The 115,343-nt window shown below is 45.9% G+C and carries 78 protein-coding genes (1 of these 78 running past the window's edge); 69 read left to right on the top strand and 9 right to left on the bottom strand.

Annotated elements, in window-relative coordinates; all coding sequences use genetic code 11:
- The 46 genes from ACFSR5_RS19880 to ACFSR5_RS19655 form a co-directional block, all read left to right on the top strand.
- Positions 1-1,179 carry the 3' portion of a RagB/SusD family nutrient uptake outer membrane protein gene (locus tag ACFSR5_RS19880; RefSeq protein WP_380906280.1) on the top strand. It extends 855 nt beyond the left edge of the window, so 1,179 of the gene's 2,034 nt are visible here — the last part of the coding sequence; its start codon lies beyond the left edge, outside the window; the stop codon is at positions 1,177-1,179.
- Positions 1,180-1,535: 356 nt separating this feature from the next.
- Positions 1,536-3,173 carry a polysaccharide lyase gene (locus tag ACFSR5_RS19875; RefSeq protein WP_380906279.1) on the top strand — a complete coding sequence of 546 codons (1,638 nt, stop codon included), beginning with the start codon at positions 1,536-1,538 and terminating at the stop codon, positions 3,171-3,173.
- Between the two features lie 14 nt (positions 3,174-3,187).
- Entirely contained in the window at positions 3,188-4,801 is a 1,614-nt protein-coding gene (locus ACFSR5_RS19870; RefSeq protein ID WP_380906278.1) for a polysaccharide lyase, read from the top strand.
- Positions 4,802-5,383: 582 nt separating this feature from the next.
- On the top strand, positions 5,384-8,788 hold the full coding sequence (locus tag ACFSR5_RS19865; protein WP_380906276.1) for a SusC/RagA family TonB-linked outer membrane protein: 3,405 nt from the start codon (positions 5,384-5,386) through the stop codon (positions 8,786-8,788).
- A gap of 32 nt (positions 8,789-8,820) precedes the next feature.
- Complete coding sequence (locus ACFSR5_RS19860; RefSeq protein ID WP_380906274.1) at positions 8,821-10,785, top strand: RagB/SusD family nutrient uptake outer membrane protein; 1,965 nt, start codon at positions 8,821-8,823, stop codon at positions 10,783-10,785.
- Positions 10,786-11,123: 338 nt separating this feature from the next.
- The gene (locus ACFSR5_RS19855; protein WP_380906272.1) at positions 11,124-14,258 is read left to right on the top strand and encodes a DUF6298 domain-containing protein; all 3,135 of its coding nucleotides are present in this window, start codon (positions 11,124-11,126) and stop codon (positions 14,256-14,258) included.
- A gap of 3 nt (positions 14,259-14,261) precedes the next feature.
- Complete coding sequence (locus ACFSR5_RS19850; RefSeq protein WP_380906271.1) at positions 14,262-15,662, top strand: glycoside hydrolase family 140 protein; 1,401 nt, start codon at positions 14,262-14,264, stop codon at positions 15,660-15,662.
- A gap of 53 nt (positions 15,663-15,715) precedes the next feature.
- Positions 15,716-16,633 carry a glycoside hydrolase family 43 protein gene (locus ACFSR5_RS19845; RefSeq protein WP_380906270.1) on the top strand — a complete coding sequence of 306 codons (918 nt, stop codon included), beginning with the start codon at positions 15,716-15,718 and terminating at the stop codon, positions 16,631-16,633.
- 61 nt (positions 16,634-16,694) lie between these two features.
- Positions 16,695-18,518, top strand: a complete 1,824-nt coding sequence (locus ACFSR5_RS19840; protein ID WP_380906269.1) for a six-hairpin glycosidase — start codon at positions 16,695-16,697, stop codon at positions 18,516-18,518.
- A complete protein-coding gene (locus ACFSR5_RS19835) occupies positions 18,519-19,949 on the top strand; it encodes a sialate O-acetylesterase (protein WP_380906268.1) in 1,431 nt (476 codons plus the stop codon).
- 13 nt (positions 19,950-19,962) lie between these two features.
- On the top strand, positions 19,963-22,740 hold the full coding sequence (locus ACFSR5_RS19830) for a glycoside hydrolase family 2 protein (protein WP_380906267.1): 2,778 nt from the start codon (positions 19,963-19,965) through the stop codon (positions 22,738-22,740).
- 9 nt (positions 22,741-22,749) lie between these two features.
- Positions 22,750-25,488, top strand: coding sequence for an alpha-L-rhamnosidase (locus ACFSR5_RS19825; RefSeq protein ID WP_380906265.1), 2,739 nt, complete (start codon positions 22,750-22,752; stop codon positions 25,486-25,488).
- 13 nt (positions 25,489-25,501) lie between these two features.
- Positions 25,502-26,647, top strand: a complete 1,146-nt coding sequence (locus ACFSR5_RS19820; protein ID WP_380906264.1) for a sialidase family protein — start codon at positions 25,502-25,504, stop codon at positions 26,645-26,647.
- 19 nt (positions 26,648-26,666) lie between these two features.
- Positions 26,667-27,818 (top strand): iron-containing alcohol dehydrogenase, encoded by a 1,152-nt coding sequence (locus ACFSR5_RS19815; protein ID WP_380906263.1) that lies wholly within the window; start codon positions 26,667-26,669, stop codon positions 27,816-27,818.
- Between the two features lies 1 nt (position 27,819).
- The gene (locus ACFSR5_RS19810) at positions 27,820-28,755 is read left to right on the top strand and encodes a dihydrodipicolinate synthase family protein (protein WP_380906261.1); all 936 of its coding nucleotides are present in this window, start codon (positions 27,820-27,822) and stop codon (positions 28,753-28,755) included.
- On the top strand, positions 28,748-29,773 hold the full coding sequence (pdxA, locus tag ACFSR5_RS19805) for a 4-hydroxythreonine-4-phosphate dehydrogenase PdxA (protein WP_380906260.1): 1,026 nt from the start codon (positions 28,748-28,750) through the stop codon (positions 29,771-29,773). The genes ACFSR5_RS19810 and pdxA overlap by 8 nt, the downstream gene beginning before the upstream one ends.
- A gap of 7 nt (positions 29,774-29,780) precedes the next feature.
- Positions 29,781-30,890, top strand: a complete 1,110-nt coding sequence (locus ACFSR5_RS19800) for a four-carbon acid sugar kinase family protein (RefSeq protein WP_380906258.1) — start codon at positions 29,781-29,783, stop codon at positions 30,888-30,890.
- A gap of 21 nt (positions 30,891-30,911) precedes the next feature.
- Positions 30,912-32,489 (top strand): sodium:solute symporter, encoded by a 1,578-nt coding sequence (locus ACFSR5_RS19795; RefSeq protein WP_380906257.1) that lies wholly within the window; start codon positions 30,912-30,914, stop codon positions 32,487-32,489.
- Positions 32,482-33,870, top strand: a complete 1,389-nt coding sequence (locus tag ACFSR5_RS19790) for an acetylxylan esterase (protein WP_380906255.1) — start codon at positions 32,482-32,484, stop codon at positions 33,868-33,870. Before ACFSR5_RS19795 ends, ACFSR5_RS19790 begins: the two co-directional genes overlap by 8 nt.
- A complete protein-coding gene (locus tag ACFSR5_RS19785) occupies positions 33,871-34,764 on the top strand; it encodes a sugar phosphate isomerase/epimerase family protein (RefSeq protein WP_380906254.1) in 894 nt (297 codons plus the stop codon).
- Positions 34,761-36,221 (top strand): glycoside hydrolase family 28 protein, encoded by a 1,461-nt coding sequence (locus ACFSR5_RS19780; protein WP_380906253.1) that lies wholly within the window; start codon positions 34,761-34,763, stop codon positions 36,219-36,221. Before ACFSR5_RS19785 ends, ACFSR5_RS19780 begins: the two co-directional genes overlap by 4 nt.
- A gap of 2 nt (positions 36,222-36,223) precedes the next feature.
- The gene (locus tag ACFSR5_RS19775; RefSeq protein ID WP_380906251.1) at positions 36,224-38,989 is read left to right on the top strand and encodes a family 78 glycoside hydrolase catalytic domain; all 2,766 of its coding nucleotides are present in this window, start codon (positions 36,224-36,226) and stop codon (positions 38,987-38,989) included.
- Positions 38,990-38,996: 7 nt separating this feature from the next.
- A complete protein-coding gene (locus tag ACFSR5_RS19770; protein ID WP_380906250.1) occupies positions 38,997-40,097 on the top strand; it encodes a glycosylase in 1,101 nt (366 codons plus the stop codon).
- Between the two features lie 38 nt (positions 40,098-40,135).
- Positions 40,136-42,535, top strand: coding sequence for a glycoside hydrolase family 2 TIM barrel-domain containing protein (locus ACFSR5_RS19765; RefSeq protein ID WP_380906249.1), 2,400 nt, complete (start codon positions 40,136-40,138; stop codon positions 42,533-42,535).
- Positions 42,536-42,571: 36 nt separating this feature from the next.
- A complete protein-coding gene (locus ACFSR5_RS19760) occupies positions 42,572-45,655 on the top strand; it encodes a SusC/RagA family TonB-linked outer membrane protein (RefSeq protein WP_380906248.1) in 3,084 nt (1,027 codons plus the stop codon).
- Between the two features lie 4 nt (positions 45,656-45,659).
- Positions 45,660-47,405, top strand: a complete 1,746-nt coding sequence (locus tag ACFSR5_RS19755) for a RagB/SusD family nutrient uptake outer membrane protein (protein ID WP_380906246.1) — start codon at positions 45,660-45,662, stop codon at positions 47,403-47,405.
- Positions 47,392-49,920 carry an L-rhamnose mutarotase gene (locus ACFSR5_RS19750; RefSeq protein WP_380906245.1) on the top strand — a complete coding sequence of 843 codons (2,529 nt, stop codon included), beginning with the start codon at positions 47,392-47,394 and terminating at the stop codon, positions 49,918-49,920. The genes ACFSR5_RS19755 and ACFSR5_RS19750 overlap by 14 nt, the downstream gene beginning before the upstream one ends.
- A gap of 1 nt (position 49,921) precedes the next feature.
- On the top strand, positions 49,922-51,010 hold the full coding sequence (locus ACFSR5_RS19745) for a Gfo/Idh/MocA family protein (RefSeq protein ID WP_380906244.1): 1,089 nt from the start codon (positions 49,922-49,924) through the stop codon (positions 51,008-51,010).
- Position 51,011: 1 nt separating this feature from the next.
- Positions 51,012-52,592, top strand: a complete 1,581-nt coding sequence (locus ACFSR5_RS19740; protein WP_380906242.1) for a sodium:solute symporter family transporter — start codon at positions 51,012-51,014, stop codon at positions 52,590-52,592.
- A gap of 44 nt (positions 52,593-52,636) precedes the next feature.
- Complete coding sequence (locus tag ACFSR5_RS19735; protein ID WP_380906240.1) at positions 52,637-53,803, top strand: ABC transporter substrate-binding protein; 1,167 nt, start codon at positions 52,637-52,639, stop codon at positions 53,801-53,803.
- Positions 53,796-54,947 (top strand): CaiB/BaiF CoA transferase family protein, encoded by a 1,152-nt coding sequence (locus ACFSR5_RS19730; RefSeq protein ID WP_380906239.1) that lies wholly within the window; start codon positions 53,796-53,798, stop codon positions 54,945-54,947. The genes ACFSR5_RS19735 and ACFSR5_RS19730 overlap by 8 nt, the downstream gene beginning before the upstream one ends.
- A 1-nt stretch (position 54,948) precedes the next feature.
- Positions 54,949-56,091, top strand: a complete 1,143-nt coding sequence (locus ACFSR5_RS19725) for a CaiB/BaiF CoA transferase family protein (RefSeq protein ID WP_380906237.1) — start codon at positions 54,949-54,951, stop codon at positions 56,089-56,091.
- Positions 56,084-57,307, top strand: a complete 1,224-nt coding sequence (locus ACFSR5_RS19720) for an extracellular solute-binding protein (RefSeq protein ID WP_380906236.1) — start codon at positions 56,084-56,086, stop codon at positions 57,305-57,307. The genes ACFSR5_RS19725 and ACFSR5_RS19720 overlap by 8 nt, the downstream gene beginning before the upstream one ends.
- Positions 57,304-58,383 carry a Gfo/Idh/MocA family protein gene (locus ACFSR5_RS19715; protein WP_380906235.1) on the top strand — a complete coding sequence of 360 codons (1,080 nt, stop codon included), beginning with the start codon at positions 57,304-57,306 and terminating at the stop codon, positions 58,381-58,383. Before ACFSR5_RS19720 ends, ACFSR5_RS19715 begins: the two co-directional genes overlap by 4 nt.
- A gap of 114 nt (positions 58,384-58,497) precedes the next feature.
- Positions 58,498-58,953 (top strand): MaoC/PaaZ C-terminal domain-containing protein, encoded by a 456-nt coding sequence (locus tag ACFSR5_RS19710; protein ID WP_380906234.1) that lies wholly within the window; start codon positions 58,498-58,500, stop codon positions 58,951-58,953.
- Positions 58,954-58,982: 29 nt separating this feature from the next.
- Positions 58,983-60,281 (top strand): L-fucose:H+ symporter permease, encoded by a 1,299-nt coding sequence (fucP, locus tag ACFSR5_RS19705; RefSeq protein WP_380906232.1) that lies wholly within the window; start codon positions 58,983-58,985, stop codon positions 60,279-60,281.
- 530 nt (positions 60,282-60,811) lie between these two features.
- Positions 60,812-63,568 carry a TonB-dependent receptor gene (locus ACFSR5_RS19700; RefSeq protein ID WP_380906231.1) on the top strand — a complete coding sequence of 919 codons (2,757 nt, stop codon included), beginning with the start codon at positions 60,812-60,814 and terminating at the stop codon, positions 63,566-63,568.
- Between the two features lie 23 nt (positions 63,569-63,591).
- Positions 63,592-64,794, top strand: coding sequence for a DUF4876 domain-containing protein (locus ACFSR5_RS19695; protein ID WP_380906229.1), 1,203 nt, complete (start codon positions 63,592-63,594; stop codon positions 64,792-64,794).
- A gap of 1 nt (position 64,795) precedes the next feature.
- The gene (locus tag ACFSR5_RS19690) at positions 64,796-66,313 is read left to right on the top strand and encodes a DUF6850 family outer membrane beta-barrel protein (RefSeq protein ID WP_380906228.1); all 1,518 of its coding nucleotides are present in this window, start codon (positions 64,796-64,798) and stop codon (positions 66,311-66,313) included.
- 12 nt (positions 66,314-66,325) lie between these two features.
- Positions 66,326-67,450, top strand: coding sequence for a cytochrome-c peroxidase (locus ACFSR5_RS19685; RefSeq protein ID WP_380906227.1), 1,125 nt, complete (start codon positions 66,326-66,328; stop codon positions 67,448-67,450).
- 360 nt (positions 67,451-67,810) lie between these two features.
- Positions 67,811-69,973 (top strand): alpha-L-rhamnosidase-related protein, encoded by a 2,163-nt coding sequence (locus ACFSR5_RS19680; protein WP_380906226.1) that lies wholly within the window; start codon positions 67,811-67,813, stop codon positions 69,971-69,973.
- Positions 69,948-73,241, top strand: coding sequence for a glycoside hydrolase family 2 TIM barrel-domain containing protein (locus ACFSR5_RS19675; RefSeq protein ID WP_380906224.1), 3,294 nt, complete (start codon positions 69,948-69,950; stop codon positions 73,239-73,241). Before ACFSR5_RS19680 ends, ACFSR5_RS19675 begins: the two co-directional genes overlap by 26 nt.
- 61 nt (positions 73,242-73,302) lie before the next feature.
- Positions 73,303-76,695, top strand: a complete 3,393-nt coding sequence (locus ACFSR5_RS19670; protein WP_380906222.1) for a glycosyl hydrolase — start codon at positions 73,303-73,305, stop codon at positions 76,693-76,695.
- A gap of 202 nt (positions 76,696-76,897) precedes the next feature.
- Complete coding sequence (locus ACFSR5_RS19665) at positions 76,898-78,919, top strand: aceric acid hydrolase (RefSeq protein ID WP_380906220.1); 2,022 nt, start codon at positions 76,898-76,900, stop codon at positions 78,917-78,919.
- Between the two features lie 11 nt (positions 78,920-78,930).
- A complete protein-coding gene (locus ACFSR5_RS19660; RefSeq protein ID WP_380906219.1) occupies positions 78,931-80,349 on the top strand; it encodes a sialate O-acetylesterase in 1,419 nt (472 codons plus the stop codon).
- Positions 80,350-80,379: 30 nt separating this feature from the next.
- Positions 80,380-82,689, top strand: a complete 2,310-nt coding sequence (locus ACFSR5_RS19655; RefSeq protein ID WP_380906217.1) for a DUF5703 domain-containing protein — start codon at positions 80,380-80,382, stop codon at positions 82,687-82,689.
- A gap of 94 nt (positions 82,690-82,783) precedes the next feature.
- Here ACFSR5_RS19655 and hemW read toward each other — a convergent pair whose 3' ends face one another.
- Complete coding sequence (gene hemW / locus ACFSR5_RS19650; RefSeq protein WP_380906216.1) at positions 82,784-83,914, bottom strand: radical SAM family heme chaperone HemW; 1,131 nt, start codon at positions 83,912-83,914, stop codon at positions 82,784-82,786.
- 42 nt (positions 83,915-83,956) lie between these two features.
- Positions 83,957-85,087: a glycoside hydrolase family protein gene (locus ACFSR5_RS19645; protein ID WP_380906215.1), complete on the bottom strand. Its 1,131-nt coding sequence runs from the start codon at positions 85,085-85,087 to the stop codon at positions 83,957-83,959.
- A 350-nt stretch (positions 85,088-85,437) separates the two neighbouring features.
- Between ACFSR5_RS19645 and ACFSR5_RS19640 the strand changes: the two genes are divergently transcribed.
- Complete coding sequence (locus ACFSR5_RS19640; RefSeq protein ID WP_380906213.1) at positions 85,438-88,701, top strand: SusC/RagA family TonB-linked outer membrane protein; 3,264 nt, start codon at positions 85,438-85,440, stop codon at positions 88,699-88,701.
- 11 nt (positions 88,702-88,712) lie between these two features.
- Positions 88,713-90,164 (top strand): SusD/RagB family nutrient-binding outer membrane lipoprotein, encoded by a 1,452-nt coding sequence (locus ACFSR5_RS19635; protein WP_380906211.1) that lies wholly within the window; start codon positions 88,713-88,715, stop codon positions 90,162-90,164.
- A 56-nt stretch (positions 90,165-90,220) separates the two neighbouring features.
- On the opposite strand, the gene ACFSR5_RS19630 is transcribed toward ACFSR5_RS19635, so the two are convergent.
- Together ACFSR5_RS19630 and ACFSR5_RS19625 are read right to left on the bottom strand one after the other, a co-directional pair.
- Complete coding sequence (locus ACFSR5_RS19630; RefSeq protein WP_380906209.1) at positions 90,221-92,083, bottom strand: M1 family metallopeptidase; 1,863 nt, start codon at positions 92,081-92,083, stop codon at positions 90,221-90,223.
- Between the two features lie 10 nt (positions 92,084-92,093).
- Positions 92,094-92,534, bottom strand: a complete 441-nt coding sequence (locus tag ACFSR5_RS19625) for a hypothetical protein (RefSeq protein ID WP_380906207.1) — start codon at positions 92,532-92,534, stop codon at positions 92,094-92,096.
- 196 nt (positions 92,535-92,730) lie between these two features.
- Here ACFSR5_RS19625 and ACFSR5_RS19620 point away from each other — a divergent pair, with 196 nt between their 5' ends.
- Entirely contained in the window at positions 92,731-94,248 is a 1,518-nt protein-coding gene (locus tag ACFSR5_RS19620; RefSeq protein ID WP_380906206.1) for a sulfatase family protein, read from the top strand.
- 146 nt (positions 94,249-94,394) lie between these two features.
- Here ACFSR5_RS19620 and ACFSR5_RS19615 read toward each other — a convergent pair whose 3' ends face one another.
- Positions 94,395-95,249: a M23 family metallopeptidase gene (locus tag ACFSR5_RS19615; protein ID WP_380906205.1), complete on the bottom strand. Its 855-nt coding sequence runs from the start codon at positions 95,247-95,249 to the stop codon at positions 94,395-94,397.
- A 132-nt stretch (positions 95,250-95,381) separates the two neighbouring features.
- Between ACFSR5_RS19615 and mutY the strand changes: the two genes are divergently transcribed.
- The 16 genes from mutY to groL all read left to right on the top strand — a co-directional run bounded on the left by mutY (position 95,382) and on the right by groL (position 109,937).
- On the top strand, positions 95,382-96,449 hold the full coding sequence (gene mutY, locus ACFSR5_RS19610) for an A/G-specific adenine glycosylase (RefSeq protein ID WP_380906204.1): 1,068 nt from the start codon (positions 95,382-95,384) through the stop codon (positions 96,447-96,449).
- A gap of 2 nt (positions 96,450-96,451) precedes the next feature.
- The gene (locus ACFSR5_RS19605; RefSeq protein ID WP_380906203.1) at positions 96,452-96,895 is read left to right on the top strand and encodes a single-stranded DNA-binding protein; all 444 of its coding nucleotides are present in this window, start codon (positions 96,452-96,454) and stop codon (positions 96,893-96,895) included.
- 75 nt (positions 96,896-96,970) lie between these two features.
- Positions 96,971-98,008: a phenylalanine--tRNA ligase subunit alpha gene (gene pheS / locus ACFSR5_RS19600; protein ID WP_380906201.1), complete on the top strand. Its 1,038-nt coding sequence runs from the start codon at positions 96,971-96,973 to the stop codon at positions 98,006-98,008.
- Between the two features lie 2 nt (positions 98,009-98,010).
- Positions 98,011-98,430 (top strand): hypothetical protein, encoded by a 420-nt coding sequence (locus tag ACFSR5_RS19595; protein ID WP_380906200.1) that lies wholly within the window; start codon positions 98,011-98,013, stop codon positions 98,428-98,430.
- Entirely contained in the window at positions 98,430-99,011 is a 582-nt protein-coding gene (locus tag ACFSR5_RS19590) for a TetR/AcrR family transcriptional regulator (protein WP_380906592.1), read from the top strand. Before ACFSR5_RS19595 ends, ACFSR5_RS19590 begins: the two co-directional genes overlap by 1 nt.
- A 138-nt stretch (positions 99,012-99,149) precedes the next feature.
- Entirely contained in the window at positions 99,150-100,568 is a 1,419-nt protein-coding gene (rlmD, locus tag ACFSR5_RS19585) for a 23S rRNA (uracil(1939)-C(5))-methyltransferase RlmD (RefSeq protein WP_380906199.1), read from the top strand.
- 36 nt (positions 100,569-100,604) lie between these two features.
- Positions 100,605-100,997 (top strand): hypothetical protein, encoded by a 393-nt coding sequence (locus ACFSR5_RS19580; RefSeq protein ID WP_380906198.1) that lies wholly within the window; start codon positions 100,605-100,607, stop codon positions 100,995-100,997.
- 63 nt (positions 100,998-101,060) lie between these two features.
- Positions 101,061-101,822 (top strand): hypothetical protein, encoded by a 762-nt coding sequence (locus ACFSR5_RS19575; RefSeq protein WP_380906197.1) that lies wholly within the window; start codon positions 101,061-101,063, stop codon positions 101,820-101,822.
- A gap of 95 nt (positions 101,823-101,917) precedes the next feature.
- Entirely contained in the window at positions 101,918-102,613 is a 696-nt protein-coding gene (locus ACFSR5_RS19570) for an OmpA family protein (RefSeq protein ID WP_380906195.1), read from the top strand.
- A 283-nt stretch (positions 102,614-102,896) separates the two neighbouring features.
- The gene (gene miaB / locus ACFSR5_RS19565; RefSeq protein ID WP_380906193.1) at positions 102,897-104,330 is read left to right on the top strand and encodes a tRNA (N6-isopentenyl adenosine(37)-C2)-methylthiotransferase MiaB; all 1,434 of its coding nucleotides are present in this window, start codon (positions 102,897-102,899) and stop codon (positions 104,328-104,330) included.
- A gap of 21 nt (positions 104,331-104,351) precedes the next feature.
- Positions 104,352-105,614: a sigma 54-interacting transcriptional regulator gene (locus ACFSR5_RS19560; RefSeq protein WP_380906192.1), complete on the top strand. Its 1,263-nt coding sequence runs from the start codon at positions 104,352-104,354 to the stop codon at positions 105,612-105,614.
- A gap of 12 nt (positions 105,615-105,626) precedes the next feature.
- The gene (locus ACFSR5_RS19555) at positions 105,627-106,136 is read left to right on the top strand and encodes an LptE family protein (RefSeq protein WP_380906191.1); all 510 of its coding nucleotides are present in this window, start codon (positions 105,627-105,629) and stop codon (positions 106,134-106,136) included.
- 8 nt (positions 106,137-106,144) lie between these two features.
- A complete protein-coding gene (locus ACFSR5_RS19550) occupies positions 106,145-107,293 on the top strand; it encodes a hypothetical protein (protein WP_380906190.1) in 1,149 nt (382 codons plus the stop codon).
- Between the two features lie 12 nt (positions 107,294-107,305).
- Positions 107,306-107,668 (top strand): preprotein translocase subunit SecG, encoded by a 363-nt coding sequence (secG, locus tag ACFSR5_RS19545; protein WP_380906189.1) that lies wholly within the window; start codon positions 107,306-107,308, stop codon positions 107,666-107,668.
- Between the two features lie 282 nt (positions 107,669-107,950).
- On the top strand, positions 107,951-108,226 hold the full coding sequence (locus ACFSR5_RS19540) for a co-chaperone GroES (protein WP_380906188.1): 276 nt from the start codon (positions 107,951-107,953) through the stop codon (positions 108,224-108,226).
- Between the two features lie 73 nt (positions 108,227-108,299).
- Positions 108,300-109,937, top strand: a complete 1,638-nt coding sequence (gene groL, locus ACFSR5_RS19535) for a chaperonin GroEL (RefSeq protein WP_380906187.1) — start codon at positions 108,300-108,302, stop codon at positions 109,935-109,937.
- A 76-nt stretch (positions 109,938-110,013) separates the two neighbouring features.
- Here groL and ACFSR5_RS19530 read toward each other — a convergent pair whose 3' ends face one another.
- Positions 110,014-110,820 carry a M90 family metallopeptidase gene (locus ACFSR5_RS19530; RefSeq protein WP_380906184.1) on the bottom strand — a complete coding sequence of 269 codons (807 nt, stop codon included), beginning with the start codon at positions 110,818-110,820 and terminating at the stop codon, positions 110,014-110,016.
- A gap of 140 nt (positions 110,821-110,960) precedes the next feature.
- Between ACFSR5_RS19530 and ACFSR5_RS19525 the strand changes: the two genes are divergently transcribed.
- Positions 110,961-111,479, top strand: a complete 519-nt coding sequence (locus tag ACFSR5_RS19525) for a CD225/dispanin family protein (protein ID WP_380906183.1) — start codon at positions 110,961-110,963, stop codon at positions 111,477-111,479.
- On the top strand, positions 111,480-111,869 hold the full coding sequence (locus tag ACFSR5_RS19520) for a DUF2752 domain-containing protein (RefSeq protein WP_380906181.1): 390 nt from the start codon (positions 111,480-111,482) through the stop codon (positions 111,867-111,869). It begins immediately after the preceding gene.
- Between the two features lie 462 nt (positions 111,870-112,331).
- Here ACFSR5_RS19520 and ACFSR5_RS19515 read toward each other — a convergent pair whose 3' ends face one another.
- Complete coding sequence (locus tag ACFSR5_RS19515; RefSeq protein ID WP_380906179.1) at positions 112,332-112,811, bottom strand: helix-turn-helix domain-containing protein; 480 nt, start codon at positions 112,809-112,811, stop codon at positions 112,332-112,334.
- Positions 112,812-112,969: 158 nt separating this feature from the next.
- On the opposite strand from ACFSR5_RS19515, the gene ACFSR5_RS19510 reads away from it, so the two are divergent.
- Together ACFSR5_RS19510 and ACFSR5_RS19505 are read left to right on the top strand one after the other, a co-directional pair.
- Positions 112,970-113,173, top strand: a complete 204-nt coding sequence (locus ACFSR5_RS19510; RefSeq protein WP_380906177.1) for an ATP-binding protein — start codon at positions 112,970-112,972, stop codon at positions 113,171-113,173.
- 287 nt (positions 113,174-113,460) lie between these two features.
- Positions 113,461-113,967 (top strand): hypothetical protein, encoded by a 507-nt coding sequence (locus ACFSR5_RS19505; RefSeq protein WP_380906175.1) that lies wholly within the window; start codon positions 113,461-113,463, stop codon positions 113,965-113,967.
- Positions 113,968-114,213: 246 nt separating this feature from the next.
- Here the strand turns inward: ACFSR5_RS19505 and ACFSR5_RS19500 are convergent, their stop codons facing one another.
- Positions 114,214-114,672 carry a hypothetical protein gene (locus tag ACFSR5_RS19500; RefSeq protein ID WP_380906173.1) on the bottom strand — a complete coding sequence of 153 codons (459 nt, stop codon included), beginning with the start codon at positions 114,670-114,672 and terminating at the stop codon, positions 114,214-114,216.
- A gap of 10 nt (positions 114,673-114,682) precedes the next feature.
- Positions 114,683-115,180, bottom strand: a complete 498-nt coding sequence (locus ACFSR5_RS19495) for a hypothetical protein (protein ID WP_380906172.1) — start codon at positions 115,178-115,180, stop codon at positions 114,683-114,685.
- Positions 115,181-115,343 lie beyond the last annotated feature (163 nt).

Here is a 115,343-nt window from a genome sequence, read left to right as displayed (position 1 = left end):
AATGGGGAAGCTTGGGCGAATATGTTCTTAGCCGAGTTTAACAATCCGGAAGCTGTTATTGTTTACGGTTTCAACAAACAAGATGTGGGCGGGAACTTTACAAAAAATAGTGGATGGGAGCAAGCCATCCGACCTAGGGAAATAAATGGTGCAGGCTCGGTCTCCCCGACGCGTCAACTTGTAGAGTCTTTTCCTATGAAAGACGGGAAAGCAATAAATGATCCATCATCGAGCTATACCTACGATCCGAATAAATTCTATAAAAACAGAGATCCACGATTTTATAAATCCTTCGCATACAACGGATCAATCTGGCCTTATAATGGAAACCCTAGTTTTAAATTGTGGACATACTCCTGGAAGAAAAAGAACGATGCGAACACCGGATATACGCCAACCGAAACCAAAGGGGCCAATGCAAGCGGAATATACATCAGGAAGGCATCGAATCTTTCCGCAAATAACTCAATCAACAACTTCCAACAAAGCGGTACGGACTTTATGGAATTGCGTTTTGCGGAAGTTGTTCTTAATCTAGCGGAAAGCGCGATAGGCGTAGGCAAGTTAGGAGAGGGTTTGGAAGGTCTCAAATCGATTCGCGAACGTGCCGGTATCGAAAATAAAGATGGAGCTTTCGGTTTAGCCGATGTAACGGGAAGTCGAGACAAATTGTTTAAGGCTATCTTAGACGAGCGCAAAGTGGAGTTTGCCTACGAAGGTAAGCGTTTTTATGATCTTCGTCGGTGGATGTTATTTGATAATGCGACAGGTATGAATACCCGATTGGGCATTCCAGTATTGAACGGAACAAGGAGAACAGGATACCGGATTACCTTAAAAAATGGAGATGTAGAATATATTGGCGAAAAAGATCCCATGTTGCCAAATTCAGAAAACAATAATGAGGCACCCGTGGTCAGTAGAACTACAACGACCTACCCCGAAGGGATTGATACCTATGAAGAATATGTAGATTACTTGTACGATAACTATTTCGTCGTGCATGTTAAGGACGATTTGGATCCTACCAATGCATCTCCTGCATGGACATTTAAATGGTATCCTGAATACTATTATTTTGGAATTCATCAAAATATACTCAATAGCTCACCATATCTGGAACAGACAAAAGGATGGAACAGCCTAAACGGGGCTGGGACGTTTGATCCTTTGCAATAATATTTTTTATTTTCGTTTCTCTACAGGTCAAGAGGCTAGCATGCTAGCCTCTTTTTAGTTGAAAAGATGCCTTATACAAACTAAAAAAGACGTGTTCCACACAACGCGTGACAGAAGATATATCACGTAATAAGATAGTTACGTTAAAGGATAATATCTTATAGAATATCGGGAAAATAATATAAGTAAGCGAACATTTATCTTCCTAGCTTTGGATAGCTAATAGTATAATTGTAGGATATAGACCTGAGGGATTGCCATACGCACAACACATTTACATGAAAATAGTATAGAATCAGTACCGCTGTTTCTACGAGAGAGATATAATTTTTGACGTTAATTTTTAAATGAACACTATGAGTAAGAAACTACTGTCGAGTCTTCTGTTGGGGGCAGGCTTGTTGGGCTTGCAAACAGCGAAAGCCCAATATCCTAAGATTCCGGAGGATGTAAAAAAAGCATCGGATGCGATGATGGCAGAAGCAAGAAGGCAATCGGACATAGCTTGGGGAAAAGCACTTCCGATCATAGAGGAGTATGCAAAACAAGGCAAGCCTTATATTCCTTGGGCCGGAAGACCGACCGACCTACCACAGGCGGAAATTCCTGCTTTTCCTGAGGCAGAAGGCGGGGGGAAATATAGTTTTGGTGGCCGTGGAGGTAAAGTTATTGTGGTTACGAGTTTGGCCGATAATGGCCCAGGCTCTCTTCGTGAAGCCTGTGAACAAGGAGGCCCGCGGATCATTGTTTTTAATGTTGCAGGAATCATCCGCTTAAAAACCCCGTTAATTATCCGCGCGCCCTATATTACGATTGCTGGGCAATCAGCACCTGGAGATGGTGTTTGTGTCGCGGGTGAGTCGGTATGGATCAATACCCACGACGTCCTGATCCGGCACATGCGTTTCCGCCGTGGCGAAACTTATGTCGGTCGTCGTGATGACGCGATCGGCGGTAACCCGGTCGGCAATATTATGATTGATCACGTCTCGGCAAGCTGGGGGCTGGATGAAAATATGTCCATGTACCGGCATATGTACAACGATAGCACGGGTAAGCAAGAGGAGAAACGAGGGACGGTAAACATCACTATCCAAAATTCGATCTTTGCGGAGGCCTTAGATACCTGGAATCACGCATTCGGCAGTACCTTAGGAGGAGAAAACTGTACGTTTATGCGCAACCTTTGGGCAAACAATGCCGCCAGAAATCCGTCAATCGGTTGGAATGGGATTTTTAACTTTGCAAATAACGTGGTGTACAACTGGGTGCATCGGGGTATAGACGGTGGCGACTATCAAGCGACCTACAATATCTTTAATAACTACTTTAAACCAGGACCGGCAACACCGAAAGACCAACCAATCGGCTATCGTATTTTGAAACCCGAATCCGGAAGAAGTAAATTGCCGTACGTTGTGTTTGGACGGGCATATGTGAATGGAAATATTGTCGAAGGAAACGAGCAAGTTACCGCCGATAATTGGAACGGCGGTATACAGCTAGAAAACAAGGAAGGCAATGGAATGACATTCGACGAAGCAAAACCATATTTTGCAGCCATGAAGGCGGCAAAACCTTTCCCGCATGCAGAATTTAAGGTGATGGCTGCGGCAGATGCATATGAATATGTGTTGGCAAATGCTGGAGCGACCTTGCCTCATCGTGATCCGGTAGATACCCGCATTATGAAAGAAGTGCGTGATGGCAAACCAACACCGTTGAAAAACGTAACATTACCAGAAAAAGATTTTGAGCACAGACGGTTACCAAGGGATTCATATAAAATGGGAATTATTACCGATATCGCCCAAGTAGGCGGTTACCCTGAATATAAAGGGAAGGCCTATAAAGACAGTGACAATGATGGTATCCCAGATGATGTTGAAGTGAAGATGGGGCTAAATCCGAAGGATGGTAGCGACTCTGCAAAAATTACGGAATCAGGCTATGCCAATATCGAGATCTATCTAAATAAACTAGCCGCAAAATAAAAAAATGTAATCCAATGAATTTGTCTATAAAACAAGGACTAGCGTTTCTCTTTTTTACAGCGCCATTGCTCTCGTTCGGCCAGTATCCCGTGATACCGGACTCGTTAAAGGCGGTGGCCGCACAACGGGAACAACTGGAACAACTGCGCGCAGATAAAGCGTGGCAACAGGCTCAGGCAATTATGGCTCAAGAAGGCAAACCGTACATTCCGGATGCCGCGGCTCCTGAAGATTTGCCACAAGCTAAAATTCTGGCCTTTCCTGGAGCAGAAGGTGGAGGAGCATATACACCAGGAGGACGTGGTGGAAAGGTTATGGTCGTTACAAGTTTAGCCGATAGTGGTCCGGGAACGCTACGAGAGGCATGCGAAACGGGAGGAGCGCGGATTGTGGTCTTTAACGTGGCAGGTATTATCCAGTTAGAAAAACCCATAACCATCAAGGCTCCCTACATCACGATTGCCGGTCAAACTGCTCCCGGGGATGGCGTTTGTGTAGCTGGAGAATCGTTCCTGATCGATACGCACGATGTCATTGTCCGTTTTATGCGTTTTCGTCGAGGTACCAATGAGGTCACCCGTCGGGACGACGCACTGGGAGGAAACGGCGTTGGAAATATCATGATAGACCATGTTTCGGCAAGCTGGGGGTTGGATGAAAACATGTCCATGTATCGACATGTCTATGACCGGGACGGGAAAAACCTAAAGTTACCTACCGTGAATGTTACCATTCAGAACTCTATTTTTTCGGAAGCCTTGGATACCTACAATCACGCATTTGGAAGTACGATTGGAGGATTAAATAGCACCTTCATGCGCAATCTATGGGCGTCCAATATCAGTAGAAATCCCTCGGTTGGGATGTATGGCGATTTCGGATTTGTGAATAATGTGGTATGGAACTGGTGGAACCGGACAGCGGATGGAGGCGATCATCGTTCGATGTATAACTTTATCAACAACTATTACAAGCCGGGACCGATTACTCCAGCCGGCGAGCCCATCTCCTATCGGATCTTAAAGCCAGAATCAGGACGCGATAAGGAGCACGCGAACTCCTTTGGTAAAGCATATGTACACGGCAACGTGATTGAAGGAAATGCGAAAGTAACCAACAACAATTGGGATGGCGGAGTACAACCGGAAGCCGATGCTTCCGTATTAGCCCAAATACGGGTAGACAAACCGTTCCCTTTGTCCAATTTCGGTAAAGTTATGGACGCTCAAAAAGCGTACGATTATGTATTGGCCAATGTAGGCGCAACGTTGCCAAAGAGGGATGCCGTCGACCAACGGATCGTGAAACAGGTCAAAACCGGAAAAGTATTCTATACAGAAACAGCGGGCGCTTCCACGCCGTCGCCTTATGTGAAACGTCGGTTACCTGCGGATTCCTATAAACAGGGGATCATAACGGATGTGAAACAGGTGGGCGGATACCCTACCTACACAGGCACTCCCTATACAGATTCGGATAATGACGGATTGCCAGACGACTACGAACGGAAGATAGGGTTAAATCCGAATGATCCTAAAGACTCCGCTAGTATCGATGAAAACGGGTATGCACATATTGAAAACTATTTGAATAGCGTTGTTCCCGTGAAAACGGTGAAACCTATATAGCCGAAAGGCTCTTTCCTTAATTGCTAACGGGACTGTTGATTCAACAGTCCCGTTTTTTTAGCCTAGATATGTACGGTATCGTCACCTACGAAGGGAGGAGCGCTACAGACCGATAAGCCCAATTCAATCGCTCGGGGCATGCTTAGCACAAATAATAGTTGATCGGTGGTTCACGGATACACGTAACATATTTGTGGCATTATGCTAATATTTCATAGTAAATAGGCAATGCTATATAATATTGACCTTTTTGTTTTCTGTTAATTTGTGATAGCGATTTGCAGACAGTACGCTAACCGGTTATAGATAGGGTTATTAAAATGTTTGTCAATCGTTATGATTATTTGCTACGTATTTATTTTTAAGACTAACCAATTAAAGATCAAAACAGCAAACGTAATAGTCAGAAACAATGCAGATAAGTTAATCCAATCGTTGAATTAACTATACATTATTAACGTGAAAAATTAAAAATGTATCATTGACAGTTCTGAGCGAACCGAAATATACATACCAGATCGAGCAAGGCTCGGTCACTAACAATTTTTAAGAAACCTATTTTATAAACACAATTTAAAACCAATGAATTATCAAGCTTTTTTGAAGAGAGGGTTAGTGCGAAGAAGTATTCGTTTCCTTTATCCACTTGCTGCATTGGCTCCGGTCGTGACGTTGGCCAATACCGTACCAAGTGAAATCGGCGTGCACGCGTCGAGATTTGTCGGAATTACTGGAAAAGTATTGGACCATAATGGAGCGCCCGTGCCGGGGGCTACCGTATTAGTCAAGGGAACAAAAGCAGGGGTGAAAACCGATGAAAACGGGGTCTTTAATATCAATGTGCCGGAATTAAATAGCGTTATTGTTGTAAGTTATGTTGGGTACAAAGTACAAGAGATCAATGTCGGAGGAAAGTCTAATATAACCATTCACCTTGAGCCTTTGGACGCAATTGACGAAGTGGTTGTCGTGGGTTACGGAACACAGCGGGCAAAAGATATAACGGGGTCAATTGTATCCGTGGACGTAGGTAAATTAGCAGATCTTCCAGTCGCCTCCATATCAGAAGCGTTGCGTGGACAAGTCCCTGGATTAAATGTATCTGGGGGGAGTAATCGTCCGGGTGCTATGGCGTCACTAAGTATTCGGCAGCAATTTAATTGGGGGAAAGATGGTGGAAGTGAAGTTCCACTGATAGTGATCGACGATGTAATCCAAGTAGATCCACAAAATGGTAAACCTTCTTTGGAACGTTTTAATATGCTGGATGTTTCGGAAATAGAAAGTATTACGGTATTGCGCGATGCGAGCGCTGCGATTTACGGCTCAAGGGCATCTCAAGGTGCAATAGTCGTCAAAACAAAGCGAGGGAAAGCGGGCCCACCACGTATAGCCTATAGTGCGAAATTCCAAACGAATGATGCGATCAGTCATGGAAAAGTTATGAACGCCCGACAATACGGCGAATTCGCAAATAGTTTTGGGAGAGCTGCAGGTTGGAACGATAATTATTTTTACTCCGATGCAGAGCTTGCCCGTATGGATTCTCTGAACTATGATTGGTTGGCAAATGACTGGAGAGCAGCAAACGCTATGCAACATTCGTTGGATGTAAGTGGAGGTTCAGATAGAGCGACTTATTACACAGGGGCTTCTTTCTACACGCAAACGCCAAATCTTGGTGCTCAAGATTTTAAAAGATGGACATTTAGGGCGGGAACAGACGTGAAGGTGGCAAGTAATCTTCGGTTGGGAGCAACCCTTGCGGCGGCAAATACAAATCTTGAAAAGTCCTTTACAAAAATCAACATGAACGATGGATCTTTCGCAATTGGCGGGGAACAAAATGACTATAGTATATTGCTCCATATGCCCAAATATATTCCGTGGATGTATACAATAGATGGTGTGGATCATTATGTTTCTCCTGCTTTAGGCCCGCATCGAATAGGAAGGGTCTCGGGAAACAATTCGTTAAGCAATTGGAATTACTACGAGTTGTTAAATAATGGTTCCAAAACAACCAGTAAGGACTTTAACTACAATGCGAATTTCTCGTTGCAATATGATGTTCCTTTCGTTAAAGGGTTGTCGTTTAAATTTAACTATGGATTGATGCAGTCTGCTGGAAATACGGAGCAAGTGATGATGCCGCTGCTATTGGCGTTGGCTAAAAACACAAATACAGCAGATAACCATCTGTACTCAAATACGACTCAATGGGATGCTCCAGCACTGAACAAAGCCAACTCTCGCGTAACATACGATAATACTACAGCTAAAAGCGAACAAATGAACTTTTTCGCTAATTATAATGCAACATTTGGCGATCATGATATTGGCGCGATGTTTAGTATCGAAAAAGCTACTACGGGTTGGGAAGATAGATACCAAATCTATGATAACCCAACAAGAGGCGTTTACAATGGAACATCTATATCGGCCGGAACGTTAAATAATTCTAATACAATAACTTACAGAACGGAGAGTGGCTCTCTTTCCTACCTCGGACGCGTTAACTATGGATACAAAGGACGGTACCTCTTAAATTTTGTATTCCGCTCGGACGCATCGACTAAGTTTGCTCCTGAAAACTATTGGGGTTTTTTCCCAGGTTTATCGGCGGGATGGGTAGCTTCTGACGAGAGTTGGTTTGCGGATAATATTTCTTGGATGAACTATTTAAAATTTCGTGCTTCTGTCGGCATTACAGGAAATAATAACGTAAACCCATGGAAGTGGACACGACTCTATACGGCGGCGACAGATAAGGGTATGGGATTTGGCGATAAAGGGGGAGAATACACTACAGGAATTACGCCAGATGCGGATCCAAATAGAGATCTTCGATGGGATCGAACTGTGCAGCGAAATCTAGGAGTCGACATGTCGTTTCTTAAATCGCAACTTAACCTGACTTTGGACGGCTACTATAATACCACGACAGATATGTTAACGGATATGTCTGGTGCGATCGATGTGCCCATTTCTGTCGGAGGAGCATTTGCCGAGCAGAACTATGGAGGAGTTAAGGCGTGGGGAACAGAAGTATCGTTGACTTGGAAAAGTCAAGTAAATGAGGTGAACTACTCCGTTGGGATGAACTTCGCGGTAGGTAACTATAAGGTAACCAAATACTTTGATCGTCCATTTGATTACCCTGCAGCAATGACTACTCGGCGTGCTGTTGGGAATACTGGTAACGGTAATCCCGTATGGGGATATAAAACGTGGAAGAACACATCAGCGGGAGACGGAATGTTACGCACCGATGCTGATATTGACGCATATTGGAACTATCTAACAGAAAACGCGAACAACTCGGGAATAGAAGGCGCGGCTCCTAACTTTCTTGGGATTACCGATAAATCGCAAATGAAAAAAGGAATGCTTGTGTACGAAGACGTCCGTGGTGCTCTAGACGCTGCGACTCAAACTTACGGCAAGCCTAACGGTGTGATCGAAGAGGATTCTGAGCAAGATTTTGATATGTTGAAAAAATCAAATATGAGCTACGGGATAACAACTAATCTCAGTGCTGGGTGGAAAGGGATTTCCTTCCAAGCCCAAATTTCAACATCCTGGGGGGGGACTCGATTCGTGGATTATTTGAAACAAGGTACAGGCAGTACGCAAAGCATGTGGTCACAACCGATTTATTTAACGGATATGTATGATCCTGATACGAATCCAGATGGTAAGTATCCAAATTTGGCTTACTATGAACAATTTGGAGGGAACAACTCGGATTTCTTCATGTTGCCTACGTTTCGCATGTTTGTGCGGAGTCTGAGTGTCGGTTACTCGCTGCCAAAGGAATGGGTATCCCGAGCAAAGGTGGATAATGTGAGAATTTTTCTTTCCGGAAATAATTTATGGGATTTTTATAACCCATATCCTAACAAATATCGTAATATGTACGATGCTCCAAACGTTGGATACCCGACATTAAGGACATGGTCGCTAGGTATAAATTTGGGACTATAACGATTGGGTAATTACCTTTTATTAGATGAATCATGAATAAGAAGATATTAATTTTTGCAGTGGCTTCCTTGCTGACTGCAATTGGATGTAAGCAGGACTTTTTAGAGGATATGAAAAGTTACGATAAATACGACGACAGTATTTTCGAAAATGAACTCCAAACAGGTTGGTATATTGATAGACTATATAACTATTTTTTTGTTAGTTATCGAAACCCTCAGCAGTCAGTAGTCGGCTTATACAATGATAACCGAGCAAAGATGACAGAGGAAATAGGGGGGACAGTGAGCAATTATATCAATCCAAATATGACGTTACAAAATGCATCTCAAGCTGACGGATACTATGGAAATTCGGTTACGGCTAGCGTGCAAAACAATCCATACACGCGCATACGATTTGCCAATTTCCTAATCGAACGGATTGATCAATCGGGTGCTGGTTTATCCGAAACCTTCCGTCGATCGGCAAAGGGTCAGATGTACTTCTTTAGGGCACTACAATATTTCGATCTTGTAAGGGTATATGGAGGAGTGCCTCTTGTGACAACCGTACAAGAAAACAGCGCTACGGATGAGAGTATCAGAGCACCGCGGGCAACATCCTCCGCATGTTTTGAGCAGATTGTTAAAGATCTAGATTCTGCCGCTGTCTTGTTGCCAATGGTATGGGATGGAGCATCGGCTAATTACGGTCGCCTCACGGCAGCGGGTGCATTAGCTATGAAAAGCAGGGTTTTACTCACGGCGGCAAGTCCTCTTTTTAACAAAGATTGGGACAATCCAGGGAATGAGCGTTGGCAAAAGGCATTGGCCGCTGGGTTGGATGCAGAAAGAAAGGTATCCGCTGGAGGGTACGGGTTATTTGGCTCTAGCGCGAAGGATTGGGCGGAAATGACGTTCAGAAACGACAACAAATTCAATCCGGAGGCCTTGATGGTTTTCTTGTTATCCACTCAATCTACTAGTTCTTCGGGATACAATAATAGTTGGGAAAATTCGGTGAGGCCTAATGCATACAACGGCGGCGGCGGGATTGCTGCGCCGAAGGAGATGCTTGATCTTTTTCCGATGGCTGACGGTTCTCGTCCCAATGCGACGAATTATGTAGATACATTTTTCTTTGCGAATCGTGAACCGCGATTTTATAGAACTTTTGCATTTCCTGCAGCGAAATGGGGAGTCAAAGGGAAGGACAATAAATCTACTTGGTTCTATCGTTGGAAAGAAAATGAAACCACAACAAAAGTTACCTATTTTGGCAATAATCAAACAAATAGCCCCGGATTAGTGCGCAAAATGTCTAACCCTGCTGCCGACAGTACCGCATTCGCATTTTCAGGAACAGATATTTTTGAGTACCGTTACGCGGAACTATTGCTCAATATCGCAGAATGTTACGCAGCAACAGGAGATATTGGCAATGCGGTAACCTATCTTGGTAAGGTACGTGCTCGGGTAGGAATTCCATCCGCTAATAATTACGGTATAGGAACACCGGCATCCCGATATGCGGCTTTAGAAGCATGTCTTTACGAGAGGAGGGTTGAACTCGCCTACGAGGGCAAACGTTTCTGGGATATTCAACGTTGGATGTTATATGATAATGTTGCTGAAAGTGGAAACTCCGTTCAGAAATTAGGATTAAAACCGATCAATGGCACGAAACGCACTGGATACTATTGGCAGTCAAAAACGTATGGCAAAGAGGATCCGCTAACTGGAGCAGATCGGAATATCTTAATTGATCCAGACGCAGAAAACTTTCAGACTGAAATAGAGAGATTAAAGCAGGTATACAAAGAGCATTTTGTGATGACCCCATTGGATCAAGAATGGGATAGGGTAAACAATGCGCCGGTAACGATTCTCTTCCGCCCCAACTATTATCTATCAGGACTTTCCGCGACGGTACTCGGAAATAACTCTTGGTTGGAGCAAACTAAGGGTTGGTTCGGCTACTCTGGTGGTGCAGGCACCTTCGATTATCAACAGTAGCTGTCATTAGCTTCGTAATTAAAAAAAATTGTATCCCCACCCCAGCGATAAGCATAGGGGTGGGGTTTTTAGCAACTTAGCACAATCTTATGTCAATTGTCACAGATATTATACGATTCTATAACAAAATACATCCAAAACTCATTCTAAGCACGCCTCAGTCGGCAAAATACTACAATAGCTAGAGAAAATAATATAACTACACCCCTGCAATTTTAGGTATGTTTGTACAGATGATGAAGGCCTATAATTTGTACTGTTTTCCAAAGTGTATTCGTTCAATTTAAAAGGTAACTTCTTTATTATTAGCTTTATAAACCGTTAAAGTTTGTATTACATTGAGAAGTGTTTTTTTACATAGCAGTTTGTGTTTTAGACGATGGACGATTTTCCTGACTGTTCTTTACGTATGTTCTTTTGTAGGATATGCACAAGAACAGTCGTCGCCCATCACCCTTCAAAAAAACGGACAGCTACACTATACCCCAGATAGTTTAGGTAACCGCATACCCGATTTCTCTTATGCGGGTTATGAAGGTGGAGACAAGGCGATTCCTGAAGCACCAGTCCGGATCATCGTGCCGAAAGGAGACGGAGATGCAACGCAGCGCATACAGCGGGCCATTGATTACGTGGCGCAGCTGCCCATCGATGCGCATGGGTTGCGTGGAGCTGTTGTCCTAGAAGCAGGAACATATCATGTTGGAGGCTCTATACACTTGCATACTTCTGGCGTTGTGTTGCGTGGTTCAGGGTTTACGAAAAACGGTACCGTTATAAAAGGTACGGGGACCACGCGGGAAACCCTTATTCGTATACTCGGTAAAGACAATGCGGAACGGTCTGGAAAACAAGAAATTCGTGATGCCTACGTGCCAGTGAATAGCTTTTCTGTAGATGTTTCGGATGCTTCTCACTTCAACGTAGGCGATGCGGTGGTTATTACACGTCCATCAACAGCCAAATGGATCGATGTATTAGGAACAGGCCATTTCGGAGGTGGATTAACATCCTTAGGCTGGAAGCCCGGTACGCGCGACGTAGTGTGGCACCGTCAGGTGCAACGTGTCGAAGGTAACAGACTGGTGTTCGATGCGCCGTTAACCATGGCACTAGATACTGTATACGGACGTTCTACCGTAGAAAAATGTACATGGCCAGGTCGTATCGAACAGGTCGGAGTTGAAAATATTGCACTAGAATCTGTTTTCGATCCCGGTAATCTCAAGGATGAAGATCATCGTTGGATGGCCATTACCATTGAAAATGCCCGAAATGTATGGGTGCGGCGTATGCAGTTCAAGCATTTTGCAGGCTCGGCAGTATATGCATTGTCCACTGCAAGCAAATTGACTGTCGAAGACTGCTTGTCGCTGGAGCCAGTTTCCGAAATTGGCGGACAACGACGTTATACCTATTACACCAAAGGGCAGCAAACGTTATTTCAGCGTTTATATGCCGAAAATGGGTATCACGATTTTGCGATAGGCTATCTAGCTGCCGGGCCGAATGCATTCGTGCAGTGTCAAGCCGTAGCACCATTCAGTTTTAGCGGAGCAATCGACAGTTGGGCATCCGGTGCTTTGTTGGATATTCTAGATATTGACGCGCAAGCGCTGAGCTTTAAAAATAGAGGACAAGATGCGCAAGGTGCTGGATGGACAGCCGCGAATAGTGTGTTTTGGCAATGTAGTGCGGCACTCGTGGAGTGCTACCAACCACCGCACGCTCAGAACTGGGCATTCGGCACATGGGCCCAATTTCAAGGGGATGGATTCTGGGATCAGTCCAATGAATATATCAAACCCCGAAGCCTATATTATGCGCAATTATCCGATCGTATCGGTAGCATAGCAAAGGAGCGGACTGTTTTGTTACCCGTGCTGACAGAGGCCTCAAGTAGCCCGTCCGTAGAGGTTGCTGCAGATCTTACCCAACAGGCGAGCACACCGCCATTACAACTTAAGGATTTTATAGTACAAGCGCCCGAAAGATATAGTTTGACGACAACCGCAAACGGGGTGAAATCCGTTGATGAATTACCGATTATAAAGAAAGTCGCTCCAGCTTGGGCTGCAGAGATGCACGTTCAGGATGGCTGGCTCGTGCGTGGAACGGAGGTTTTAGCTGGAAAGAAAACAGATATACAATGGTGGAACGGAAGTGCTCGACCATTTGCATTGTCGAAAGCTAAACCGCATATTACACGCTTTGTGCCAGGAGAAGAAGGGCTAGGCCTAACGGACAACTTGTCGGAAACAGCAGATACGATGGCCGCTCATCATGTAATATCTATAGACCACAATTATGGTCTATGGTATGAACGAAGAAGAGATGATCACGAACGCATACGCCGTATGGATGGTGACGTATGGCCGCCGTTTTATGAACTGCCGTTTGCCCGTAGCGGCCAAGGTCTTGCCTACGATGGCCTATCGAAATATGACCTAACGAAATTTAATAAGTTTTACTGGAGCCGTTTAAAACAGTTTGCCGATCTTGCTGACCAAAAAGGATTAGTCTTGATCCATCAAAACTACTTTCAGCATAATATCATTGAAGCTGGCGCACACTATACGGATTTCCCATGGCGTACGGCAAACAATATCAACAATGTCGGTTTTCCGGAACCTGTACCCTATGCGGGAGATAAACGTATTTTTATGGCGGAGCAATTTTATGACATAGAACACCCCGTCAGACGAGAATTGCACCGGGCGTATATTCGACAGTGTCTAGACAACTTTCGCGATAATACGGGCGTCATACAGATGATCAGCGCTGAATATACCGGACCCTTACATTTCGTGCAGTTTTGGATAGATGTGATCGCCGAATGGAAAAAAGAGACCGGTAAAAATCCGATTGTTGCATTGAGTGCCACAAGAGACGTTCAGGACGCTATTTTATCGGACCCCGAACGCGCGAAACATATTCAGGTCATTGATATCCGGTATTGGCATTATCAGGCAGATGGTACGCCTTATGCGCCAAAAGGTGGTCAAAATCTCGCGCCTCGGCAACATGCTCGCCTGATGAAACCCAAGAAAACATCGATGGAACAAGTTTATCGGGCAGTGAGCGAGTACAGGCAGCAGTTCCCCAACAAAGCCGTGCTTTATCATGGTGATAATTATCCCGAAATGGCATGGGCTAGTTTTATGGCGGGCGGATCCTTAGCCAACATACCTGCTGTCGAAGACAAAAACATCTTTCAGGAAGCGTCCAGCATGACACCGAAAGATGTAGATGGGGTTTGGACGCTGCAGAAAGAAGGCAAAGGAGCGATAATTTATCACACGGAGGGCACCTCTTGGGTCTTTGATGCTTCGGCTTTCAAAGGTGATTTCCAGATTTACCATATCGATCCAAAATCAGGAAAGATCTTGGCAAAAGAGCGCATAAAGTTAGATAAGAAAGTAACGTTTAATAAACATAAAGACACGGAAATTCTGTGGATAACTAAGAAATAGAACATGACGATTCGTAAAAAACTAATACCCATTCTTTTTGCATGCGCGTTGTTTTCTTGTACATCTCAGCAAGAACAACAAGAAGTAGGACTATTACAAGTTTCCGAAAACGGACGCTATCTAACCACGGAAAAAGGCGAGCCCTTCTTTTGGTTGGGAGATACAGGATGGTTGCTGTTCAACAAACTTAATCGGGCGGAAGCAGATCAATATCTGGATGATCGAAAAAACAAAGGATTTAACGTTATTCAAGCGATGGTTTTGCATACCGTGCCTTCTGTCAACATTTATGGCGACTCATCGATCGTCAATAAAGACCTTTCCAAGCCTTTGGTAACCGAAGGGAATAATCCAGAAGTAGATTCGGAATACGATTACTGGGATCATATTGATTATATCATTGACCAAGCAGCGCAAAAGGGATTGTACATGGCATTGGTGCCGGTTTGGGGATCGCCCGTGAAAGACGGGAAGGTATCGGTAGACCAAGCCAAAGTGTATGCTCGTTTTTTGGCTGAGCGTTGGAAAGATAAAAAGAATATCATTTGGCTAAACGGTGGAGATATCAAGGGAAGCGATTCAACCTCGGTATGGCAGGAAATTGGTAAAACCATCAAAGAAGTGGATCCACATCATTTAATGACATTTCATCCACGCGGACGTACGGCGTCATCGGACTGGTTTCATGATGCGGCTTGGTTAGACTTTAACATGGTGCAGTCCGGGCACCGACGCTACGATCAGGACACCTCGGCCAATGAAGAAAAGCATTACGGGGAAGACAATTGGCGGTTTATGGAAGCCGACTGGAAACGCTTACCAGTGAAGCCTACTATAGACGGCGAGCCCTCTTACGAAGGTATTCCGCAAGGGTTACACGATATTAAAGAGCCGCGGTGGACCGACGCAGATGTACGTCGCTATGGCTATTGGTCGGTTTTTGCAGGAGCTTTTGGCTATACCTATGGACAAAATTCAGTCATGCAGATGCATTCCAAAGTAGATACAACGACTGCCTATGGTTCTACCGAATTATGGACAGAAGCCATAAATGCCCCTGGAGCGACACAAATGCAGTACTTGAAGAAGCTCATGCTTTCTAGGGATGCTTATTTCGAACGCGTGCCTGATCAAAATTTGTTGGCTGAAAATGGCGAACAGTACAATAGATTGGTTGCAACACGTACAGATAATTATGCTTTTGTATATACGTACAATGGCCGCGAAATAAAAGTCAATATGGGTAAAATCAACGGTGAAAAGGTGAAAGCTTCTTGGTTCAATCCGCGAACCGGAGAGACAACCAAGATCGGCGAGTTCGACAATACCGGCGTACAGTCATTCCGTCCGGAAGGTGGACAAAAAGACGGAAACGATTGGGTGTTGATTTTGGACAGCATATAAATTGAATAGTCATGGTCATTAATTATATGACCGGTATATAGCAATTCTATACAATGAAATTTTTAGTGAAGTCTTTAGTTTTTGTGTTAGCTACATCCCTCTTGGCGTCCTGCCAAAGGGATGTTTATATGTTCACTTCGTTCCGTGAACCAGCAGACGAAGGCTTACGTTATTTATATAGCAACGACGGTTACCACTGGGAAAGTGTGCCGGGCATCTTTCTAAAACCAGAGCTAGGCACGCAAAAAATCATGCGGGATCCATCTATGGTTCAGGACAAGCACGGTGTGTACCACCTTGTGTGGACCATTGCTTGGAAAGGCGATCAAGGTATTGGATATGCACGGTCCAACGATTTGATCCATTGGGAAAACCAACAAGTTGTTCCGGTCATGGCGCACGAAGCGACAACGGTGAATGTATGGGCTCCAGAGCTCTTTTATGACGAAGAGGCTGACCGATTTATCATTATTTGGGCATCGACCATTCCGCACCGATTCCCTAGAGGCGTTGAAGCCGAAGATAATAACCATCGCATGTACTATACCACCACATCCGACTTTAAAACATTTACGCCTACAACGCTTTTTGCTGACCCAGGATTCAGCATCATTGATGCTGTGATTGTTAAAAAGGAAAAGGATGATTACGTGTTGGTACTTAAGGACAACACAAGACCGAATAGGAATCTAAAAGTAGCCTTCGCCGGCAATCCGTTAGGCCCGTTCACGAATGTTTCAGCTCCATTTTCGGCTTACCTGACAGAAGGGCCGAGCGTTGTCAAAGTTGGCGACGAGTGGCTCATTTATTTTGATTCCTATGGAAGCAAAAGCTACGAAGCGGTACGGACCAAAGATTTCGAGCATTTTGAGCAGATAAACGATGAAATTTCCGTGCCCGAAGGACATAAGCACGGAACGATTTTTAAAGCGTCAAAAAAAGATGTTAAAAGACTGTTAAAAACAAAGTAATACACGAAGTGTAGAAAAAACCTGTTGTATAGTCTCGGATGCAGTAACAAAAACAAAACAAATGAAAACAACACTACTCGGAATAGCAATATGGTGCACAGCACAAGTGGGGATGGCGCAAGATACAATCACGTACGTCGGAGAAACATTATCCAATGTAGACTATCATCATGGACAATTGACCCCAGCTGTCGGTACGCACAATATCCAAGTATTCCGCGCGAATAGAGAGTTCCCAAACCTCGCGGGAGGTCATGGTTTTACCTATAACCATCAACCTTTTTTAGCATTTTGGAACAATACGTATTATTTACAATTTTTGAGTAATCCTATTGGTGAGCATATTGCTGAAGGGAAGACACTATTACAAACGTCAAAAGATGGCTATGCATGGTCAGAGCCGGTCGAGCTATTCCCGCCGTATCTCGTTCCGGAAGGCTTTACCAAACCCGGACGTACGGACAAAGCAGGAAAGAACCTATATGCCATCATGCACCAGCGCATGGGATTCTATACAGCTAAAAATGGCAAATTACTCACGATAGGCTATTATGGTGTAGCGCTTGATGCGAAGGATGATCCAAACGATGGCCAGGGTATTGGTCGTGTCGTGCGGGAGATAAAACCCGATGGCTCCTTTGGACCGATCTATTTTATTCGGTTTAATAAATCATTTAATCAGAAGCTTGCACAATATCCGATGTTCAGCAAAAGCAAAGACAAAAGTTTTGTCGCTGCATGCAACGAACTGTTAGACAATCCGCTGATGATGCAACAATGGGTTGAAGAAGCGGATCGGGACGACCCTTTGGTGCCCTACAAGCGGCCAATCAAAGCTTTCGCTTATTACCATCTGAAGGACGGGCGTGTTGTCGGCTTGTGGAAACATGCGTTGACGGCAATCAGTAATGATAACGGCCGTTCTTGGGCCTACGATCCCGTGCGGGCACCTGGATTTGTGAATAGTAATGCGAAAATCTGGGGGCAGCAAACCAGCGACGGTCGCTATGCTACAGTATACAATCCATCCGAGTTCCGTTGGCCGCTGGCTGTATCGACAAGTGACGATGGACTAACCTATACCGACTTGTTACTCGTCAATGGGGAGATTACTACGATGCGGTACGGTGGAAATTATAAATCGTACGGTCCTCAATACGTACGTGGGATTCAAGAAGGTAATGGTTTGCCGTCTGACGGCAATATGTGGCTTACCTATAGTATGAACAAGGAAGACATGTGGATAGCCAAAGTGCCTGTACCCGTAGCCGCCGATGTACGAGGACATGTGAGGGACGACTTTTCTAAAAATGGATCAGAAGTATTCAATAAATGGAATATCTATAGCCCACTTTGGGCTTCCGTAAAGTTGGAAGATAAGCAGTTGGTTTTGCGGGATAAGGATCCGTACGATTACGCGAAAGCCGATCGTGTCATCGAATCAGCAAAAAAAGCAAAAATCGCGTTTACGGTAACACCACATCAAGCGAATAACGGAAAACTGCAAATAGAATTTACAAATGAAAAAGGACAGGCTGCTGGTCGATTGATATTCGACGAGGACGGAATGCTGAAAAATAAAGCCGGCTACCGAAATACAACCGTACAGTCCTATAACGCAGGTGAATCGTATCATATTGAGCTTGTATTGGATGTTGCTACACGTTCATATCAGTTGTCCGTAAATGGTTCGGATAAAGGTACAAGGTTGTTTTTTCAACCCGTAGCACAGATTAGTCAGGTCTCATTCCGCACCGGCGATGTGCGCCGTTATCCAAATGCGGATACCCCTACGGATCAAGATTTTGATGTTAAAGACGCGGGAACAGCGGTAAAGGAAGCTGCTTATGGTATTTCATCGTTTCAAGCCGAAAAGTTACAGTAAATGAGAAGGATTGCGCTTACTTGTTGTTTTATCATGGGGGTGCTTTCGAGCTATGCGACCATCGTATTGCCGAATGTTTTTGCACACCATATGGTATTACAAAGAGAGCAACCTGTCGCCATCTTTGGTCAGGCACATCCGGGAGAGCGTATCACCGTTCGTTTTCAAGGACAATCGAAGAGAACAAGTGCCGATGCCGAAGGGAATTGGAAGCTGTGGCTTTCACCTATGAAGGCGAATGCAGCCGGCGCAGACCTGATTATAGCTGGCGAAAATACGATCGTTTTACGCGACGTACTCGTGGGGGAAGTTTGGATTTGTTCCGGACAATCCAACATGGAATACCAAATGCGCAAGTTAGTCAAGCTGTCCCCTCCAAAAAACGGAACTTATTTTCCTAAGGATGAGGTAAAAAACGCACGAAATACACAGATACGGCTATTTTTGGTACGTCGGAAATTTCTCGCTAAGCCAGATGGTACTTACACCGGGTGGAGTATAGCACAAGACTCCGCGCTGCGTCAATTCTCGGCGGCAGGGTACTTCTTTGCGAAATCCCTACAACAGGAACTGCAGGTACCCGTTGGTATTATCTCTTCTGCCGTTAGCGGTAGTCGGATTGAACCGTGGATACCGAAAGAAGCCCTCGATCGTGAACCCTACTTTCGCGGTAGGAAGTTGGAAGGTGATCCCGGAAAGTTTTTTGAAACCATGATTGCGCCTTTGGCCCCCTATACCATCAAAGGATTTCTTTGGTACCAAGGAGAAACGAATGTCTTCTTACAGGAAACGATCAGCTACACCCATAAACTTAAGACCTTAATAGAAAGCTGGCGCGAGGGGTGGGGAACCGAAAAACTACCGTTTTATTTTACACAAATTGCGCCATTCCAATACTCTGTGGATGAGCAAGGGAAGACGCGTATGCCGCGTACCACCTTGCCGGAATTCCGTGAAGCACAGGATCTTGTTTTACAGGTTAAGCACACCGGACGCATTGCTACCACAGATCTAGTAGATCATGTGCACGACTTGCACCCCAGCTATAAATGGGAAATCGGTCGTCGATTGGCGTTACAGGCGCTGAAGAAGACGTATCATCGATCAATAGAAGCGGACGGCCCAACTTATAAATATTTCAAACGGAAGGGGAATTCTGCATCCATCTTTTTTGTACACGCCGCCGGCTTACAAACTCGTGATGGGCAGTCACCAACAGGATTCGAAGTGGCCGGAACAGACCGTATATTCTACCCCGCATCGGCTCGCATTCAGGGACAAACGGTCGTTGTTACGGCCCCTCAAGTGGAGACCGTAGCCTTTGTCCGGTTTGCATGGGACGAAGCGGCGCAGCCAAATTTAGTGAATGCGGCGGGCCTGCCGGCACTGCCGTTTCGATCAACTAATCCACATAAAAAATTAAAACGTTAATAACCAGTACCGAATGAAATTTTACGCAACGCTCCTATTTACGCTATTTCTTGTCCATATTGTCCACCCCTCGGTGGGACAAGAGACTGTCCGCCAATATCTCTCAGGAACTGGAAAGGACGACGGTGTGCTGTGGGATTTTTCGGTTTCAGGCGGTAGGAAAGCTGGTCAATGGACAAAAATCCCAGTGCCTTCTAATTGGGAGCTGCATGGATTCGGTACGTACAATTACGGATTCAACAAAGAGGCAGATAAAGGAAAGGAAGTTGGTACATACAAGCACCGGTTTACGGCAGACAACAGTTGGAAAGGAAAACAGGTCAACATCGTCTTTGAAGGTGTCATGACGGATGCCGAAGTCAAAATAAATGGGAAAACGGCTGGGGCAATTCATCAGGGCGCATTTTATACGTTTAAATACGATATCACCAAATTGTTGGTTTTTGGAAAAGCCAACGTGTTGGAAGTGAAAGTCGCTAAACATTCGACCAATAAGTCGGTCAATGCTGCCGAACGGGAAGGAGATTTTTGGGTATTTGGGGGCATATTCCGTCCGGTTTTTCTGGAAATAATGCCAACGAACCATATAGAACGGGTATCCTTTGATGCTAAAGCAGACGGTTCATTGCAGGTGAAGATGCGTACCGTAGGTCGTTCGGATAAAGCGGTTATTCAACTCTATACCCACGATGGGCAGACGTTTGGTCAGCCCGTTCACGTTGATGTACACCATGGGGAGGGACATGGACAGGGAGAATTTGAGCGTCCTAAATTATGGTCTGCAGAATTTCCAAATCTATACCGGGCAGAGGTCACCCTTTTCGCTAACGGAAAACAGCAGCATCGCAGCAACCATAAGATTGGCTTCCGTACCGTTGAAGTGAGGAAAAGGGATGGCGTGTACATCAACGGAACCAAAATTAAATTTAAGGGTGTTAACCGACACTCGTTCCACCCGGAATCTGGGAGAACGACGAGTAAAGCGTTAAGTGTCCACGATGTGGAGTTGATAAAGGAAATGAATATGAATGCCGTACGCATGGCACATTATCCTCCCGATACACATTTTTTGGATGTGTGTGATTCCCTAGGTTTATATGTGATGAATGAACTCGGAGGATGGCATGGTCACTACGATACACCAACGGGGACAAAGCTGGTCAAAGAAATGATGGTGGTTTCTGAAAATAATCCGTCCGTTATCTTCTGGGCTAATGGAAATGAAGGAGGTCATAATCCTGAATTGGATACGACCTTTTTCTCCGAAGATCTACAGGGCCGTCCGTTGATATATCCCTGGGCCGTGTATGGAGGTTTCGAAACAACCCATTATCGCGAGTACAATTATGGTATCGGAACCTACGATCATGGACATAACATCGTTATGCCGACGGAGTTCTTACATGGTATGTTCGACGGGGGTCACGGAGCCGGTATCGAAGATTATTGGAAGGCCATGTGGAGCAATCCGTTATCGGCGGGAGGTTTTCTATGGGATTTTCAAGATCAGGGTATCGTGCGTACCGATAAAGGCAATATGCTGGACACAGATGGAAACCGTGGAGCCGACGGTATCGTTGGACCTTACTATGAACGGGAGGGAAGCTTTTATACAATTAAGGAAGTGTGGAGTCCTGTTTTCTTCGAAAAACGCGAAATGACACCTGACTTTAACGGGGAGTTTATCATCGAGAACCGGTATGCATTCACCAATTTAGCAGACTGCTCATTCTCCTATGTGTTGCGACGCCTGGATGCCAAACATGCCTCGGACAATGGCCCAACGGTGCGTATACCCTCCCCGGATATCAAACCAGGGGATAGAGGTCGTTTGAAAGTTAATCTGCCTTCTGATTGGTATAGCTTTGATGTGCTGCAGATCACAGCAGCAGATGTTTACGGCAAAGAAATTTACACATGGAGTTTTCCCATTGCATTACCGGGTCGTGTGGCTGAAACGTTCAAAGAAAAGCGCGGTACGACGGTACAGACACAAGAAACCGCGACTACATTCCACGTCAATGCTAATGGAATACAGTATGCGTTCAACAAGGAGACTGGCGTGTTGAAATCGGTCGAAAATGCAAAAGGCATAATCCCATTTGGTAACGGCCCTATACTGCAGGAAGCTGTTAATAACTATAAGAATTTCTCGATGCGTCGCGAAGGCGATACGGTTGTCATCGAATCTACGTTCGATAAAAAAGAAAGCTACAACACGTTATGCTGGAAAGTATTTCCGTCCGGACAGTTAAAAATGCATGTACAGTATTTTCCCGAAAGTTACTTTACGCGTTTTGTCGGTGTAAATTTTGATTTGCCAGAGTCTGAAATGAAAAGTGTGGAATATATGGGGATGGGGCCCTATCGGGTTTGGAAAAATCGGATGAAGGGTAACCAATTTGGGGTATGGAATAAACCGTACAATGATGCAGCTACTGGCGAAATACCCTTTACATATCCTGAATTTAAAGGATACCATGCAAATATGTATTGGGCCACTTTTCAGCTAAAGACACAGTCTTTCAAGGTTTTTACAGATCGGGAAGATGTTTTCCTTCGTTTGTACACACCTAAAGAACAACAAGATACCGATTGGAAAAATATGGAGCCGACCTTTCCTAAAGGCGATATTTCGTTTATGAACGGAATATCCGCTATTGGCACAAAGACACAGAAGCCAGAGACAACGGGACCAATGGGAATGAAGCATGTGTATTACGATTTCGAAAAGGAACCTATACGAGCTTTACACATGGTGTTATATTTTGATTTTTCAAGTCAGCAGTAGTACAATTATATGACGAAGAGCACCTTCATATGGATCATGGGTTTGGTGATTATAGCACATAATCTCCGGGCCGCTCCACGTGCGATAGATTTGCGTTGCGAGCTGCAGACGAATCCTACAGATATCACGATTCAGGAGCCACGTCTCGGTTGGAAGATTGTAGCTGACGAACGGCGTGTCATGCAAACGGCGTACCGCATAATAGTATCTTCTTCGTTGGATTTGTTGCAAGAAGACGTAGGCGACCTTTGGGATTCTGGAAAAATAACCTCTTCCAATTCAACCGCGGTCTTGTATGCAGGTAAGGACTTGTCTTCAAGGACAGGCGTCTTTTGGAAGGTCAAGACATTTACGAATGTTGGGGAATCGGACTGGTCAATGCCTGCTTCGTGGACAATGGGACTACTGCACTATAAAGACTGGACAGGCCGCTGGATTGGATTCGACAAGTACCAACAACAGGATGACGAGGCAACGGGTACACTGGCGGCACGTTATCTCCGCAAAGAATTTACAGTACAGAAGAAAGTAAAGCAAGCGACAGCATATATTATAGGACTTGGTTTGTACGAATGGTATCTAAATGGCAAAAAGATTGGTGATCAGGTTTTAGCCCCCGCGCCTACGGATTATACCCATAACATTAAATATAATGTCTTTGACGTCACGCAACAGCTTCAGGAAGGTAAACAAGCGCTTGGCGTGGTATTGGGTAATGGACGATTCTATGCGATGCGCCAGGCAAAACCATACAAAGTTAAAACATTCGGATTCCCCAAACTACTGTTTCAGCTCCTGCTGACTTATACCGACGGATCGGTGGAAGTAATAAAAACGGATGACAGTTGGAAAGGGACGACGGACGGCCCGATTGTAGCCAATAACGAGTATGATGGAGAACAGTACGACGCGCGAAAAGAGCTCACTGGTTGGACTAAAATTGGGTACGACGATAGCCGCTGGCAAAAGGCCGAGTACGTGCAAGAACCCGGCGGAAACTACGAAGCACAACGGATAGGGCACATGAAAGTCATGCAAGATCTGCAACCCATTTCGGTCTTAAAAAAAGGAAGTGGAAAATACCTGCTTGACTTTGGACAAAATTTCTCTGGTTGGGTCAAGATGCGTGTCCGCGGAAAGCGGGGGCAACAGGTAACCTTACGGTTTGCAGAATCATTAACCGAAGACGGGAATTTATTTACCACGAACCTACGGGATGCTAAAGCCACGGATGTATATATTTTACATGGAGAGGGCGAAGAAATCTGGGAACCTCGGTTTACGTACCACGGGTTTCGCTATGTCGAAGTGGAAGGTTATCCGGGTAACGCGCAGAAGGCTGACTTTATTGGCCGCTTTGTATACGACGATATCGAAACCGTGGGGCATTTCTCCTCATCTAATAGCGTACTGAACCAGATTCATAAAAACGCGTGGTGGGGAATTGCTTCGAACTACAAGGGGATGCCGGTCGATTGTCCGCAACGGAATGAACGCCAACCTTGGCTCGGCGATAGGCCCATGAGCGCATATGGCGAAAATTTTCTGTTCGATAATGCAAATTTTTACGCCAAGTGGTTGGAAGATATCCGCCTGTCGCAAAAAGAGGACGGCGCTATTCCCGATGTAGCGCCTGCGTTTTGGCGTTATTACAGCGACAACATCAGTTGGCCGGGCACCTATATTATGGTTGCAGATATGCTTTACCAGCAGACTGCAGATGCCCGAATAGTGGAAAAACATTATCCCGCCATGAAGAAATGGATGCATTACATGCGTGTTCGTTATATGGATGAATCGGGTATCCTTACCAAGGACAGCTACGGAGATTGGTGCTTCCCGCCCGCAACAATCGAAGAGGGAAGAGGCAAGATTGCCGATAAAAAATACCCCAGTGCACTTATTTCTTCCGCCTACTATTATTACCTCCTTCAACGGATGGTAGAATTTAGTGTACTAACTAGAAACGAGCAGGACAGTAGCGAATTTGTGCATCTGGCAAGCCAACTCAAAAATAATTTTAACAGGAAATTTTACAAGGGCAACGGGTCGTACGGAGCGAACACATTAACCGATAACCTGCTGCCTATGCGATTTGGCATCGTAACGGAAAATGAAAAAGAGAAGCTGGCCCAACGTATCGCGGCGATCATTGAAAAGGAAAACCATGGCCACCTAAGTACTGGCGTAGTAGGCACACAATGGATTATGCGCACATTGACAGATATGGGTAGAGCCGATCTTGCCTATCGTATTGCTTCCAACAAAACATATCCGTCTTGGGGATATATGATCGAGAACGGAGCCACCACCATCTGGGAATTGTGGAATGGAAACACCGCGCATCCCAAGATGAATTCGCAAAACCACGTCATGATGTTGGGTGATTTGCTCATTTGGTATTACGAAAATCTGGCCGGAATCAAATCGGCACAAAATGGCTTCCAGGTAGTGGAGATGAAGCCTTCGTTTGTAGAAGGTCTCGATCATGTCGACGCACGTTATAAAGGGCTTTACGGGGAGATTGTTTCGTCCTGGAAGAAGATTGGCAATACCCTTCAATGGACCATCTCTATCCCTGCCAATAGCCGAGCGAATGTTTTCTTGCCTACAAACGATGTCCATACGATCTCGGAAGGTGGGAAGCAAATAACCAAACACGATGACATGGAAGTTCTCGGACAAGAGGCAGGGACCGTCCAAGTCGCAATAGGATCGGGAACCTATCACTTTATAGTTACACGATAGTAAACAAGAAATTATGAAAAAACAAGGAATCATACTCTTTTTAGGCATGTTGTTCTTCGTAGGCGTGAAGGCACAAGAGAATGCGCTGTACAAGTGGCGTAAAGGAATCATCAAAGATGAATTTATTTACGATACGGCAGGATTTCCATCGTGCCATTCCGCGACTTTAGTAGAAACACCGACCGGATTGGTTTACGCCTTTTTCGGTGGTACAAAAGAGCGTCATCCCGACGTGGAGATTTATGTTTCCCGTTTGGAAAATGGATCGTGGACTGCCCCCATGTCGGCCGCCGACGGAGTGCAAGAGGATGGTAGCCGTCTTCCGACGTGGAACCCGGTCTTGTACCAAGTGCCAAGCGGAGACTTATTGCTATTTTATAAAGTAGGACCAAAGCCGTCCGAGTGGTGGGGAATGCTGAAACGGTCTTCCGATGGCGGAAAAACTTGGTCAGCGGCAGAAAAACTTCCCGAAGGATACTTAGGTCCCGTGAAAAATAAACCCGTACTGTTGAGTAATGGTAATCTGATTTGCCCAACGAGTACAGAAGGTAATGGTTGGAATATCCATTTTGAGATCACGTCAGATTTCGGCAAAACATGGCGGAAGGTAGGACCTATCGACCGGGGTAGCGATGATGTGAATGCTATCCAACCAAGTGTGCTGGATCATGGAAATGGTAGGTTGCAAATTTTGGCCAGAAGCCGGAACTGGGCCATTGTGGAATCGTGGTCCTACGACAATGGAGAAACCTGGACACCCCTGCAAAAAACAACATTACCGAATAACAATTCAGGAACAGACGCCGTGACGATGAAAAATGGTACACACGTCTTGGTGTACAACCATGTATTACCTCCGAAAGATAATCCCAAGGGTGCACGCACTCCGTTGAATGTAGCCGTATCGAAGGACGGTAAAAATTGGGATGCAGTTTTGATCCTCGAAGATTCGCCGATCAGTCAATATTCGTATCCCGCAGTTATACAAACTAGCGACGGACTATTGCATTTTGCCTATACCTGGAGAAGACAAAAAATGAAGCATGTAGTTGTCGATCCATCGAAACTGACGAAGAGAAAGATAAAAAAAGGGGTTTGGCCAAAGGTAAAAGGGTATACCCTTCCCACTATGGAAACCTACAAAGCGGAAGAACAATAAAATAAAAGAATAACGTGGTATGTCAGTAGAACGCATATTAAAAGTAAATTTCCCCAATAAGCTCGTGTTTGGAAACGGCGTACTGGGACAGCTAGCAGAGGATGTTGTTGGATTAGGAAGCCAGTCGATCATACTGATGACCATCGAACCTTTAGTACAGCAGCTGGAGCCCTTTATTACGCATTTGAGGAACGAAGGAGTGCAAGTGACGATAGATACATCGATTATACAAGAGCCGTCGTTTACAGACCTTAAACGTGTTTTGGCTACCTATCAGGGAATGGCGATAGACACGGTTATTGGAATTGGTGGGGGGAGTGTATTGGACATAGCAAAGCTTGTTGCGGCTCAATTGGACAATACACAGACCGTGGAAGAAATTGTTGGGAACGGACTATTGCACAGACGCAATATCGGGCTCATTTGCGCACCCGCTACAGCCGGAACAGGAAGCGAAGTATCGCCCAATGCGATTTTGGTGGACGACGAAAACCAGAAGAAGGGAATCATAAGTCCATTTTTGGTACCGGACGCAGTGTATGTTGATCCATTATTGACCGTGGGGCTCCCGGCAGGGATCACGGCAGCAACCGGACTGGATGCATTGACTCATTGTTTGGAAGCGTACACGAATAAGTTTGCACAACCTTTTATTGATATGTATGCGTTCGAGGGTATGCGTCTTATTGCTGCCAATCTGGTAGAGGCGGTACACAACGGTACAAATACACAGGCTAGACAGGAAGTAGCCATGGGAAGTATGCTAGGCGGTTTTTGTCTAGGTCCCGTAAATACTGCTGCGGTTCACGCACTGTCCTATCCGTTAGGCAGTATGTTTCATTTAGCGCACGGGTTGTCCAACGCGTTGCTCTTACCGTATGTTATGGAATACAATTACGTAGCGGCACCGAAGAAATATGCAGAGGTGGCCATCGCCTTAGGATGTGAGCGCCGGTCCACAGATGAAGAAACAGCCCGAGCTGGTATTGTCAAAGTAAAAGAACTGATCAAAGACTGTGGTATTCCCGCACGCTTGCGTGACGTCAATATTCCCAAAGAAGCCATTCCGCAAATGGCCGAAGACGCGATGAAGATCACGCGTTTATTAGTAAACAACCCGCGCGAAATCAGCTTGTCTGATGCGCTGTCAATATTTAATGCTGCCTATTAAAATGAAAGAAATAAAACAGAAAGAGACGATTGTTCCCGTGGTAGCACCCTTGAAACAAGATTTGAGCTTAGATCACGATGCTGTAGCCCGCATTTTTGCGTATTTGTACGGAAATGGCGCCATACCGTTTATTTTGGGAACTACGGGCGAATCGGCGTCCTTATCCAATAAATTTAAAGAAGAGTATGTGCAGACAGCTGTAGCAAACCGGCCTCACGGCAAAAAATTATATGTAGGAATTTCGTCAAATATCTTGCAAGATTCCATTTCGTTTGCCAACTTGGCTGCAGCTCTAGGCGTAGAAGAGGTTGCGGCGACATTGCCAACGTATTACAAGCTTTCAGAAGTGCAAATGGAAAAGTACTACCTGGATCTTGCGGAGGCTATAGCAGCCAATTTAATCGTTTATAATATTCCAGCGACGACGCATATGTCTATACCACTCGATTTATTGGATCGATTGAGCTATCATCCGAAAATCGTAGCCGTGAAGGATTCCGAACGTAGTATGGAACGGTTGGATCGCTCGCTGGACCTATGGAAAGATCGGACTGATTTCAAGCATTATATGGGCTGGGCGGGAGCTTGTGCGCATTCCTTGATTCATGGAAGCGACGGCATTATACCGAGTTCTGGAAATTTTGCTCCGGCTATTTACTCCGCGATGTGTCAGGCAGTAGAACGGGGAGACATAGAAGCTGCGGAAATGCTACAACAGCAATCGGATAGCCTAGGGGCCTTATACCAAGCGAATAAGTCGTTGGGGGAATCCTTATGGGCACTCAAGGTCCTAATGAAGGAGCTGGGATTGTGTGAATCCTTCATGATGCCACCATTGTATGCATTAGGCGTCCCAGAAGAACAAGCGCTTGTAGAGGCTTTTCATCAACTAGTAACAAATGAAAATATTAAACTGAATATCGTAAATCATGTATAAACCTATTATCGGCATCACGATGGGAGACCCGGCAAGTATCGGTCCCGAAATCGCTTTAAAAGCGCTCTTGGACGAACGCGTACACAGGTGTTGTCGACCAATTCTAGTAGGAGATTTTGCTGTATTTCAGCAAATTGCAGACAAACTGAATTTGCCGATCACGATTCACGCTATCACTGATGTGGCGGAAGCACAGTTTTTGACAGGAACGGCAGATGTATTTGATCTGCGCAATACCGATCTGTCAAAAATAACGTTTGGGGAAATTTCTGCCGAAGCCGGAAAAGCGTCCTTTGAATCCGTCGTTAAAGTGATTGATTTGGCGTTGAAAGGAAGTTTGGATGCGACAGTAACCGGCCCGATTAATAAAAAATCCATCAACGAAGCGGGGCATCATTTTGCAGGGCATACGGAAATTTATGCACATTACACCCATACGAAGAAATACGCCATGCTATTGGTGGAAGAGAATATGCGTGTGATACATGTATCGACGCATGTATCGCTGCGTCAGGCATGCGACCTCGTAAAGCAGGAACGCATTCTGGAAGTCGTAGAGCTGTTGCAAAATGGACTTGTTAGCCTAGGGGTACCAAACTTAAAAATCGGAATAGCAGGGTTAAATCCGCATGCTGGAGATTCTGGACTTTTCGGTACAGAGGACGACGAAGAAATAGCTCCCGCCGTGGCCACAGCGAAAGAGCGCGGTTACGATGTTGAAGGTCCTGTTCCGGCAGACACGCTTTTCGCAAAGGCTGCCACAGGATACTATGGTGGAATTGTAGCGATGTATCACGACCAAGGACATATCCCATTTAAACTGACGGGCTTCAAGTGGAATGCTGAAAAAAAACAGATGGACAGTGTAAAAGGCGTGAATATCACAATGGGATTACCTATTATCCGTACATCCGTAGATCATGGGACAGCATTTGAAATTGCTGGAAAAGGCGTCGCCAGTCCAGATGCAATGATTTTAGCAATTGAGTCTGCTGTGCAGCTGGCATTAAACAAATAGACCGCATATGAAACCGATTTTAGTGATAGCAGACGACTTGACTGGCGCAGCCGAAATTGGCGGCGTCGCACTTCGTTATGGGCTGTCTGCTCAAATCGTTCATTCAGTTACCGAGCCAATAACAACCGACATTCTAATTGTGAATACAAATTCACGCTCGATGAAAATCGACCGTGCGTTATCACATTTGGCATCGGTACTTCCAAGTCAATCCATAGTGGATTGGTCTTGGATTTACTTAAAGTTTGACTCCGCATTGCGCGGGCATATGCGAGAAGAAATTCCATTTTACAAAACGGCATTCTGCGCACAACAGGTATTCTTCTGTCCTGTAAATCCGAAGATGGGGCGTCTGATCCGTAACGGAGTCTATGTTGTTCAGGGCGTACCCATTGCGGAAACGGACTTTAAACATGATCCCGAGTTTCCGGTCCGCGAAAGCGACATTCTTCAAATCATGGGACCAGAAAACTGGGCACTGCAAACAGAGCCCAAGCTGATTCCGGATGATCGATTTTTTTTGATCCCTGCGGTGGCGGAGGGAGAGACACTGGATCGATGGGCGGATTGTCTTCCCAAAAACGCATTGTTTGCCGGAGCTGCTGCATTTTTTGAGGCCTTGTTGCGCAACCGGTTGGAACACGGTGAACTCCTTGATAGTCGAATAGATGCGGTTCAAGGGCAACAGCTCTATATTTGTGGCTCAAAGCACGAAAGCAGTTTAAGGCGGCTGCGGGAACTTGCTCCGGAGGAGATTGTATACTGGCAGAAGGCAGGAGGCGAGTGGCATGTGGCCCAGGAGCTCGAACAGGCCCTGCGAAAGAAAGAACGAGTGGTATTTGCCGTCGCGACGGATACCGATAGTGAGGCCCGGGTTATACGAAAGAGTATGGCAACGAGTATAGCCATGTTAAATGAGCAGTACGCGTTGCAAGAATTAGTTATTGAGGGAGGCGCTACGGCACGTGCCGTATTAAAAGCGCTGCAAATTGACGCACTTCGTCCCATACAGGAGAAAGGGGCCGGGGTCATCACATGTGCCGTGCCGGACACGGAAATATACGTGACCCTAAAGCCTGGAAGTTACCCCTGGACGAAGGAATTATGGGCTTTTTAGCCCTAAAATAAACCGAATAAGATGAATAAACCTATTTTAAACATTTTTGATTATGGTATTATTGTAGCTGTCCTACTGGTTACATTATACTTCGGGGTGAAGTATGCCAAAAATCAGAAATCAACCGAAGCTTATTTTTCGGCGAAAGGGCGTGTGCCCTCCTGGGCAATTGGTATGTCCTTGTTAGCGACGTTGATAAGCAGTGTCACATTTTTAGGATATCCCGCAGAAGGCTATGCGCATAATTGGATTTTATTAGTGCAAGGACTAATGGTGCCTATTGTCTTGCTAGGGACAGTTTGGTTTATCGTTCCCTTGTACCGAAAAGTAATCGGATTAAGTACGTACGAATATTTCGAGAAACGTTTTGGTAATTTTGCGCGCTATTACAGTTCAATAGCCTTCGTATTACGCCAGTTTTCAGGGATGGGTACCGTTTTATACCTGTTGGCCGTCGCATTGTCCAGTATGACCGATATCAACACGTATTGGATCATTATCATCGTAGGAACAATCATTGTCACGGTCAATCTCCTTGGCGGCATCGAAGCCGTTATCTGGCTCGACGTATTCCAAGGGTTCATGTTGTTCGCTAGCGGGATCGTATGCTTGTTGGTCATTATCTTTTCTGTCCAAGGAGGCCTTCCCGAAATCTGGCGCGTAGCCACGGAAAACGGCCGCACCGGATTCGGACCTTATGATTTAGATTTTACAAAATTGACCTTTGTCGTCATGGCGATAAATGGTATGTTCTATGCTATTCAAAAATATGGAACGGACCAAACGGTCATCCAACGCTATCTAACGGCTCGTTCAGATAAGTCGGCTATACGAGCATCCTTAATGGGTATACTGCTTACGGTGCCGGTTTGGTCGCTCTTTATGTTTATAGGGACAGCACTTTTCGTGTATTACACCCAACAACCGCTGCCAGACACGATCGGTCCAAATAGTGTGTTCCCGTACTTTATCATGAGTAATCTACCCGTGGGCGTAGTCGGATTTATTTTAGCCGCTATGGTATCTGCGGCAATCTGTAGTTTAAGTGCCGACCTCAATTCATTGGCGGCAGTTGGTATTGAAGACTATTACAAAAAACTGCGCCCAAATAAGGTGGACAATGAGTACCTGAAGGCAAGTCGTTGGATGGTCGCTGTTGCTGGGATCATATCCATGGGCATCGGATTTATCTATATTGAACTAGGCAGCGAAAGTATCTTAGGTGTTATTTTTACGCTGTATGCTATTTTCTCCGGGGGTATCGTCGGAATTTTCTTGCTCGGTATCTTGTCTTCACGTGCCAACCGTCAAGGAGTAAACATAGCTATATCCGTATGTATTGTGTTTACCGCATACGCCTTTTTGACCAGCACAGAAATTGAATTTCGTGGAGAGAAGCTTATGTTGCTCGATCTGGGCGCACTCAATTTTACCCATAATAAATTGATGCTTGGGGTATATAGTCATTTGGTCGTGATTATCGTAGGGTACCTAGCCAGTTTGTTTTTTCCAAAACCTGAGCTGGATCCAAATCTCTATTATTCCGGATGGAAAGCGAATCGAAAAATAGAGAAAGAAGGAGGTATATCGCATGATTAAAACATTTCTTATCATCGTCATCATAGCCATCGGTACATGGACCATGGCGGTCGCGCAAAACTCGGATACACAATATCGAAAACCACTGAAAGAGGTGTTGGAAACGCTTCAGAAGAGATATGGAATTACCATCAAGTATCAGGAAGAACAAGTCCGCGATAAATGGTTGAACTACGCCGATTGGCGCTTTCGCGCAAACGTTGATGAAACCTTGCAACACGTATTGGCACCCCTGGATCTCAAGGTCAATAAGGAGGGCGATAAAAAATATAAACTGAAGGAGTACGAATACTACCGCTGGGAAGTGAAAGACGGTTGGGAATACCTTGACGAGCTCGCATCCCATTACCACGATAAAGTGAGCTGGGAGAGGCGCAAAGCAGAAATCAAACCGGAACTATATCGCGCTTTAAAACTCTCGCCCCTACCGGCAGCTCCTGCATCGAAGCCGATAATCTCTGGCAAAAGGCGTTTTGATGGCTATACCGTGGAAAATTTTGCGTTAGAGATATTACCAGGCGTGTATGTGAATGGCTCGTTGTATAAACCGGCCAAAGGAAAGCGGAAGATGCCTTTGGTTCTTAGTCCTGATGGACATTGGGGAGGACATCGTTACCGAAAAGATGCGCAGATCCGGTGTGCCATGTTAGCAAAGATGGGGGCTATGGCCATAAGCTACGATCTTTTTGCATGGGGAGAATCTCTTCTACAATTTAAGCCCGAAGATCATCGCAAAAGTCTCTCCATTACGGTTCAGACACTGGGTGCCATCCGCATCCTCGATTATGTCCTCGCGCATCAGCCGGTAGATGCTGCACGCGTCGGTATATGTGGTGGTTCGGGCGGTGGCAGTCACGCTGTTTTGATGACGGCAATGGATGAGCGTATTACGCTCAGCATCCCGGTAGTATCCTTATCCTCTTATTTTTTCGGCGGATGTCCATGCGAAAGCGGACTACCTATTCATGCAAGTGGCGGAGGTACAAACAATGTGGAACTGGCTGCTATGGCAGCGCCAAGACCACAGCTCGTTATTTCCGACGGCAAAGACTGGACGGCGCACATGCCCGAACATGATTTCCCTTACCTACAAAAGATTTACGGATATTACGGAAAGCCCGAAAATGTAGCCAACGTACACCTGCCGCAAGATGGACACGACTTTGGCTATTCCAAACGCAAGCCGGTGTATGCTTTTTTAGTGCGTCATTTTGGATTAACGGACAACCACGTAAAAACAACCGATGGTGAATACGACGAATCCGGCTGTACGGTAGAGGAAGAAAGCGCGCTGTATAGCTTTGGCATTCAGGGCGAACGCCTACCGGCAAACGCCCTCCACGGATACGAAAATTTAGAAAAACTATTTCAAAACAAATAAATGATGGATAGAAGTAGACGAAATTTTATAGCAAGTTCCCTCCTAGTGGGTGGGGCGTTTTTGCTGCCCGATGAGATCGCGGCAATGTCTCTCCGAAAGCCGCGTTATCAAGTCGCGGTCATTGACTTAATGATTCTTAAACGGCAAAAGATCAGTGCCTTCGATTTGGCACATGAAATAGGTGCTGACGGGTTGGAAGTAGACATGGGAGGATTGGGGGATCGGGATACGTTTGATAGCAAGTTGGCCGATCCGATTGCAAGAAAGGCATTTCTCGATAAATCCAAAGCTACCGGCATCAAAATATGTTCGTTGGCAATGACAGGATTCTATGCCCAATCATTCGCGACCCGCCCCACCTACCAGCGTATGGTTGGCGACTGCCTAGACACCTGTCGGCAAATGGGGGTGAAGGTCGCTTTTTTACCCCTAGGAATTCAGGGAGATCTAGTGCAACACCCCGAACTTCGCCCAGCGATCGTCGAACGCCTTCGTGTGGTCGGAAAAATGGCAAAAAAAGCGGGTGTGGTTGTTGGCATTGAAACCGCGCTTGATGCGCGGGGTGAGGTAGAGCTTTTGCAAGAAATTGGATCCAAAAATATACAGATTTATTTTAATTTCTCGAACCCACTGAAGCAAGGTCGCGACTTGATTCAAGAGCTAATCATCCTTGGCAAGGACAGAATATGTCAGATCCATTGTACTGATGAAGATGGAGTTTGGCTGGAAAATAACAAGCGGCTTGATATGCATTTGGTGAAAAAAACACTGGATGACATGGGGTGGAGAGGCTGGCTGGTAATCGAGCGCTCCCGTGATGCGAATTTATCACCGCGTGCTGTTAAAGAGAATTTTGGCGCCAATACACGTTTCGTAAAAAAAGTTTTTCAATGATAGTTAGATATATTGGAGTTTGGTTCATTACGTTGCTTCTGCTTGCAGGATGTCGCAGCTTACCATTAGAGCAACAACTGGACAAAATACTACCAACCGCCGAACAGGTTGGTGCAGACCATCTGCCCGAAACCATAGAAGGTGTGGAAACGCCCTTTTTTGAAACAAAATTTGCGCGTCCTCAGTTTCCGGATCGGAGAGACACCGTTTTTCCAAACGAATCGATACAGGAGAAATTAGATCGATTGGCGTCGCAGGGAGGGGGCACTTTGCTATTGAAAGGGCATCACCTTACAGGACGGATCACGTTGAAATCCAATATAGAGCTCCGATTGGATGCAGACGCCGTATTGGAGTTTAAAAGTGAAATTGCCGATTTCATGCCAGTGGTGTTTACCCGCAATGAAGGAGTAGAGCTGTATAGTCTGGGAGCTTGTATCTATGCGAATGGTGCAAAAAACATCGCCCTGACCGGAACAGGGCGTGTTGTAGGCCCGGGGGAAGGAAGTATCCGAAAACAGATCATGACGCATGACGTTATAGAAAATATTGTCGATAGTCAAACCCCTGTTGAACAACGAATATACGACGGAAAAACAGCGGATTTTATTTTTCCGCCCGCATTGATCGCGCCGATTAACTGCAGCGACGTCTGGATTGAGGGGATATCGTTAGAGCGCTCCGCGTTTTGGAATATTGTGCCCACCTATTGTGATGGTGTCGTGATCCGTGGTGTCCGTGTGAACTCCGTGGGCATACAACGGGGAGATGGTATTGATATCGAGTCTTCCCGCAACGTTCTCGTGGAATATTGTACGTTGAATACCGGCGACGATTGTATCGCGGTAAAAGCAGGTCGTGGCTATGATGGATTGCGCGTAAATCGTCCTTCAGAAAATATTGTCGTACGCTATTGCCTATCCGAAAAGGGGCACGGGGGCTTCACGATTGGAAGCGAGACAGCAGGAATGGCCAAAAAGGTATATGTCCACGATTGTGTATTCGAGGGTACGGACGTAGGTATCCGTTTCAAAACCCGACGCCCACGTGGAGGTGGAGGCGAGCAAATTCGGTTTGAAAATATACGTATGCATGTGGTGCATTCGGCGATCCGCTGGGACATGCTTGGCCAGGCACAGCATGTAGGCAACCAGGCGAGTCGTGCCTTCAAGGTCGATGTCAATCCACTGACACCACGGTTTTCGGCAATTCAGCTACACAATATCTATATTGGGTCGTCTTCCGATTGTATCAAAATCGAGGGAATTCCAGAGTCCGTCCTAGAAGATGTTACGTTGAGCCGTGTCTTTGCCCGGGGTACACGTTACCTATCCATGAAAGACGCGAAAGATGTTCGCATATTGAACAGCAAATTTGATTGCCAAGATTATACCATCGATACCACACACGTGTCAGGATTAATCCAGAAAAACGTCGAATTCGTGGGGAAACACTAAGCATGAAAGATCACAAAAAAACATATATCAATGAGGGAAGTGCCAAGCAGCAGGGGATGATTCGTTCGATGATCCTCCTGCTCTTGCTGTTGTGCCAATTAAGCGTGTTCGCAGCGTTTCAGGTATCGCGCGTGCTTATTGCGGGAAGAGAAAACCCATGGGGAATAAACACAAGCACACCGACTTTTAGTTGGCAGTTACATAGCGACGGTTACGACGTAAGCCAACACGCTTACCGTATTGAAGTAGCTCTTGACGCTGCATTTCGGAAGAATACGCTACAATGGGACTCGGAATGGCAGCAAACCGCACAATCGCTCCACCGACCTTACCGCGGAAAGCCGTTAACAGCCGGTACGACATATTTTGTGCGTATTACCGTGAAAGATAACCACGGACATACTGCGGTTAGTAAAACCCAACAAATGCATATTGGCTTATTGGATCCTGCAGATTGGGCGGATGCGGCGTGGATTACAAAAGACTTGTTGCCCGATTCGTTGATCCAACCCCTGCCACTAAGCTCCAGCAAATTACGCATAGACAAGAGCTATGACCTGCCGGTTTTTCGAAAGTCTGTACACCTAACAAAGCGTTTGAAGTCGTCGGTGGCTTATATTTCGGGGTTAGGTCATTATGAACTGCTGTTGAATGGGAAAACCGTCGACGATGCTGTACTGCAACCCGGATGGACAAAATATGACAAAGAAGCTTATTATGTGGTTTACGACATAACTAAACAATGGCGGCAAGGGAAAAATACATTCGCTGTATTATTAGGAAATGGATTTTATTATATCCCCCCGATCAAGGGGCGTTTTCAAAAGCACAAAGTAGCTTTTGGGCTACCGAAATTGAAAATGAAAGTGGTTAATACCTTTACCGACGGGACCGAAGAGATTGTTGTGACCGACAGGACATGGAAGGCACATCGTTCACCGATCACCTTTTCCAGCATATATGGAGGAGAGGATTATGATGCCGGTGTGCTTCCAACCAATTGGGCTTTACCAAGCTACGATGATACACATTGGCAGGCCGCGTTGTTGACCGATGGGCCGCCCCTACGCGCGCAAGAAATTGATCCTGTACGTATTATGCAAAACTTTGCTCCTAAAAAAGTACAACCTAGTGCAGATGGTCGTCGGATCGTTTACGATTTTGGACAAAACGCGTCCGGAATGATAACGCTGACCATGAAGGGAAATAAAGGAGATACGGTACGCGTATATCCTGCGGAATTGCTGACAGACGATGGCCGACCCAATCAGAAACATTCTGGAAGTCCATATTATTTCCAATATATTTTTGGCAAGGAAGGAGAAGTAACTTGGCAACCGCGATTCACGTATTATGGCTTTCGATATGCCGAGGTACAACTAAGGCCGACAGGACCGAATACTATCCGGATTGCCGATATAAAAGCAGCGCATATACGTAATAGCACCCGTCAAACCGGTACATTTCAAACCTCCGACACCCTGTTTAATCAAATTCACAAATTAATCAACTGGGCTATAAAAAGTAATATGGTCAGCGTATTTACCGACTGCCCTCATCGGGAAAAACTGGGCTGGTTAGAACAGCTGCATCTTATGGGCCCCTCGGTACATTTTAATTTCGACGCCGAACGTTTGTTTGCGAAAGCATTACGTGATATGCGTTTCTCTCAGACAGAAACAGGATTAGTCCCCGAAATCGCACCCGAGTACGTCCAATTTGATTGGGGAGGAGATATGTTCCGCGACTCACCCGAATGGGGTTCAAGCTCGATCTTATTAGCTTGGTACGCGTATCAGTGGTACGGAGATCTGGCTTTCTTGACGGACAATTACCAAATGATGAAGCGGTATATCAGGTACTTGCAGGGAAAGGCCAAGGACAATATCCTCTACCAAGGATTGGGCGATTGGTACGATCTGGGACCTGAACGGCCCGGGGTATCCCAATTAACGCCTGCTGGCGTAACGGCCACAGCGATCTATTATTATGATCTACAGGTATTGAGCAAAATTGCATCTATACTGGAGGATTCGGTGGAAAAAACTCGGTGTGATTCTCTGCAACAGGAGGTGCATCGCGCTTTCAACAAAACATTCTACCACGCGGAGCAGGCTAGTTACGGAACGGGTAGCCAGACTGCCTTAGCCATGGCTCTTTACACGGGACTAGTAGATGCTTCGGCGCAAAACGATGTTTTTGAAAATCTCGTGCGTGATATAGTGGCGCACGACACCTCTTTCACCGCAGGTGATATTGGACATCGCTACCTGTTACAAGTGTTGCAAAAAAATGAAAGAGACGATCTCATCTTTGCTATGCATCAGGATGACACCCGTCCGGGATACGGTTATCAGATAAAAAAAGGAGCTACTGCGCTGACGGAGTCTTGGGCGGCTTTACCCAACGTGTCAAATAATCATTTTATGTTGGGGCACCTCATGGAATGGTTTCACGCTGGCCTTGGCGGACTTGGACAAGAGCCAGGCTCCATTGCGTACGAGCATGTCCGCTTAGCACCGCGCTTGCTGGGACAACTGGACGAATGTAACGTGACTTTCGAAACCGCATATGGACACGTAGCATGGAAAAGTATTAAGGGAGCTTATGAGGTAACGGTGCCGGTAAACAGTCGCTGTACCGTGGTATTGCCCCGCTCTCCAGATTATACCATCAACGGCGAACGATTAGATAACTATAAACATCGGACAACGAGCCATGGATTGGAAATAACCATCGGATCGGGACGGTACACCATAAAGAAATAGAAAAGAAATGAAGAGAATTGCCTTGTTTTGTTGCCAACTGGTTGGCATGTTGATGCTGAATGCGCAGCCAGATACGATTTCTTCGGCCGATATGGAAAAGCTTTACCAAGAAGTTAAAACGCCGTATAAATTTGGATTGGTGCTGACACCGGCAAAAAAAGGAGACCTTATGGACTGCCCGACAGTTTATCGAGACGGCAAAAAGTGGTTCATGACTTATATCGTATTTGATGGCGTTGGTTATGAAACTTGGTTGGCGGAGAGCACAGATCTGCTGCATTGGACAACGCTTGGTAAGCAAATGTCCAAGCTTGATGATGGTCGTTGGGACGCCAAACAACGCGCCGGCTATAATGCACTGGTCGACACCAAATGGGGCGGCAGTTATAAGTTACATACATTTAATGGGAAATATTGGATGTCTTATTTCGGAGGGTCTACTGCTGGATATGAACCTGAACCATTGGCTATCGGTATGGCTTACACCGAACAAAAACCCGTTCAGCCTATGGAATGGACACGTCTGGCGAACCCGGTGTTACGTAGCGAAGACGCTGATGTGCGTTGGTGGGAAAATAGACACAAGTTGTTTAAAAGTTACGTAATTGAAGACCCGAAACGACATACCGGACATCGTTTTGTCATGTATTATAATGCCGTGGGAGATTCTCTCCCTAACAATAAGCCGACACGTTGGTATGAACGTATCGGTATGGCGGTATCAGACGATTTGACGACATGGAAGCGTTATCGACGTGATCCAGTAGTCCATCATCCGGTAGGTATTACCGGAGATCCGATGATACAACGCATCAACAATACTTGGGTTATGTTCTATTTCGGCGCCTTTTGGAAGGATCGGCAAGGCGCTTTTAATCGATTTGCTGCGTCTAAAGATCTCATACATTGGACCGATTGGAAAGGCGACAACCTAATTGAATCATCGGAAGACTTTGACAGTCAATACGCACACAAATCCTTCGTACTGAAATACAAAGGTACGGTGTACCATTTTTACTGTGCGGTTGATAAAGACGGAAACCGAGGTATCGCTCTAGCGAGCTCGAAGGATTTGGGAACCAGTAATGTACATTTTAAAACGAAATAATACCGGATAGCATGTTAGTTAGTATGAGGAAGATCTTTATGAAGCGAGCATTTTTTTTTCTGTTTATCTTTTTAGCCGTCGCTGGTGATGTATGGGCACAGGGACGACAACAAGTAGATTTTAATGCCGGTTGGCGCTTTAAATTGGCCGACGATCTAGCTTTTCGCCGACCGGATTTTAAGGATAGCGATTGGAGTTCTGTGGTGCTTCCACACGACTGGAGTATCTTGTCCGATTTTGGAGCTCATTTTCCAGCGGGAAATGCTGGTGGAGCCTTGCCCGGAGGGACGGGTTGGTATCGGAAGAATTTTCAGCTCGGTGATGCGGATAAAGGAAAGAAAATAAGCATCGATTTTGGCGGCGCATACCGCTACACCGAAGTTTGGATTAATGGGCAGTATCTCGGCAAACATGTCAATGGATACTTGTCTTTTAGCTATGACCTTACGCCCTATTTGCGTCATGGAGGTCAGGAGAATACCATTGCTGTACGGGTTGATAATAGTCTTCAGCCTAACTCCCGGTGGTATTCCGGATCAGGAATTTATCGGGATGTACACCTCACCGTGACCAATCCCATACATATCCTACGGGAGGAAACTTTTTTGACGACACCTTCGCTGTCTAAAGATAAAGGGACGATCCGTGTGCGATCGAAGCTCAACAATTCAGCTCAACAAGCGGTAAACCTGCATATCCGCGTGCTTGACGCGAAAGGAAAAAGTGTGGCAGAGAAAAAGACATCGGTACACCATACCCAGATTGATGAAAATATAGATGTGACCACGCCAGCATGGTGGGATGTAACCGCGCCAAATTTATACACCGTTCAATTGCGCGTGTTGCATAAAGATGGGGCGATCCTTGATCAAGTCGAGTACCGGATCGGGTTTCGTACCATCGCATTCGACGTTAATAAAGGCTTCTATCTAAACGGTAGGCCGTTAAAAATGTTGGGAGTCTGTCTACACCACGATCTCGGCGCATTAGGTGCAGCTTTCAACAAATCGGCGGCTAAAAGACAACTTGTGCTTATGCAGGACATGGGCGTGAACGCCATTCGGACGGCACATAATCCGCCGGCCACTGAGTTGCTGGATCTTTGCGACGAACTGGGCCTGCTCGTATACAACGAGGCCTACGATATGTGGCAAAAGCGTAAAAATAAATTCGATTATCACCTGGATTTTAAGGAACACTATATCACCGATCTACAGGCATTTGTCAAGAGAGATCGAAATCATCCGTCCGTGGTGCTTTGGAGTATTGGCAATGAAATTCGGGAGCAGTTCGACAGCACAGGAACGACGTTGACGAAAGAGATGGTGAAGGCAGTTAAACAGTTAGACGATACGCGCCCCGTAACCGCCGCTTTAACAGAAAACAACTGGGAGAAAAATTTTATTGGACAGGCTAAAGCGCTAGACGTTTTAGGGTTCAATTATAAATACGCCGATTATGACAAATTACCAAGAGAGTTTGTAGGGGTGCCTTTAATCGCATCTGAAACAACCTCGGGTTTGCAGACACGGGATGTTTACGATGCCTTGCACGATACCATCCAATTTTGGCCGGCATCTAGTAAGGATAAATTTGTAACCAATGGAAATGCAGATTTTACGGTATCAGCGTACGACAACGTGGCAGCCTACTGGGGGACGAGCCATGAGCGCGCCTGGCTGGAAGTCAAGAAGCGGGATTTCCTCGGTGGTATATTCGTATGGACAGGATTTGATTACCTAGGCGAACCTGTACCGTATCCATTTCCAGCACGAAGCTCATACTATGGGATCGTTGACCTAGCAGGGTTCCCAAAAGACGTGTATTATATGTATCAGTCGGAATGGACGGACAAGGACGTACTGCATGTTTTGCCACATTGGAACTGGACTGTGGGAGATACGGTTGATGTATGGGCTTACTATAATCGCGCGGAAGACGTAGAGTTGTTCCTAAATGGCAAAAGTCTCGGCAAAGCACGCAAAACGAACGAACAGTTGCACGCGGCTTGGAAAGTCCCGTTTGAGCCTGGCGAGCTGAAAGTTGTAAAATACCGAAAGGGAAAGTCTGCCCAAGAAGTAATAAAACGTACCGCGGGAAAAGCAGCTAAACTACAGACTGAAGTGGCCTATGAACGCTTCACAACGGGTGATCAGCGCGATCTTTATTTCGTAACAGTACAGCTACTTGATGCAGAAGGGATACCGGTTGTCGACCAAGATATCGAGTTGACGTTCTCCACCGATGCCGACCATGAAGTCGTCGGAACAGATAATGGATTTCAGGCCGATTTAAGCGGATTGACCAATACCACGCGGAAAACGTTTAAGGGAAAGGCACTAGCTATTGTGCGTAAAAAAGGAAAATCCGCGAAGGGAATGATGACAGTAACTTCCAGATTGGGAGAGAAGCAGGTTCAGTTTGGCGCGGGGAAATAAACAAAACAAAATCTAATCACTATAAATCTATGATACATGATGCGTGCAAAATTTAAGGGGATCGTCGCTTTATGGCTGGGAACACATGCGGCGCTAGCGGCAAATGCGGTTCCTGTTGTATGGCCGTCCCATTTGGCTTTTCTTCAACAGGAGGTTACAGGCAAGGTCGTTGATCAAAATGGACAGCCAATCAGTGGCGTAACCATCGCGTTGGTCAACGCCGTGTTGTCGACAGCGACGGACGAATTGGGGGAATTCACGTTGCGCTTGCCGGGAGCTAATGGACAGATTTTAATATCCGCAATAGGATTTAAAGAACAAAACCTAACGGTGCAAGCGGGACAATCCGTCAACGTCACCTTGGAGAAAGACGACCAGGAATTGGACGAAGTGGTTGTTATCGGATACGGAACTGTCAAAAAACGAGATCTCACCGGATCGGTAACTTCCGTCAAAGCCGAAGATATTGTTCGTTCCCCGGCATCTAACGCGTTAGAATCCGTACAAGGACAAGTCCCCGGATTAGATATTACCCGATCGTCGGGTAGCGCTACGTCCGGCGTCAATATGACAATTCGGGGAAAGCGCTCTTTGTCTACAGCCGAAGGGGCAAATAGCCCTTTAGTTATTATCGACGGCATGCAGGGCGGAAATATCAGCGATATTCCTCCACAAGATATCGAGTCTATTGAAGTGCTAAAGGATGCGTCTTCGACAGCAATCTATGGTTCTCAGGGTGCTAACGGTGTTATTATCGTTACCACAAAACGGGGGAAAGAGGGACAACCGAAAGTCGCGTATAATGCATACATCGGAGCCAACGGGTGGGCACAATACCCCGATATGCGAACCGGTGACGACTATATTGCACTACGGCGCGAAGCTGCAAAAACGGCCGGACAATGGAGTGGTACGGAGGATGACCAAACGCTTTTTACCGTAGGGGAGTGGGCTGCACTCCAGCAAAATCAATGGGTGAACTGGAAAGATCAGGTTTTTCACACCGGTTTGGTACAAAACCACCAAATATCGGTCAGCGGTGGAAATAGCAATACACAAGGATTGTTATCTGGCGGATATTATCGGGAATTAGGTTCTTTTAAAAACGATGCACTAGACAAGTTTAACCTGCGTTTGAATGTCGACCAAAATATAGGCTCTATGGTGAAAGTCGGAACATCATCGCAGATCACGCACTACGACGGTAATAATCGAGCGGACAATGTATTATGGCGTGCCGCCACGAACGTACCATTGGGATTGCCATATGATGATCAGGGCGCTGTCATACTGTGGCCCTTGGGCCGAGAAGGAAAAGTGAGTCCACTGGCCGATGAAGCCAGCGAATTTACGGCGCAACATCGCATTGCCAATACGCATGTTATTGCAAACGGTTTTGCAGAAATAAAGCCATTCGCCGGACTTTCTTTCCGTTCAAATTTTGGTGTCAACCTCGCTTATCGTAAAACCAAGGATTTCGCGAGCGAAAGCTCCATCGATCGTGCTGGCGAGTTCCCGACATCCTTAGCAAGCATTTTGGACAACAACCGCAGTTTCATCAACTGGGACAATATCCTGAATTATAGTTTCGATTTGGATAAGCATGCATTCAATGTGACCGCCTTGACCTCCTGGACGCAATCGAAACTTAACACGTCGTACATGGAAGGAACCGGGCAGCTGGTCCCACAGCAGTTATGGCATAACATCGGTGCCAATGATAAAGATTCGTACGTGATTCGCTCGGGTTATGTACAAAGTCAAACACTTTCCTACGCGTTGCGCGCAAATTATTCCTATCAAGGGAAATACTTGCTCACGCTTTCGAACCGTTGGGACGGCGCCTCACGGTTGTCGAAAGATAATAAATGGGCTGCTTTTCCTTCTATTGCTGCAGGATGGCGTATCAGCGACGAGCGTTGGTTTAAATGGAATCCAATCAACGAGCTGAAGCTACGTGCAAGTTACGGCCAAACCGGGAACTCGGGAATAAGCGAATATGGTACCCAATCGGGCGTGACAAGCTATTCGAACGCCGCTTTTCAAGATCAGGGGTATATCTATTACGTCTACAATACGTTGATCGGCAATGAAGACCTCGGATGGGAGCGCTCCGCGTCTTGGAATATCGGTTTAGATGCCCAACTCTTCAGCAGTCGGATCAATCTGGCGGTAGATTTTTACGATACCAAAACAACCGATATTCTGTTGCCGAGGACATTACCTACTTCCATGGGATCGGGAAATAATACCCCTTTCCAGATTTATCAAAATATAGGTAGCAGTAATAACCGGGGGCTGGAAGTGGTTTTAAATACTAAAAATCTGACGGGAGCATTTACCTGGAGTAGCGATTTCACGTTCGGCACCAATAGGGAGAAAATTGTAGATCTGATTGACGGGCGCGATATCATCGGAACGACCACCCGCGAAACGGAAAGCTTATTGATCGGGCGCCCTCTCCAATCCTTTTATACGTTCAAACGTTTAGGCATCTGGCAAGCCAATGAAGCAGAAGAAGCAGCTCGCTATTTTAAGGACGCGGAAAAGACACAATCTTTTCAACCCGGAGACATTAAACTGGCCGATTTGAACGGCGACTTTATCATCGACGACGTCAATGATGTCACCTACATAGGAACCACCTCTCCTCGGTGGACACTCGGTTTTAATAACAGTTTTTCCTACAAAAATTTTGACCTCAACGTCTATACAATCGCACGCTGGGGGCAGATGATGGATTATGAATTGACTGGAGCTTTTGATCCGCAAGGACGAGGTAACCAGCCGGCTTATTTGGATTACTGGACTCCTGAAAATCCTACAAATGATTTTCCGAGACCGAGTATGACGAACTTCTACAACTATTTAGGCTATCAGACCTACAGCTACGTTGATGGATCATACATCAAATTGAAAACGGTAACATTGGGCTATCGTATTCCGAAAGCGACACTTGAAAAACGGAGATTAAATGCGGTGCGTTTCTATTTAACCGGTAATAATTTATTCTCTTGGGCGAAAAGCGATTTAGTACAAAACTATGATGCCGAGCGTGGCGGTTCAGCAAAAAGTCCACTACTACGTCAATTTGTATTTGGTGTTAACCTTGATTTTTAATGTGATGAAAAAGATTGCAAAATATATACTAGGTATGGGACTCGTCTTCGGAATGCAGGCGTGTAGCTTAGATGAATATAATCCAGGAGGAACAACATCGGATGTGGTGTTTTCTAATGAGGATGGCATCAATGCCTTGGTGAATTCAGCATACGTGTACTATGGTGCTCAGTTCTATGGTCGCGAAGATATTTTAATGCTCACCGAGGGCGGGACGGATTTGTGGATCAATATTGCCAACTCCGGTTATGGTCGGCAAATGACGAAATACGATGGATTGAATTCCACGACAGGCCAGATCCGTAATACATGGAATCGTTTTTACGAAATCGTCAACTATTGTAACGCCGGGTTGGAGCGTATACAAGACGTTCCGTTTACAAATGAAGATGAAAAAAAATCCCGGATCGGGGAAATGTCCTTTTTACGCGCGTATGCGTATTGGCATCTGGTGGAACAATACGGTAATATAGACTTACGAACCACCGAAACAAAAACAGCTATTTTGGAGGCTACACGTTCTCCGATCGCGGCATTCTATGACTTGATGCTTGCTGATTTGGATGTAGCCATTGCGAATCTGCCCATCACACCGATACCCGCGGCAGAAATTGGCCGCGCAACCACCAAGGCCGCCTATGGCCTGAAAGCTCGGGTAGCGCTGACACGTGTGGCGTATGCGGAGTCCGCCGCTGAGAAAGATACATACTACAAGATGGCCTCGGACGCGGCCCAATACGTCATCAATAATCAAGCGGCATTACAGGTTTCTCTATATAGTACCCCTGCCGAGGTGTTCTCGCCGGCCAATAATAAAAATAATAAAGAGGCATTATTTACGGTGACACACTCCACGGTGAACTCCCTAAATCCCCAACCAAATAACCCAAACCGACTGCACATCTGGTTTAAGGCAAAATATTCGGCAAAGGCGGGCATGGTGCGTGATCTCGCCTATGGCGCAGACAGAAATTCGAATTCGGGCGGCATGTGTTTTATGCCCACTCGACACTTGTTGGATTTATACAATGAAGACATTGACCGTCGCTATGGGGATTGGTTTCGCGAGAAATACTACCTGAATGTAGACCAGTACAATTGGACTGCAGACGACCTTGCGGCATTCGAAAAACCAGCTAGCTTGGTAGGTTCAGGGCTCCAACGGGGGGATCTCGCCTTGTGGTTTACGAAGAAAAAAGTGACCACGGAAAAAAGAAATTTGCCGTATGCGCTTGTCGATATAGAAGATACCTATACGGGTAACAAAGTAAGTACCAACGCGCGTTTCAATGTACATTTTCCGGCATTGACTAAATATGATGATCCAGACTTGCCGGAAGTGGGATCCCAAGTGGGTTCGAAAGACGTTATTGTCATGCGTCTTGCCGAGATGTATTTGATCGCTGCCGAGGCTGAAATCATGATGAGTAGCGGAGATAAGACGAAAGCAACAGCACTGGTGAATGTCTTACGTCAGCGCGCAGCTCAACCTGGTAAAGAAGCGGATATGCTCGTCAAAGAAACAGATTTAAACCTTGATTTTCTGTTGGCAGAACGTGGCCGTGAATTATGCGGAGAGCATATTCGTTGGTTTGATTTAAAGCGTACGAATAAGCTGTATGATTATGTACAACAGTATAATCCGGATATCACACTCATGCAGCCTTATCATGTGAATAGGCCAATTCCACAACAGTTTTTGGATGCGATAACCAATCCGGGAGAATTTGGACAGAATGATGGATATTAACAAAACAATTATTTTTCTTTTTCGGAGCGTGCTTATTGTTGCGCTCCTACCCTTGACACTGCATAGTCGTGCCGGAGATATTTATGTGCGTCAACAAGCTCCGGCGGGGGGCACAGGAAGCCAATCCGCTCCATTTAACACGTTGGAGCGCGCGCTTCGCGAAGCGCGGGAATGGCGTCGGCTAGGCGACGAGCGCACACGTGGCGGAATTAATATTTGGGTGGAGGACGGCCGGTATACCCCTGCTCAAACCATGTTGGTCCGGCCGGAGGATAGTGGTACGGCAATAAGCCCCACCCGTATTCGCGCAACCGGAAATGGCGCTATATTTTCCGGAGGTGTACGCGTGACAGGTTGGAAGCCGGCGGGCAATGTGCCAGGCGTTCCGCGTCACATCAGCAAGCATTTATTTGTCGCTGCGGCACCACAGGCCGGCGGAAAATTCTTCCCGTTCAGGCAACTATGGGTAAACGAACAGAAAGGCATACGGGCAGAAAGCCATGACGATCAGCACTTACCGCGTATATTGAATTGGGATTTTAAAAACGGTACCGCCACAATTCCGATGATCTCCGCGAATTTTACTTACCAACCTGGCATGGAGTTTTTTATCCATCAATGGTGGGCCGTAGCACAGCTACGCGTGCGCGATGCGCAGGTTTTTAAAGACAGTATCGTGTTGGCGTTTCACCAACCGGAGGCACAGATTCAAAATGAGCACCCGTGGCCTAAACCTTGGTTGTCCAAAGAACATGGTAATTCTGCATTTCGTCTCTTGAATGCACTACAGTTTATCGACCAACCGGGCGAATGGTTTCACGACGAACACACGCATCAGCTTTACTATTATCCACGCGAAGGCGAGGACATGACAAAAGTCTACACGACAGTGCCTTACTTGGAAACGATTTTGCAAGTAACAGGCACGGTAGAACAACCTGTTTCGCATCTGTATGTAGAAGGACTCCGATTTGAACATAGCGCTTGGTTACGTCCGCACACGCAAGGACATGTCGCTCTCCAAGCGGGAATGTATTTTGTAGAAGCATACAAACTGCAGAAACCCGGTACATCCGACAAAGCCGGCTTGGAAAACCAAGCTTGGGTAGGGCGCCCGAAAGCGGCGGTCGAACTGAAAAATACAGCCTATACCGTGTTCCGGAACTGCAGCTTTAATCACTTAGCGTCGACCGGAATAGATTATCGATCGGGAAACAAACGAGACACGCTGGAAGGGAACCTCTTTCAAGATATCGGCGGTTCGGGGGTATTGCTCGGCACATTTTCGGATGAAGAATTTGAAGCTCATCTTCCTTATCAACCCACGGACGAACGGATGTTGACGGATGGTACCGTGATCTCGAACAATCTCCTACAGCACATAGGACTAGAAGATTGGGGAACCGTCGGCATTGGAGCTGGTTTTGTTCGCAATGTTAAGATTGTACATAACGAATTGTTAGATCTCCCCTATACAGGGATCAGCTTGGGATGGGGATGGACACCGACCGTAAATAGTATGAAGAATAACCGTGTGTTGCAAAACAAAATCACACGGTACGGTAAATTCATGTATGATGTGGCAGGCATCTATACCTTGTCAGCGCAACCCGGTACGAAAATCCAGCGTAATCACATTGATAGTATTTACCTGTCGCCGTATGCACATATTCCGGATCATTGGTTTTACCTATATACCGATGAGGGATCTGCGTTTATGACTGTATCAGACAATTGGTTTCCGGCTAATAAGATTCTTCAGAACGCCAACGGTCCTAGCGTAGAGTGGAAAAATAACGGGCCGGAGGTGGACAGAAATCTGGTGAAAGAGGCCGGCTTGCAGCCTCATTTTTCGGCGATGCGGAAACGGATTCAGCCCTTACGGGAGGGGGCGCAATTCAATAGCTATGTGCCCTTCACGAAACCTGTCTTTTTTCAGATATATGATCCGCAGCGCCTAGTCAGCAAGCAAGCGATTAATGCGTTCATTGCCAAGCAAGGCGGCGATACAGCACATGTATACCACTGGAATGCGTATACGATCTGGCAGACGACGGATGAGCTGGCGAAAAAAATGGCTGGCGCCTGGTTGGCAATCTATCCGCAGGTTACCCATAAGGTGTTTAACAACATGTTTTATAGCTTTGACCGATCGCATTGTACACCGTCAACGGCACAGGCCGAGACAGACTTTGTGCTGCTCACCGCACAGCTGACGGACGATAAAGCCAAGCAATCAGCGTATCTAGATGCTCATAAGAATCAATATGAGCAATGGCCTGAGGTGGCTGAGGGTTTTTGTCGGGCAGGCTTCGAGGAAGTTCTATTATACCGGAATGATAGACAGCTGATGCTCTACATTTCTTTTCCAAAGGGGAAAAAATTCGAAGACATTGACCCCTTAACAATTAAAGACAACCCTCGCGTGGTAGAGTGGAATAGGCTTATGGGGAGCTATCAAGAAGGGATCGAAGGCACAGCCGCAAATGAAACTTGGATTTTTTATAAGAAATAACATGCAATCAACAGACAAATTAAGACTAGGGATTTTAGGTTTAGGAGAGGGCCGCAGTACGATGTCGGCGGCGTTACAAAGTCCACATATCGAATTGGTGCAGATCTGTGATCTGAACGAAGAGCTCGGACGTAAACGTATGAAAGAGTTCGATTTTCAGCAGTATACGTCGAGATACGAAGACCTGTTGCAACACCCAGATATTGAAGCGATAGCGATTTATACACCGGATCACCTGCATGCCACGCATATTCGACAGGCGTTGGAGCACGGTAAGCACGTGATCTGCACGAAGCCGTTCATAGATAATTTGGCCGACGCCAACGGATTGCTCGAATTAGCCGAAAGAACGAACAAACGGGTGTTTGTTGGTCAAAGCTCACGCTTTTTCGAACCTGTAAAAAGACAACGTCAAGATTATGAAGCCGGACTGATAGGCGAGTTGATTACCATTGAAGGGTATTACCATGCGGATCATCGTTGGTTTTTGGAAAAGCCATGGTCGCTGCAATCTTCATTCAAATGGTTATATGGAGGCTTGAGTCATCCGGTCGATTTTATACGCTGGTATTTACCCAATATTGAGGAGGTAATGGGGTATGGTATGCTGAGCGCAAATGGGCGCAAGGGCGGCCTGCAGAATGCCGATACCATGCATTTTATCTTTAAAGCCGAAGACGGACGCGTTGCACGGGTCAGTGGCGCCTATACAGGGCCGGTGCAGCCTGTTACGCGAGATAGTGAAATGAGTTGTATCCTGCGTGGTACGGAAGGGGCAAGTCAAGCAGACTACATGGATTTACGCTATGCAATTACCGATAAAACCGGCGAAGAACGTATCGTAACCTGGGAGCATAAACTAAAACACTACTTCCGCTTCGAAGGCAAAAGCCATCACGCAGGCGAATACCAGAACTACTTGGAACACTTCGCTCAGGCTATCCGTTCGGGCGAACCGGCTTATCCAGATATGAAAGAAGGAATTGGTACTATTGCATTATTGCAAGCCATGGACGAATCCTTGTCGACCGGAAAACCCGTCCGGCCTAAAGATTTATTGACGAAGTATAACGTTAATTTAGGGGCATAAGATGAACAATATTGTTGATAAACTGACTATTGTTGACTATGGCATTGTGGTGGCTTACCTACTGGCCTTGTTGGCGATCGGTTTGTTTTCTTCTCGTAAACGCGCCGATGGCGAAGCACATTTTCTGGCTGGAAAGTCGCTAAGCTGGTATAGCATCGGCTTCAATATGTGGGCCACGAACGTAGGCCCCTCTATGTTGTTGGCATTTGCTACTGTAGGCTACACCACGGGAATTGTTGCGGTTAACTTCGATTGGTACGCGTTTGTATTCTTGTTTTTGTTAGCCGTGGTCTTTGCCCCCCGTTATTTAGTCTCCGGTGTGCGGACATTACCGGAATTCATGGGCCGTCGATTTGGTCCGGATACGCAAACCATTTTGGCCTGGTACTCCCTAGTAAAGATGTTGATCTCTTGGCTGTCACTGGGGCTGTTCGCCGGAGGTTTCTTGGTCCGGCAGATTTTAGGAATCCCAATGTGGCAGTCGGTAACCGTTTTGGTTGCGTTGGCCGGGCTTTTTACTTATACCGGCGGACTGAAAACTGTGGCAAAAATCAATATCTTTCAAATGATATTGCTCATTTTGGTGTCGGCGTTGCTGACATTTTTGGGGCTGTCAAAAATCGGAGGATGGCAGGTATTGGTCGAAAGCACGCCTCCCGATTATTGGTCCCTTATCCGTCCTGCCAGTGATCCCGATTATCCTTGGTACGCTATTGCATTGGGATATCCTGTGGCTGCCATCGCCTTTTTCTGTACCGATCAAGCGATGGTACAGTCGGTATTGGGAGCGAAGAACCTTGAACAAGGACAGCTCGGCGTTAACTTCATCGCATGGCTAAAGATACTTTCCTTGCCCTTGTTTATCTTAACCGGGATTATCTGTTACATTTTGTTCCCTGGGTTGGAAGACCCTTCTTTGGCCTATATGACCATGGTGACCAACCTATTTCCCACCGGATTGAACGGTCTTGTAATTGTTGTGTTGATTGCTGTGCTGGTCGGAACAATTGGTTCTTCGCTGAACTCCCTGAGTACAGTTTTTACGATGGATATTTATCTCAAACACATCAAACCAGAAGCGAACAGTAAAGAGGTCACGCAAATAGGCCGTTATACCATTGTCGTCGGTTGCCTGGTGGCGGTCTTCATGGCTATTGCCATTGATCAGATCAAAGGACTCAACTTATTTGATGTCTTCCAGTCCATACTTGGTTTTATTGCGCCGCCGCTCGCCGTGGTGTTCCTGTTGGCTGTACTATGGAAGCGGACGAATAAAGCGGCTGTAAATGTTTTGCTAACGCTTGGTGCCGTACTGAGTTTGGGAACAGGAGTGCTTTACCTATGGGTATTTCCGAAGGATGTTTACGACTTCTGGCCACACTACCTCTTACTTTCTTTCTACCTGTTTTTGTTCTTATTCGTGTTAGGGATTGGTGTATCCCTAACGGTGAGCAAATCGGCATTTGAGAAGGAAAATGAAATGGCATATGCATGGAAAATGGAAAAACCTACCGCAAAAGTAAAGTGGGCTTGGGGGATCCTGTTTGTCGTTATGATTGGCCTATACATGGTGTTTAATTAAGAGCAGTCGGTTAAGTTTGGATAGAAATAAAAATAAAGGGACAGATGACAAAAAAGATTCAATTGAAAGGGATAACATGGGGGCATTCCCGCGGTCTCGTGCCAATGGTCGCTACAGCCCAACGGTATGAAGAACTCCACCCGGAGGTGGAAATTGTCTGGAAAAAACGCACGCTCCAAGAATTTGCAGACAAGTCTATTGAGCAACTCGCTGCAGAATATGATCTGCTCGTTATTGACCATCCTTGGACAGGTCACGCAGCGGCAAAAAAAATGGTGGTTTCTTATGACGACTACCTAGAAAAAGAATACCTGGAAGATCAGCGCGCCAACAGCGTGGGCCAATCGTATACCAGTTATAATTTTGAAGGTAAGCAATGGGCTTTGCCAATTGATGCGGCAACCCCCGTAGCGGCGAGTAGACCAGATCTATTGGCCGAGTTAGGATTGTCTTTACCTCAAACGTTTGCCGATGTGCTGGCCCTAGCTAGACAAGGGCGAGTAGCTTTTTCGCTTATTCCGGTCGATGTGCTCATGAGCTTTTACATGTTCTGCTGCTCGCTTGGCGAGGCTCCTTGTGCAGGAACCGACGCCGTGGTGAGCGAAGCGACGGGAGTCAAGGCTTTACAGCTATTTAAGTCGTTAGCCGACCTAACGGATGCACGTTTCTACGCTAAAAATCCATTTATGGTTTTTGAAGATATGGTCAACAATGATGAGATTGTGTATTGTCCGTTTGCTTATGGTTACTCGAATTACGCACGGGAAGGCTATGGACGTAAACTGTTGCATTTTCATGATCTGGTCTCCTTAGACGAGCGCGGACCGATGATCAGTACGCTTGGCGGGGCTGGTTTAGCCGTGTCGGCACGTAGTGCGTATGTAGACGTTGCGGTAGATTATGCCCGTTTTGTCGGATCCCCAGCGATACAATCTACCCTGTATGTCGAAAATGGAGGACAGCCGGGACATTTACAAGCATGGGAAAACAAGAAAGTAAATGCGAATACAGCAGACTTTTTTCAAAATACATTGCCTACCTTGCAGCGCGCATTCCTGCGTCCTCGTTATTTTGGACATATGCATTTCCAAGACCACGCGGGCGACGTGGTTGTCCGCTACTTGAAAGAAGGGGGCGACGAACACTCCGTATTGGCGGCGCTCAACGATATGTATAAAGAATCACAACGAATAGATGATGTGCATGGATAATCGACCATTAGCAGGTTTAGTAGTACTGGAGTTCTCTCAATTTATGGCCGGGCCGACGGCGGGACTACGGTTGGCAGATTTGGGTGCCCGCGTTATCAAGATCGAGCGTCCCGGAAGTGGAGAGGGGGGGCGCCAAATAGCAATCAAGAATATATTTGTGGATGATAGCAGCTTGGTCTTCCACACCATCAATAGAAATAAAGAGTCCTATGCCGCCGATCTGAAAAATGTTGAGGATCTCGAAGCGATTCGGAAACTGATCGCGAAAGCCGATGTGATTACGCATAACTTTCGTCCCGGAGTGATGGAAAAAATTGGCTTAGACTATGCAAACGTCCGAACGCTAAATCCGAAGATTATTTATGCGACCGTAACCGGGTACGGGCAGGAAGGTCCATGGGCAAAAAAGCCGGGGCAGGACTTGTTGGTCCAATCGATGTCCGGACTGACGTGGCTCTCCGGAAGCGATGGCGACAATCCCGTACCTTTTGGTCTGGCAGTAATTGACATGTATTGCGCTACACACCTTACTCAGGGTATTCTCGCGGCATTGCTGAAGCGCTCCCGTACGCAGCAGGCCGTATTGGTTGAAGTAAGTTTGTTGGAATCGGCGCTGGACATGCAGTTTGAAGTGTTGACGACCTATTTCAACGATGGTAGACAACTTCCTCAGCGAGCAAAAACAAGAGGCGGGGGGCATGCATATCTCAGCGCTCCCTATGGCGTATATAAAACACGGAACGGATTTTTAGCCTTGGCTATGGGCGACCTGTCGAAAATAGCCTCGAGTATTGGCCTGGAGGGTGCGCATTATATGGATCGGGGCACATGGTTCGCCGATCGGGACCGCATTATGCAAGAACTGGGGGCAACGTTCGTGGGGAAAGATACCGATGAGTGGATCGTCACGTTACAGGCCGAAGGCATTTGGTGTGCGCCAGTAAGCGACTACCGCGAATTTTTGGATGGACAGGGATTTGCCGAATCCAATATGTTGCAGGAAATAAAGCTACAGGACGGAACATCCTTACACACACCGCGTAGCACCTACCAGATAGATGGAACCTATTTATATGCGACCAAGCCCGCTCCGAAAGTGGGACAAGATAATGAACAGATTGCAAAAGATTTTTTAAAGGATTAGTATGTTGCCCTTAGCAGATTTTACGGTAGTAGATTTTAGTCAGTTTCTGTCCGGCCCGCTGGCCAGCCTGCGATTGGCTGATCTAGGCGCGCGCGTCATCAAGATTGAAAGACCCCTCACGGGCGACATCTGCCGACATATGTATACATCCGATACGGTTCTAAATGGAATGTCCACGGTTTTTCATGCCATCAACCGCAATAAAGAAAGTGTTGCACTCGATGTGAAGCACGAAGCGGACCGGCAAGTAATTTGGGATTTGATTAGGACGGCTGATGTCGTGATGCACAATTTCCGCCCGGGGGTGATGGAGCGGCTGGGCTTCGATTATGCAGCTGTACGGGCGATCAATCCGAACGTCATTTACGGAGAGATATCGGGCTACGGAGAACACGGTATGTGGTCAAAAAATCCCGGGCAGGATCTGTTGCTTCAGTCGCTCACGGGAATGACCTGGTTAAGCGGCGATGCCGATCATGGTCCTGTGCCGATGGGGCTGTCCATCGTGGACATGTTTGCCGGCATGAATTTGTGCAGTGCGCTATTGGCCTGCTTGTACCGCCGTGCCATACAACAAGTTGGCGCTCGGGTTCAGGTAAGTATGTTAGATTCTGCTGTCGATATTCAGTTTGAGGCGGTAACGACATACTTTAGGGACGGCAAGCAGTTACCGCAACGGACGACGGTAAGCAATGCCCATGCCTACCTCGCTGCACCCTACGGTATTTATAAAACGCAAGATGGATTTTTGGCACTAGCGATGGGGTCTATCCCGCTGTTAGGCCGACTGTTGTCGTGCTCTTCGCTGGAGGGATTTACTGATGGCCAACAAGCTTTTCAAGAACGTAGCACCATCAAAGATATTTTGTCGGAGCATTTGGCCACAGCGACAACCGCACATTGGCTTGCTATCTTGGAAGCCGCCGATATTTGGTGCGCGGACGTACTGAATTGGGACCGGTTGACAGCGCATGACGGTTTTAAGGTGTTGGATATGGTACAGCGGGTATACATGGAGGATGGATTTGGTTATGATACCACGCGGTGTCCGATACGCATCGACGGTGAACTGATCAAGGCAGAGCGCGGATCGCCCAAGTTGGGGGAACATACCGAACAACTAAAAAAGGAGCTATATGGCTAAATTACGTTTTGCGGTACGGAAGTTCGACCCGTTCGAACGGGCGTTAGCAGATACATGGTCCCGTTATCAAACGCTGTATCCGTCGGATACCGAAATCGAGTTTGTACCCATGGATCTGGAAGAACTATATACAGCGCTTTTTCAGAAAAAAGGGCTTCAAAATGGAACGTGGGACATCGCGCACGTCAACACCGATTGGATCACAGAAGCGTATGAGACGGGAAGTCTACAACCACTGGATCAATATTTGATAAATAAACCCCCTCAAGGAGGAACGAATGCCTGGGCTCCGAGTTTGATGGAGTTGCAACGGTTTGATGGTAAATTATACGGATTGCCATTTCATGATGGACCAGAATGTTTAGTCGTGCGGAAAGACCTCTTCGAAGCAGCAACGGAAAAAGAGCAATTTCTGAAGCAGTATGGACGCGAACTACGGGCTCCTCAAACCTGGAGTGAATTTCTGGAGGTAGCCTCTTTTTTCCATCGTCCAGCACAAGGACTATACGGGACAGTCTTCGGCGGCTATCCCGACGGGCATAATGCTGTTTTTGATTTTTGTATGCAGTTATGGGCGCGGGGTGGAGAGCTCACGACCGGCACCGGCCACGTCTCGTTAGTGTCACCGGCGGCAATAGAAGCCTTAGATTTCTATCGCAAGCTATTTCGCGAACCCTGCGGCCTGCATCCCAGATCGTTGGATTACGAGTCCGTACAGGCTGGTCGAGCTTTTGCCCGTGGCGAAGTTGCGATGATGGTGAATTGGTTCGGATTCGCTTCGTGGGCACATATTGATAACGCTTCAGCGGTAAAAGGCCAAGTGGATATCGCTCCTATTCCCACATGCGAAGGGTTTACCGCTCCTTCGCTCAATGTCTATTGGTTATACACCATTGCCGAGGGAAGTACCCAAAAAGACAGCGCGTACGACTTTTTGCGGTTTGCTGTGCAGGCTGAACAAGATAAGCAACTCACGTTGACAGGTGGTGTGGGATGCCGCCGGACAACTTGGACAGACGTTGATATAAACAATCGTATTCCGTTTTATTCCAAACTGGAACAGCTCCATGAAACGGCACGCACATTGCCGCGACTGCGCAATTGGGCCGCCGTAGCGCATGGTATTGATCATATGGTCAATCAGGCTATACACACGGATACGGATAGCAAAGTGCTGCTGCAAGCAGCCCAACAACAAATAAATAAGTTAACATGATAGATATTCCCTACCGCGCGATCCTACCGCAGAAGAACTTGCCCATCGTGATCATCGGTGCTGGCGGAATTGTAAAAGATGCACACTTACCTGCGTATAAAAAAGCGGGATTCCATGTGCATGGCATTGTCAATCGTACCCGCGCGAAAGCCGAAGCTTTGGCGCAGGAATTTGCGATTCCACAGGTATACGATACCGTGGCAGATGCTGTGGCTCAAGCTCCAGCAGATGCCGTATATGACATCACCATTATGCCAAACCAGTTTATCGAAACCTTGGAGGCATTACCCCATGGTGCGGCAGTCTTGATACAAAAACCAATGGGCGATTATTTTCCGGAAAGTAAAGCGATCCTGGAAGTTTGTCAACGCAAAGGACTGATCGCAGCAATTAATTGTCAGCTGCGACAAGCTCCGTTTGTCAATGCTGCCCGATGGCTCATTGAAAATGGATATATTGGTCAGCTCTATGATATGGAAGTTCGCGTAACCGTCAACACGCCCTGGGAACTGTTCCCGCATGTCATGGTTCACCCACGGTTAGAGATCCTATACCATAGTGTGCATTACATCGATCTAATCCGGTCCTTTTTGGGTAACCCTGCTTCTATTTATGCGAAAACGCTAAAGCATCCTGCAAAGGAACTGTCGTCCAGCCGCACTACGTTGCTGTTTGACTACGGAGATACGATGCATGCCGTCGTGAATACCAATCATGATCATGATTTTGGCCCACGGCATCAAGAAAGTTTTATCAAGTGGGAGGGAACCAAGGGGGCAATCAAAGCCAAGATGGGACTTCTAATGGATTATCCGCACGGTGTCCCCGACGTTTTCGAATACGGTATAACAGATGCGAACGGTACAACCGAATGGGTGCCCTTTCCGATTGAAGGATCATGGTTTCCGGATGCGTTTATCGGCAGTATGGGCAGTCTCATGCGCTATAAGCTCGGCGAAATCGCCGTGTTACCAGCGGCGGTAGAAGACGTCATTGACACTATGGCGGTCGTGGAGGCAGCCTATCAAAGTAGCCGTCAAGGCGGGCAGTCCATCGATTACAACCGTACGACCTGAAATGACCGTAACTTTCCCAGACCTTCTCCGAGGAGGAGATGGGAAATGTTGTTTTAATGTATTTTCGATGAGCGCGTAAGCTCGGTTTTAATAGTAGACTTTTATTTTTTCTTTATGCATTTTGAATCTATTTTTTTTGAGGATTATCTGCTGAATGATAAGCGGGTGACCTTGGGCAGAACAATCACCGAAACGGATTTTGTGGTGCACGCCGGGCATACGGGCGACTTCTTTCCGCACCATATGGATGCCGAGTGGTGCAAAACCCAGCCGTTCGGACAACGTATTGCCCATGGCACCATGATCTTTGCAATCGGTATTGGACTGACAGCGTCTGTGATCAATCCCGAAGCTTTTTCAAAGGGATATGATCGACTACGCTTCGTTAAACCTGTATTTATTGGGGATACGATCCATGCTGAAGTAACCATTTCCGAAAAATCGGATGCTAAAAATCCTGATTTTGGTACGGTGATCGAACACGTCGAAATCATCAATCAACATGGACAGGTCGTGTTGGTGGCTGATCATATCTTATTGGCTAAACGTAAGCCAAGTGAGACCGCGTAGCTGATTTTTTAAATTTTATAAAGCACAATATGCAAGTCAATTCAAACGCACAGCTCGCCGCATCAGCCTCCGGCACTAGGAACTACCTTTTTCCATTTATATTGGTAGTGAGTCTCTTTTTTCTGTGGGGAATGGCTCATAATTTAAATGGCGTACTTATTCCACATTTAAAGAAAGCCTGTCAACTCGACAATAGTCAGTCCGCTTTGGTGGATACCTCCGTTTTCTTTGCTTATTTTGTGATGGCCATACCGGCCGGTTATCTGCTTCGAAAATGGGGATATAAACTGTCGATCATCATCGGCTTGATCACCTTTTCACTGGGCGCTTTTTTGTTTATTCCCGCGGCAGATCTTCGGATGTACGAACTTTTTCTTCTGGCGTTGTTTATTATCGGCTGCGGATTGGCGGTTTTGGAAACGGCAGCAAATCCTTATGCCGCCGTATTGGGGGCCCCTGAATCGGCTACACACCGATTGAACCTAGCGGCCTCGTTCAACGGACTTGCGGCCATGGTAGCACCTATCGTGGGAACGGTGTTTATTCTCTCAGGAACCAGCTATTCGGAAGCCGAATTGCAGGCGATGGCGGAAGCCGATCGACTGGCCTATCTGACACATGAAGCTTCGTCCGTGAAACTACCGTATCTGACACTTGGATTGGTCCTATTGATCGTGGCTATCCTGTTTATTTTTGTAAAATTACCAGAGATTAAGACCGCCGAAGAAACAGGAAACCCAAGCCAGCACAAGAGCTTTTTTGCTGTCCTTCGGCATAAACACCTGGCGTTCGCTGTGCTTGCCCAGTTTTTTTATGTAGGTGCACAGGTCTGTGTAACGAGTTTCTTCATCCGTATGGCCCAGCAAGGTGCCGGGGTTGATGAAAAGACTGCGGGTTATTATCTCGGTGTATACGGTTTGTTATTCATGATCGGCCGATTCGTAGGTACGTTCATGCTGCGGTATACCGGTGCACCCCGTCTGTTGTCCGTATATGCGTTTATTTCCGTTTTGTTGGCGGCTACGGCGATATTTGGTTCTGGTATGGTCGTACTTTATGCCTTGGGGGGACTCGGTTTTTTCATGTCGATCATGTTCCCGACCATCTTCTCTTTAGGTATCACCGGCCTCGGCGACGACACCAAGCAAGCTTCGTCCTGGCTGATCATGTCTATCGTGGGCGGAGCAATCTTTCCCTTCCTCACCGGCGGTATCATAGATCGGGCAGATGACAATACGCAAATTGGCTATATCGTACCGTTGATATGCTATTTGGTCATATTTTGGTACGCCAATAAAGGATATAAGGTGCGCACTGGCGTATCGTAAGAAATCCAAGAAACTGGCGTGAGCATGTCGCGATTGCTTACCCAGTTTCTACAAACGGACTTCGGCAGAAGGGTTGCGGCACCCGCATAGGGTATTCAACCCTTCTTATTGTATATTCTCAAGATACGGATACGCTATCCAATCAGACGATGGTTTTGATCTTACCCTCAACAACGCGGCAAGCTTCTTGTCATGAACACACATCCTTCTTAAGGCTCCAAGAGCTTGCCTCCCTCGCCGAGTGTATAGAGGGATAGTTAAAAACACAATTCGATACGATACGACGCGATTGGAAATCTATCTGCTCAATGATACCCTTTGCTTTTTATACATCAACCGTTCGGTAACTTCGAATGTTAGGAATGCGTACAGAACATGCCGGTCACAGGAAGACTTCATCGAAAACATCAGTTCTCACCGACAGAAAATAAGTAGGACGACGGGTTCTTATTTAGATTTATTTAAAATAGCTGTAGGATTGTTTTCTTTTTTTGCGTTATTTTGCGACATTATTCTATAAATACCCATAAATGAAGGTTGTTCTGATCTTTTTTCTGAGTTTTTCTGCTTATATCTCGCTCAGTGCGCAGCCGTATACCATTCGTGGGTCACTAAAGGATAGAAGCGGCAAGCCTCTCATTGCAGGCTCTGTTCTCCTGATGCCGCTGCAACGACAAGGTCATATCGACGCAACCGGATCTTTTGTGTTTACGGATATTCCTGAGGGGACGTACACCTTACAATGCCGTCATTTAGGGTATAAACCCGAGCTACGCCCAGTAGTCGTTACCAGCCATATCGTATTGGATATCGTTTTACTTCCTGCGGAGGTTAATATCGACGAGGTTTACGTAACGGCCCAGGAATCCGAAGGACTTGGAACCAGCTCCATTATCGATAAAAAAGCAATGGAGCTACTGCAGCCTTCCAGTTTTACGGATATATTAGAACTCTTGCCAGGCGGCCGAGCTGTCGATCCCAATTTAACGACCAACAATAAAATAGATCTTCGTGATGGGGATCCCATATCAAGTGGGTATAACACAAATGCATTGGGTACACAATTTAGCATAGATGGCATGGTGCTAAACTCGGCTGCAAATATGGGAACGATATCAAATCTAACATCCAACACCAGCACTCCGCATGGCGCCCGTGACAACACGTTTACCGGTATTGACATGCGTAGCATATCGACAGATAATATCGAAAAAGTAGAGATCATGCGGGGGATTGTTTCGGCTGAGCACGGCGACCTCACCAGCGGAGCTATATTGATCGATCGAATAAAAGGCGTTACGCCATGGTCTGCACGTATGAAAGCGGACGGCTTTAGTAAGTTGTTCAGTATAGGTAAAGGTTTAGATTTTAAACGTAAAGCCTATACGTTAAATATAGATGGCGGATATTTGCATGCTAACCAAAATCCCACTGATCAATTTACTAGTTTCAAACGAGTTAACGCTTCTGCACGCGGAGAAAAAAAATGGCAGTCTTCGCGTTTTATCTGGACGTGGGGACATGCTTTAGATGTGAATACCACAATCGATGGCGTGCGCTTCGATCCCGATGTGAACTATGCAGGAACAGATCGTTATACGTCCAAAAAGCGAAACTATGCGTTTTCAAATCGGTTGGCTGTTTCAAACCGGGACAAGAATAGTGCCTTCCGACGTCTTGACCTTTCGGCAAGTGTAAACTTCGGTGACAACCGCGTCGAGATAGACCGACTTACGCAAACCCGTTCGGCGACACTATTGTTGAATGCGATGGAAGAAGGATCGCATGAGGTATCGTATCTTACTCCCACCTATGTAGCACACGTACAACTTTCGGACAAACCGTTGAACCTCTCTTTTAAAGCCGTTTCAACATGGCGTTTTAAATGGCTGACCGACCACCAGGTAAAAACGGGATTGGAAAACCGGTACAGTAAAAATTTGGGAGCAGGGCAACAATACGATTTAAACTATCCCTTAACGGACGATCTTTCGACCCGTCCTAGAAGATTTGACGCTGTGCCAGCACATAATAATCTGGCTTTTTTTGCGGAGGATACATTCCGGTTACGAACAGGAAGATTTTCTTGGGAAAATGGGCTGGGGATGCGCGCAGTTATGTTGACCAATCTGAGCCAAGATTATGTTGCCGCACGCGGCGTATATATCGAACCTCGATGGAATAGCAAGCTGCATCTTCCGGATATGATGTTACACGGAAAACCGCTGAAAGCATCCCTCTCTGGCGGATACGGACAACAGGCGCTAACGCCGACCTTGATATACTTATATCCTGAGAACATATATATCGGTATTCCAGAATTAAACTACTATCACAATAATCCCGACTATCGTCTGGCCTGGGCAAACACCACCATTGTCGATCCAACAAATCGGGCGCTAGAGGTCGCAGTCTCCAAGAAGTGGGAACTGGGAATACAACTGGCGTACAGTGGAAATCGCTTGTCGGTTACGTATTTTCGGGATCGACTACTTAATGGTTTCCGATCCGAAAGCAACTACAGCATAATAAACTACCGACAATATCAGGCAGAATCTGTTGATCCGAATTCCATTTCTGCGAAACCCGATTTGACGGATTTCACATGGCGGGATGTTGCACGCTATGAAAGCTATCGCATCACCAACAATGGTAGTGCGAGCATAAAAGAGGGGCTTGAATACCAGTTTACCTCGAGACGTCTAGCGGGAATCAACACACGGTTTACCGTAAACGGTGCTTGGTATCAAACCGTGTCCCGTGATCAACTCATGTCCTACAACACGATGTCCTCTAACGTCATCATCGATGGAAACATTAAACAATATCTTGCCGCTTATCTGGATAATGATAACTATTACCGTGAAAATTTTAATACCAATCTGACGGTAGACTCCTATTTGCCTAGACTTGGTTTGAACATAGCCGTTTTCGCTCAAAACATTTGGTGGAAAACGTCACAAACGCGCCCAAAGAGCGACCTTCCCGTCGGCTATTACGATATATCGGGCTCATACCATATCTATACAGAGGAAGATAGGACCGATCCCATACTTCGCTATTTTGACCGGAAGACCGACCCGATTACTTTTCGGAAACGGACGGTTCCGATCGATCTACAGGTGAATCTGAAAGCTACGAAAATCATCCGCGAAAAGTTACGTATTGCGATGTTCATAAACCGTCTATTGGTTTACCAGCCCGATTACACGCAATACGGTATGCGAATAGACAGGGACGATAAATCCGCTCCATATTTTGGCATGGAGCTCAACCTTACGTTATAACATAATTCAAAATCAATCATACAATGAAAACACTCATTCTACGCTTATGTTTTTGCCTGATGCCTATCTGGATGTTGGCATCATGTACTAAAGATGAATTTTCTGAACCTAAGGCGTCTGTTGGAACTACGTTAAACCATCCGAACGTCGAAGGAGATTATTCGGTTAAATCTCTTCAAATCACATGGAAAGAAATCAACTCTGGAAACGAAATCAACGTGAGCCCACAACCCGTGGAAGCGACGAACCTGACGAGCGAGCTACCTTATGGTACATACATCGCAACGGTACAAGGAGAGGTAGAGATCGATGATGCAGGACAGAAGAAAACGTATGCCATAAAGGGCTATTTGGATAACATCGTGATCACGAACGCTACCGCCGCCGTTACGCTCGATTTGTTCCTATCGGATCCAAGCGCAAAATTTGTATTCAAAGAGATCTTTTTCACAGGCACACTGACACCCGAGCAGAAAAAATATAATGGAGATAAATATTTTATATTACAAAATAATTCAACCGACACCTTATTTGCGGATGGGTTGATCATTGCTCAATCTTCTTTCCTAACAACGACCAAACGCGTTTACACCCCCGATGTAATGAGCGAGGCTTTCACGACCGACGAGATCATTATGCTTCCCGGATCAGGCAACGAACATCCCGTATATCCTGGACAGCAACTCATCATTGCAAATAATGCGATTGATCACACGGCCTATAACACCAATTCATTAGATTTGCGGAACGCAGACTTTGAAATTGAACTCATCAGTACGATTAACGTGGACAATCCTGCGGTACCAAATACCATCTCCTTAGCGGGCAACCTGTTGATGCACGATCGCGGTTACACCAGCTATGTGTTGGCTCGTCTGCCAGAAGGGATGACTTCAGCTCAGTTTCTGGAACAAACAGCGTACACCTATTCTTATATCGGAGGGACGGGTAGAGAAATGTTTTTTGATGCCTATAAAATTCCAAATGAGTTCGTGATGGACGCCGTGAATCTTTCCGTTGCGGAATCGTTCGAGTGGCTTGTTACGGCACCGACACTGGATATGAGTTGGACGTATTGCGGAAAAGTAAGTTCAGACGCAAACCGTTATGGTAAATCGGTCACGAGAAAAACATTGTCTACCTCGAACCAAGGGCTCGTCTTCTTGCAAGACACGAACAACTCAGCAGAAGACTTTCAAGCAGAGACCGTTCCTTCACTAAAATAACATGTATTTAACCCTGCGCACCACCATTCTTGTTGGGCTAATCTTGAGCACGATGTTCGTTCGTGCTCAAGATACTGTATTGCACGATCCGGCACCGTACCAACTGGAACGGATTTCGAACATGAATGACCTTCGGATTCAGGGAACCGCTATTGGCGCATTGCAACCCTACCGATGGCTCTTTTCAGGAACGGATGTAGAAGTCGGATACGGGGTTAGCGAGCAGAAGCTTTACGACTGGCAAAAGGGTGCCGGCAAAAGCGAATTCGGCATAACAGCCAGTTCCTATTTACGGGAACTTTTACCCAATACGACAGTTTGGGGAAATGCACAATATGTTTCTTCGGAAATCAAAAAAGTAAACTATAACGAGTCGTTAGATTACGACCGTATTTTACCTTACGCGCTGGCCGACTCGGTGGGCGGCGATTTGAAGCAGGAATCCTATACATTCGGCGGCGGTCTTGCGCGCACATACGAAAAGTGGACATTGGCCGGAGAGGTCGCCGTTGTGGCGCAGCAGGCTTATCGACAGCTTGACCCAAGGCCGAACAATAGGAGCTCCACACTAACCGTAGAATTGAGTGGCGCCCGTGAACTAGCTTGGCCCTATACCGTTGCACTCGCTGTAGAGGGTGAACTGTATAAACAAACCGCTCAATTAAGCTTTGCTAATCAGTTAGGAATCCCTTTAATATTCAATTTAAATGGATTGGGCAACTACAACAATTTGCTGACCGGTTCAGGAGGCGGCTCAAGCACGTCCGTACATTATCATGCCAATAAGTTAGGTGTTTCTCTTCAATTCATTCCGAAGCGTAAAGGTCTGTGGATCGGCGGCTCTGTCGCACGAGATGCTGGATCAAAGTCTTCGGGACGGTCATTTGACGATATCAATAATTGGACAGACCTAACGTCGCAAGTTACCTTCGGATTTGATGGGAACTGGGGACTGGTAAACTATAGCTTTTTACTCCGTTCGGACGTTCGGCGTCGAGAAGGAAGCGAAGGCTTATTTACCAATCAGAACACCGATTCGGAACTGTTGAAAATAGCGGAATTATCAAGCTATCGTCTTTTTGAAGATCGCTTTGGTGGTAGTCTGACCCTCGGTCAACAGTATTGGAATGTCAAGATTGGCGCCGCTTATCGAAACTATAAAGAACAGTATCTTTCTCCCTATCGATCCCAAGATGTGCAGCAAATAGACGCACATCTCGACCTACAATACTTCATTCGTGCTAAAGGTCAGCTCATACGTTTGGACGTAGGAATGATGAAGACATCCAACTTCGCTGCGAACCACACGTTCCACAACGTGAAGTCGACTAGCGGCATCGCGCAATTATTGGCGAATAATTTCGAGGTGTTAAGCCGTGAACCTCTATTCCTAACAGGCCAAGCGCAATGGCATTTGCCCATTCTTAGCCAATGGAAACCGTATATAACCGCAAAGACTCAGCATGCTTCTTCTTTGGGTTTACATGTTGGGGAATTGAAACTCGGTTTTGTTTTCTAAATTTGTAAACACATGAAACGAATCATTTGGATTTTAACCACCGTCATCATATTTGTGATTGGAACGGCTTTTCTTTCACAGCATACTACCGAAGATCTGCGCCATCTTTACAGCCGCCCTATCGCCCTTTGGCCAAAACCGATGATTGACCAAGGAGTTGCTTATGAAGAATTCAAGGCACTGCCAAAGCGGGACACCAGCTATTTTTCCTTGATGGAAAAGCCAATAGTTCAACTGGGGAAAATGCTTTTTTTTGATCCTATTCTTTCTGGATCGAATCAAATTAGTTGTAGTTCCTGTCATAATCCCCAAAATTCGTTTGCAGACCACGTGACCGTGCCAATAGGAAATGACCACCTGGAAGGAAGCCGTCATACCATTTCTCTTTTAAATGTATACGCGCGCAAAAGCCTATTTTGGGACGGCAGAGCCCGAACCTTAGAAGAGCAAGCATTAGGGCCGATCGAAGCCCACCACGAAATGGCGATGGATGTAACGAAATTAATTCCAAAGCTGAAAGCAATAGCCGGTTATCGTCAAATGTTCCACGAGGCTTTCAAGGATGATGAATTTTCTATGCCGGAGGTTTTGCACGCTCTAAGTGCATTTCAGCGTACGCTGCAAAGTCGGCGTAGCCGCTTCGACGAATTTTTAGATGGGAAACACAGCGCCCTAACCGACCAAGAGATCCGCGGGATGCATCTGTTCCGCACAAAGGCGCGATGCATGAATTGCCATCATGGTGAATTCTTGACCGATGAAAAGTTCCATAATATCGGGCTCACATACTACAAGCGTAAGTTTCAAGATTTGGGCCGGTATGAAGTCACCAAAAATCCGGAAGATGTCGGAAAATTCAGAACCCCTTCCTTGAGAGACGTAATGAACACAGCGCCTTACATGCACAATGGACTATTTCCGAATATTATTGGTGTTATTAATCTCTATAACTCGGGAATGCATATGATCGATCCGAGCCCTGAACAGAAGGCTGCTGATCCCTTATATCCCGTAACAGATCCCCTCCTTCAGAAGCTGAATCTCACGAAAGACGAGATACAAGATATCGCCGTTTTTCTGGGGGCTGTGACCGCAACAACATATCGAATGCCGCGACCGGAATCGCTACCTCGATAATGGAGATCGTTGACACCTGCGCTAACCGATTGGAAATACCTGGTTTCCATATCGTAAACCAGTACTTTTCCGCACGTGGTGTTCACAGCTATGCCCACGTTCATTGCCCCATTCGTTTTCCAATTCTCCAGATGTCAACATCTTACAGTAGCTAGAGAAAATATCATAACCTACACCTCGACTTTTCTGTTATGTTTGTAGTTGGCATCATGCGGGAAGTAAGAAGAAAATCACAAGGCTAACTATATGGTATACCCGATGTTACGGACACCATGTCGCCGACCTATTTTACGAATCACTTGGGGAAATTTGGCTGTACAATCTTGTCATCCTCTTACTTGCCGATAGCAACAAAAAGTCATGAAGAGATTTTTCTTACTTATGAGCTGTATTTGCAGCAGTGTTGTGTTATTCGCGCAGCACAACGCGACTTGGATTTGGTATCCGGGAGATTTTGAGGTTTGGTTGAGCAACGATATGCAAAACCGCAGGACGGAGCGGGGCACGTTCTTTCCGCCATTTTGGAAAATGGATAGCCATTACGTCTTGGTAGAGTTCCACAAGGAATTTGACCTGCCGGAAGCAGAAGAAATCCAGATCCACGCAGAAGGCAAGTATAATGTCAAGATCAATGGTAAAATGCTGGCCGGAATGCCAAGTCGTATCAAGCTCGACAAAGGAAAGCAAAAAATAAACATCAAAGTGTACAACCAAGGACAGGTGCCGGCCCTGTATGTCCGAGGCAAGAATGTCTACACCGATAAAACCTGGTTAGCAACCTTCGAAGATAAGGAATGGATCGACGAAACGGGAAAAGCTTCTGACCAGTCGGGGACCACCTATGTTCATGCTGGATATTGGAATTTTGACGAGGCTGCGCAAAAGCCGTCTCAGTTCCGTCTGCCCACAAGACCCCAACGGCCCGTACAGCAACAAACTCAAGGTAAAGGTAAGCTGATCGATTTCGGTAAAAATACCTTTGGATTCCTCACATTGCACCAACTGAAAGGGCAAGGAAAACTACACATCTATTACGGTGAATCTAAGGAAGAGGCTTTGTCGACACAAACTTGTGAAACCTTAGACATACTTGAATTACAACAGCAAAATGCCAAAGATACGACCTTAGATCTATCCAAAGCCTTTCGGTTCGTATACTTAGAGCCCGAAGGGGACGTGCAGTTTGCTAACGTGTCAATGCAGTACGAATTTCTGCCAGTCGCCGATCGTGGTACATTCAAAAGCTCGGATGAGGAACTCAACAAAATATGGGAGGTCGCCAAATATACGATGGAACTTACCTCTAGGGAGTTTTATATTGATGGCATAAAACGCGACCGCTGGATATGGAGTGGTGACGCATACCAGTCGTACGCGATGAACTACTACCTCGGTTTTGATGCTGAAACCGTAAAACGGACCATCTTGGCATTACGGGGCAAGGAACCAACCGTGAGCCATATCAATACCATTATGGACTATACGTTTTACTGGTTTTTAAGTATCTACGACTACTATCAGTATACTGGCGATAAAGAGTTTATTGCAGCGATTTATCCACGTATGCAATCGCTTATGCAATTCTGCTTAAACAGGCGGAATGCAGACGGACTGATGCAGGGGCTTGCGGGCGATTGGGTATTTATCGATTGGGCCGAAGGTTTGAGTAAGCAAGGGGAGGTCAGTTTCGAACAGTTGTTGTTGTGCCGAAGCTTGGAAACTATGGCTCTTTGTGCGGATCTGCTCCAGCGCCCGAACGATAAACAAACGTATGCTGCCGAAGCCGATGCGTTGAAAGCGAAACTGTTCGACTATTACTGGAATGCAAAGCAGGGAGCGTTTGCGCACAGCCGGGTGGACGGCCGACAAACTGATAATATTACGCGCTATACCAACATGTTCGCTATTTTCTTTGATTACTTGTCTGCAGAACAGCAGGAGACCGTTAAAAACAACGTGTTATTAAACGATAATGTGCAAAAAATTGTCACCCCTTACATGCGTTACTACGAGTTGGAAGCGATGTGTGCATTAGGTGAACAAGATTACGTGATGAAAGAGATGAAAAGTTATTGGGGGGGGATGTTGAAGCTAGGAGCGACCACCTTTTGGGAAGAATACAACCCGTCTAAGCAGGGGGCAGACCACTACGCCATGTATGGACGCGAATTCGGGAAAAGTTTATGTCACTCTTGGGGTGCAAGTCCTATTTACCTGCTAGGAAAATACTATTTGGGTGTGAAACCGACGAAAGCGGGCTATGCGGACTACGAGATCGAACCGTACCTGGCGTCGTTGGAATGGATGGAAGGAAAGGTACCTACCCCCGCCGGAGAAATTGAACTGTATGTCTCGAAATCGAAAATCAAAGTCAATTCGCCCGTTGGGAAAGGCATATTAAAGATCAAAAGCAGCAAAAAACCTCGTGTGAACCGAGGCGAAGTGAAACAAGTAGCAACAGACAGTTATACAGTAGAATTAGAAAAAGGGGTTCAGTATGAGGTGGAATATGCGGGTATATAGTACGGTTAGACGGCAAACATGCGTGGTCGGCCTGGCGTGGCTATCGGGCATTTTGGGTGTGCAGGGGCAAACAGTAGATGGAAAGCCGGCCGTCATTCCACCGGTACCCGATGGGCAGATTGCCTCAGCCTGGGAAAACCCCATGATCACGTCCATCAATAGGCAAGCGGCGCGGGCTACAGCTTATTCCTATCCGTCGGTGGATGCTGCCTTAAAAAACGACCGGCAGTCGAACGGAAGGTTGTTGTTCCTTAATGGAGAATGGGATTTTAAATTTGTATTCAAGCCTGCTGATGCACCGAAAAATTTCCATTTGACGGATGTGAACGGTTGGGACAAGATACAGGTGCCTTCTAACTGGGAGATGAAGGGCTATGATATCCCGATTTATCGCTCCGCCGTATACCCGTTTCAGCCGATCGACCCACCTCGTATCCCCACCGATTATAATGCCGTAGGATCTTACCAACGGTCGTTCGAGTTGCCGCAAGACTGGGATGGGATGAACGTGACATTGCACTTCGGCGGCGTGACATCCGCGTATCATCTTTGGATCAATGACACCTACGCAGGTTATGCAGAAGATTCCTGTCTTCCTTCCGAGTTTAACGTGACCCCATATCTAAAAAAGGGGAAAAATAGGATATCGGTGCAGGTGATCCGATGGAGCGATGCTTCGTACTTGGAAGATCAAGATCATTGGCGCATGAGCGGTATACATCGGGAGGTATTTCTGATGGCCGAGCCAAAGGTGCGTATTGCTGACTTTCATTGGCAGGCCACATTGGACTCGTCCTACCAGGACGCGAAATTTTCCTTGCGCCCTAAGATTGATAACTTTTCAGGGGACAGTATTGGAGGCTTCGTTGTTAAGGCTCAATTGTACGATGAAAATAATAAGCCAGTATGGAAGCAAGAACTGCAACGGGATGCCGACGAGATATTCAACGAAATCTATCCCCGGCTGGACAATGTAAAATTTGGTTTACTGGAAGGGGAGATCACCGCTCCTAAAAAATGGTCAACGGAAGATCCGAATCTATATCGCTTGGTGGTTAGTCTTTATGATAATAAGCATACTTTACTGGAAGCGAAAACCTGTCAGGTAGGCTTTCGTAGTGTTGGATTTTCGAAAGAAACAGGAAAGCTGCTGATTAACGGGAAAACAACTTATCTGTATGGTGTCAACCGACATGACCATCATCCGGAAAGGGGGAAGGCGCTTACACGCGACGATATGGAGGCGGACATCCGACAGATTAAACAGTTTAATTTTAATGCCATCCGTACGTCCCATTATCCAAACGACCCTTATATCTATGAACTATGTGACCGCTACGGTATCATGGTAATGGACGAAGCAAATATGGAGACACACGGGCTTGGAGGTAAGCTGATGAACGATCCGACATGGCTTGCCGCCCACATGGAGCGGGTAACACGCATGGTGGAGCGAGACAAGAATCATCCGTCCATTGTTATTTGGTCGCTGGGAAATGAGTCGGGAAGAGGCCCGACTACGGCCGCGATGGCCGCTTGGATCCACGATTTCGACATCACGCGTCCTGTACACTACGAACCGGCGATGGGAAGTCATCAATTACCCGGATATATCGATCCTTCGGATCCGCGGTATCCAAAATCGAACGACCATGCACACCGCCTGCAGAACATACAGGATCAGTATTACGTCGATATGGTATCCCGCTTTTACCCCGGTATCTTTACCCCCGAATTGCTCCTGAAACAGGACAATGGAGACAAACGCCCTATTCTCTTCGTAGAATACTCCCACTCGATGGGAAATTCAACGGGCAATATCAAAGATTTTTGGGATATCTTCCGAGCGCATCCCCGCTTGATCGGCGGATTCATTTGGGATTATAAAGACCAGGCGCTCATTCGTCAGGATAGCGTATATGGAAAGGTGCTCGCGTACGGCGGAGACTTTGGCGAAAAAATACATAATGGTTCCTTTTCATTGAACGGTATTGTCGATGCGTGGAATCGCCCTAAGGCAGCTATGTATGAAAATAAACGCATTTATCAGCCAGCAGAAGTAAGCTGGTTGGATGCGGAAGCTTTACGTGTACGTATAAAAAACAGGTCCGCAGTGCTGAATCTCGATCACTATGATGCCGTCCTGATTATCCAAGAGAATGGGAATGCCATTAAAGAGCTGAAACTTCCAGTGGTAAAACTCGCAGCCGGCGATTCACTAGATATGTCTCTACTTGAGTTGATACCGCTCAAGCCTAAAAAAGATAAAGAGTACCAACTGAACATAGAATTTCGTTTGCCTGAAGAAACACCATGGGCACCGAAAGGCTTTGTGGTCTCTTCCTCACAGCTGCGTTGGCAGGACAAGGTATCATGGATCACAACAAATTCCGGATCGGGTAGTCAGATCGCACTGCATGAACAGGACTCCAGCTATCAGGTGGCCGGCAAAGATTTTCAAGCGGTGTTTCATAAGGCAACCGGCGCGCTACAACGGTATACCTACAAAAATCAGGTGATTATTAACAGCGCCCTTTTACCGAATTTTACGCGACCTGCGACAGATAACGATCGTCGGGGATGGAAGCCACAGCTTAAACTGAAATATTGGTATAACACCGCAGAACCACGTAACGTAACAGCAAAACAGACGGCGGAAGGTGTAGTGGTACAGGCCGAGTACGCGTTACCAGCAGACTCCGCACAGTTACAAATCCGTTACCTCGTGGACGGGGCGGGAATTATTACCGTTGATTATGATTTGCGTGTGCAGCCCGGATTGCCGAATATACCGAAAGTGGGCATGCAAATGGGCATCAACCCTAGCTTTGAACACATACAGTATTACGGTTTAGGCCCTATGGAGAACTACCCAGACCGGGCGTACGGTTTTGATCTCGGTGTGTATGCGAACGATATGCAAGCGATGTTGCAAGATTATCTATATCCACAGGAGACAGGTAATCGCATGGATGTCCGTTGGTTCCGTTTGCAGAATGTCCATTACGGCTTGCTCGTGGAAGGCAAACAGCCGTTGTATATGAGCGCCTGGCCGTATTCTCAAGAACAAATCAGCACGACCAAGCATTGGTATAAATTGAAAAAGGAAGATAAAATCACGCTTAATATTGATCTTAGACAAATGGGAATCGGTGGAAATGACACGTGGACTGATGTTTCGCAGCCATTGGAAAAATACCAGATACCTGCGCAGAATTATCAATATACATTCCGCTTGACTCCCTACGAAGTAAAGAAAAAGAGGTAACAAAAAATAGGCAGAGGAAGTTGTCCCCAGAGAGGGCGCTGCAAACAAGCCATCATACAACATGCAAAACAGACACTACATTACACTGGTCTTGGTTCTGGGATGGATAACATCCTTCGGACAAATCAAAGGAATACCATCCTCGTTAGTCGCCTTGGATCAGCGATCCTATGTGGACGCCAAACCGTGGGTCGTTTGGTATTTTATGCATGCCAGCTATTCCAAAGAAGGTATTAAAGCCGATTTGGAGGCAATGGCGGCGAACAATATTGCGGGCGCCTATTTCACACCGATCAAGGCCAAAACCGACCCCCCATTGTTCGATCCGCCGATGGAGACGATGACGCCAGCTTGGTGGGATATGTTTCGTTACCTTGTCGAAGAGGCCAAAAAACACAATATTCAAATAGCGCTATTCCCGAACGATGGATTTGCCACAGCAGGGGGGCCTTGGATCAAGCCGGCACAGTCTATGCAAAAAGTGGTGGCAGCAGATACAACGGTGACTGTTCGCGATAAAGGTAAACACATCCTGCAATTGCCGGAACCCGAACGGATAGCAGGGTACTACGAAGATATTCAGCTGTATGCAATACCCTTGCGAAATAGCGTAAGGACCAGTCATACCGACAAACCTGTGGTGAGTAGTAGCTATAACGAAGACCTACAGCGTCTGTCCATAAAAAACAACAAACAGGCGTTTGCCACATCGCAACCGGGATGGATTCAATACACCTTTTCCCAGCCGTTCTCTGCCAATGCATTGAAAATCGAATGGAATGCATCCAACTATCAAGCTAACCGTCTGAAGGTATTGGTCAGTGACGATGGTGCCCACTTTAAAGAGCTCACGCAACTACAGTCACCCCGGATGGGCTGGCTCGACTGGGACAATGGGGTAACGCATACTATCCCGTATTCGACGGCAAAGGTGTTTCGCTTTGTTTACGATCCCGCTGGCTCAGAGCCGGGGGCTGAGGATCTGGATTTTGCTAAATGGAAACCCTCGTTGAAATTGCTGGGTATTACATTGTTTGAAGAACCACGTGTCAATCAATATGAAGGGAAAACCGGTGAGATTTGGCGTGTGTCTGTTCCAACGGACCCGTCTTGGGTTTATAAGCCAAACGTAATTCAATCGGAAACACTACGCATCCTACCCAAGCCATCACCCGATGGACGCGTCGAGATTGATCTTCCGCAAGGAATATGGAAAATTGTACGCATGGGACATACCAGCACCGGACATAAAAATGAAACCGCAGGCGCAGCGAAAGGACTGGAATGTGATAAGCTGGATGCCGATGCGATGGCCTTCCAATTCGAACAGTGGTATGGAAAAGCCAAGCAGATGGTTGACCCAGCCGTATCCAAGGATGTACTAACCGTGTACCACATTGATTCTTGGGAATCGGGAAGCCAAAATTGGACAAAACATATGCCTGCAGAATTCCAAAGCAGGCGGGGATACGCGCTAGATCGTTTCTTGCCGGTATTGGCGGGATATGTCGTAGGCGACGTGTCGACGTCGGAGGCATTTTTGCACGATTATCGGCAAACCATAGCCGAGCTGTTGGAAGAAAAAGGATTTCAGACGCTACGCAGGATGGCAGATAAATATGGTGTGCAGTTTACTGCAGAAACGACCGCACCTGTGATGGCAAGCGATGGCTTGTCACATTTCCGTTTCACCGACCGTACGATGGGCGAATTTTGGTTTAGAAGTCCGTCGCATGATAAACCCAACGATATCTTAGATGCTATTTCCGGAGGTCATATCTACGGAAAGAATGTCGTCATGTCGGAAGCGTTTACGCAGATCCGTATGCAGTGGGATGAACACCCACGTCTATTAAAGCCTGTACAGGATCGCAATTACGCGTTAGGTGTAAACAACTTGGCATACCACGTGTATGTGCATAACCCATGGATGGACCGCAAGCCAGGGATGACGCTGGATGGCGTTGGACTTTATTTTCAGCGAGATCAGATCTGGTGGAAACCGGGCAAGGCGTGGGTAGATTATGCAATCCGCGCACAACAGCTCCTGCAGCATGGAACGCCTGTCCGCGACATCGCTGTATTTATTGGAGAAGAGATTCCGCGGCGAGCCGTGTTGCCAGATCGCTTGGTACACGCCTTGCCCGGCATTATCGGAAATGAGCGTGTCCGACGGACAGATTCCCTCTTGCGTAATACGGGCCAGCCGTTGCAAAAAATCGCATCGGTAACCACATCCGCGAATATGTACCAACCGGAAGACTGGATCGATCCCCTACAAGGGTATGCATACGATTCCTTCAATCCGCAGGCCCTGTTAACTCAAGCCAAGGTGGTGGATGGAAAAGTCGTCTTTTCAGATCACATTGGCTACCGCGTATTGATTGTGCCCGGAAAGCACCTGTTGAACCCCAATGCAGACGCCTTCTCGTTGCCTGTTTTACAAAGGTTTGCCACCCTGATCGAACAGGGAGCAACCGTTCTCTTCCAAGAGGTACCCAAAAAGCAATGGGGCATCGTGTCCCCTGCAGACTCATCTGCTTTCCAATCCGTTTTATCCAAACTCTTTGGAAACCTGCAGACGCAACAAGATCTACAGCATAAAACACTAGGTAAAGGAAAAGTCTATGTCGGTGCTTACAACGCGCACGATTTTAGTCCATGGGGGCTAGACAAAGATGTGGTGGTTGACGGCGGAAAAAATACGTGGTTAGCCTGGAATCATCGTCAGTTTGCTGGCGGCGACAGCTATTTTATAGCAAACCAGGATAGTAGTGCACGTCGTGTTCGTATCTCGTTCCGGAGTAGTGCGGCACACGCCTATTTGTACAATGCGGTGACGGACAAGCTCGCACCGTTATCTTTCGAAAATCAGGACGGCCGCGCGGAAGTACAAATCGATTTAGACGCCTATGCATCCTATTTTGTCCTTTTTAGCCAGCAGCACCTAAAACTGCCCGAGTGGAGCGTAGCTCGCACAACGACGCTGGCAAGTAAGTGGACGTTGCAGCTCGACGGAGTAGAACATAAGCCGATTGTACAACGGCAGCCAGATTTTTGGACCAATACAACGATAGATGAGGTGCGGTACCATTCGGGAACAGGCCGTTATGTCACTGCGGTAAACGTGCAAGAATCGTTGGCAGGTAAACGTGTGGCTCTGCGCCTGACAGAGGTAGAAGGCATGGCAGAAATAAAGGTTAACGGACGAGCAGCAGGAGTCATCTGGACCAAGCCTTATGAACTGGACGTGACGGACTATATAAAGCAAGGGTCGAATAGCCTAGAAATAAAAGTATACAACACGTGGGGAAATCGATTTGGCTATGAAGCACGTCATGATCCTGCGCAAAAGCAGGTACAAACCACTGCTACGCCAAAATTTCTGAAGGAATTGCAACCCGCAGGGTTGAAAGGCGATGTACAATGGGTATGGTATGCGATCTCGGAGTGACATATTCCTGAGGGATTAACGCCGCTATTTTATGGGAAGGCAACACAACGTGCAGGCGTATCGCTTTACCCTATAAGGGTGACAGAATGAAGCTAATGCGCTGGTATAAGTGTAAGAGCCAGCGGGATCGAAAGCAAAAAGACAGCATGAAAAAAAACCGGGGCCAGTTTTCCGATTGCTCCGGCGTAAAATAAATGGAATAATGAGTAAGTATAACAAAATAATAGGCCTGGCTTTAGGCCTTCTGGGTGCGACGACTGGTGCTTGGGCGCAACAAAAGGCAATTACCAATACCGGTGAAAGTCCTTTTGCTCTACAAAAAGCCGTAAATATGGGCGATGTGTCGTGGACCAAAGGTTTTTGGGCCGAACGCACAAGTACGTGCTATGAACGCATGGTACCAAACCTCTGGGACATTTATACAGACGCCGAAATCAGTCATGCGTATCGAAATTTCGAGATTGCAGCGGGTTTGAAGCAAGGCGAGCACAAAGGGCCGTCCTTCCACGACGGCGATTTTTACAAAACACTGGAGGCCGTCTGTGCCTTATATGCGCAAACGAAGGATGCAAAGTTGCTGCAGATGATTGACGAAGTCATTCCGGTCATTGCAAAGGCACAGCGATCCGACGGATATATCTATACCAAGGCTACGATCGATCAGCGCAATTCTGGAGAAAATATTGAATTTCAGGATCGGCTTAGCTTTGAGTCCTACAATATAGGACATTTGATGACAGCAGGCTGCATCCATTACCGCGTTACTGGGCGGAAGAATCTACTTGATATTGCTATCAAAGCCGCTGACTACCTCTACGGATTCTATAAAAAGTCCAATCCAACATTGGCCCGTAACGCCATATGTCCATCACATTATATGGGGACGATCGAGCTGTACCGGACGACCAGAGACCCGAAGTACCTTGAGCTCGCCAAACACCTGATCGATATTAAAGGGGAGATTGAGGATGGTACAGACGACAACCAAGATCGAGTTCCGTTCCGAAAGCAAAATAAAGCGATGGGACACGCCGTTCGCGCCAGTTATTTATACGCCGGAGTGGCCGATCTGTGTGCCGAGTTACAAGATACAACATTAAGCAATCGGCTCTTTGCGATCTGGGAAGATGTCGTTCAGCATAAAATGTATATCACAGGCGGTCTGGGGGCGTTATACGATGGGACATCCCCGGACGGAACATCTTACGACCCCAAAGAAGTGCAAAAAATTCATCAAGCATTTGGCCGGGACTACCAGCTGCCTAATCTGACCGCACATAACGAAACTTGCGCAAATATCGGTAATATGCTATGGAACTGGCGGATGACCAATTTTACGGGGGATGCGAAATACATGGACGTATTGGAACTTGCGTTGTATAACAGCGTCCTTTCAGGAATAAGTTTAGATGGCGATAAGTTCTTATACACGAATCCGCTTAGCTATTCGTCGAAGCTGCCGTTCCAGCAACGGTGGTCAAAGAAACGTGTGCCCTATATCTCCTTATCGAACTGCTGTCCTCCAAATGTCGTTCGTACGATTGCGGAAGTGGCGAGTTATGCGTACGGCCTTTCTGACGATGCTGTTTGGGTTAATTTGTATGGAGGAAACGTGTTGAACACAGTCTATAAAGGCAAAACCGTTACCATTAGACAGGAATCGAACTACCCTTGGGACGGCGATGCTACTTTTCTGATTGAAGAGCTGCCAAAGGGGTATGCCCTTAAGTTGCGTATACCGGCTTGGGCGGAAGGTGCTGAGATCAGTAAAAACAATGAAAACGTCTCCTTTTCAACCGAAAAAGGATATGCTATCCTAACCGGTAATTTTAAGAAAGGCGATCGCATCCGTTTGCACTTGCCCATGTCGGTACGCTTTATGGAAGCCAATCCATTGGTCGAAGAAACACGCAATCAAGTAGCGGTCATGCGCGGTCCGGTTGTGTATTGTCTCGAGCAGGCCGATGTGAATCAGCCCATTGATATTTTCGACTTACAGATTAATTATCAAGACACTTTTAAACCCATACATGAGTCTGTATTGGGACAAGATATCGTATTTTTGCAAGGACAGGCCTATACGGACGGCAAGCAACAGTGGAACACCCTGTACCGCCCGATCGGCGAAGCGAAAAAACAGACGGTACCTGTTCGCCTCGTTCCCTATTTCGCTTGGGGAAACCGTACATTTGGCGATATGGCCGTTTGGCTAGGGAAAAACTAGAAAGCAAAGACATGAAACAGTTAACGACACTCGTGTTGCTTTTGCTGGCCGTTGGTTTAAAAGCGGAGGTGAAACTCTCGGCTATTTTTACGGATGGGATGGTGCTGCAGCAACAAAAAACCGTTCCGATATGGGGCTGGGCAAAACCAAATACGGTCGTCAGCGTAAAAACCTCTTGGGATAATAAGACCTATCAGGAGCAAGCTGACCAAGCAGGTAACTGGCGTATAATGCTGCAAACGCCGGAAGCTGGCGGACCCTATGGAATACAGGTATCGGAAGATAATACGATACACCTAGAAGATATATTGATCGGCGAGGTGTGGCTCTGTTCGGGACAATCCAATATGGAAATGCCACTGAAGGGCTATCCGGCTCAACCTATTATGGGCAGTACAGAAGCTATTCTAGAGGCCAATGATGATAAATTACGATTGTATACCGTCCCTCGGAACCCCGTGCTGCAACCTGCCAAGGACAGCAAGCCATCCGTCTGGAAAAAATCATCACCGGAAACAGTAGCCAACTTCAGCGCCACAGCCTACTTCTTTGGAAAAAGATTGCGTCATATCTTGAACGTGCCCGTCGGGCTGGTACACAGCAGTTATGGTGGTTCAAATGTGGAGGCCTGGATGGATGCGGCTTGGTTGGCCGATCAAAAGGATATTCAAATTCCAAAACAGGAGGAGGGGCTGAAAGACAAAAACAGGATACCAACGATGTTATACAATGGTATGATCCATCCAATAAAGGGGTACGGCATCCGAGGAATTATCTGGTACCAAGGCGAATCAAATTACGAACGCCCCGATGCTTACGAGCTACTTTTTCCGCGCATGGTTGCTAAATTCCGGGAGCAATGGGGCGATGAACAATTGCCTTTTTATTTTACGCAGATCGCTCCCTTTGATTATGCTTCCCTGCCACCTTACCACGTCGGCGGGAAATACAATTCTGCATTTCTCCGGGATGCCCAACGGAAATCACTGGCTAAACTCGATCACAGTGGTATGGCGGTGACTATGGATCTCGGCGAAAAAAATGGTATACACCCTGCTCGTAAGCAAGAGGGAGCCGAACGGCTAGCCCTGCTGGCGTTGGGAGCCACCTATGGCATGGAGACGTTAAACTATAGAAGTCCGCTCTACGACAGTTTGGAAATAAAAGGCAGTACAGCGATCGTACGGTTTTCGGATGCACCTCTTGGTTTGACATCGTTTGGGAAGGACATGCAAACTTTCGAAATTGCGGGTAACGATCGCGTATTCTATCCTGCATCGGCTGTGGTTCAGGGTAAAACGGTCGTTGTGTCCTCGCCACGCGTAAGCGCGCCCGTGGCTGTACGCTATGCGTTTAAGGATTTTGTGGTGGGCGATTTGTTTGGCGTGAATGGGTTGCCCGTGGCATCGTTCCGTACGGATAACTGGTAGCGCATCGAACCGCAGGTAATGCTGAAAAAAATGAAACAATATATTTTCTTACTCCTCCTTTTTTGCACGGTTCATGTGTCGTATGCGCAAGAACTTCCTTGGGACAATTATCATGTTTTATGGACCGCCCCGAGTACGAGCTCGGCTGAGTCCATGCCCGTCGGCGGTGGAGATATTGGTTTAAATGTATGGGTAGAAAAAGGCGATCTCTTTTTCTATTTGGGAAAAAGCGGCGCATTTGACGAAAATAATACTTTGCTAAAGCTGGGGCGTGTACGGATTACGCTTGCACCCAATCCATTTGAAGGAACGGAATTCCGGCAGGAATTGCAATTGGACAAAGGACAGGTTGTCATCGAGGGGCAAAGCGGGGGCGTGAAAGCCAAGGTGCTGATTTGGGTGGATGTACATCGACCAAATGTGCATGTGCAGGTCGAAGCCAACAAGAAGATAGCGATGGAAGCGAGCTACGAAAGTTGGCGATACAAAGATTTATATCCGCAAAAGAAGGAGAATAACGCCAATTCCTGGAAGTGGGCGCCTCCACATCGTGTTGTTACCTACCGTGACAGTATCCGACCGGTAAATAATACCATTGTCTTTTACCACAAGAATCGGGATACGACGGCCTTTGATGTCGTCGTCCGCCAACAAAAGTTAGACACGGTGAAGGACTCCTTATTTAATCCCTTACATGGGCGTATTTCTGGGGGCGTCATGCAGGGCGATGCATTGACTTTTGTAGAACAACGAGAGGGAAGCTATGCGGATAGCGAATTTAGGTCCTGGGTATTGAAAAGTCGTCAGCCCCGTACAACGCATCATGTGCAAGTCACGCTGGTCGCTGAACAAACGGATGACCTGGCGGATTGGGAACAGCGGATCAACGAGTCAGCACATGCGAAGCAATCGTTGAACGCTCGCAAAAAACAAACGGAGGCCTGGTGGCGAGCATTTTGGAAACGGAGCTATATTGCTATCCTCCCGCAACATCAAGATCAGGAAGCCTGGCGTATCGGCCGGAACTATCAACTCTTTCGGTACATGTTGGCATGTAATGCCTACGGCGAGTATCCCACCAAATTTAATGGGGGGCTATTTACCTATGATCCGTCGGGAGTAGATAGTACATTCACCTTCACACCGGATTTTCGGAATTGGGGAGGAGGCACGCATACAGCGCAAAACCAGCGACTGGTATACTGGCCGATGTTAAAAAGCGGCGATTTTGATATGATGTCCGCGCAATTTAAATTTTATCAACGGTTGCAACGCAATGCCGAATGGCGATCAAAGGTGTATTGGGGGCATGGCGGCGCCAGTTTTACAGAACAACTCGAAAATTTTGGCCTTCCGAATCCGGCAGAATACAATTGGAAACGCCCAACGGATTATGATCCCGGACTAGAATATAATGCTTGGCTCGAATACCAGTGGGACACCGTCCTGGAGTTTTGCATGATGATGTTGGAAACAGGCAGTTATGGCGGAAAAGAGGTGCAAACATATATTCCATTTATAACAAGTTGCCTACGCTTTTTTGATGAACATTACCAGTACCGTGCCCGGCAGTTGGGGAGCAAAGTGTTGGATCAGCAAGGACATTTAATATTTTATCCAGGCTCTTCTGCAGAGACCTATAAAATGGCCTATAATGCATCAACGACGGTAGCAGCGTTGCAAGAGGTCACCAAACGGATGCTATCGTTGGCCGAAGTGCAACAGGACACGGCACTACGGACGTATCTCGGGGGCTTTCAACAACGTATTCCGCCGTTGCCTACACGGGTGATCGATGGGAAAAAGGTGTTGGCGCCCGCCGAAGTTTGGGGGAGAATCAATAACACAGAGGCTCCGCAACTCTATCCCGTATTTCCGTGGGGTATATATGGTGTCGGAAAACCCGATTTACAGGTTGCGCAAGATACCTATTGGTTAGACCCAGATCTATTAAAGTTTCGAAGCCATGTCGGTTGGAAACAAGATAATATCTTTGCCGCGCGTCTGGGATTGACAGACGAAGCGAAACGGCTGGTGCTTTTGAAGTTAGGAGATGCACCTCGACGCTTCCCTACATTTTGGGGCCCAGGTTTCGATTGGGTGCCGGATCACAATTGGGGGGGATCGGGTATGATTGGTTTGCAGGAGATGCTCCTTCAAACGGCAGATGATAAACTTTATCTTTTTCCCGCTTGGCCCCAAGAATGGGATGTAGATTTCAAGCTGCATGCGCCCAGACAGACGACTGTGCAAGGTAAGCTCCGGGGGGGTAAGTTAGTGGATCTGCTCGTTGTACCCTCCGAACGACGTGACGATGTGGTCAATCTGTTGGACAAATAATTCGAGCGGATGTATCCGAAAGCGTTAAATGCGACCCTTCCGGATGCATACTGTCGTACTCCTTAATCGAGTAGTGACAAGAACATGCGGTTTTCTACTCGGCAAGCAAAAATAACTCGGAAGCGATGTGATCAGCTAATAGTTTTCCGGATTGGGTTAAACGGATGTACGTTCCTTCGTGGATTTCCACATGCCCTTGTGCTACGAAAAGCGCCGCGCTACGTTGAAGAAGTGCTGCGGTTTCGGAACCGAATTCTCTGATTACTTTTGGAAGATCTATTCCCCACATGGTGCGTAGGGATGTCATCACGTATTCGTTGACGCGATCTTCGAAAGATAGTATTTCCGTTTCATGATCTCGGCTGTTTGAAAAAATACCAGCCATATACTGCGCATTGTTCGCAATGTTCCAACTTCTGGACAAACCGTTGAAGGAGTGCGCTGAGGGCCCAATGCCGAGGTAGTGCCTACCGCGCCAATAGTTGGTATTATGTTTGGCGTAGTGTCCACTCTTAGCGAAGTTCGAAATCTCATAATGTTCGAAGCCTTGCGTCGTCAACGTCTCGATCAGTTGAGCCATTTGCGATGCACTTTGTGCTTCATCCATGGGAAGCGTTTTGCCCTGCTGTACAAAATGCGCAAGTGCGGTCCGCTGTTCAACAGTCATGGCATATGAAGAGATATGTGGAATACCAAAATCGAGTAGTTGATGCATGTTGGCTTTCCATTTGACATCCGTCAATAAGGGGTAACCATAAATTAAATCGGCTGTAATATTTTCGAACCCGGCATCCTGAACGCGTTTAATGGATGCCTCACCTTCTGCTGCGTGATGCGCCCTATTCATCCATCGAAGATCTTCATCAAAAAAAGACTGAATACCAATGCTGAATCTATTAATTGGTGTATGTCGCAACGCATCAACTTTTGCCCTGTCGAGGTCATCTGGATTTGCTTCTAGCGTGATTTCAGCGTGAGGTGTAACGTCAAAGTAATGGGCCACGCTGTCAATCAATCGCTCGATATCACTCGCATCGAGTATGGAAGGTGTGCCCCCTCCAAAATAAATCGAGTCTATCTGTCGGTCTGGCAGCTCATGCTGCCGTTGTTCCACTTCCAGCAACAGCGCTTGCATCATTTCCTCTTTGTGCTTCAATGAGGTGCTGAAATGAAAATCGCAGTAATGACAAGCCTGTTTGCAAAAAGGAATGTGGAAGTAAATCATGCTGCAAATATACGGATTGCCTCAGGATATCAGCGATAGGTCTTAACCATCCGTCTTCAATGGAATCACCATATTCCATGTACGATCGAATTGGTAGCTTCCTTTGCCGCTACCTGTGGCCGCGAAGAGATGGGTGGGCTTACCGTCTTCGAATAACAAAAACGGACGTTCGAAATTTGCTTGTTCGGTTTCGGTTCCGTCGTCCCATTTGATCCTTCGGGAGTAGGCTTTGACTGGATCAGATAATGTCCATTGGATTCCATCGGGGGAGAAGGCATGAATGCCACCTCCTTCCTCGCCACAGATATGTCCGAAGCGATCTTTCATAATAAGCTCAAACTGCGAGCCAGTCCACCAGACAAACGGATCTTCGACATCGTTGTCTGCTTTTTCCGAATTATGAAAGGAGAAGATGGGTTCATTTGATAGCCTCTGGTAGGGCCCTCTAAACGAATCGGCCATGGCAGCACCTAGCAACAGGGGAGGGTTATAATTGATTGGAGATGATTTGTAAACAAGATATACCTGTCCTGTGGGAAGAACTACCGGAGACGGGTTTGATGTGATAGAGGCGTCCCATTCCCCTAGCCGCGGGTTAATGACCGGCTGATCGGAACGGATCCACGGCCCTTCCAGTGACGTCGCGTAGGCCATGCCAACCCGTTTACGCATCCACGCGTTCTGCGCTAGCCCTGTCGACCAAACATCCTCTTCCGGGGAGGGAGAAGGTGCTGCATAGGTATTCCCAAAATAATACAATACATAGTAATCACCTGTGCGGACAATGCGCGGATTATGCGTGGTACATCCGTCGAAGTACTTTTTTCCCCGCGCAGGGAGGACAACCTCTACAAACATGTACGGACCGGCTGCCGTATCGGATATCGCACGTACTACTTCGGAATTGGTGACCCAGTTGCCAAAACCATACGTCTTGCTCCAACGGGAAGCAAACATATGGTATTTACCATCCGGCCCTTTGATAACGGAGGGATCCCAGATCCAGTAATCGTCCATGGAAAATCCTGCCTTTTTCGGAGCCGGCAATAGCCTGTCTATAAATGATAGAGAAGAACCATGACCTGCTCGTGAGCGTTGCGGTATATAAAGTGCCATAGAAAGGCCAACTAATGTTTTGATAAAGGCTCGGCGGTTATGAGGAAAGAAATTCATGCAACAGTGTTTATCATGTATCTGTGGCGTTAAGTTACGAAAAAGAATGCTGGATCCGTTATACCCGTGACATAGATGTCTTTTGGCGATATTCCTTGTCTTGTAAACCTATTTCAGCATAAGACACTGCGTGTTGTTTCGTTTTGTTGTTCGGTATGGGCAGTACATTTCGCCCACGCGTCCAACATATTTCAATTAATATAGGTTTAAAACCCGTTTAATATGCGTTATCATGCGTTTTGTTGTTTTATTGTTAATCAATTGTTAACATAAACTTCACATCGGGTGGTTAGTTTTGCGGCACCAAAAGGCAGTAATTGCTGCCATATGATTTGTCTATTATGAAACAAATGAAAAAAGTTACCTCAACGTTCTACCAGTACTCTGGACGTACCAGCCGGGCATTTTTACTCTTGGTAGGACTGGGATTTGCTCCCGGAATGGCGCATTCTTTTTCTTCCTATGGGAAAGAGAGTGTATGGTTGAACCAGCAGAAAGTATCGGTATCCGGTTCGGTGATGGACGACAATACCCGTCAGCCCGTTGCTGGCGTGACGATTACCGCAGGTGGTAGGGCGTTGGCAACAACAGATCATCAAGGTCGTTTTACTATACAGGTGGACGCAGACCAGGAGGTGACCTTCCAAAGTGTCGGTTATCAGCCGTTAGCGCGGAAATGGTCGGAAAATGCAACGAATGCGACCATCTCTTTACATGCTGCCGACCAGGAGATCACCGAGGTCGTTGTGACAGCGTTGGGGATTAAGCGGGAGAAAAAGTCTTTGGGGTATGCTGTAGGTGAGATCAGTGGCGAACAAATGACCGATGCAACACCTAGCAATTGGGTGGATGCCATGAAAGGTAAAGTGGCCGGATTAAATATTACGCAAGCAAGTAGCGGTCCGCTGAATACTGCGCGTATCAATTTGCGTGGAGATCAATCCTTTACGCCAGAGAATAATGAAGCATTTATAGTAGTCGATGGTGTGCCGTTGGTTAACGGTCGGTTTAGTTCAGGTGTGACGGATGCCTACGGAGCAGGATCCAGTGGTGTCGATAAAGATATCCCGGTGGATTTTGGAAATGGTTTGGGCGATATTAACCCGGATGATATCGAATCGATTTCGGTGTTGAAAGGTGCTGCGGCGACCGCATTATACGGTAGCCGAGCGGGCAACGGCGCGCTGATTATTACCACAAAATCCGGAAAGCGAAAAGGTAAGGGAATCGGTGTTACCATCAATTCCAATAGCAGTTTTCAGGATATACTGAAATGGCCTGATTTTCAATATGACTATGGTCAGGGTAATTTAAACCGAAATGCCAACGGGGATTTATATTATTCCTACGGTTTAACGGAGGATGGTACGAATACAGGATCCACGTCAAGTGCCTGGGGGCCTAAATTTGACGGACAAATGTATTTTCAGTACAATCCCGAACTCGAAGCGGTGGGTACGGAACGAACACCTTGGGTGCCTTACAAAGATGGTGTAAAAGGCTTCTTCCGAACAGGTTCTACCTTTATGAATAGTGTAGCATTTGATGGGGGAACGGATGATTTTTCGGCCCGCGCCTCACTAACGCATACTTCGAACAAATGGATCATGCCTAATACGGGCTTCGAGCGATTAGTCGCTTCGTTTAATAGTTCGGCAAATTTAAGTGACAAGTTGAAGATCAATTTAAAGGCAAACTATACTAATAAAAGCAGTGACAACCTTCCGGGGACAGGCTATAACAATCAGTCCGTCGCGTATTTTATGATTTTTCAGAATCCAAGTATCGATCTGAATTGGTATCGACCCATGTGGAAAAAAGGCAGAGAGAATCTCGAACAAATACATCCGTTTAGCTCGTACATTGAAAATCCATTTGTGATTGCACATGAAATGACAAACAGCTTGTCGAGCAATGGAATTGATGGTATGTTGCAAGGGGTGTATACCTTTAATCCGAAGTGGGAGATCATGTTGCGATCCGGTTTGAACATGAGCTATAACCGCAGAGAACAACGCCGTCCTTGGGATACGGCGAACTTCCCGAATGGGTATTATAAGCAGCAAGATATTTTCTATATGGAATCCAATACAGACATGTTGCTGACGTATAACTCTGCGCTGGGCGATGACTTTACGGTACGGGCTTCGGCAGGGGGGAACCTGATGAAACAACATTCGAAAGACGACGCTGGCGTAGCACGTGGATTAACGTTGCCCGGTATCTACAAACTAAGTAATGCGATGACCAATGCGTTGGCCGAGAATTTTTTGACAGAAAAAGAAATACAGAGTGTGTTCGGATTGGTGAATTTGTCTTGGAAGGACAAGATTTTTCTAGACCTAACAGCGAGGAACGATTGGAGTTCCGCACTGCCGACCGGAAATCTCTCGTACTTCTATCCGTCGGTCAGTAGTAGTTTCGTATTAAGCGAATTGTTTACCATGCCTGAACAAATTTCGTTCGCCAAATTACGAGTGTCATGGGCAGGTGTGGGCCGCGATACAGATCCCTACCAGGTTTATAAATCGTACTTGCCGTCTGCATTTCCAGGATCCGCGGAATCTAACTTACAATTGTATAACGCGCTGCTGAAACCCGAATTTTCAACTTCGACAGAAACTGGAATCAACCTATCTATGTTCAAGAACCGTTTGACGGCGGATGTCAATTTTTATTACAACCGTTCCAAAAATCAAATTCTAACGGTACCATTAGATGTTACTACGGGTTTCTCAGGAGCTTATGTGAATGGGGGACTTATCCGCAACAGAGGTTGGGAGGTGAGCTTGTCTGGCACACCTATCCGGAATGAGAATTTCCGATGGACGACTTCTGCAAATTGGTCAACAAATGATAACGAGATATTAGCATTGACAGAGGGGGTGTTAACTCCTCAGCAGACCATTGCTTCGAGCGGATCAGGCGCGGCAGAGATTATAGCGACTGTCGGTGGATCAACAGGGGATCTATGGGGCTACGGTCTCGTGCGCAATGAAAACGGGGATGTCTTAATTGACGGAAATACAGGATTGGCTGTGAGACCAACAGATAAGGTCAAGATTGGTAATGTATATGCGGATTGGCGGGGTGGTTTCCACAATGAGTTCCGTTATAAGAACGTATCCTTCAGTTTCTTGCTGGATGGTCAATACGGAGGCATTGTTTACTCGCAAACTCATCATAAAATGACGGAGCAAGGAAAACTAAAACACACGCTGAAGGGCCGTGAGACGGGTTTGATTGTGGGCGAAGGCGTTGTAGATAATGGGGACGGAACGTACAGCCCCAATACTAAGGAAGTGGCTATCAATACGTGGTACGGAGATTATTACCGGAGGGCTAATGTCGAGACCAATAGCTTTGATGCATCATACCTGAAATTAAGAGAGGTACGCTTGGAATTCGGGTTACCTAAAAATGTAGTTTCCCGCTGGAGGATGAACAATGCATCGATTGCTTTTTTTGGTCGTGATCTTTTTATGTGGACGGACTTCCCGATGTATGATCCAGAGACTGCCGCGTTAAATGGAGCAACGATCATGCCGGGTGTGGAAATGGGACAAATGCCGAGCACGCGAACATTCGGGGTAAACTTGAGAGCTAATTTTTAAACAGAGAAAACATGAAAATCAAACATATTAATGTCGCACTTTTGCTTGCTGGAGCAACCATGTGGTCCGGATGTACGAAGGACTTCAACGAGCTGAACACCAATCCAAATGATATAGAAACGGTGACACCAGGAGCCTTGTTGACGCCAACGATCTACAGAATGGTGACTTATTTCACCGCTCGGAGCAATGACTTTACCTGGGAGATTATGCAAACGGGCCTGTCTAATCCAAGTGCCGCGAATGGCGTGCATCGGTATTATTTCACCGAAAACTCTGGAGACGGGACATGGAATGCGTGTTACAGCTACTTGCGGAATATCCGGGAAATGGAGATGGCTGCCGAAGCAATGGATAAGCCTGTTTACAAAGCTGTCGCGGCAACGATGAGAGCACTCGTCGCCGGATTATTGACGGATAGTTTTGGCGATGTACCGTTGTCTGAAGCGATTCGCGCAGAAGAGGGAATTACCCAACCGAAATTTGACACACAGGAACAGATTTACGCAGACATGATCGCGGCCTTGGAAGAGGCAAATACGCTGTACGCCGGAGAAGGAACAATGGACGGAAACGACTTGCTTTACGGTAATAACAAGGAATTATGGCGCAAATTCAATAATTCTTTATTGTTGCGCTATTATTTGCGGCAGTCCAAACGCATTCCGGCCGCAGCAAAGATCAAAGCCCTATTGGACAATCCTGCACAATATCCAATTTTTACGTCCAATACGGATGCCGCCATCGTAGAGATTACAGGTCTTTCCCCTTATGACTACGCATGGGGAAGAAGGCAAGACTACGTCAACTTTACAGCTATGGCCGAATTTTTTGTGGACAAGCTGAATGCACTGAATGACCCTCGCCGTCCGTTTATTATGACCGAAGCCACCGAAATGGTGGGTGGTAAGCCAGTGAAGATCGGTTATAAAGGTATACCGGCAGGACACTCGGGCGATTTGTCGGCCTATACGTTCAGTCCAAGTACCCCAAATGGTGATTTAATGTATCCCGAAGCGGTAGGAACACCCGTCCAAGAGATTTTGATGCCGTATTCGGAGGTGGAATTCATAAAAGCGGAGGTTTACCTGTCGTTGGGCATGGATGCCGAGGCGAAGACAGCCTATGAGAAAGGTGTGCGCGCATCAATCGAGCAGTATGGGGGCACAGTTCCGGCTGATTATTTTGAAAGTGAAGTAGGGAAATTCGATGGTACGCTGGAGCGTGTCATGCTTCAAAAATATTTGGGCTTATTTATGGTCGATTATCAGCAATGGTTCGAATACCGGCGTACAGGATTCCCAAAATTACCTAAAACACCGTATATGTTTTATGAGGGAGTCATGCCGACTCGTTTCATGTACAAAAATGAAGTCCGTCGATTTAATCCTGATAACTATGCGAAAGCAGTAGAGCAAATGGGAGGAGACGACTTCCACACGAAGGTGTGGTGGGAGAAATGACGAATCAAAAAGGGGTTGGCTAGTAGTGCAACCCCTTTTTGATTTAGCAAACACGATTACCGTGTATACGTATTGTTGGCAGACTCGATATCGGCTAATCGTAAGGAAGGATCGATTTGTACCTTGACGGGCTTCTTAGTTGTTTTAACCGTATAGGTAGGTTTCGTCCAGAACCAGTCTTCCAAGACGGTGCGTGTTACACCTTGGTACAGGTCTAGATTTTCCGATGGTTTTTCTCCACGCATTTCGCGCAACGGAATATAGAACAGTTCTTTGCTGCCATCTTCGTATTCGACCAGTAAGTCAATGGGCATGGCAAAGTTTGATTTATTTGCCAGCAGGATTTCTTGATCGGAAATGCTTTCCACAGCGTAATCGATGGTCCGTGTCGTATTGACGAACAGGTTAAAATACCATTTTAGGTTGATGCCGGATACCTCTTCCGCGACACGCTTAAAGTCGTTTGGCGTCGGATGTTTAAATTTCCAGATATCGTAAAATTGAAGAAAGGTTTTCGCTAAGTTTTCTTTGCCAATAATGTATCCAAGCTGACCGGCGAGTACCTGCCCTTTGTTGTACGCTTCATTACTATACGCGTAGTTGGTGTTGTAATAGTCGGCAAGCAAACTCATGGGCTCTTCTTTGCCGGAAAGCGCCAGCTTGTAGTACGAGCGATAGGCATTGATGACCGGATTCGATGCCAGGGCGCCTTTCTTTTCAAATAGACTTTGGAAGGCCAGTTCTTCGATGTAGCTGGTAAACCCTTCGTCAAACCATTCGTCGACTGTCTCATTGATTCCGAACAAGTGCTGGTACCAGGAATGCGCAGCTTCGTGAAAGATCACGCCGACGAGGCTCTTTATGTTTCGCCCGCCGGTGACCAACGTCGCTGTGCCATATTCCATACCACCATCTCCGCCTTGCACGATGCTATAGGTTGGCCATGGATAATCACCAAAGTGCGCGGAGCAATAGTCGAAAAATTCAGTGGACAAGCTTAAAGCGGTATTCCAGTTTGCCTTCACCTCTTTGTTCGTGGGCAGGAAGACAGTGTAGACTGTTACCCCGCTGTTACTTTTTGCAGAGTCGACAACAAACTCAGGATCGGCAGCCCAGGCGAAGTCGTGAATGTTCTGAGCCTTGAAATTCCATGATGCTTTGCCTTTTTTCGTCTTTACCTTCGCCATTTTGTCGTACCCCTTCACTGCTGATGGATTCTGTAATTTCCCAGAGGCGCCGATTACATAATCTTTATCGATGTGTATCGTTACGTCGAAGTCTCCAAAAGGCGCAATAAACTCCCGGGCAACGTATTCATCCAGGTGCCATCCGAATTCGTCGAAATGGGCCATTTTCGGATACCACTGTGTCATAGAGAGTGCGACTCCCTCTTTCGAGTTACGACCACTGCGGCGAATTTGTTCCGGTACCTGCGCACTCCATTCCATGGTAAACGTTGCCGTCTGTCCAGGGTTTATGGCCTGCGGTAACACGACCTCCAATAAGGTGCCGTCGACCTTAAATTGTGTTGGCTGTCCGTTGACTGTTAAGGTTTCTACCTGTTGATATCCAATTTGTTCTGGCGTTAAGGTAGCAATACGGCTTTGGTATCGGGGCTGTTCTTTGGTACCTAAATTGGTGGTCATACGCGGGTCGGGATCCGCGATATGCGAAAGTCGATAATCCATCATGCTTCCCGGTTGAAAGGCATTGAAGTAGAGGTGGAAGTATACCTTCGGTAGTGCCTGATTGGAGTTGTTGGTATAGTCCAAGGTCATCTTTCCTTGGTATTGATACGTTTGGTCGTCCACATCAATATCCATTTTGTAATGGACTTTCTGTTGCCAAAAACCAGCGCGCTGGGCCGAAGTCGTGGCCATGTTGAACAGGCAGAAAGACAGTAACAATAATTTTCTCATAGTTGTTGTTTTACATATAATAATAGTCGATACCTTGTTGTTTTAGAGCATGTATCAGGGCATCGAGATCGTCAGCTTTTTGAAAAAGTTTGTTGCGCCAATAGCGCTTGGGAGCTTTTTTTTTGGTCAGGAAGATCATGATCAGGTTCCCACCGGAGCGCGGCAGATTGCGTACGTATTTAACATCGCCGAGCATAAATGTGTCGGCTTCTTTTCCGTGAAACTGGATGCTTACTTCACCATTTTCTATCCTCCAAACAGATGGAGCCCGGCTCCATTTCGTACTGATAAAAAATAGTAAAGGCAAGCTAATCAGTACAATCAATATCTTGGCAACCTCTTGGATGGGCAGTCGGGAAGCGATGGCTGTGACTAGGCAAACCCCGATGAGTAATAGCAGCATATATTTGCCCCGATGGAGGGTGGCAATATGAAAAGTGGATTCGCTCATGGCTCAAAAATAAGAAAGAGTGGGCATATCGTTACGCTTTTGCTAAAATATCACGACTTATTTACGGACGTACAGCCATCCATGATATCGTAGTGAGCAATAAAGATATGGATACATTTTAGGCACACGATTGCATCGTGTTCTGGCCGACGACATCCAAAAAAAATGGTTAAGTTTGGCTAGTAAATCTAAACGAATGATGCAGAAACTAGCTTCTATTTTCCTATATCTATGTGTTGCACTGTACGCGGCAGCTCAGGATAAACCTAACGTGTTATTGATTTATGTAGACGATTTAGGATATGGCGACGTTGGCGCATATGGTGCCACGAAGTTGAAGACTCCTAATATTGATGCGCTCGCAGGTCGCGGAGTCCGGTTCACGAATGGACATGCTGCGGCGTCTACCTGTACGCCTTCCCGATACTCCTTAATGACGGGTAACTATCCGTTTCGGCAGAGCGGGACGGGAATTCTTCCTGGTGATGCAAAGCTCATTATCCCGCAGGACCGCATGACGTTGCCCAAAGTTTTTAAAGCGAGCGGTTACCATACCGCTATCGTAGGCAAATGGCATTTGGGGCTCGGAGACGAGGTGGCAAAGGATTGGAATGCGGCTGTTAAACCGGGACCTTTGGAGGTGGGATATGATTATTCTTTTATTTTTCCGGCGACGGCCGATCGCGTACCTACGGTGTTCTTGGAGAACCACCATGTCGTCGGGGTGGAATCCAGCGATCCAATCCATGTAGATTATAAGCAAAAGATTGGCGATGATCCGACGGGAAAAGAAAATCCCGAGTTGCTGAAAATGCATAGCTCGCCGGGGCAGGGGCATGATAATACCATTGTCAATGGCATCGGACGAATAGGTTGGATGACGGGAGGGCATCGCGCGCGTTGGACAGACGAGGAGTTGACTTTTACATTTTTTGAAAAGGCGAAAGCTTATATTCAAGCCCATCGGAAAGAACCGTTCTTCTTGACCTTCAACGCAACGGAACCCCATGTTCCACGTATGCCGGCGGCGATGTTTAAGGGGAAAAGTGGTTTAGGTTATCGGGGAGACGCTATTTTACAGCTGGATTATACGGTAGGACAGTTGGTGCAAGAACTCAAGGATAATCAGTTGTATGAGAATACTATTATTATCTTTTCGAGCGACAACGGACCGGTTTTGGATGATGGCTACCAAGATGGGGCGGTTACTGAACTGCATGGGCATGACCCATCCGGCGGGCTGCGAGGCGGCAAATATTCCGCGTTTGAGGCGGGAACACGGGTTCCGTTTATCGTGTCTTGGCCAAAACACATGGCGACAGGTAGCGTGTCGGATGCGTTGATTGCGCAAGTAGACTTATTGGCGTGCTTTGCGGAATTCCTTGAGGTGAACTTGGCTGAACAGGATGCTGTAGACAGTAAGGCACTGTGGAAGACGTTAATTGGCCAAGAGCAGGGGGGACGTTCGCATATGGTTCAATCTTCCAGGACACATGCCGTGCTACAAGGAAACTATAAATACATCAAACCTAACGCCGGCCAAAAAATTGCTAAGCTCGTCAATATCGAACTGGGTCAGGATTCGGAAGAACAGCTGTATGACCTATCCGTAGATAGGGGCGAGAAAAACAATGTGGCCAAGAAATTTCCGGCGAAAGTGGCCGAGTTAAAGCGTATTCTTGATCAGGAGTTGAAGTCTGTGGAACGAGATTGAGAGATGCGGAAATTGAGCGAATAAACGGCAATAACAGCGCGATCAATATGGCTCCAGGGCGTACGTAGGTAAACGATGGATGCCTGCACCAATCATACGTTATGAAAGGTGTTGTCAAGACTGTTCGCCTCAGCGCATGGTACGAACTAAAAATAAAAGTACTTGACGGGATTTACTTTCCGATTATTTATCACGACTTCGTAGTGTAAGTGCGGTCCGGTGCTGCGTCCAGTGTTGCCAAGTAAGCCGACAATTTCTCCGGCTTCTACGGCCTCGCCTTTTTTGACACGGGTCCGTGTCAGGTGGGCATAGCGCGTTTCATATCCATTGTTATGTTTGACCATAACCACGTACCCATAGGCGCCTTTATAACCGGCGAACGTTACTTTGCCTTTAGCTGTCGCTTTCACGGGATCGCCGATCCGTCCTTTGAGATCTACGCCTGAGTGCATCTCTCGGCCGCGATTGGTAAATGGATTTCTACGATATCCAAAAGGTGACGTGATCCGTCCGGGGTGAGGGACACCCAACGGCATACCGTCTAGTTTTGCCTCTAAATGTTTTAGCTGTTTTTTATAAAAATTGGAAAGCTCCACAAGGTCATCTTCGCCTTGTTCGACCGGCCCCCCCATATTCTTCATCTTGATTTCTTTGAGTCCGCGCTTTCTCATTTTTTGGTTGATGCGCTCCAGCGTGCTGTCAATGGAATGAAATGACTTCTTCATTTCTTCTGTGGTCAGTTGGCTGTTAAACTCGTCTTGTTCCAGTTGCCGGTTCTGTTGTTTGAGTTCATCAATCTTCTTATCGTAAACTTGAATATATTGTTCTGATGTCCGTTGTCTAACGATGTATATAGTGGAAAGGATGCCAATAGCGAGCACGGCAAGTAGCGAGATAAGCAACTTTTTCCAATGCGTGAGCAGCATCGTAGGTACCTGTAATCTAGTCGTAGATGTACCATCCGGTTCTACAAAAAGCACGGCGGTTTTTTTCTTTAGCATAGCGTCAATAACGAAAACTTTTTTATGATACGGAGACAAAGGTATCGGTTCAAGATCTTTAACTTCAATATTTTACGTTTTTTAACATTTGTTACATTCATTTTTATTGTGAAAAAATAAGCAACTTTGCATATGTCTTTTGCTGCAAAACTGCTGAAATGGTACCATGAGAATGGGCGAGATTTACCTTGGAGAACGACACAAGACCCTTATATTATCTGGCTTTCCGAGATTATTTTACAACAAACCCGAGTCGAACAGGGATTGCCCTATTTTCATCGCTTTGTCGAAGAGTTTCCGATTGTAACAAAATTTGCTGAGGCTGATGAAGAGAAGGTGCTCCGGTTGTGGCAGGGCTTGGGGTATTATTCGCGTGCGAGAAATATGCATAAGGCGGCCCAGATGGTACAGAACACGTTGGGGGGCATTTTTCCTACAGTATTCTCGGAGGTTATCCGGTTGCCCGGCGTGGGCGAGTATACCGCTGCTGCTATCGCTTCTTTTTCGGCCAACGAACCAAGGGCTGTCGTGGATGGCAACGTGTACCGTGTGTTATCACGGTATTTTGGCGTGGCGGAACCCATCAATTCGACCAAAGGGAAGAAGCTGTTCGCCGCACTGGCTGATGACCTGTTGGATAAACAACACGCAGGGCTATACAATCAGGCGATCATGGATTTTGGAGCGCTACAGTGTAAGCCGAAGAATCCACTGTGTGGCAATTGCGTTTTTCAATTGGAATGTGTTGCTTTTCGCGAAGACCGTGTGGAATATCTCCCTGTAAAAACAAAAGGGAAGGCTAGCAGAAGTCGGTTCTTCCATTATTTTGTTGTTTCCTTAGCGGATAAATTGTTGATGGCTAAGCGTGGAGAGGGCGATGTATGGGCGAATCTGTACGAGTTTCCGATGCTCGAAACAGCTACGGATATGTCCCTTTTGGAGTTAGTGGATACAGAGGAGTTCTCGACATATTTTAAAGCGGGAGTTGTTTTGGAACCGATAGGGGTGCCAATCAAGCATATATTGAGCCATCAGCATATTTACGCACGGTTTTACCGGGTGACACAGGCCGAATATCTGAAAATCAAAAAATCAGAATGGGATTATTTTTTTTGGGAAAAAATCGATACATTAGCTAAACATAAACTTATATTTTCTTTTCTAGAAAGAAACAAACAGCTAATTGGTCCTAAATTATAACTATGGCAAGTGTTAACAAAGTAATTTTAGTGGGGCATTTGGGCAAAGATCCCGAAGTACGATATTTAGAAGGTAACATCACCGTATGCAGTTTTCCTTTAGCAACTTCCGAGACGTATACAAAAGATGGTGTGCGCATGCAACATACCGAATGGCATAACATTGTCATGTGGAGAAATTTAGGGGAGATGGCCGTTAAATACCTGAAAAAAGGAAAACTGGTTTATATTGAAGGTCGTTTGCGTACACGAAACTATGAAGACCGGGAAGGGAACAGGCGTTTTGTAACGGAAATTGTGGGCGAAAGCTTTAAATTATTGGGTCGCCCGTCAGATTTCGGACAGACGGCAAAGCCTACCTCGGATAGTGGCGCAGAGGACGTGGAGAAAGAGCAGGAAGTGGATTTTATGGAAAATGACAACGACACGGATGGTCTTCCATTTTAAGGTGCCCATGCTCCTGCTCAAAATTTCGAGCTGTGCAACGGCGACTTTTTAATATTTTGCCGTATCTTTGGCACTATGTTGCAGGACAAAATTAAGCAGTATACAGAAGAGATTAATGGATTTAAGCCTGCGTCAGCTGCTGACGCAGAAAATTTTCGTTTAAAATTTTTGGTGTCAAAAGGTGTTGTTAAAGCCTTGTTTGACGAATTTAAATCGGTGTCTCCAGAAGAAAAGCGAACCTTGGGTAAAGTTCTAAACGAGTTTAAGCTATTGGCGGAAACCACGTTTCGTGACGCGCAGGAGCAATTTGGTGGAACGGTACAACATGCAGAACGGGCGGAGGGCGATCTAACACTTCCAGGAGAAGGCTTTCAATTAGGTTCCAGACATCCGTTATCTTTAGTCCGTAAGGAGATCGTCGAAATATTTAAAAAGCTTGGGTTTGTGGTTTCTGAAGGTCCGGAAATCGAGGACGATTGGCATAATTTCTCTGCACTTAATTTCCCGCCAGAGCATCCGGCACGTGATATGCAGGATACATTTTTCGTGGAAAAGAAAGAGGGCAATGATATCGCCTTACGGACCCATACGTCGTCCGTTCAGGTGCGGCTTATGGAAATGGGTAAACCACCCTTCCGAGCGATCATGCCCGGGCGTGTGTATCGTAATGAAGCAATCTCTGCACGTGCTCATTGTTTCTTTCATCAGGTGGAAGGCCTGTACGTGGATGAGCAGGTGTCCTTTGCAGACTTAAAACAAACGTTATTTCATTTCGTACAGGAATTGTACGGAGAAGGGACGAAAGTGCGTTTCCGCCCGTCTTATTTTCCGTTTACGGAACCGTCTGCCGAAATGGATATTTCATGTACCATTTGTAAGGGGGAAGGATGCCAGCTTTGTAAGCACTCCGGCTGGGTAGAGATCTTAGGTTGTGGTATGGTCGACCCCAACGTATTGGAAAATTGTGGTATTGACAGTAAGAAATATTCGGGATTTGCCTTCGGTATGGGAATCGAACGCATCACCAATCTAAAATATGAGATTCGCGACTTACGTCTTTTTTCCGAAAATGATGTTCGTTTCTTATCCCAATTCGAAACAGAGATTATTTAACCATGGGAAAGAAAGTCGTTTACATTTTCTTTCTTGTATCGATTTTATTTTTTCAGGGTTGCGGTTCGGGAACATGTAACGTGATCCCGAATCGTTCGTTTACGACCAATATCAATCAAGCCGAACATGTGGGCGTTTTTTCGACCAACGGTTGGGCGTACATAAACGATGACTATTCGGACATAAATGTCAATAACCAGAGAACGCAAGCCGATCCCCGGCTCATTGCTTATGACTGTTGCAGTACAGTAGATCTAGGAGCCGGCAATCAGGTAGTTGTAGAAGGGTTTACGTTGGTAGATCCGGTGTCGGGAGCAAAGTGCTTGTTAACGGACGGATCGCCGGCCGCAGTGGCGGAGTGTCCTTTGAAACCATATGCTGTTAGACAGAATGAAACCGTATTTTATGTGCAAAACTCATGATGGAATCAGATAAGGTTATATTGTCCATAAAAAAATCGGCACGGGAGTTATTCCGTCGATACGGTTACAATAAGACCAGTGTGAATGAGCTTGCCAAGCAAGCTAAAATAGCCAAAGCCACATTTTATAAGCATTTTGCCAGTAAAGAACTTATCTTGCACGAGGTGCTAATGGATTATATTCGAGAAAATGTGCAGGATATTTTAGATAAAAGTGTACGTGAAAAAGATCTGGCAAAATTTCTGGCAAATACGATCCTTCGGGTAAGCCGGGTGACATATACCGTATGTAACGAGTTTGTAGGCTGGGAGTTTATCCGGGAGTCGGCAAATGCACAGGAATACCTAAAAACACTTTCGGACGATTTGGAGTTTTTGCTACTCAGTTCCTTTATTCAAAATGAGACGATCGGACAGACGGTGCCTGAAGAGCGGCTTACGTTCTTAATCAAATGCAGTAAAAATATTGTGTTTTCCTTTGCGTTTACGGCTGTCACGGATGCCGACGTGCGCAAAAACTTTATTTCTTTTCAGAAGGATATGCTTCCATATCTGGTTCAGGCAACATTACTCGAAGGTTAAAACCGATCGATGCGGCAAAAAGCGCCTGCGGTTTGCCCCATAAATCGAGGTGTTTGCCTATAAGGCATTCCCTATAGAAAATGCGTTGTAGTGAGGAAGAATGTTTGTTGAACAAAAAAACGTATTTTTGCACCCATTATGGGTAGAAGAATTCCACAGGATAAGCGATTTATAGCAGACGTACAGATTATTGATATTGCAGAGGAAGGTAAGGGAGTCGCAAAACAGGACGAGCTGGTATTATTTATTGAGCAAGCGGTGCCTGGCGATATAGCCGATGTTGAGCTGTTCCGGAAAAAGAAGAATTTTGCGGAAGGACGCCTGGTCGCTTTAAAGCAACCCTCTGCTCATCGTGTTGATCCGTTTTGTCCGCATTTTGGTGTATGTGGAGGGTGTAAATGGCAGCATATGAACTATCCTGCCCAATTGAGTTTTAAGCAACAGTATGTAGATAATGCCCTGAAGCGGTTGGGGAAAGTGGATACATCGTCCATGGAACCTATTTTAGGTTCGAACCAGACAGAATACTACCGGAATAAACTAGAGTTTACCTTTTCGAACAAACGTTGGTTGACGTCTGTCGATGAAGAGGTGGTACCGGAAAGCATGCATGCGCTAGGTTTTCATGTGCCGGGACGTTTCGATAAAATATTGGACATTGACCACTGCTTTTTGCAACAAGATCCTTCTAATGCCATCCGAAATACGGTCCGCGATTTTGCCATTTCCCAGGAAATCTCCTTTTATGATCTACGTGCCCATGAAGGGGCCTTGCGCAACTTGATTATCCGGACATCATCTACCGGAGAAATCATGTTGATTGTAGTGTTTGCCTACCCTACACAAGAACAGATCGATTCATTGATGAAACATATTCATGAAAAATTTCCAGAATTGGCTTCGTTGCTTTATATCGTTAATCAAAAGCGGAACGACACGATCTTTGACCAAGATATTCATGTATACGCTGGCCGTGATTTTATATATGAAGAAATGGAAGGCCTCCGCTTCAAAGTGGGGCCAAAGTCATTCTACCAAACGAATTCGGCGCAGGCGTATGAACTTTATAAAATTACCAGGGAGTTTGCCGACCTAAAGGGGGATGAGTTGGTGTACGATTTATATACGGGAGCGGGAACGATTGCTAATTTTGTGGCAAAATCGGCTCGCACAGTGATCGGAGTCGAGTATGTTCCTTCGGCTATCGACGATGCGAAGATAAATTCGCAAATCAATGGAATTACGAACACGTTGTTTTATGCAGGGGATATGAAAGATGTGTTAACGGCTGATTTTGTGGCGGCCCATGGGCGTCCGGATGTGGTCATCACGGATCCGCCACGGGCCGGTATGCACGCCGATGTGGTGCAACGTATTTTGGAAATGGAGGCACCGAAGGTCGTGTATGTGAGCTGTAATGCTGCCACGCAAGCACGTGACCTAGCGATTCTCCAGGAAAAATACGATGTGAAACGGATCAAGCCGGTAGATATGTTTCCCCACACACAGCATGTGGAAAATGTGGTGCTACTGACCTTGCGGGCATCATATTTGTAACAAATGGGTTTTTATAGTTAATAGTACTTTCTCAATTTGAATATAGAAGATTTGATGGCGGGCGATGCAAAAGAGCAGAACCCGCAACAGCATAGTCCTTTAAAGAGTCTAAAGATGGATTTAGACTTTTATAAAGAATCGATAAAAGAAGTGTCGACCGAAATGATTTCCGAAGGGTATACATTGTACCCTATCTTTATTGCCCATCAGCATGAAGTGAGCGTAGGCGAGCTTTTGTTGGATAAAGATGAATTGAATACACAGTGGACAATCAACGTGAGTTCTTTGGAAGAGTTTATGGAACGAGGTTTGGTGCAGGAGGAGCGGAAAACGTATTTTATTAAAAATTATAAGCCGGCTGCTGACTACATCTGCCTATTTGTAATTGTGCCTGAAGGGGCAAACTTCGTTTTTTATCCGTATGCTTAACGTAGACCTCGATTTAAAACTTTTTAACATTGCGTAGTCTAAACATTTGTTAATTTTAGCCGAATGTACTTGAAAATTAAATATATCTATCTGCTCATTGGAAGCTTGTTGTTCTTCGTTGGAGGCATAGGGCAGGTATCCGCACAATCGAGCGGGCTGTCGGGGATCGTTGTGGAGAAAGGGGGGGCAACCCGGCTGGCGGATGTCAATGTAACGAATCTACGGACGAAGCGACGTGCACAAACGAATACGTTTGGCGTGTTTATTATCGAAGCATCAGTAGGCGATAGTCTTTCTTTTTCGAAGACGGGGTATGGACCGGTAAAAACGGTGTTATATACTCAAGAAGATATTCTTATCGAGATGCAACAAGGGTTGACTATTGAGACTGTCGTTGTGAGCCGGATGAGTAAGGAGGCGGAAATGCGGGACATGTTGGACGACTATCGGAAAAAGGGAGTTTACAACGGGGGAAAGAATACCTTTGGCACATATGTTGGTAGCCCAGCAACCGCGTTGTATAATCTTTTTGGTCGCGATGCTAAAAATGCGAAGCGTTTTGCGAAGATGATGGATCGGGAGTTAGAAGAAACAAAGGTTGACCGTGTTTTTAACAAGACATCGGTAAGTGCGTTGACAGAGCTGGAAGGGGATGAATTGCAGTCTTTTATGGATTTGTACCGTCCATCTTTTAGTATGATCGAACATTGGGGGCAGTATGACTTTATGAACTACGTGAAAACGTCGTTAGAGGCATGGAATAAAAATGGACGTCCTCGCTCATCGCGTTTACCAAAACTAGAAATTCCTCCACAAGAAAAATAAAAAGCATTAGATTTCGAGCGATTTGTATGTGTATTTTCTAGTTTGGCATTTACTTTGTTTATTCAACTAATAAGTAGATATCACACATAGAAAATTTGATTATGAAAATGAATAAAAAAATAGCTATTTACGGCTTATCCGTGGCAACATCGGCGATGTTGTTCGCGAGTTGTTCGACAATACAAAACACAAATAGTACAACAAAAGGTGCAGTTATCGGTACCGCGGCTGGAGCTGGCCTTGGGGCATTAATCGGCGGTAAGGCGGGTAACACGGCCGTAGGTGCAATTGCGGGTGCTGCTATTGGGGGTGTGGCCGGTGGATTGATCGGAAAGAAGATGGATAAGCAAGCAAAGGAAATTGAAAATACGGTTGCCGGAGCCGAAGTTATAAAAGCTGATGAGGGTATCATTGTGAAATTCGATGAAGGTATTCTATTTGATTTCAATAGTTCTACGCTGAAGTCTACAGCGAAAACGAATATTGCAAAACTGGTAGAAACGCTAAATAAAGAACCAGGCACTGAAATTTTGGTTATTGGTCATACAGACAACGTAGGAACGTTGGCTGCCAACCAAAAGGTGTCCGAGTCTCGTGCAGCGTCTGTTAAAGCGTATGCTGTTTCACAAGGGTTGAGTGGAGGCCGTATCAAAACAGAAGGTAAGAACTATTCAGAGCCACTTGCCTCGAATGATACAGATGCCGGACGTGCGGAAAATCGCCGGGTGGAAATCGTGATCGTTGCTGGCGATAAAATGATTGAAGATGCACAATCACAAGCAGGTAAATAAATAGATTCAATATATTGTTTTTCTGAAGAGAGCTATCCGAAAGGTGGCTCTTTTTTTCGTGCCGGTGTTTGTACCTATCAAAAGCTTCCTAGCTATGGCCGGTCCGAATTGAACAATGCGTTCTCATGGGAGCTGGTGTAGGCGGACCGGAGGATCAGAATCCGTTTGAAGATCTTCAGTGCATCCATGCTTCTTGAGGTAGTGTTAAATTTTGGTCATGCTCTGCCAAAGTGTCATCAATGTAAGTTTTTATTGTTAACTTTGTAGTCTTTTAAATTGAACCATGCTAGAATTAGAACATACCACGAAAACGCACGATGAATCGCGTCAAGGAGAGGCTTTGGATATGCTTGCTACGGGTAAGTCGACGGGAAGAAAGTTGTATATAGAGAGCTATGGCTGTCAGATGAATTTTTCGGATAGTGAAATTGTTGCTTCTATTTTATTGGACAATGGTTTCGAAACGACGAAAGATTATAAGGAAGCCGACGTTGTGTTTATTAATACGTGTTCGATCCGTGAGAATGCGGAGCAACGCGTTCGTAACCGGCTGAAGGAGTTCGAGTCGGCCAAGTCGAAAAATCCAGGTATGATCGTTGGGGTGTTGGGCTGTATGGCTGAGCGTCTTAAGTCAAAATTTCTGGAAGAAGAGAAATTGGTGGATGTAGTTGTTGGGCCTGATGCGTATCGGGATTTGCCGAATCTGATCGACAAAGTAGATGATGGAAGCAAAGCCGTCAATGTCTTGTTGTCCCGTGAGGAAACCTATGCAGATATTAATCCTGTTCGGTTAAACTCGAATGGGATATCGGCATTTATATCCATTATGCGCGGTTGTGACAACATGTGTTCGTTTTGCGTTGTTCCGTTCACCAGAGGACGGGAACGCAGCCGGGATGCGTATTCTATTGTAAAGGAAGCGCAGGATTTGTTTCAGTCCGGTTACCGCGAAGTCACGCTGCTTGGACAGAATGTCGATTCGTATAAGTATACGGCACCTGCTGCCGAGGGAGAGGAGCAGAAGCCAACGGTGAACTTCGCGCAATTGTTGGCATTGGTTGCTGAGGTGAGTCCCGAACTACGGGTGCGCTTCTCTACATCGCATCCAAAGGATATTACCGATGAAGTGTTGCATACCATGGCACGTTACGATAATATTTGTAAGTATATACATTTGCCTGTACAGTCTGGAAACTCTAGGGTGTTGGAGCTCATGAACCGTACGTATGACCGGGCATGGTATATGGAGCGGGTGGATGCTATCCGCCGGATTATTCCAGCCTGCGGGATCTCAACGGATGTCATTACGGGCTTTTGTACAGAAACCGAGGAGGAACATCAAGAAACATTATCGATGATGGATTATGTAAAATATGATTTTGCCTATATGTTTGCCTATTCTGAACGTCCGGGTACCTTGGCCGCAAAACGCTACGAGGATGATATCCCGGAAGAAGTAAAAAAGAGACGGTTGACGGAAGTGGTCAATAAGCAGCAAGAACATAGTTTATATCGGTTGCAGAATTTTGTCGGAAAAGTGCATAAGGTACTGATCGAGGGATTTTCCAAACGGTCGGATCAGGATTACTGCGGTCGTAACGATCAAAACACGATGGTGGTATTCCCTGTTGATGAACGTTTTAAACCAGGGCAATATGTACATGTACTCGCCGAGCGCTGTACTTCCGCAACACTAATGGGTAAAATTATCGACTAACTTGTAATAAGAGGAACTATCGTGGATATTCAAGACGTTAAGAATAGGTTTGGAATCATTGGTAACTCGCCTTTGTTGAATAGAGCTATCGATGTAGCCAAGCAGGTTGCACCTACGGACATTTCTGTTTTAATTCAAGGTGAGAGCGGGTCGGGAAAAGAGGTGTTTTCGCATATTATCCATCAACTGAGTGCGCGTAAGCATGGATCCTTTATTGCGGTGAACTGTGGTGCGATTCCAGAAGGAACGATAGACTCGGAGTTGTTCGGTCATGAGAAAGGTTCGTTTACGGGGGCGCATGAGGCCCGGAAAGGATATTTTGAAGTCGTGGACGGAGGAACGATATTTTTGGACGAAGTAGGAGAATTGCCGTTGGGCACGCAGGCTCGTCTGTTACGGGTGCTGGAGACTGGCGAATATATTCGTGTGGGTTCTTCCAAGGTGCAAAAAACGAATGTCCGTGTGGTGGCGGCAACGAATGTGGATGTTTATGAAGCCGTCAAAAAAGGTAAGTTCCGTGAGGATCTGTATTATCGCTTGAATACGGTTCCTTTACGTATACCATCCTTACGCGAGCGAAAAGAAGATATAAATTTGCTGTTTCGAAAATTTATTGTTGATTTTTCGGACAAATACAGAACTCCAGGAGTGCAGCTAACGCCAGATGCGCAGGATATGCTCATGAATTACAGTTGGCCGGGCAATGTGCGGCAACTTAAAAATATCGCCGAACAGATTGCCGTATTGGAAAAAGAGCGGATCGTTGACGCCGCTATTTTAACTAAATACTTGCCTGTAGAACAAGTGTCGTCTCTTCCGGTGTTCGTTAAAGAGTCGGCAAAGGAGGATTTTTCTGAACGGGACTTGCTGTACAAGGTCTTGTTCGATATGAAGAAAGATATGGTGGACCTGAAAAAATTAGTCGTGGAGCTGATCCAAAATGGAGTTAATCCACGGACGTTTGAAGAGAATTCTCCTTATATCAATCAGCTTTATAATGAAGTGACACCATCGTCTGCCTACTTGGGCGAAGAAGCACCTCAGCACACGTTGACCATACACAATCCCAATCATCAGGGGCCAAAAGTCAATAACGATTATATGGCGTATGAAACACAAGATGCGGAGGAAGTAGAGGAATCTCTATCTTTGGTCGACAAGGAGTCTGACTTGATAAAAAAAGCACTGAAAAAACATAAAGGGAAGCGTAAGGCTGCAGCTCGGGAGTTGGGCATTTCGGAGCGGACCCTGTATAGAAAAATTAAAGACTTAAATTTGGATTAGTAAACCACTATTATGCAAAAATTTGGTTCCGTATTGATCGTTGTTTGCTGTCTGATGGTGTCGGGCTGTGGTGTAAAATATAGTTTTAGCGGGGGCTCGATTCCTGAAAATATGAAAACGGTTAACGTTCAGTTTTTTGAGAACATTGCGCCCATGGTATATGCCACGCTAAGCCAAAATTTTACGGAGGGCTTGAAAGAGCGTATCCGTAACCAATCCCGCTTGAGCCAGGTGAATGGAGACGCGGATGCACTGTTTGAAGGGGTGATTACAGGGTATGATATTACGCCAGCTGCGGTAGAGGCAAATTCGGACCGCGCTGCGCTAAACCGGCTGACCATCACCGTCAAGGTAAAATACACTAACCGGTTAGACGAAACCGGTGAAAGCAACTTTGAGCAATCATTTACGCAATTTAGAGAGTTTTCAGGTACCGTTCAGGCACAAGAAGAGACGTTAAATAGGGAGATAATCAAGTTATTGACCGAAGATATCTATAATAGGGCGTTTGCTAACTGGTAGGATCGTATATGGAAAATCAAGGACGTTCATTAAAGCAATTGTATCATGATGCGCTGGTCAATCCTCAGGGACTAACCGTCGATGATTTTGATATATTGCTTCGTAAATACCCTTACTCACAGCCGTTGCATTTTGCCTGGGAAAGACGTAGGTTCTTACAAGGAGAATTAAATAGCCTAGGAAGCCGGGCCATTCTCTTGGCCAGCAGTCCGAATTGGTTGTATGAATATGTACAGTTGCCGGTACATGATATACCTGTGGTGGATGTCGTCGATGATGATTATGTCCCTTTTGAGGAGTTCACGTTTACCTCGGAATCAGATGCTACGACGCACGCTCCCGTGGGTGTCGCGACAGAACACGTAGAAGCGCCCGAGGCGGACGCCGACGCTCCGAGCGATTTTTCGGCGGACATCGATACGACCGACGTGCCCGTAACCGGTGAGACCATGCAGGACGACGTTCCTGTAGAGCAAGACGGGCAGGAAGATCAGCATGTGTTGGAAACCCTTGTTAGAGAGGGTATTGGTGGAGGTGATTATTTTGCTCTGCATGCGCGGGAGCAGCGCATAGATGAGCCTGTTATAGATACGGTAGACGATCAACAGGTAGATCGCCAAGAGGAGGATATCAGTTTGTACAACGATGAGCTGATGCCGTATAGTTTCCGATGGTGGCTCCATAAGACCCGTTTGGAATATGCGGATACCTATCAGCCTTTTGCCAGCCCACACTTGCCTGTCAATAATAAGTCGGCCTTTGATCCCGAAGAGCTCGATAAGATTATATTGGATCAACAGATCCGTGAACATATTATCCATTTGCAAAATCCGGAAGACAAGCTCAGTGAAGAGGTGAAGCACAAATCGGCTCCCTACGCGCGGAACGATAAAACGGCAGAGGTGATTGAACGTTTCATACGGGAAGAACCTCAAATTCAACCACCGCCAGCGGAGAATTTGAACACCGAAAATAAAGCAAGAAAGAGTTCGGAGGAGCAATTTGACCTCGTGACGGAGACACTAGCAAACATTTATGCCGATCAGGCGATGTACGTAAAAGCGATTGAAGTCTATAAAAAATTAATTTTGAGATTTCCAGAAAAAAAATCGTATTTTGCGACCCGAATTAAGGAATTAGAAGAAAAACTATATTAACAACATACAGAAATGCAAACTTTTTTGATTATCCTGATTGTATTGGTGAGTGTATTATTGACACTTATCGTTTTGATTCAAAACCCTAAAGGAGGTGGTTTGTCATCAGGATTCGCAGGTAGCTCAAACTTAATGGGGGTACAACGTACAGGTGACTTTTTAGAAAAGGGCACATGGGGATTAGCCATTGCACTTATGGTCTTCTGCTTGGCCATCAATATCGTTGGTCCATCTGCCGGGAATAAGGCTGGTGGTTTAGGCGATCAAATTGAAGCTCCGGTGCAGACTTCGCCCTTAAATTTAAATGGACCTGCACAACAACAGCAACAGCAAACTCCGGCGGCTACACCTGCTCCTGCAGATTCATCCAAGTAGCCTGCTGTCATGGATAAAAACAAAGAAGCCCTGTACGACATGTACAGGGCTTCTTTGTTTTTATCGCCTTGGAATGTCTATTTCGCAAGAAGTGCTGATGGACTATATACGTCGTTGCTGACTAAACAATGACAGGATGACACAGCCCGGGCAGAAGGATGTCACTTTTTGAAGCATATACAGTGAAAAAATGGCAACAAATGTCGTTCTTTTCTATTTGGCATAATTGGTGATAAGGAACTGAAGAATTATACGTTAAATAAAAAATAAAACTAAATAATTATGGCATTAAGTATTAAACCTATCGGAGACAGAGTTGTGGTAGAAGCAGCTCCTGCAGAAGAAAAAACAGCATCAGGAATTTACATTCCAGACACCGCAAAAGAAAAACCTTCTCAAGGTACGATCGTTGCAGTAGGTACTGGAAAACCGGAGGAACCTCTTACTGTTCAAGTGGGTGACAAAGTATTGTACGGCAAGTACGCAGGTACGGAGATCACTTATGAGGGTAAAGAATATTTAATTATGCGTGAATCTGATATTTACGCAGTACTGTAAGTTAATCATTGAGTTTAGTAACAAAAGTTAAAATTTGGAAGTAACTTCCTCTTCTAGCAAATAGTAAAAAAACATGGCAAAACAAGTAAGATATAACGTAGAAGCGCGTGACGCACTAAAAAAAGGTGTAGATACGTTGGCAAATGCAGTAAAAGTAACGTTAGGACCAAAAGGTCGTAATGTGATTATCGAGAAGAAATTCGGTTCTCCGATGATTACGAAAGATGGTGTGTCTGTGGCGAAAGAAATTGAGCTTAAAGATGCATTGGAGAATATGGGTGCGCAAATGGTAAAAGAGGTTGCTTCCAAAACCGCGGATCAAGCTGGTGATGGTACGACAACTGCTACCGTATTGGCACAGGCTATCGTTGCTCCAGGGTTGAAATCGGTTGCTGCTGGTGCAAATCCAATGGATCTTAAGCGTGGTATCGATAAGGCTGTTGCAGCTGTCGTAGGAAATCTTAAGTCGCAATCACAAGTTGTGGGTGCTGACAACAATAAAATTAAACAAGTCGCAACGATCTCAGCAAATAACGATGATGTAATCGGAGCGTTGATCGCAGAAGCGATGGAGAAAGTGGGTAATGATGGTGTGATCACGGTAGAAGAAGCGAAAGGTACCGAAACAGAAGTGAAAACGGTTGAAGGTATGCAATTTGACCGCGGTTATTTGTCTCCTTATTTTGTAACCAATTCTGATAAAATGGAGGCGGAATTGGATAGCCCATACATTCTGATCTACGATAAGAAGATCAGCAATATGAAAGAGCTATTGCCTATTCTAGAAAAGCAAGTGCAAACTGGTAAGCCGTTGTTGATCATCGCTGAAGATTTGGACGGTGAAGCTTTGGCGACGTTAGTTGTTAACAAAATCCGTGGTTCTTTGAAAGTGGCTGCTGTTAAAGCTCCTGGATTTGGAGATCGTCGTAAAGCCATGTTGGAAGATATCGCTATTTTAACAGGTGGTACCGTAATCTCAGAAGAACGCGGGTATAAACTTGAAAATGCTGAGCTTTCTTACTTAGGTCAAGCGGAGAAAGTTGTTGTAGATAAAGATAACACAACGATCATCAATGGATCAGGCAATGTAGAAGATATCAAGGCTCGCGTGGCGCAGATCCGTGCGCAGATCGAAACAACAACTTCGGATTATGATCGGGAGAAATTGCAAGAGCGTTTGGCTAAATTATCAGGCGGTGTTGCGGTACTTTATGTGGGCGCGACAACGGAAGTTGAAATGAAAGAAAAGAAAGATCGCGTGGACGATGCATTACATGCAACCCGTGCTGCGGTTGAAGAAGGTATCGTTGCCGGTGGTGGTGTAGCGTTCATTCGTGCTACAGATGCATTGGCTGACCTAAAAGGTGCTAATGAAGATGAAACGATCGGTATCGAAATCATTAAACGTGCTATCGAAGAGCCGCTTCGTCAAATCTGTAACAATGCAGGTATCGAAGGTGCAGTAGTTGTTCAGAAAGTGAAAGAAGGTTCTGGTGACTTCGGTTATAATGCACGCACAGATGCTTATGAGAACTTGATTGGTGCAGGTGTTATCGATCCTACAAAAGTTTCACGTGTAGCGTTGGAAAATGCAGCTTCTGTTGCTTCTATGTTATTGACTACAGAATGTGTATTAGCTGACGAACCGGAAGAAAATGCTCCTGCTGCTGGCGCTCCTCCTATGGGTGGCGGTATGCCAGGTATGATGTAAGCTTTGTCTTAATTATATATAAAAGCCCTGAAGTCATTCAGGGCTTTTTCGTTATTCAGGATGAAGACAGGCTGTTTTAAGATAAAGGTTCGTTCGATTGTTTATTATATATTTCATCCAATAGTGCGTATAGCGCAGGATGATCTTCCTGTAGCATTTTCGGCTTCTGGAAGAAGTATTCGGATACAACGGCGAGAAACTCGGCTTCATTGGTTGCGGCATAATCACGGATATCAGATTTATCATGGCGGATACGGGCGATTGTGCGATGCATCTCCTTTAGCCAAGGTTGAATAAGTTCTTTTGGGATCAAGTATTCCGGAATTCCATCTACTTCCCCATCCGCTTTGTCGATGAGATGAACGAATTCATGAATCGCGGTATTGGATGTGGCACTTGGTGAGAAGCCTGCACGAAGGGAGGGTAGCGAAATAATCATCTTGCGGTTCATGACGCCGTCGCCCACCATACCAAGAATGAGATTTTCTGGATGGTCGGTATCGTAACGTTCGTTGAATGTCCCCGGATAAAGGATGACTTCATCCAAATTCTCATACGACCATTTTTCGAAATGAAAAAGCGGAATAGTGGCACTGGCCGCTACCAGTACACGGTCAGTATCTGTTATACGTGCGCCTTTTTCGGCAGAAATCTTGGTAGTGGTCAAGAAATATACGACGCGTTGTAAAAAGATGTCCTGGGCATCTGAACGGAGGTGCTTAAAAAATGTGACTTGGTTGGCGAGTGTGGTACGGATAAATGTGGTTTCTGCGATACGTGTATTGCGATAACGCTTGTTTCCTACATATTTAAAGACATACCAAATTAACAGCGTGCCAATTAAAAATACAATGCTTACTAACCAAATTTTATGCGCTTCCATTGAATAACCTGTTTTACCCTTTTTTCTTGTCTTATCCCACTTATAGGTACAAGAATACATAAATTGCTGCTATTTCACTGAAATTTTCTATTGTATATGAAACAAACTTTATCTAAGTTTATGGGAATATACAAATGGAGATGCAAAAATATCACTATACAGACGGAGTCAATACATTTGGACCGTTTTCCGTAGAGGAATTACAAAGCAAGGGATTGACACGGGAGACCTATGTTTGGACAGAAGGTATGCCTAGTTGGGTGCAGGCCAAAAATGTGCCGGAGCTAACTGGACTGTTTGCCCAGGAGGGGCAACCCTACTTTACGGCGACGCCTCAAACGCCTCCACAGTTTTCCGGCACACCTGCAATTCCTTTTGGCCAGCAACCGAATCAACCGCCGAAGACCTATTTGATCGAAACCATTTTAACGACGATTTTTTGTTGTTGGCCATTGGGTATTCCGTCTATAGTTTATGCCTCGCGCGTGGAAAAAAAATTTTACGCCGGCGACTATTTAGGTGCGACTCGGGATTCAGCGAATGCCAAGAAGTGGATGTGGATCAATGTGGGGGCTTGTATCGCCTTGTGGATCCTATACTTCCTGATATTTGGTGTAGCTTTTTTTGGAGCGATCCTAAGCGGTTCGGGAGATTACTAAATGTTGTTGCAGAGACGATATTGGCCATGGTATCTTCTCGGTGGAATGGCGATGTGCGGGGTAGTCTATATCTATTATACATTTGACCCGAGCGCCCATGGCTGGTTTCCGAGATGTCCGATGAAGGCACTGACCGGCTTAGAGTGTCCAGGATGTGGTTCGCAACGTGCTATCCACGCACTTTTGCATGGCGATGTGCGGAGGGCCTTTCAGCATAATGCACTCCTTCTGCCATTTATTCCGTATTTGGCAATAGGTTTTGCATTTCGATTCATCCATGAACCCTCTCCTCAGTTATTAGAATGGCGCAAGATCCTATTTGGCGAATATGCCATTAAGCTGGTAGGGCTTAGTATACTGGCATATTTTATTCTACGCAATATCTCGTAAGTTTAAATGCTGATGTAGCCAGCTTACGATATCTTGGTATACTGTCTCCCAGATTCTAACTCGAATTGTTAGCGGTATTTAATAGCGAATTAACAGCCTACAATCAGCTTATATGCGCGACAAGGGCGATATTGGTTAAGAAAAGTCTTCACTGTATCGCTTACGGAAGAATCTGAGCTTTCCGAAATTTAACAATAGATTTGTAACTCAAAGCGTCGGTGAAGAAGTAAAGGTCCGAATACGATAGCATTAACGCACAGAGAAAAGCAACACAAGGGTGCAGGCCTGTTGGATATCCGTTTGAACCTTCCGACCGATTCGATCTCGCCGGAGGAAGTAAAGCGAAAGCTAAGGCTCCGAAAACACTAACTTCCTTGTAACGGTTTATATGAAAATTAAAAAAAAACAAAAGGTGTGATCATCGTCTGGTCACACCTTAAATGTAATATTTTTTTGAAAGGCCTATCTTTCTTCCTTCAGCTTTTTGACTTCTAGGGTAAGATCAAGCACGGCCTTACTCAACTCAGCAATGGACTGCGTCTTAACGCGGTCTTCTTCGATAAACTTTTCAAGCAAGTCGATCAACTTTTCTGCTCCGTCATTGTTGAAAGTCGGTTTTGTATGTTGACTATGGCTTTGATCTATAGCATGGTCATTAAATGTATTACTGTTGTTCTGAATATTATAGATTATATTGTCATCCTTAAAGGATTTAACGAAATCGGGAGTGACACCCAGTGCGGTCGAAAGTTCGGCCAATAGCGGTTCATCAAGTGCCACCATATTTTCAAAATCGGAAATCCGCTGCTGTGAATACCGACTGCGGCACATCTGTCCAAAGGCTTCCTGTTTAATGCCCTGTATCTCGCGGATACGTTTAATATTGTGTCCGATATGTATGTTGTTCATGCTGTCGTCTTTTTCCCTAAAAGTAGTATTCATGGTTGATGAAAATTATGGTCTGGTTTGTTACCGGTGAATCAGTGAAATACCTCGCCTACCCTCTAAATAAATTGAAATAACTTTGTTATAAAGTTACATAATAATGTGTCAATAGACAAGTCCGCTGATAGGCGTTCGCTCGAATACGAAAAGTATATATGTATATAACAGAGAATCTGGTAAACCTAAACCAGCAGCAAAGGCTGGACCTGATGGAAATAATTGAAGATAGACACGCTAAGGCATCGGCCATAATTGCCAGTCAACTGCTTATGGCCAGTTGGTATGATGTAATCGGAGAAGATACAATTGCAGATGCAATACTCGATAGACTGTCCATGGATCTTACAGAATCGACTTAAAGGTGAAAGTCTAAGAAAAAAGAAGTAATATTGTCGGGTCATCAGTTGGATTAAGAAAATCCTCACTACAGGGGTCAGTATGTCCAGCGAAGCATTGATTTTGCGGAGGGACGTACCGGTCAATCATAGATTTCGACCATCTTATGGAAGGATTTAAAGAGGAAATGAATGGAGATGCTATTTACAACAGCTACCAAGAGACTCATGTCGAATCTTTCGACAGCATTATTATGGAATCTATCGTGTGGTAGGCTCACGATATAAAACATAGACAAATAATCTTAAGTATGATATTAAGAAAAATTATCACCCTCGGCCTGTTTTTGTGTTCGAGTATATCGATGTTCGCACAGGATTCATTCGAGAACTCGCTTCTATATAACCGAAAAAAAAAGTTATACCCTCTTTACAATGAATTGATGAAAAGTGCTTCATCAATTAAAGTAATTGACGAAAGTGGCAAACTCGTTGTAAAGTCTCCAAGAAAAAATTTAAAAGGAGAAGCAACGTTTGTCTATGAAGTTGAAGATGACGGGAGTTTAATCAATGTGTACATGACAGAGTTTTGGTGTTACTCGACAGTCAATAGCGAGACAATTGTAAAAGACTATATCATTTTTGTTGACGATAAAGATGTGGGATTTGATCAAAAAAAAATGCAGCAATATGAATTTGGACCGAATGCAGAAGAATTGATCAATTTTCTTTTCGATTACGTGAAAACGTATCGAAAATTCAAGGTTATTCAACCACGTGAAAGGAATCTAAAATACCAGCGTGTACGATTTGAATAACCGCTGATTGTGTATCTTGTCAAAGTCGTTACAAGTTTACAGGTATAGATGATGGTTTGGGAAAATGGATAACAACGGCTGTAACTGACTCAAATCCCAAGTAAGTAAGGGAATTTTGTTTCTATTTTGATTAGTATAATAACTTTTCCGTTTTTTATTGTACAACAAAACCCAAACCTACTAACATTGGGCTGCCGGGAAATGTTTGGTCATCCATCTAGGTGAACAATCGAACACTTCGAAATTTTAAAAAGTAATTTGTATGGCCGGACACAGAAATACTCTTGATGAAAGAGGCTTTCCATTAAATAGATACAGCATTTGAAATTCTTTGCTGGAAATTTGGGTATTGGTTTTTGACGGCGCATTTACCCGAAGAGGGATGAGTATAGCTCTATCGTTAACATTCATCTCTGCCAAATAGGAGTAAAGAGCTGTCGAATTAAGCTCTTTAAATCTTTTCACAAATTCATTCCTAAATTCCAGGTTCGTATTGTCTGAAAACTCTACATGATCCAAGGTCTTATCTTTATTTAATTGAAATTTCAGAAAACTGACATTAGTATTAGCAATTATATTGTCAGGATAAGAACTGATCGAATAAATAACTGACTTATGGAAATTATTGTAAGACGTTGAGCTTGTCTGCGCAAAAAGCGTTCCTGATAAACAAAGGAGCAATGTGCTCAAAATACATTTTTTCATTTTAATAAGTTTAGTTTGACGATTGATAAGTGAATCCAGTTAGCCGCCGCATATAGACTATAGGACAAATAAAGTAGCTGCCTGTCAAACTGTTTCCGTCAAGGGAAGTCAGCCTTGTAAAATCGTTACTCATTAAAATCGATGCGCAAGAGCCCATCTCTTCGGTATCAATATGAAGCGGAATGGCTAAACGACAGGTTGTCGCTCCCGCTTGTGTAGCATAGGTAAATAATGCATCAAAAATTTCTATTGATTTTATGTTGCTCAGCTGCTTTGAAATTTCATCAAAAGCACTGTCGGTTACCTTAATTGTATCTACTTCTCCCGATTGATTGAAATCGATTAAGAGAAGGGCAACGGTAGGAATACATCGATCTTTGAGTCGTTCAGGGTACTCAATTTTGTGAAGGAGCAATTTTTCGAATCTTTCATACGCGTTATCCAAGCTTTCTTGGCCTTGTCCGGCATAATATGAAAGCAGTAGCAAAGTAATAATAATAGTCTTCATAAAATTTATTTTATTCACAGTGATCTCCTTTTGTGCCTCCAGTACTGTATGCTGCTTATATACTTAATCTTTGGGTCTCGATCTTTAAATTATTTCCTAATTTTGCTAATAAGTTAAACAAAATTAGCTCGGTAGCCAAAATGAGTCAAGATATCTATGCAAT

It is taken from the genome of Sphingobacterium suaedae, assembly GCF_042684625.1.
In the GTDB taxonomy this organism is placed as follows: Bacteria; Bacteroidota; Bacteroidia; order Sphingobacteriales; family Sphingobacteriaceae; genus Sphingobacterium; species Sphingobacterium suaedae.
This window is presented reverse-complemented; position numbering and strand designations above follow the sequence as displayed.

Excerpts from the sequence above, each read along its gene's own strand:
- ACFSR5_RS19820 (WP_380906264.1), top strand. The coding sequence starts at position 25,502 with ATGAAAAAACAAGGAATCATACTCTTTTTAGGCATGTTGTTCTTCGTA.
- ACFSR5_RS19495 (WP_380906172.1), bottom strand. The coding sequence starts at position 115,180 with ATGAAGACTATTATTATTACTTTGCTACTGCTTTCATATTATGCCGGA.
- ACFSR5_RS19815 (WP_380906263.1), top strand. The coding sequence starts at position 26,667 with ATGTCAGTAGAACGCATATTAAAAGTAAATTTCCCCAATAAGCTCGTG.
- ACFSR5_RS19675 (WP_380906224.1), top strand. The coding sequence starts at position 69,948 with ATGAGGTGGAATATGCGGGTATATAGTACGGTTAGACGGCAAACATGC.
- ACFSR5_RS19790 (WP_380906255.1), top strand. The coding sequence starts at position 32,482 with ATGATTAAAACATTTCTTATCATCGTCATCATAGCCATCGGTACATGG.
- ACFSR5_RS19770 (WP_380906250.1), top strand. The coding sequence starts at position 38,997 with ATGAAGAGAATTGCCTTGTTTTGTTGCCAACTGGTTGGCATGTTGATG.
- ACFSR5_RS19575 (WP_380906197.1), top strand. The coding sequence starts at position 101,061 with ATGTACTTGAAAATTAAATATATCTATCTGCTCATTGGAAGCTTGTTG.
- ACFSR5_RS19690 (WP_380906228.1), top strand. The coding sequence starts at position 64,796 with ATGTATTTAACCCTGCGCACCACCATTCTTGTTGGGCTAATCTTGAGC.
- miaB (WP_380906193.1), top strand. The coding sequence starts at position 102,897 with ATGCTAGAATTAGAACATACCACGAAAACGCACGATGAATCGCGTCAA.
- ACFSR5_RS19665 (WP_380906220.1), top strand. The coding sequence starts at position 76,898 with ATGAGTAAGTATAACAAAATAATAGGCCTGGCTTTAGGCCTTCTGGGT.
- ACFSR5_RS19605 (WP_380906203.1), top strand. The coding sequence starts at position 96,452 with ATGGCAAGTGTTAACAAAGTAATTTTAGTGGGGCATTTGGGCAAAGAT.
- ACFSR5_RS19540 (WP_380906188.1), top strand. The coding sequence starts at position 107,951 with ATGGCATTAAGTATTAAACCTATCGGAGACAGAGTTGTGGTAGAAGCA.
- secG (WP_380906189.1), top strand. The coding sequence starts at position 107,306 with ATGCAAACTTTTTTGATTATCCTGATTGTATTGGTGAGTGTATTATTG.
- ACFSR5_RS19715 (WP_380906235.1), top strand. The coding sequence starts at position 57,304 with ATGATAGATATTCCCTACCGCGCGATCCTACCGCAGAAGAACTTGCCC.
- ACFSR5_RS19755 (WP_380906246.1), top strand. The coding sequence starts at position 45,660 with ATGAAAAAGATTGCAAAATATATACTAGGTATGGGACTCGTCTTCGGA.
- ACFSR5_RS19850 (WP_380906271.1), top strand. The coding sequence starts at position 14,262 with ATGACGATTCGTAAAAAACTAATACCCATTCTTTTTGCATGCGCGTTG.
- mutY (WP_380906204.1), top strand. The coding sequence starts at position 95,382 with ATGTCTTTTGCTGCAAAACTGCTGAAATGGTACCATGAGAATGGGCGA.
- ACFSR5_RS19785 (WP_380906254.1), top strand. The coding sequence starts at position 33,871 with ATGATGGATAGAAGTAGACGAAATTTTATAGCAAGTTCCCTCCTAGTG.
- ACFSR5_RS19515 (WP_380906179.1), bottom strand. The coding sequence starts at position 112,811 with ATGAATACTACTTTTAGGGAAAAAGACGACAGCATGAACAACATACAT.
- ACFSR5_RS19685 (WP_380906227.1), top strand. The coding sequence starts at position 66,326 with ATGAAACGAATCATTTGGATTTTAACCACCGTCATCATATTTGTGATT.
- ACFSR5_RS19760 (WP_380906248.1), top strand. The coding sequence starts at position 42,572 with ATGATGCGTGCAAAATTTAAGGGGATCGTCGCTTTATGGCTGGGAACA.
- ACFSR5_RS19625 (WP_380906207.1), bottom strand. The coding sequence starts at position 92,534 with ATGAGCGAATCCACTTTTCATATTGCCACCCTCCATCGGGGCAAATAT.
- ACFSR5_RS19660 (WP_380906219.1), top strand. The coding sequence starts at position 78,931 with ATGAAACAGTTAACGACACTCGTGTTGCTTTTGCTGGCCGTTGGTTTA.
- ACFSR5_RS19780 (WP_380906253.1), top strand. The coding sequence starts at position 34,761 with ATGATAGTTAGATATATTGGAGTTTGGTTCATTACGTTGCTTCTGCTT.
- ACFSR5_RS19830 (WP_380906267.1), top strand. The coding sequence starts at position 19,963 with ATGAAATTTTACGCAACGCTCCTATTTACGCTATTTCTTGTCCATATT.
- ACFSR5_RS19590 (WP_380906592.1), top strand. The coding sequence starts at position 98,430 with ATGGAATCAGATAAGGTTATATTGTCCATAAAAAAATCGGCACGGGAG.
- ACFSR5_RS19520 (WP_380906181.1), top strand. The coding sequence starts at position 111,480 with ATGTTGTTGCAGAGACGATATTGGCCATGGTATCTTCTCGGTGGAATG.
- hemW (WP_380906216.1), bottom strand. The coding sequence starts at position 83,914 with ATGATTTACTTCCACATTCCTTTTTGCAAACAGGCTTGTCATTACTGC.
- ACFSR5_RS19695 (WP_380906229.1), top strand. The coding sequence starts at position 63,592 with ATGAAAACACTCATTCTACGCTTATGTTTTTGCCTGATGCCTATCTGG.
- ACFSR5_RS19800 (WP_380906258.1), top strand. The coding sequence starts at position 29,781 with ATGAAACCGATTTTAGTGATAGCAGACGACTTGACTGGCGCAGCCGAA.
- ACFSR5_RS19640 (WP_380906213.1), top strand. The coding sequence starts at position 85,438 with ATGAAAAAAGTTACCTCAACGTTCTACCAGTACTCTGGACGTACCAGC.
- ACFSR5_RS19845 (WP_380906270.1), top strand. The coding sequence starts at position 15,716 with ATGAAATTTTTAGTGAAGTCTTTAGTTTTTGTGTTAGCTACATCCCTC.
- ACFSR5_RS19795 (WP_380906257.1), top strand. The coding sequence starts at position 30,912 with ATGAATAAACCTATTTTAAACATTTTTGATTATGGTATTATTGTAGCT.
- ACFSR5_RS19505 (WP_380906175.1), top strand. The coding sequence starts at position 113,461 with ATGATATTAAGAAAAATTATCACCCTCGGCCTGTTTTTGTGTTCGAGT.
- ACFSR5_RS19530 (WP_380906184.1), bottom strand. The coding sequence starts at position 110,820 with ATGGAAGCGCATAAAATTTGGTTAGTAAGCATTGTATTTTTAATTGGC.
- ACFSR5_RS19810 (WP_380906261.1), top strand. The coding sequence starts at position 27,820 with ATGAAAGAAATAAAACAGAAAGAGACGATTGTTCCCGTGGTAGCACCC.
- ACFSR5_RS19730 (WP_380906239.1), top strand. The coding sequence starts at position 53,796 with ATGGATAATCGACCATTAGCAGGTTTAGTAGTACTGGAGTTCTCTCAA.
- ACFSR5_RS19655 (WP_380906217.1), top strand. The coding sequence starts at position 80,380 with ATGAAACAATATATTTTCTTACTCCTCCTTTTTTGCACGGTTCATGTG.
- ACFSR5_RS19500 (WP_380906173.1), bottom strand. The coding sequence starts at position 114,672 with ATGAAAAAATGTATTTTGAGCACATTGCTCCTTTGTTTATCAGGAACG.
- ACFSR5_RS19750 (WP_380906245.1), top strand. The coding sequence starts at position 47,392 with ATGATGGATATTAACAAAACAATTATTTTTCTTTTTCGGAGCGTGCTT.
- ACFSR5_RS19620 (WP_380906206.1), top strand. The coding sequence starts at position 92,731 with ATGATGCAGAAACTAGCTTCTATTTTCCTATATCTATGTGTTGCACTG.
- ACFSR5_RS19745 (WP_380906244.1), top strand. The coding sequence starts at position 49,922 with ATGCAATCAACAGACAAATTAAGACTAGGGATTTTAGGTTTAGGAGAG.
- ACFSR5_RS19710 (WP_380906234.1), top strand. The coding sequence starts at position 58,498 with ATGCATTTTGAATCTATTTTTTTTGAGGATTATCTGCTGAATGATAAG.
- ACFSR5_RS19630 (WP_380906209.1), bottom strand. The coding sequence starts at position 92,083 with ATGAGAAAATTATTGTTACTGTCTTTCTGCCTGTTCAACATGGCCACG.
- ACFSR5_RS19775 (WP_380906251.1), top strand. The coding sequence starts at position 36,224 with ATGAAAGATCACAAAAAAACATATATCAATGAGGGAAGTGCCAAGCAG.
- ACFSR5_RS19720 (WP_380906236.1), top strand. The coding sequence starts at position 56,084 with ATGGCTAAATTACGTTTTGCGGTACGGAAGTTCGACCCGTTCGAACGG.
- ACFSR5_RS19550 (WP_380906190.1), top strand. The coding sequence starts at position 106,145 with ATGGAAAATCAAGGACGTTCATTAAAGCAATTGTATCATGATGCGCTG.
- ACFSR5_RS19825 (WP_380906265.1), top strand. The coding sequence starts at position 22,750 with ATGACGAAGAGCACCTTCATATGGATCATGGGTTTGGTGATTATAGCA.
- ACFSR5_RS19870 (WP_380906278.1), top strand. The coding sequence starts at position 3,188 with ATGAATTTGTCTATAAAACAAGGACTAGCGTTTCTCTTTTTTACAGCG.
- ACFSR5_RS19865 (WP_380906276.1), top strand. The coding sequence starts at position 5,384 with ATGAATTATCAAGCTTTTTTGAAGAGAGGGTTAGTGCGAAGAAGTATT.
- ACFSR5_RS19670 (WP_380906222.1), top strand. The coding sequence starts at position 73,303 with ATGCAAAACAGACACTACATTACACTGGTCTTGGTTCTGGGATGGATA.
- ACFSR5_RS19525 (WP_380906183.1), top strand. The coding sequence starts at position 110,961 with ATGCAAAAATATCACTATACAGACGGAGTCAATACATTTGGACCGTTT.
- ACFSR5_RS19680 (WP_380906226.1), top strand. The coding sequence starts at position 67,811 with ATGAAGAGATTTTTCTTACTTATGAGCTGTATTTGCAGCAGTGTTGTG.
- ACFSR5_RS19635 (WP_380906211.1), top strand. The coding sequence starts at position 88,713 with ATGAAAATCAAACATATTAATGTCGCACTTTTGCTTGCTGGAGCAACC.
- ACFSR5_RS19860 (WP_380906274.1), top strand. The coding sequence starts at position 8,821 with ATGAATAAGAAGATATTAATTTTTGCAGTGGCTTCCTTGCTGACTGCA.
- ACFSR5_RS19700 (WP_380906231.1), top strand. The coding sequence starts at position 60,812 with ATGAAGGTTGTTCTGATCTTTTTTCTGAGTTTTTCTGCTTATATCTCG.
- pdxA (WP_380906260.1), top strand. The coding sequence starts at position 28,748 with ATGTATAAACCTATTATCGGCATCACGATGGGAGACCCGGCAAGTATC.
- ACFSR5_RS19875 (WP_380906279.1), top strand. The coding sequence starts at position 1,536 with ATGAGTAAGAAACTACTGTCGAGTCTTCTGTTGGGGGCAGGCTTGTTG.
- ACFSR5_RS19735 (WP_380906240.1), top strand. The coding sequence starts at position 52,637 with ATGACAAAAAAGATTCAATTGAAAGGGATAACATGGGGGCATTCCCGC.
- ACFSR5_RS19555 (WP_380906191.1), top strand. The coding sequence starts at position 105,627 with ATGCAAAAATTTGGTTCCGTATTGATCGTTGTTTGCTGTCTGATGGTG.
- pheS (WP_380906201.1), top strand. The coding sequence starts at position 96,971 with ATGTTGCAGGACAAAATTAAGCAGTATACAGAAGAGATTAATGGATTT.
- ACFSR5_RS19725 (WP_380906237.1), top strand. The coding sequence starts at position 54,949 with ATGTTGCCCTTAGCAGATTTTACGGTAGTAGATTTTAGTCAGTTTCTG.
- ACFSR5_RS19645 (WP_380906215.1), bottom strand. The coding sequence starts at position 85,087 with ATGAATTTCTTTCCTCATAACCGCCGAGCCTTTATCAAAACATTAGTT.
- ACFSR5_RS19615 (WP_380906205.1), bottom strand. The coding sequence starts at position 95,249 with ATGCTAAAGAAAAAAACCGCCGTGCTTTTTGTAGAACCGGATGGTACA.
- groL (WP_380906187.1), top strand. The coding sequence starts at position 108,300 with ATGGCAAAACAAGTAAGATATAACGTAGAAGCGCGTGACGCACTAAAA.
- ACFSR5_RS19840 (WP_380906269.1), top strand. The coding sequence starts at position 16,695 with ATGAAAACAACACTACTCGGAATAGCAATATGGTGCACAGCACAAGTG.
- rlmD (WP_380906199.1), top strand. The coding sequence starts at position 99,150 with ATGGGTAGAAGAATTCCACAGGATAAGCGATTTATAGCAGACGTACAG.
- ACFSR5_RS19740 (WP_380906242.1), top strand. The coding sequence starts at position 51,012 with ATGAACAATATTGTTGATAAACTGACTATTGTTGACTATGGCATTGTG.
- ACFSR5_RS19765 (WP_380906249.1), top strand. The coding sequence starts at position 40,136 with ATGAAGCGAGCATTTTTTTTTCTGTTTATCTTTTTAGCCGTCGCTGGT.
- ACFSR5_RS19835 (WP_380906268.1), top strand. The coding sequence starts at position 18,519 with ATGAGAAGGATTGCGCTTACTTGTTGTTTTATCATGGGGGTGCTTTCG.
- fucP (WP_380906232.1), top strand. The coding sequence starts at position 58,983 with ATGCAAGTCAATTCAAACGCACAGCTCGCCGCATCAGCCTCCGGCACT.
- ACFSR5_RS19510 (WP_380906177.1), top strand. The coding sequence starts at position 112,970 with ATGTATATAACAGAGAATCTGGTAAACCTAAACCAGCAGCAAAGGCTG.
- ACFSR5_RS19595 (WP_380906200.1), top strand. The coding sequence starts at position 98,011 with ATGGGAAAGAAAGTCGTTTACATTTTCTTTCTTGTATCGATTTTATTT.